Here is a 115,343-nt window from a genome sequence, read left to right as displayed (position 1 = left end):
TGATGCGCTGTTACTGCGCGTCATCGGCAGCCCGGATCCTTACGGCAAACAAACCGATGGTATGGGCGGCGCGACCTCCAGCACCAGCAAAACCGTGATCCTGTCGAAAAGCGAACAGGAGGACTATGACGTGGACTACCTGTTCGGCCAGGTCGCCATCGACAAGCCTTTTGTAGACTGGTCCGGTAACTGCGGCAACCTGACCGCGGCTGTGGGCGCATTCGCCATCAGCAATGGGCTGGTAAACCCACAAAGCGTGCCGGAAAACGGCATTGCCACGATAAAAATCTGGCAGGTAAATATTGGTAAAGCGATTATCGCTAAAGTCCCTATGACCAATGGCGAAGTGCAGGAAACCGGCGATTTCGAACTCGACGGGGTGACCTTCCCCGCTGCTGAAGTACAGATTGAATTTATTGACCCGGCTGACGGTGAAGGCAGCATGTTCCCCACCGGCAATCTGGTGGACGATCTCGAAGTGCCCGATGTGGGCGTGCTCAAAGCCACCATGATCAATGCCGGGATCCCGACCATTTTTATCAATGCTGACGCTATCGGCTATCAAGGCACTGAACTGCAGGACGCCATTAACAGCGACAGCAAAGCACTGGCCATGTTCGAAACCATCCGTGCCCATGGCGCAGTGAAAATGGGCCTGATTAACAACATCGAAGAAGCAGCTTCCCGCCAGCACACGCCGAAAGTAGCGTTTGTCAGCGGACCGGCTGAGTACGTGTCCTCCAGTGGCAAAGCGATTGCCCGTCAGGACATCGACCTCAATGTACGCGCCCTGTCCATGGGTAAACTTCACCACGCCATGATGGGCACCGCTGCAGTAGCTATCGGTACCGCGGCGACCATTCCCGGTACGCTGGTGAATCAAGCTGCCGGCGGCGGTGAACGCAGCTATGTAGTGTTTGGCCATCCTTCCGGTACGCTGAGAGTAGGCGCGGAAGCACAGTTATATCAGGGTGAATGGCAGGTGAATAAAGTCGTTATGAGCCGCAGTGCCCGTGTGCTAATGGAAGGCAACGTGCGCGTGCCCGGCGACGTGCTGGCAAGCTGAAACAAGACTTACCAATAAATAAAACGCGCTTCGGCGCGTTATTTATCCTCTTTAATTAAGCTTATATTCAATGGCTTGAAGTCCGGGCTCTTTATTTCTTGGCCTGCACATCTCCTTGACGGTATCTATTCGCATTTATATCTGTGTATACTGGCCAGACAAACTTGTGAACATTAAGTTAACCGGTGTGGTTGTTGTTTATAAAAACCGGCAAAGAACGGAGACAACCACATGCCATATTATGGACGATATCCGCATCGCCCCTTTCGATTGCTTTCCCTGCTGACCGTTTCAGCCCTGAGCCTCACCCTCATCACAGCCTGCGACGATGACGACGAAGAGCCTGTTCCTGCCCCGCCGAGTGTCCTGCAAACCTTCGACGATGACGGCGTTCTCGAAGCTAACATCCGCTGGACCACTTATGGCGTGCCGCATATCACTGCAGAGAATCTGGAGAGCCTGTCCTACGGAGTCGGTTATGCGTTTGCCAGAGATAACCTGTGTATTCTGGCCGACCAGATTGTGCGCTATAACTCTCAGCGCAGCCGCTATTACGGTCCCGACCGTGTGCCCGGCAGCGGCGACAGCAGCCACCTGATCAGTGACTTTGGATTCCTCACTATCGGCATCCGCGAAATCGCCGAGGAATCGCTGTCCACCATGAGTGACACCAGTCAGGCCATGTATCTGGGCTACACCGCGGGTTACAACCGTTACCTGGAGGACACCCCGGTGGAGGAACAGGATCCCGCCTGTGCCGGACAGCCCTGGGTGACGCCCATCGATGCCACCGATTTGCTTACCTATTCTCTTGGGGTTGCTGTACTTCCTGGTGCGACGAACTTTTTAAGCGCCATGTTTGTAGCGGCGCCTCCCGGCAAAGACTTTACCCCCGTGCCGGAAAGCGCGAACCTCACGCTGAACATTAATCACACCTCAGCGATTCCCGATACCAACCCGGCAGAACTGGGCTCTAACGGCTGGGGATTGGGAGTAGATAAAACGGAAAACGGCATGGGCATGGTGCTGGCCAATCCGCACTTTCCTCATACCGGCAGTCTGCGTTTCTGGCAGTTCCACACAACCGTACCCGACTTTCTGAACGTTACCGGCGCTTCGCTCATCGGTTTGCCCGGTGCGGTGAATATCGGCTTCAACGACAATGTGGCCTGGACGCATACCTTCTCTTCGGCAGAACACTTTGTGGTGTATCAGCTTTCGCAGGATGAAACTGACTCCAACGCCCAGACCCAACTGATTGACGGCGAAGCCGTGGCGATTGAAGAAAAAGACATGGTAATAGAAGTTGCCGTGGGTGGCGGACAAACCGTGAATGTGCGCAAAACGGCTTACTACACCAATTACGGCCCGATGATAGAGATCCCCGGTAGCTTCGACTGGACCGCTACCCAGGCTTTCGCTATTAAAGACGCGAACCTGCCCAACCTGGATATTCTCGACCACTGGATGGCGATGAATCTGGCCACTACCATGGACGAATTCAAACAGGCCTTTATGGATTATGACGGCGTGATCTTTAACAACACCATGGCTGCGTCCAGCGATGGCCAGGTGTTTTATATTGATGACTCCACGGTGCCTAATCTGTCAGCCACCGCCATTGGCGCGCTGACCACCGTGCCGGAACTGGTGCAGACAAGGGCTGCAGCAGGCTTCACCGTGTTGCCAGGAAACCAGTCGGTATTTGATTTTGACGGCCCGGTGCCTTACGAGGCTGCGCCTAAATACGAAGGCAATGATGCAGTGCAGAACTCCAATAACAGCTACTGGCTGACCAATGTGGATTCGCCCATCACCGGCATCTCGCCGCTTTACGGTGGCGAGAACGACCAGCAGACCCTGCGTTCCCGCATGGGCCAGAAGTTACTTGAGGAAGGCAGCGGCAGTGACGGCCTGTTCACCCCGGATGAAGTGGAAACGCTGTTGATGAGCAACCGCAGCTATCTGGCAGAACAAATCCTCGCCGATGTGCTCGCCATGTGTACCGCACAGGGTGTAACACCTGTCGATGTAGATGGTGAAAGCGTGAGTATAGAGGCGGCCTGTAATGCGCTGGCGCTGTGGGACAGCACCATGAATACCGATAGTGTGGGTGGTCAGGTCTTCCGTGAGTTTGCCTATCAGTTCCAGACCAATCCTCAGTGGGAAGTCGCTTTTGATGCCACTCAGCCACTGACTACTCCATCTGGTCTCGTCACTAATGCCACCACGCTGGAGCAGTTTGCCCGGGCGGTCACCGTGCTTGAAGCCGCTGGCGTAGCACCTGATGCGACACTCGGCGATGTGCAATTTGTGCAGCGTGCCCGTCCTGACGGCACGGCCGATCCAGAGCGCCTGCCCTGGGGCGGCGCCAATAACGTGGAGGGCGGCTTCAACGTGTTCCGTCCGGTGCCAAACACCAGTGGCCTGCTGCCGCAGAACGCTACCCTGCTCCCGCAAATCAGCTATGCGCCACTCAATGATGTGTCTGAAATCAGCGCGGAAGCCGGTGGCTATCGGATTAATTACGGCAGCAGCTGGATGATGGTGGTGAACTTTACCAGCTCCGGCCCAGAGGCGCGCGCCCTGCTTACTTATTCCCAGTCACGGGTTTACGGCAGTGATCACTTCCTCGACCAGACCCGCTGGTACTCTGCCCAACCCGCGCTTCGGCCGGTAGCCTTTACTGAGGATGAAATAGAAGCAGCGAAAATTGAGGAGGTATCACTGGTGTCTCAGTAGACATCCGATTAAAGACGCAAATCATGTAAGTGAAACATCTTAACATCGCCTTATAGTTCAATCGTATTGAGCAGCGCAACAATCACTGCGCTGCTTTTTACTTCTTTATCGTTCATGCATTTCATTACAAATGTGACTTCCAGATTGCCTATTGCCAGCCCCTTTTGGCATACTCGTCAGTCATTAATGGTTCCCACATTCGAATAAGCTTGTCATGGATGAACGCACACAGTCAGGAATGGATCCTGCGCTCTATTCTGAAATACATTTTAACGACTGGGTGATTTACCCGGCTTCAGGCAAACTCGCCCGGCAGTCAACCCCCGTCGAGGCTGAGCCTCTGATTTTCGACCTTCTTCTCTATTTTGTGACCAATCACGACCGCATCGTTTCACGTCAGGATCTGGTGGAGGACGTCTGGAAACAGAATTTTGTTGATGACAACGCAATTAACCGCGCCATGTCGGAACTGCGCAAGCTTTTAAAACCCACACCAGACAGCCCCTCACTGATTAAAACCCATTATAAAAAGGGCTACAGTTTTATCCCTGAGGTCACTTTCGGGCCTGATGCGAAAAGCGATAAGCCGGATGAAACAGCGCACGCAGTGTCGCCGCAACCGGAACCCTTATCAGAGACAACACCTTCTGGAGTGCCGGTTACATCTGAAGAGCAAAAAACAGATAGAGATTCAGAAAACACGCTGCCCGTGCCACAAAGCAAAAAGTCCCGGGGGTGGATAGCGGCTGGCTTTGTCATTTTTGTCGTCGCGCTGGTGACAGGTTTATCTCTGTCAGGTGAATCTGCAGATCCCCTGCCTGGGACTGATTCCGGTGTAACGGATGATGTTCCAACAAAGCAGGTGGTCGCAAGTCGCACAAACATGCTGATAAAACGAGGCCTGACGTTTTCTCCTCACGCAGATGCAAGTAAAACCCTTCTCGCCTATTCTTTTAAAGAACCTGACGAGCGACATCTTTCTATAAATGTTAAAGACTTACGTTCGCAAAGTGAGTTCAGAGTAGCCTCAGGTGAGGGCGATTTATTTCCAGTCGCCTGGAGCGGGAAGCAAAAGCTGATTTATCAGCTACTCAATACCAGCGAAACCGGGCTGGTATGCCAGTACTGGCAAGCTGATTTCACCAAAGGACTCAGTGAACCACAGCATGCCAGACTCTTCGACTGTGACTATCAGACAAACGCTCATGGAAACGTGCTTGCCGACGGGAATACCCTGATCTACACACGCTTTAACTATCGGGATGCGCCGCAAGTAGGTCGTATAGTGGCAAGAAACCTGAAAACACAGAGTGAATATCAGCTTACCTCGCCTTATCTTCAATCTGCAGGTGACTACTATGTCCGTGTATCACCTGACGAACAACAGTTTATCTTTCTCAGAGCGACCAAGTCCGGCACAACCATTATGCACAGTGATATCGATGGAAGTGAGCAGTCTGCAGTATTCAAGGCAAATTACGTGATAGGTTCTGTGGCCTGGAGTGAAGACAGTCAGTCTATTTATTGGCTGGATCCGGACAACTGGCAGATGGAAGCGCTCAATCTGGATACCGGCGCACGCAGTCAGGCTTCCATGGACTTTGACTATAAATTTAATCGCTGGATGAATATAGAAATTCTTGACCAGCAGCGCCTCGTTTTTGCCAACGATTCTGTGGATACCGATATTTTTGCCATTGATATAAACAAAAATGACGCAGCTATTGCAGAGATTGCAGCCACAGACTCCAACGAGCGACAATTTGCACTATTTCCGGACCAATCCAGAGGATTGTTTACCGTGGAAGGTTATCCGGCAACGCTCTGGCTCTACGCCAATGAAACAAGTCGCAAAGTCAGAGATTTACCCTTCGAAATGCCAGACGATCTGGATATTTCCCCGGATGGCAGCCAGATTCTGGTCAGAAGCGGAAGAGCAGTTTACGTGTACGATCGCGACTTTAATCAGACTGATCTGATTGAGTTCGGTCACAGTGTCAGTAGTGTCAGGTGGTTTTCAGAATCCAGTTTTCTTCTTATTGATGCCAGCAATAAGAAAACACAGGCATCGCTCTTTACTATTGCCGACAAGGTAATGACACCGCTCGGTCAACACCGAGCTGTTAGTTGCGTTCGTATCAATGCAGAAAAAATTGCTGTCATTGATGATGTAAATAAGGTGAGCCTGATTGACGTTAATTCGGGAGAAACTGTCCAGCAGCTCTCTCTATCTGATTCCGTATCTCACAAATTTACCGCCGATGAAACCTACGTTTACTACACCAAGAGTGTGAACAAAATTTTTCGACGCGGTTGGAATGATGATAGTACTGAAGAGCACGCAACCACGTTGCCGTCGCACAATATTCGTTCATTACATCAAACAACCACCGGTGACAGCTCACAACTCTTTATTACCGTTGCCAGTCTCGGAACGAACACACTTTATGATGTGAGAATTGAAAAATGAGCATCATAATAGTTTCGTAAGCTTTCATTAAATTCACTTAAAATCAGATAGTTAAAAAATATAAATCAGTAAACAACCTTATCAATGAATAACTAATACTTTCATAAGGGACATCCCGGTTTCCAGCCTCTAATCTTGCTCCTGTCTTCCGGCATCAACGCCACTTAATCACGACAGGAGCACAGACATGACACACATTAATACCATACTCGCCGCTGCGCTGACACTCTCTGTTAGTACCGCCCCCGTATCTGCAGGTTCGGTGGAAAAGGCACAACAGAACAATGCCGACAACGTAGCACTACAAACTCAAAACCCGTCTTCCGAACAGTCGCTGTTTGGCTCCTTTGCTGATGTAATCGAAGAAAAGGTAAACGAAACACTTCAACAGCGTCTGGCTGAAATTGAACACACCGTTATCGATACCATTACTCAATCATTCAAATACTAATACTGGTTAAGGAAAACTACTGATGAAAAACTTTAAATTACGCACTGCAATCTGTGCACTGGGCCTTTTCGCTAATACCGCTTTCGCGGCGGATACCGACACAGACCATTCGTCTGTCTGGAAAGTCAGCAAAGGCGAAGACACGGTTTATGTGGGCGGCACCATTCATATTCTGCCAATAACAGAGTTTCCGCTGCCGTCTCAGTTCATGACGGCTTACGAACAGAGCGATACAGTTATTCTGGAAGCAAAGCTCCCTGATCCCACTGACGCTGCGGCACAGCAGAAGATGATGGCTGCAGCAGCCTATGAAGAAGGTAAGAGCCTGAAGGATACAATAAGCCCCGAAACTTATGCGGCCCTGGAAGAATACTTCGCGCCATTCGGTGCGCCTGTTGAAAAACTAGCAAAACTCAAACCGGGATTTCTCATTGCCGTCATGTCCATGATGGAAGCGCAACGTGTCAGAATGGCTGGTGAAGGTGTAGACAGTTATTTCTCGCAAATTGCTAAACGCGACAGCAAACCCATGGAATACCTGGAAACTATGGAGTTCCAACTTAATATGCTCGCCAACATGGGAGCGGGTGAAGAGGATCGCCTCATTCACGAAAGCTTGGCAATGATGCCTGAGTATAAACAATATCTCGAAGATATTATCTCTGCCTGGCGGGTGGGCGATACCCAAGCATTACGAGATATGACCGTAGATAAAATGAAGCGTGAATCTCCGGCATCTTTCGATGAAATGATGGTACAGCGCAACAAACGCTGGATCAGTCAAATCGAAGCCATGTTCGGCGATGAAGATCAGGAACTGGTACTGGTCGGTGCAGGCCACCTGGTGGGCGACGACAACGTGTTGGAATTACTCGAGGCCCGCGGCTACCAGATTGAAAAACTGTAAGATTTATCCTCCCAAGGACCTTTGAGCCTGCGCTTCGCACAGGCTCTTTTTTGTTTACTCACTGCCCCCTCCTACTGCTGTCAGAGAATTGACGAAAAAACAGGCACGTAATTTGATATCCCTGTTTACAACGACGTAACAACTAGCGTCGACACTCAACACGTTAGCAGGTTTAAGGGGTTACACATGCAGGCACTATTAATTGAAGATGATTTTGTTTCTTCGGCAGCACTCTTCACAGCACGAAGATATGCATTGGCGGGACATCTGCGCCGTCATAATGGCGAATCCTTTATTCATCATCCCCGCGAGCTGGCAAAACTTCTGAGTGGCTTCCCCCATAACCGCGATGTGTTGGCCGCAGCCTGGCTTTCCCGACCACTGCAAGAAGCCTATGCAGACGCAGAAGAAATTGAGGATTGTTTCGGCACTAAAACCGCAGAACTGGCATCGAAACTCGCCGCTTTTAATCTACCGGATAGTTGTTCCTTACCGGCGTTGGCTAAAGTCGAATTTGCCGCTATCCGAAATGCCGGTCCCGTGTTGCAAACCATGGCGTTGGCACACCTTTTTGTACTCGCAAACACAACGGCTGAATACAGCCCTGAAATGTTAGCACCGTTTGCAAAATGGTTGAGGCTACACATTCATACGTTTAATCAGGCAAATACCCGCTTAATTGAAAAAGTCAGTTCCTGGCTGCTTGAAACAGAACAACAGGAGTTTGTACTGGAGGACGCTGGCTGAGCCCGCCTAATGAACTTAGTAAGTTAAGCGTCAGTTTACATCCATGACTGGCGCTTGGTTTCGACTTCCCACAATGCTTTGTCGGCAACGTCTACACAGAATCCATATTGAAGATAGGGAACCACCACATCACCACTGGCCAGCACATAGCGAATGTTCGCCAATCCACGTCGCTGCATCAACACACTTTGTGAAACGCCAACCTGCTGTACCTTGTGTAGCGCGAAGCAATATCTATCAATACCAATGATGCCTTTGCGTACATAACAATGGGTATCGTCTTGCCAAATTCCCCATGCCCGCCAGCGTAAATAAATAAGTAAACAGTGAATAGCCAGTACCGGTATGGCAATGAAGAACAGTTTTAAATCATTATTGGCAAGGCTCAACGCCGTCAAGAAGAGAAACAGCGGCACGGCGGTGAGTGCGATCCAGCGCCCGATAAAACGTTTACTGATTGGTTGATAAGGCGCGTCGTACAGGCAATTGTCTGGCATAGCATCGTCAGCGAGCGCTTGCGCTTCTGGCGTAGTCACCGACGGTACCACCAGTTTATTGGTAGCGTGTAACTCTTGCTCGGGATTAGCACCGGTCTTATTCTGTTCGAAAAAGAAGTTCGCTCGCTTAAGTAGATAATCCAGCCAGTCTTGCTTCACAGAAATCATCTGCACGCGGGTTTCCCGCATACTCACTTCCTGCAAGCTAAACAACCCGGAGCGGCGAATGTAACGGTCGGCTGTACGGGTAAGCGTATAGTTGTAATACACCATGACCGAGCCGCCAACAGAGATTAATGCCATGAGCCCCAAAACAACCATCATGGTTGAAATGACGTACAAGCCCATTTGCCACCACGCTACCTGCTGGTCGGCGAAGAGTGCATCAACAGAAAGCCCGAGTGAATCAACCCAGTCAAAAATAAATCCTGAAATGTCCTGATAAAACGGTGCTGCTGCACCGAGAAAAATCCATACTCGATTGTTCGTTAGCCCATGCAATACCAGATCAAACAAACTGCGACGATTGATCACCCGCTCGTCATCGCTTTGTATTGCGTCGATAGTTGGCGCTGGACCTGTTGCCTCGGTTAGCGGTTCAGACCCAGAATCGGCTTTATTTACAGTCGCACTTGCCAGGATCTCCTGACGCAGAATTTTGGCATCATTCCGGTCTACAGCGACGATTTTAGCTTCTTCTTTTCCTGAACCCGCGGTATCCAGAATCACCACGGTATAGTTGGTAAGGCGATAGTAAAAAGGCTGCTCAATTTTGACATTCTGAATACGCCAGAATGGCAGGTTGAGGTTTCTACGTTTTAACATTCCGCTGCGAATTTCTATGTGCTGATCCAAAATGCGGTATTGATAAAACCAATAATTGACCACGCCACTCACCACAATGATGATCGCAACGAGCACCGCGCCAGGAACGAAATACGGAGAGTCGACAATATCAAATTGATTTGCCGAATAGGCTGCCACCGAAATAAGCACGATGAACTGGCGAACAAACTGAACGATGTTCGAAGCAATGAAATAGATGATCGCAACAGGTGCCAAACGTCGCCAGCTTTTTCCCGTAGCCAGAGAAGTCAGTTCTGCATCCATTAACGTGCTCCGACGTCTTTGTGCTCGAGAATGAATCGACGAATCTTTTGGGCTTGCTCCACGGGAAGGCCTGGAATTTCAAATGTGTGCGCTACGCCACCAGCGGAAAAGACCTGCAATTTTGCCAGCCCGGCCATTCTGTCAACCGGGCCACGTTTTATCTCAATATGCTGTACGCGCAGCACAGGCTGACACGTAACAGAACGAAAGATCAGCCCTTCGCTGAGCGAGATGTCTTGCTCACGTAAAGCGAACTTTATTCGTCGATCGGCGAACCAGTGGTAAAAGAAGATCCAAGTCCAAAAAAAGAGAAGTCCGGCGCAAATAAACGGATAGGCTTGTTGTAAGCCCTCAGGCAATTCAGCAAAAGGCTGAAACCTGATGGCACTGACAACAAGAAGTAGAATACTGAAAATCAATGTGGTGATGATCAGATTCATTTTGCGGTAAGCCGGAGAAACCGGCTCGTAGTAAAGGTTATCGAGCGATGGTAAGGCAGCCGTGTCTAGCTGCCCATTACAAAAAGCACTCCCATCCATGGTTGTCATGACGACTAGTCCTCAATCATCTGTGTATTAAGCCATTCATGCAGGGCTTTCATATCGTGGGCGACGGCCATCTGCAGTTCTTCAACCCAGTCGTGCACATTCTGCCACCACGCAGGATGATCGCCCTGCTGAATCTGATTAGCAATACGCTGAACCCGGGACAGCCCCACTGAACCAGCGGCACCTTTGATTTTATGGGCCTGGGAGCAGACCTCGGATTTTTCATCGGCGCTGAGGCTGAGCTGCAGAATTTCCATATATTCCGGCATTTTGTCCTGGAATACTTTCACGCTGGCGCGGACCATATCTTCACCAATGGTATCTACCAGCATTTGCAGTAATTCGATGTCGAGAATGTTCGTCAGCGCTTTACTGTTATCGGTTTTCTTCGGCTTGTTTTCCACTTCTGTGTGCAGCGGCGCAGCCGGTTCAGTAAACAGGCTGTTGAATACCTCAATCACACGGCTCTTCTTGATTGGCTTGGCGATAACATCATCCATACCATTCTGCAGGTATTCCTCGCGCTTTTTGATCACATTCGCAGTGAGCGCCACCATGGCAGTGCCCATCACCAGATCTTCATCACGCAGTGTATTAGCTACGTCAAAACCGGTCATATCCGGTAACTGGATATCCAGCAGAATAAGGTCGTAATGATTGCTACGTGCCTTATCAATGGCTTCCTGCCCCGTCATGGCCACGTCTACGGTCTGCCCCAGCTTCTCCAGCAGCGCTTTGGCTACCATCACGTTAAGCTCGATGTCTTCCACCAGCAGAATGTTCAAATCGGTTACCAGCAGCTTGGAAACCTGCATGGGCGCTTTTGAAATATGCAGTGGCAGAGTAATTTCGAAACGGGTGCCTTTACCCACTTCACTGGTAACACTGATGTCACCATCCATTAAATCCACCATCTGTTTACAGATAGCCAGACCAATACCGGTGCCGGTAGCAGACTGATGATCAGGATGGTCGACCTGATAGTACATGGCGAAAATTTTGTCGATCTCTGATTCAGGAATCCCCACTCCTGAATCTTCCACCACGTACGTCACCATGGTCATATCGTCTTTCGCTTCCGTCGCAGCTACGCTCAAACGAACATTGCCCTTCTGAGTAAACTTCACTGCATTAAACAGAATATTCCACAGGATCTGTCTAAGGCGTGTTCCATCTACTTCAACCAGTTGTGGCAGCGGCTCCTGAATTTCCGTGACCAGCTCCAGTGACTTATCGGCTGCCAGTAAGCGGATGATACTGGCCAGCTCCTGGGTGAAATCCCGCAGGGAAACTGTTTTCAGGCTTAATTCCAGCTTATCGCGGTCGAGCTTATCAAGGTCGATAATGTCGTTAAAGATATTGCCCAGCGTGATAGCACTCGCATATATGGTGCTGACCCAGCTGAATTGTTCGTCACTGAGGTCGGTATCACGGAGCATCCGGCTCAAGCCAACGATACCGTTAAGCGGTGTTCGTAATTCGTGAGAAATCGTCGCAATAAAGCGGGTTTTGTCAGTGCTTGCTTTCGCAGCGGCATTTTCCGCCTGTTTACGCTCGGTCATATCTCGACCAAATGCCAGCAGACCCAAACGCTTGCCTTCGTTATCAAAGAAAGGTACCCGCTTCATCTCGAAGTAACGACGACGGTCATCAGCAAATCGCAGCCACAGCTCTTCGGTCATGCTTTCATTCGTTTCCAGTACTTCCTGATCAGAAGCGACGATTTGACGGGCCAGTTCTTCTTCGAAAACATCGTGTAAAGTAAGACCAACCAGTTCAGCTTCTGTTTTGCCGGTAAGCATTTCTGCAATGCGGTTACAACCAGCGAAGCGCCCTTCTTCATTACGGTAGTAAATAAGGTCCGGTGACGCATCGATAATGGAGCGTAATAAGGTAGATAAATGTCTGGCTTGCTGCTCAGAATGCGACTTTTCTTCAATTTCCCGTTCGAGATCTTTGAATACCGCTTCGCGATCGTCCTGGGCTTTACGTCGCTGTTCCATTTCATGATTGAGCTGTCGAATGTTGCTTTGCAACTCGCGATTTAGAAACACATCTTCTTCGCGTAGACGCTCAAGTTGGCTAACCACTTCTTTCAGATTAACCCGAGATGTTTCTAACTGTTTTACCAGCTCACTAAGAAAGTACAGCACCCAGGGGGCGGACATCATGGTCAGCACTACCGCGATAATAAAATCGTCAGGCTGAACCTCGTTCCCCATCGCCACACGGATCACGTATGAACCGCCCAAGGTGAATACCAGCGTAACCACAACAAAAAGCATGCTGAGCTTCAGCGTGCCAAAACGTTTGATGAACTGAGCGAACTTTATCGCCCAGGAATCATTTGGTGAGTCTTGATGCATAGCAACCGTACTACAAATAACTAAAACTATAACCTGAAGCACTTATATCACTTTCAGCAGGTAAAACCCACAGGTGTCATAATTATGAGTGCATAATTGTGCGTTGCACTTCCTGTTAGCCAATAAATAATCATCGAAGGACACATTTATATAAAGGAAGCAACTTAACGACATTCGTCGGCTGACTTTGCGTAACGCTCGTCAGGCGCGTATATTAAATAAACAAATACAACTTTTGTGCGGAAGCCTCAGAAATCCGTCAAAACGATATTCATTCAGCCACACCGGACAAAATCATATAATTAACCACATTAACTGAATGAATATTCAATTTCAAAGCTGTAGACAGGGTTCAACTTTAGTATAAACGTACTAAAGCGGTAGATTTTTGAGCGCCAAGCTCAAAATTCAAACAGGCCAATTAAACCCGTAAGCAACTGATAAAAAACAGCTTTATTAAATAAAAGTAAAATTGATGCCGTCATGTCATTTTTATCATTTGATTTTATATTCTAATGTATGTATTTTGTACGGCCCGCTAAGCAATAGTGCATAAAAATGCGGATAACGACTGGCGTCCTACTAATAATAATTAACGACATAAACAGACGCTTGGAGTATGGTTTATTCCTGCTCTGATTTAACGTCTACACGATATTGTTGAGATGCGTGCCCTTCTCGGGTGACGATCCAACACATGCCTTGTCCAGTCGAAGGTTGAAGGAGTTTTAAGATGAGTTTATATAATCCCAATGATTCCCGGGATAACTGTGGCTTTGGTCTTATTGCCCACACTCACGGGGAAGCCAGCCATGAACTGGTGACGACTGCTATCCAGGGCCTGGACAGAATGCAGCACCGTGGTGGTATTGCCGCTGACGGTGTTACCGGTGACGGCTGTGGATTGCTGCTACAGAAGCCGGATGCCTTTTTTCAGGCCATTGCCGATGAGAACGGCTGGAAGCTGAGTAAGAAATATGCAGTAGGCATGATCTTTCTGAGTCAGGATGACGAGCTGGCACAAGCTGCCAGAGAAGTACTCAACGAGGAACTGGAAAAAGAAACCCTGACCGTTGTTGGCTGGCGTAAAGTGCCGGTAAATCACGATATTCTGGGTGAACTGGCATTAACCGGTGTACCGCAAATCGAACAGGTTTTCGTGAACGCCCCTGCGGGATGGCGTAAACGCGACGTAGAGCGTCGTCTGTTTATGGTTCGCCGCCGTGCCGAAAAACGTCTTGAAGAAGACAAAGATTTCTATGTTGCCTGTCTGTCAGGATTGGTAACGATTTATAAAGGCCTGGTAATGCCTAAAGATCTGCCTGCCTTCTATGCAGATCTCGCCGATGAGCGCTTAAAAAGTGCTATCTGTGTTTTCCACCAGCGCTTTTCTACCAATACGCTGCCTAAGTGGCCTCTGGCTCAGCCTTTCCGCTTCCTGGCGCACAATGGTGAAATTAATACCATTAAAGGGAACCGTGACTGGGCAATGGCCCGTACGGGTAAATTCTCTACCCCACTGATTCCTGATCTGAAAGATGCCGCACCTTATGTAAATACAACAGGTTCTGACTCATCTTCTTTAGATAACATGCTGGAACTGTTCCTGGCCGGTGGTATGGACTTGTTCCGTGCCATGCGTCTGTTGGTTCCACCTGCGTATCAAAATAACCAGACCATGGATGAAAACCTGCGTGCATTCTACGAATTTAACTCCATGCACATGGAGCCGTGGGATGGCCCAGCGGGTATCGTACTCACTAATGGTCGCCACGTTGCTTGTAACCTCGACCGTAATGGTCTGCGTCCGGCGCGTTACGTGATTACCAAGAACGGTTTTATTACCCTGGCATCCGAAGTGGGTATCTGGGATTACAACGAATCTGATGTTGTTGAAAAAGGCCGTGTAGGTCCGGGCGAAATGCTTGCAGTGGATACCTATAACGGTAAAATCTGGCGTTCAAATGAAATTGATGCCGATTTAAAAGACCGTCACCCGTATCGCGAGTGGCTTGACAAGCACATCCGTCATTTAACGCCAATCGATCAGATGGACTCTTCACTGCTTGGTAAGCGCGTATTTGATGACGACACCCTGGCGGTTTACCACAAGTTGTTTAACTACAGCTACGAAGAAATCCAGCAGGTTGTTAAGGTACTGGCGAAAGATGGTCAGGAAGCTGTTGGTTCTATGGGTGATGACACCCCAATGGCCGTACTGTCTTCTAAGTCTCGTACCGTTTACGATTATTTCCGTCAGCAGTTTGCGCAGGTGACTAACCCGCCAATCGATCCGCTACGTGAAAACCACGTTATGTCACTGGCTACCTGTATCGGTCGCGAGCAAAACGTATTCAGCGAAACCTCTGGTTATGCCGACCGCGTATTGTTCTCTTCACCTGTACTGGTGTATACAGACCTCAAACAGCTTCGCGAATTCAATCCTGAAAACTACTACTCAGAGAAAGTGGATCTGCAGTATAAGCAGGAAGAAGGTCTGCGTAAGGCCATCGAGCGTATCTGTAACGAAGTGGAGTATCTGGTTAAACAGAAGCGTGCCGCGTTCGTTATTCTTTCCGATCGCAACATCAAGAAAGATCGCCTCACGATTCCTGCCGCTATGGCAACTGGCGCGGTACATCGTCGTCTGGTTGAAAAGGCGCTACGCTGCGATGCTAACATCGTGGTTGAAACCGCCAGTACCCGTGACCCACACCACTATGCCGTGTTGATTGGTCTGGGTGCAACGGCTATCTATCCGTTCCTGGCCTATGAAACCATTGAGCAACTGTGCGAAAAAGGTGAGTTAACCTGTAGCGTAAAAGATGCCGTGCTCAACTATCGCAAAGGTATCAACAAAGGCCTGTACAAAATCATGTCCAAAATGGGCATCAGTACTGTGGCCAGCTACCGTAGCTCGAAACTGTTCGAAGCCATTGGTATCAATCAGGAAGTCATGAATCTGTGCTTTAACGGCGTCCCTTCACGCATTCAGGGTGCCGGATTCGACGACTTCGAACAGGATGCTATCAACCTGTCACGGGTGGCATGGCTGAAACGTAAGCCAATGTCTCACGGTGGTCTGCTTAAATACGTTCACGGTGGTGAATACCACGCCTACAACCCGGATGTAGTAAAAACACTGCAAACCGCTGTAGTATCGGGTGAATACAGCGATTACCAGGTTTATGCAAAGCATGTTAACGAACGTGCACCTTCGCACTTCCGCGACTTGCTGAAACTAAACTCGCCTAACGAAGCTATCGACATTAGCGAAGTTGAAGGGCCGGAGAATCTGTTCCCGCGCTTTGATACCGCCGCAATGTCTATCGGCGCACTGAGCCCGGAAGCGCACGAAGCGCTGGCAATTGCGATGAACCGTTTAGGCGGTCAATCGAACTCGGGTGAAGGTGGTGAACACCCTTCCCGTTTCGGTACAGAAAAGAACTCTAAAATTAAACAGGTGGCCTCTGGTCGCTTTGGTGTAACCCCGCACTACCTGGTTAACGCTAACGTTATTCAGATTAAAGTGGCACAGGGAGCGAAGCCGGGCGAAGGTGGTCAGCTACCTGGTGATAAGGTTAACAAGTACATTGCGCAACTGCGTTTCTCGGTACCAGGCGTAACCCTGATTTCACCACCGCCACACCACGATATTTATTCTATCGAGGATCTGGCACAGCTTATTTTCGACCTTAAGCAAGTTAACCCTACAGCCCTGATTTCAGTAAAACTGGTTTCTGAGCCAGGTGTTGGCACCATTGCAACGGGTGTGGCGAAAGCCTATGCCGACCTTATCACCATCTCAGGTTACGACGGTGGTACCGGTGCAAGCCCACTGACGTCGGTGAAGTATGCGGGTAGCCCGTTCGAATTAGGTCTGGCTGAAACACAGCAAGCGCTGATCGAAAACGGTCTGCGTCACAAAGTACGCGTACAAACTGACGGTGGTCTTAAAACTGGTCTGGACGTCATCAAGGCGGCTTGTCTGGGTGCGGAAAGCTTCGGCTTCGGTACGGGTCCAATGGTTGCGCTGGGATGTAAATACCTGCGAATTTGCCACCTGAACAACTGTGCGACAGGTGTTGCAACTCAAGATCAAAAGCTGCGTGATGAACACTTCATCGGTTTACCGGAAATGGTAATGAACTACTTCAAGTTTATTGCTCAGGAAGTACGTGAAATCATGGCAGCCCTTGGCGTACGTAAGTTCGAAGAACTGGTAGGCCGCACTGAGTTACTGGAAGTGATTGACGGTATTTCAGCGAAACAAAATAAACTGGATCTGTCTCCGCTGCTTGCGACGCCGGTGGAAGGTGAACATACCCGTCTGTTCTGTTCAGAAACCACCAACCAACCGTTGGATAAAGGTGTTCTGAACGCGAAGATGCTTGACGATGCCCGTGAAGCAGTGCGCGACGGCAAAGGTATCCGTTTGAGCTATCCAATCCGCAACACTGACCGTTCTGTGGGCGCAATGTTGTCTGGCGAAATCGCTAAACATCACGGCAACCATGATATGGAAGATGTACCGGTTGAGATTCAATTCACGGGTACGGCCGGTCAGAGCTTCGGCGTATGGAACGCTGGTGGTTTGCACATGCGTATCGAAGGCGACGCTAACGATTACGTGGGTAAAGGCATGACTGGCGGTAAGCTGGTTATCTATCCGCCGAAGAACATTAGCTTCGACGCGCACGACAGTGCCATTATGGGTAATACCTGTCTGTATGGTGCAACCGGCGGTAAGCTGTTTGCAGCAGGCCGAGCCGGTGAACGTTTCGGCGTACGTAACTCTGGTGTAACTGCGGTAGTTGAAGGTATTGGCGACAACGGTTGTGAATACATGACCGGTGGTATCGTTGCAGTACTTGGCCCGGTAGGTGTGAACTTCGGTGCCGGTATGACAGGCGGCTTTGCTTATCTGTACGACGAAAACGGCGACCTTGATGCCCGTGTTAACCCTGAGTTGGTTGAAATCATGGATATCGGTGACAAAGCCATTCTGTCTGAGCACTTACGTGGTTTGATCAATCAGCACTATGAAGAAACTGGCAGCGAGCACTCATTGTCTCTGCTGACGAACTTTGCTGATTCTGTGAAGCGCTTCAAGTTAATCAAGCCGAAAACCAGTGACGTTAAAAACCTGTTGGGCCACATCAGCCGTTCTAGTGACGAGCTGCGGATCCAGGCGCAATAAGAGAGGTAGGTGAAGTAATGGCTAAGAATGTTTACCAATTTGTTGATGTTGAACGGATTGACCCGCCGAAAAAGCCTATCATGGTGCGCAAGGGTGAGTTCGCTGAAATTTATCAACCACTAACGCAGTCACAAACCGAAGGCCAGGCAGATCGCTGCCTGGACTGCGGTAACCCGTATTGCGAGTGGAAATGTCCGGTTCACAACTACATCCCGCAGTGGCTGAGTTTGGCGAACGAAGGTCGCATCATGGAAGCGGCTGAACTGTCTCACAAGACAAACAGCCTGCCAGAAGTGTGTGGTCGGGTATGCCCTCAGGATCGTTTATGCGAAGGCGCATGTACCCTGAACGACGAGTTTGGTGCCGTGACCATCGGCAGTATTGAAAAATACATCACCGACACGGCGTTTAAAATGGGCTGGCGTCCGGATATGTCCGATGTTGAATGGACCGACAAAAAAGTAGCTATCGTGGGTGCCGGTCCTGCAGGTCTTGCCTGTGCGGATATTCTGGTACGTAATGGTGTTAAGCCGGTCGTTTTCGACAAGTACGAAGAAATTGGCGGTCTGCTGACTTTCGGTATCCCGTCGTTCAAGCTCGAAAAAGACGTGATTAAACTGCGCCGTGAAATCTTCACCGAAATGGGTGTTGAGTTCAGACTGAACACTGAAATCGGTAAAGATATCGACTTCCAGACACTGCTGGATGAATACGACTCCGTATTCCTTGGCATGGGTACCTACAAGTCGATGCAGGGTGGTTTTGACAATGAACACGTAGACGGCGTTTATGATGCCCTGCCATTCCTGATTGCGAACACCAACCGCACCATGGGTCTGGAAAAGGATCCTGCTGACTTTGTTGATATGAAAGACAAAACCGTTGTGGTTCTGGGTGGTGGTGATACCACTATGGACTGCGTACGTACGTCTATCCGTCAGGGTGCCAAGCGCGTTATCTGTGCTTATCGTCGTGACGAACAAAGCATGCCGGGTTCACGTAAAGAAGTGCAGAATGCCCGTGAAGAAGGCGTGGAATTCGTATTCAACGTGCAGCCGCTGGATATCGCATTAACTGATGAAGGCAATGCTGCTGGCGTTCGTCTGGTAAGAACCGAAATGGGTCCACCAGACGTGAATGGCCGTCGCCGTCCGGTTGAAGTGGAAGGCTCAGAGCACGTGCTTGAAGCTGACGCGGTTATCATTGCATTCGGTTTCCAACCGAGTCCTGCTAGCTGGTTTGCTGACTACGGCATCATTCTGGACGAGAAAGGCCGTGTTATCGCCCCTGCCGGTGGTAAATACGCTTACCAGACTGCTAACCCGAAAATCTTCGCCGGTGGCGACATGGTGCGCGGCAGTGATTTGGTGGTTACCGCCATTGATGAAGGCCGTAAAGCCGCGGACGGTATTCTGGATTTCCTCAACGTGTAATCCGGTCACCGTGATGATTAAGAGCCACTGTTTTGTACAGTGGCTTTTTTGTTTGTGCAGAGAATACCTGCTGCGCAATACGCACGTGTCTTCACATATACCCACATTTCATTGTTGTATTCAGCGATCTCTCCTATAGTTTTTCTACATTGAGAGTCCAGATGGTCTTGTGTCAGGAGAACCGAAAATGAGAACGAAAACCTACAGTCTGATTGCAGCAACCCTACTAAGTGCGGCGTCACTCTCGGTGGCTGCGGCACCAGTGACGGTGGCATGCCCGTCTGATTTTCATAAACTGACGGTGCCATCAGATGCCAAACAGTGTCAGCAATTCGACGCCACATTGCCAGCGACACTGGTATTCTATTCGTCCACCCCACAACAATCGCTGATTGACCATTTCCAGGCTTCGTATCCGGGAATGGCAGTGGTTGCCTCTGTGCAGGGCCGTACCTTACTTACCGCCAATAATGACAATGTACGCGTGATTATCTCTCCTGATAATAAAGGCTCGCAGGTGGATATGATGGTATTGGGAGAGCAAGAGTAGTTAACGATATTCATCGGTCAAGGGCCGGCGCAGCCAGTCTCTTAGGCTAATTTTAACTTGCCGCTCCATGCTGGCACCCGCTTTGCAAAATCCGGATAGCAGATTTATTTCTCACCAGAAAACGTCACAAATTTGACGCTTTGATTTTGTATTCGCGAGGCACATTATGGAACTGGCAATTATTTTAATGATGTTACTGATTGTGGTGGCACTCGGTGCCATGAAACTGTCGGATAGCGGGGTAAGTTTTCCCTTTCGCAGTAAACCGCAACTTTTTACTCCTGTGGAGCACAATTTCCTTAAACTCATCGAGCAAGCAGTAGGGCGGGAGTTTCGGATTGTGTGCCGCGTGCGTTTGAGCGATGTACTTGCAGTACGCGCTAAGGCGAGTAAGAAGCAAGGCTCCAGTGCCATGTCTCGTGCATCCTCTAAGCAACTCGATTTTGTATTGTGCGACCGTGAAGACATGACGCCGATTATGGCAATCGATTTAGTGCACAACGACGGCAAGAATAAATATAAATCTCAGCGCGACTTTTTCGTAAATGGTGCGCTCGACGCGGCAGGTCTTCCTCATGCTCGGATTAAAGTAAAAACCGGCTATTCGGTGGAAGAAATTCGCGAGTGTATTGAAAGCAAGTTGGTAGCATACCGCCGCAGACAGCAGAAAATAGCGCAAGCACCTACGCTGAACCCTGCACCAACTAAGCGCCCTACCCGACCTGTACGGTCTAGCCGGGCTGCCGCTGCTTAATTAAACAATTACTCTCCGGGTCGGAATTTCCCCCAAGGATTCCGACCCATTTTCTGCTAATTTCTGTCAGTTTTGCTACTTTCATATTACCATTAGTCAATACCCACTAATCTGCAATCTATGCCAACTCTGGCTATCGTGCAGCTCAGCTACGGAACTCAACTATGAAAATCGGTATTCTTGGTGCTATGGATGAAGAAATAGCGCTACTTCAATCGTCGCTGGAAAATTGCGAAACCCGTCAGTGGAAGCACCTGACCTTCTACACTGGCACGCTGCATGGTGCAGAGGTCGTGCTGGCGAAATGCGGTATTGGTAAAGTGGCATCAGCACTGGCAACTACCGCACTTATCGAACTTTATGCCCCGGATTATGTGGTGAATACTGGCTCGGCAGGTGGTTTCGACCCGGCTCTTAATGTAGGCGATGTAGTGGTAGGCAGTGCCGTTAAATACCACGATGTGGACATTACCCACTTTGGTTACGAACTCGGACAGTGTGCAGGTATGCCGGCGCACTACGAGTGCGATCAGAAGCTCATTGATGCGGCAACCGCGGCAGCGCAGGAATTGTCTCACGTGCAAAACACCACCGGTATGATTTGTACTGGCGATTCTTTCGTAGGTTCTGATGAGGCCGCGCAAGAAATTAAAGAAACCTTCCCCACGATGAAAGCCGTAGAGATGGAAGGTGCGGCCATCGGCCAAACCTGTTTCATGTTGGAAACCCCGTTCCTGGTTATCCGTTCGTTGTCAGACATTGCTGGTAAAACGTCTTCGGTGTCGTTCCAGGAATATTTGGAAACCGCCGCGAAACACTCTGCGCAACTGGTAATGGGAATGATTGCCCGCCTGGCATAAATAACACCGCATGGAAGCACTTTACCAGAGCCCGGTATTACAAAACCTGTTATTGCTGTTGGTGGTAGTGATCATCGACAGCCTCTGGCGCTGGCCGCAGAAATATCACCCCCTCACACTGTTTCGCTTACTTGCCGACGGCATGGCCAAGAAAGTTAAACCTACCACGTCAGAAAATCTGTCACAGCACCGCATTTCAGGCGCACTGGGTGCCATTGTGCTCATCGTGCCGTTTACAGTGCTTGTGGGAATTCTGGTTTCAATGGCGGAATATCCGCTATTTTTTGAGGCAGTAATTTTACTAAGCGTTATGGATTTCGCTCAAATTCGTTTTCACTATAACGCTGTGGTTACCGCGTTAAGCAAAGAGAAAAAAGTACTGGCCCGTGAAATGGCCGGTTACATGGTAGCGCGCGATACCGTCAGGCTGTCTGACATTGGTATTGCGAAAGCAGCAATGGAAAGCCTGCTGCTGCGTTTCTACTATCAATTCTGTGGCGTCGTGTTTTGGTTTTTGATTGGTGGACCGGTAGCGGCGCTACTGTTCAGGCTACTGTTGCTTTTTAGCTGGCAGTGGCACTGGCGGAAACCCGGATTTTACTGGTTTGCACTGCCCGTGCGCACTATCACACGCTTGCTAAGTCTCGTTCCCGCTTTCATCGGCGCGGGCTTGCTATCGCTTGCAACCAACCCCTTTGGCGGCTTCAAAGCCCTATTCGCTAGCCCAGCAAAAGATAGCACTTCACTTTTGTTAGCGCTTTCTGGCGGTAGTTTAGGCATTCGCCTGGGTGGCCCCTCTCTTTACGCCGGTAACATGATTCGTTATGCCCGAGTGGGAGGCAAACGTGAAGTCCGATTCTCTGATATGGTGTATTGCCGTCGTGCCATTATCCGCGCAATTTTGCTGCTGCTAAGCCTATCGATAGTGGTACTCACCCTTATTCACGCGTTGCTTTAATTTCTTTCAATAAATACTGAACTATTCGTAGTGCTCCTGTCGTAGTAGATGAGGTAAACTGTATTAGGACCGGTCTACAAGTTGCAATGACGATGGATACGACTATGCGCAAACTACTTATTGTTACCACACTGCTTTTCGCAACCATTTTAATTTCGGCGATTTATTGTTCCGACGACGCTGAAGCTGACGGCATCGGGAAAATAACAGCAACGCCCTATTTGCTAGATAAAGTAAAAGCCGACGAATGGCTGCTTATTGATGTTCGCAGTCCGCAGGAATACGCTGACGGCCATATTCCAGGGGCGATCAATATGCCTCACGAGCAAATAGATGAATATGTTGAACAGCTTAGTGATGCCCGCGACAAACCGATTATCATATATTGTCGCTCAGGCAGACGGGCGATTATGGCAATGCAGATCCTTGAACAGCAAGCATTCACCGATGTGAATCATCTTGAGGGCGATATGCTGGGCTGGACAGAAGCGGGGCTCCCGGTTAATAAATTAGCCATGTAACCCTTGCTCGTATGGTAGCAGAGCCAGTAAGCTGGTAATATTCCGCGCTTTGATTTTAAGCAGATCCACCTGAATGCAGATAGATATCGCCACGCCGGCCATGTTGTTTCCGGCAATCTCACTTCTACTCTTAGCCTACACCAATCGTTTTTTGACGCTGGCAACGATCATTCGTAATTTCGCCAGAGAAAACCGGGATGAAAATACCCAGGCTCAGATCAGAAACCTCCGTCAGCGCATTTTGTTTATCAAGCGCATGCAGATTGCCGGTGTGGTGAGTTTCTTTCTTTGCGTACTCTCCATGTTAGCGATTTACCTGACTTATCAGAATGTGGGCAATTGGATTTTTGCCCTTAGTTTGGTGTGCCTAATGTATTCGTTATGGATGTCTGTTCGTGAAATTCTGATTTCCGTTGAAGCCCTCGATTTCCACCTGGACGGGATTAAAGATGACAAAAAATCATCAAAATAGCGTCAGCACCCCTTCCGCAAAAGATATCGAATATTCACCATTGGCCCCCGAACATTTCAATGGCGTGCTATCGTTGGGTAACCGCATTCAGGGTGACGGATACCTGACCCATTTCACACTGGAAGAAATGTATCACCAGGGCTTTCATAACGGTATCAATGCCAGTTATGTTGCGATGTATAAAGGTGAAATCGTCGGCTTTCGTCTTACCTATGCCCATTCTCAATGGCAGCCCGATGAATGGTGTTCGGTGAAGAAATGGCCTGTTGACCCTACCCGCGTGTGTTACTTTAAATGCAATACCGTGGACGACCATCTTCAAGGTTGTGGCATTGGCAGCACCCTGCTTGCCCTCGCCACAGAGAAAACGAAGCAGCAAGGTGCCCTCGCTGGCCTGGCTCACATTTGGTTGGGCAGTCCTGGCAACAGCGCCTTTCGCTATTTCAGCAAGAACGGTGGTGAGTTAATTGCACGCCATCCCGGAAAGTGGCGTTACGCGTCTATCCATGAAGGCTACGATTGCCCGGTTTGTCCAGGCTTCTGCGAGTGTGAAGGCGCAGAAATGATGCTGGTCTTCCCGTAAGCAACACGCTGCCTTGTTAGCCTTACGCTTTTCGTTGTCAGGGAAAACGACGAGCAACAAACATTAAAAAACCCGCCATCAGGCGGGTTTCGTTATTCTTACGTTGGCTGAATCAGGCTGTCAGCGTCACGCGAGCAAATTTACGTTTACCCACCTGATATACTGCTTCGCCGGCTTCAGTCAGAACCAATCGGGTATCTTCTACTTTTTCACCGTCAATCTTCACTGCGCCTTGCTTAATCATACGCATGGCGTCGGAAGTTGAGCCAACCAGACCGGCTTCTTTCAGCAGGTTGCCGATAGCAATGCCGTCAGCCTCCATGGCAACAGACACTTCTGGCATGTCGTCAGGAATAGCATTCTTCTGAAAACGCTGAATGAAGTCCTGATGTGCACCTTCGGCAGCCGCTTCATCGTGGAATCGGGCGATAATTTCTTTCGCCAGCTCAATTTTGATATCGCGCGGGTTAGCGCCAGCTTCGACTTTCGCTTTCAGTTCTGCGATGTCGTCCAGCGGACGGAAGCTTAACAAATCGTAGTAGCGCCACATCAGGTCGTCAGAAATCGACATCACTTTACCGAACATGTCATTAGGCGCATCAGTAATACCAATGTAATTACCCAGCGATTTAGACATCTTCTGCACGCCGTCTAAGCCTTCTAGCAGCGGCACCATTACCAGGGCCTGCTGGCTTAAACCTTCGTCTTTCTGCAGTTCACGACCCATCAGCAGGTTGAACCGTTGATCCGTACCGCCTAATTCCACATCGGCTTTCAGGGCCACGGAATCCCAGCCCTGTACCAGCGGGTAAAGGAATTCGTGAATCGCAATAGGCTGACCATTCGCATAGCGCTTTTTGAAGTCGTCACGCTCAAGCATACGGGCAACGGTTTGACTGGCAGCCAGTTTGATCATACCCGCCGCACCTAGTGCATCCATCCACTCAGAGTTAAAACGGATTTGGGTTTTCTCTTTATCGAGAATTTTGAACACCTGTTCTTGATACGTTTGCGCGTTTTCTAATACCTGATCTTTGGTTAAAGGCTTGCGTGTCACGTTTTTACCAGTAGGATCACCAATAAGACCGGTAAAATCACCGATCAGGAAAACGACATTGTGGCCTAACTGCTGAAAGGTGCGAAGTTTGTTGATGAGGACGGTATGACCGAGGTGCAGATCCGGCGCAGTTGGATCAAAACCCGCTTTAATGGTCAGCGTCTTGCCTGATTTGAGTTTTTCAATTAACTCTTCTTCTGGCAGGATTTCATCCGTACCTCGTTTAATTTCAGCTAAAGCGGTTTGCCAATCGGTCATGCTCGTACCACACTTATTAGAATTACTGGGAAAAATAATCGGAGCATTTTACGCATCCCAGTGAACCTTTGAAAGACTTGACCGTCAAAAATCGGCTTCCTGCACGATCTAATTGTGAATTTACAGGTGCTTTGGTGGAAAGTCGTGCTGTAACACGATATTCTCAGGCTGGGCAGTAATATGAGATTGAAATTACCGTGGTTCTGAAAACATTCAAAAATCTTCCCAAACCACACCGAACCGGGTTGGTGATCGCCAGTTTTTTACTGGGTGGTCTTATTCTTCTTCCTTCCGAACCGGTTGAGGCAAGTCGTCATCAGGAGTCATTGATCCTGGACGCAGGTGTTCGTTATCCCCTTGATGTCGCAGTAGCCGACACGCCTGAAGTGTACGTTGCTGAAGATGAAGGCAAGTGGGAAACCTATAAAGTGGGGCGTGGCGACACGCTGGCTAAAATTTTTAAACGTGCTGGTTTTTCTCCTCGCGATACCTACGAGGTGACGCAGGCAGGCGAACTGGCGAAAACGCTGGTAACCTTGATCCCTGGCGATGAGTTATCGCTGCGTGCCAATGAAGATGGCAGTTTTAACGGCTTGCGCTATCGCGTATCGGTTAATGAAACGCTGCTTATTCAGCGCGACAAAGAAAACAATAAACTCGTTGCCGATATTGAAGCGAAAGACATTGAAACCCGCTACAACTTTGCTCAGGGTGAAATTGACTCCAGTTTCTGGAATGCCGGTGTAGAAGCAGGCCTAACAGATAACCAGATCATGCACCTGGCTGGCATTTTTGGCTGGGACATCGACTTCGCCATGGGTATTCGTAAAGGCGACATGTTCAATATCGTGTACGAAGAAAAGTACATTGATGGCGAGTTTGTTGGCTTTGGCGATATTGTAGCAGCTGAGTTTGTGAATCAGGGTGACCGTTTCGTGGCGATTCAGTACGAAGATGGTAACTACTACACGCCGGAAGGCCGCAGCATGCGCAAGTCATTCCTCCGTGCGCCTATCAACTTCAAGTACGTGAGTTCTAACTTTACCAAAGCCCGTTTCCACCCTGTGCAAAAGCGCTGGAAAGCGCATAACGGCACAGATTACGTGGCAGCGGTTGGCACCCCTGTTATGGCTGCCGGTAACGGTAAGGTGATAGAAGCCTCGTACAATAAGTACAATGGTAACTACGTATTCATTCAGCACGGTGAAAAATACGTGACCAAGTATCTTCACCTGAAAAAGCGCGGTGTAAAGCGTGGCGAAACGGTGAAGCAAGGTCAGACTGTGGGCTATCTAGGTTCAACCGGTATGGTTACCGGTGCGCACTTGCACTATGAATTCCTGGTGAATGGTGTACATCGTAACCCACGTACTGTTGAGTTACCCAAAGCGGAACCTATCGATCCGAAAGAGCGTGATGCATTTATGCAAATAGCGGAAACCCGTTTGCACGAGTTAGATAATAACAAGCGCATCATGCTGGCAATGAAATAAGTTGTTTTCCCCATTGAAAATGCCCGACGTGTCGGGCATTTTTGTTTCCCCCCGAAAAAGAAAAGTAAAAGCGCTATGACAACACATCAGGTTACCGTATTAACCGCAGAAGCGTCTGATTACGGTGCACTTGTTCCCGGTTCATTGCCTGAACATGTTGTTCTCGACTGTGTCACCGATGATCCGACAAAAGTCGATTTAGAAAATACCACCATTTTGCTGGCCGACCCGGATTTAGCCGCGCAGGTTATTCCTCACATGCCAAAACTGGTGTGGTGCCAATCAATCTGGGCAGGTAATCGCCCCCTTTTGGCGCTGGAAAGAAAAGACTACATCCTTACCCCGGCAAAAGGCGTGTTTGATGTGCAAATGCGTGAGTTTGTATTTACTTACTTGCTGCATTACTGCCGTAATGTTGATGGCTACCGCGAGGCCCAACAGCAAAAAGACTGGTTCCAGCCAACCTTTGGCCGTTTGTGCGGAAAAACCCTCGGCATCACCGGTGCGGGCAGTATCGCCAAAGCGCTGTTGCCAGTTGCTGCTAGTTTAGGCCTGAAAGTCATCGGCGTTAGCCGTTCCGGCGAGCATCAAGACGGTTACGATCAAATTTACACTTGGGATACTATGGATGATTTCGCGTCCCGCTGCGACTATGTGTTAAATCTGATGCCAGACACCCCACAGTCGGCAAACCTGCTCAACAAGGATTTCTTTGCCCGACTACCAGACCACTGCGTGCTGATTAACGCAGGCCGTGGCACGGCTATCGTCGATGAAGATCTGATTGCCGCTCTGGACGCGAATCAGCTGCAGGCGGCGGTACTGGATGTGTTTCGTGAAGAGCCCTTACCAGCATCACACCCGTTCTGGGAGCACCCAAAAATCCGCATCACCCAACATACCGCGGCAGAATCCCGCCCCGAGGATATTGCAGCGCTATTTGTGGATAATCTCGAACTATTGCTGGAAGGCAAACCGCTTCCCCACCAGTTCGATTTTTCCAAGGGGTATTAACGAGAAAAGCGCCAATGAGGCGCTTTTTCTTTTTATCGTAATACAACTAATCTCGCGGATCGGTTGCTGTCACTTCTATTCTGTCGCTATTGGCATGGTGGAAGGCTTTCAGCGCATCTAAGCCGGTAAGCGGATGCAATTCACGGAATTCTACCCAGTCTATCAAGGTAAACAGCGCGATAGAGGGGTAACCCCAACCATCAAATTCGCCAACTTCAGCCATTTCATTCAACAGACTCAGCGTTGACGCGATGCGTTCCTTCTGCAAACGAACGAACAGCTGATCGTTAGTGGCTTCAATGCCAGAACGTTTAAGCATGAAGAGTTGCACAAAAGAATCGTTCGCCGCATCGATAAGGGTAAGCTGATTTTCTTGATCCCAAGTTAGAGGGGGTAGATCCAGTTTCGTAAGCAAATAGCTGTGAATGACTCTGGAGTCGAAAATCATCTGACCATCGTCTTCCAGACAAGGCACTTTCAATGTGGGATTTTTGGAGGCAAGTATGTCTCTGCCTTCACCCTCAAAGATGTTCAAGTTAATGAATTCATGCTCGGTATTTGCCAGTACAATTCGAATGCGTCTGACAAACGGTGATGTGGTTGAACCGTATAATTTCATCTTATGATTCCTGTATTGGGGAATTCTCGATTAGTACGGCTAAACAGTAACGGGGATTAGCATAAATTGGTACAGGGTACAGCGGTAAAATCCGACCGGTGAACCCTGTAAAGTGATGAATAACCGGATTAGATACTGAAGCTGGAACCACAGCCACAAGTGGTAGTGGCATTCGGATTATTCACCAGAAAACGTGAACCTTCCAAACCATCCACATAGTCGACGGTGCCACCAACCAGATATTGCAGACTCATTGGGTCGACCACCAGCGTAACGCTGTCTTTCTCAATGGTCATGTCGCCCTCGTTCACTTTCTCATCGAAAGTAAAACCGTACTGGAAGCCTGAACAGCCGCCACCGGTTACGTACACCCGCAGTTTAAGATTCGGATTTTCTTCCTCTGTCACCAGCTCTTTGACTTTTTTCGCAGCAGAATCAGAAAAGTCGATTGGCAGTGCCATTTCTACAGACATAGTTACCTCACAAAAACGCTGAGCAGAATGCTCATCAATTTGCTAATTATCTAATACCTGAGTAGAGCGATCAACTATTAGCGTTAATGAGCGGAATAACCGTCAGCAGTGAAATCGTTTTTAACTTACGCCTGCACGTTTCCTACGAGACTGTTTATATCGCATTCCCGCAGAATATTTCGCCGGAGCTTTCCCGTACCATTACGTGGCAGCGCTTCGATGAGATGAATCACTTTAGGCAATTTATAGCGGGCCAGCCCTTTTTCCATTTCCCGTAATAAGCCTTCCTTATCGAAAGATTCATGGCTCACCGACGGCACCACGAACAGACACCCGGATTCTCCCCACTTTTCGTCCGGTACACCTATCAGCGCACATTCGAGTATTTGCGGGAAACGCAGTGCTACAGCCTCAACTTCAGCGGGATACACGTTCTCGCCGCCGGAGATGAACATATCTTTGATACGATCCACAATGCGGATGTAGCCGTCCTCGTCGCTCACGCCAATATCACCGGTCTGAAACCAACCGTCAGGTGTGAAACTGCGTTCATAAGCACGGTGGTTCTTCCACACATCCACAAACAGGTTCGCCCCTTTGATCTGTATTTCACCGGCTTCACCAAATGCCACCGGCTGATTACCCGGCCCGGTCAGCCGCACATCGATACGGTGTGTAGGTAAGCCCACGTACCCGGCTTTCTGATCGATAATACGCATATCAAAGCTCATCCCGAGCACAGTGCCGGCTTCACTCATGCCATAGCCGTCCACGATGGGGATACCGTCATTTAACCACGCTTTGATCTGTACTTCAGGATGCGGCGCGCCACCCGTCAGCAGCGCTTTTAATCCCGTCATTCTAGACGCATCAAAATGTGCCAGTTGACGAAGGGCATTGGCCATTTGGGGTACACAGAAATAATGACTGACTGCCAGATCAGGATCACACAACCGGTCAAAGGTGCGGGCCGGCTCGAATCCGTCAGAAATGATTAATCGACCACCGAAGTAAAGCGCAGGACGCACACAGGAAATTAAGCCGATGACATGGAACATGGGGGTTTCGCACAAAAAGGTACTGTGTTCATCCACATGCCCCAGCAGAGCCATATTCTGCGTGGTTTCCATGATAGTTTGTTCGGTGTGTACAATACCTTTTGGTAACCCTGTTGTGCCTGATGTGTACAGGATAAGCGAAGGCGAGGCTGCGTTCTCATTACTGGTAGCTGAAGGTGTCAGTTCGCTGACCAGATCAGGCAATGTGGAAAGCACCACATAGGGCAAACCGGCACGATCAGCCTCTTTATCGCCACATACCAGCGAAGGCTCGCAATCATCCAGTAATTGCATCAGCTCTTCCTGAGACAAACGCCAGTTCAGAGGAACAAACAGTACCCCTGCCCGCCCGCAGGCCAGATGCAGCGCCACGGTTTCAGCAGAATTTCTCGCCAGACAAACCAGTCTGTCGCCCTTATGCACACCTTGTTGTGACAACCAGGTCACCAGGCGGGAAACGAAACCGTCCCACGCCTCATATGTCCAGCGACGCTGCGAGGTAATGTCGTACACCGCTTCGTCTCCGGGACGCAGACGGGCCTGAAAAGAGAGAAAATCCATGCTGCTCACTCCGCTTACTTCTGCTGACTCTTATCGTATGCACCCAGACCCGGCTTATAGGTCTTGTCATCAATAAACTGCTTGATGCCTTCTTTGCGGCCATCGTTATCGAAACTGTTTGCTGCTTCCTGAGCACGTACCAGATAGTCTTCCGCATTGTCGTAAGTCATTTCTTTCACGCGACGGATGGCATCTTTCGTGGCTTTCAGGGCGACCGGATTCTTGCCTTTCAGCACATCACAAACAGCCTGAACACGGGCTTTCAGCTCACTCAGCGGTACCGCTTCGTTAACCAGACCCCACTCAGCCGCAGTTTTACCGTCTATGTTCTCACCCATCATGGCGTGGTACATGGCTTTACGCAGTGGCAGCAAATCAGCCACGACCTTACTGGCACCGCCGCCCGGCAAAATACCCCAGTTAATTTCACTTAAACCGAATGTGGCTTCTTCCGCCGCAAAAGCGAGATCACAGCCGAATAACGGACCGTACGCGCCGCCAAAACACCAGCCATTGATCATGGCAACCGTTGGCTTGTGGTACCAACGCAGACGGCGCCACCAGCCGTAAGCTTCTGACTGCGCCCTGCGCGTTGCGCCCAAGCCTTTCGCTTCGTTTTCACGGAAATATTCTTTTAAATCCATACCTGCACTCCAGGAAGTGCCTTCCCCGGTCAGTACCAGCACGGCCACGTCCTCGCTGTACTCCAGCTCATCCAGTACCCGCATCATCTGGCGGTTCAGCGCCGGATTCATGCAATTGCGTTTTTCCGGACGGTTCAGGGCAACCCACGCCACCCCGTTTTCGATTGTCACCGCTACGGTGCTTGCTTCCTGATTTTCTGTACTCACAATCATTCCTTACTCAAAACGATAAAATTCAATACTTTAAAAAATTAAATGGGATAGTGGCCGGGTTCAGTCTCCACCGTGATCCAGCGCAGTTCCGTAAACTGATCGATTCCGGCTTTACCGCCAAAGCGACCGTAACCGGAGGCGCCCACACCGCCGAAAGGCATTTGCGCCTCGTCATGCACGGTAGGGCCATTCACGTGGCAAATACCGGACTGAATTTTTCCGGCGACTTTCATGCCCCGTGCTGCATCACGGGTGAATACCGCCGCACTCAGTCCGTACTCAGAATCGTTGGCAATACGCACCGCATCCGCTTCGTCTTTTGCACGGATCATCGCCACCACCGGGCCGAAGCTTTCTTCACTGTAAATCGCCATGTCAGCAGTGACTTTATCCAGCACCGTGGCGGGCATCAGTACCGATGTGGCTTTACCGCCGGTAAGAATAACTGCACCTTTGCTGACCGCGTCGTCAATCAGCCCGTTAACCTTTTCAACGGTTTTCTGGTCAATCACCGCACCCAACGGTGTGTTGCCTTCGCGGGGATCGCCGGTTTTCATGGTTGAGACCTTAGCTGCCAGCTTGTCGGCAAAGGCATCAGCCACCGCATCCACCACAACCAGACGCTCGGTAGACATACAGATCTGGCCCTGATTCATAAACGCGCCGAAGGAGGCCGCTTTCACCGCTTCATCAAGATCAGCGTCGTCCAGTACCAGCATAGGGGCTTTACCACCCAGCTCCAGCAAGCAGGGCTTCAGATGTTCTGCTGCCCGTTTTGCGATAATGCGGCCCACGGCGGTAGAGCCAGTGAAGTTAATGCGTTTTACCGGTTTGGCATCAATCAGCGCGCCCACAACATCAGCGGCATCTTCCGGCGCATTGGTGACGATATTCACTGTATTTTCAGGGAATCCGGCTTCTGCCAGCGCTTCGATGATCAGCGAGTGAGTGCGCGGGCACACTTCCGATGCTTTTAAGATCACCGCATTGCCGCAGGCAAGTGCTGTGGAAATAGCGCGTACGCCGAGAATAATTGGCGCATTCCAGGGAGCAATTCCCAAAATGACACCTACCGGAACACGCTGAGCCATGGCAACACAGCCCGGTTTGTCAGACGGGATAACTTCACCGCTGATTTGTGTAGTCAGTGAGGCGGCTTCACGTAGCATGGAAGTTGCCAGCATCAGGTTAAACATGGCCCAGCCTGCAGTGGCGCCGGTTTCTTCCATCATGGCTTTGACGAAATCGTCTTTCTTACCTTCAAGGGCAATAGCAGCCTGAGACAGGATGGCACGGCGCTGGTTAGGGCCAAAACCAGACCAGATTTCAAAGCCTTGCTGTGCTTTTTCGGCAACAGCCTGCATGTGTGCACCTTTCATTGCCGGTGCCTCACTGGCAACTTCGCCGGTGAGCGGGTTTAAGCGGGTAAAGTTCATCATCACTCCGTTTTCCGGTGGATTAGTTATTTTGTGACGGCAGACAAAGTAGAATGCGTTGCTGTTCCCCGTCCGCCCTGTTTGTTGTTTAAGAAATAAATCGCCAGTGTGGCTACCAGCGCGCCGGTGCCCATGGCAATGGCCACACCCTGCAGGCTGACACCATTTGTGAAAAGTAGTCCGGCAACCACCGGGCTCAACGCCGCACCACCCCGGCCGATGCCTATAACCACGCCCGTGCCGCTTGCCCGCACGTTCGCAGGGAACGCTTGTGCCATCAGTCCGTAAAGCCCTACTACACCGGCATTAGTGAAAAACCCTGTGGCTGCGGAAACCAGCGCCAGCGTGCTTAAATCGCTGTAGCCAATGCCGAATACCGACACCATCACGAAAGCCAGAATGAGTACCGGTATCATGGTGAGTCGCAAATTCAGTTTGCTGGTAAGCAGTCCCAGTAAAATGGCACCTACCGCACCGCCCAGGTTTGCCCACACCAGCACCTGACCGGCCTGTGCAGCACCAAAGCCCATATCCACCACAATTTTCGGGATCCACTTGAGAATGAAATAGAACGTCATGATTTGTGCAAAGTACGCCACCATTAACAGCAGCGTTAGCTTGCGCATTTCAGGCGAAAACAAGGTGCTGTAACTGGATTTTTTGGCTGATACTGCCGGCGCGGGCAATGCATCCAGCAGGGGCTTTTTCATGCGCGCGAGCATGTGATTAACTTTGTCCAGGGTGTTTTCTTTCGGATGGTTAACCATGTACAGCAAAGATTCAGGCAGCCAGAACGCCACCACCAGCATAAACAGACCGGTAATGCTGCCGCCGAAAATAAATACGGCACGCCAGGTGTGGGTTTCCAGCAGTATTGACGCAATACTGCCGCCAAGCACTGCGCCGATGGGATAGCCGGTGGCCATGATAATGACGCAAAGGTTGCGGCTTTTCTTATTCGCAAATTCCGATACCATGGCGTTTGTAGAAGCCAGCATACCGCCAATTCCCAAACCGGTAATGAAGCGGATGATCAACAGGGTCATTACGCTATCGACAAACGCCGCACCAAACATGCCAGCGGTCATCAGTACCAGACAAAACTGAATTGTGGGTTTGCGGCCAAACTTATCGGCAATACCGCCCAGAAAAATAGAACCGAAGGCCATCCCCACCAGCTCCATGGCCAGCACCACACCCAGTTCGGCACGGTTAATCCCCCACTCTGCCGCAATACCCGGCGAAGCAAAGCTAATAGCCAAAACATCAAAGCCATCCAGCGCATTAAGGGAGATACAAATGACAATTGCCACCCACTGCACAGGGCTTAATTTGGAATCATCAAGAATTGCGGTTAAAGACATAGTGACCATCCTCTAAGTCACTTACGCAAAAGGAAAATAAGGCGTCAGGCGTAAATGACTTGTGTAATCGTTAAACATGATATTAACAATTAAACACATTCTGAGAATGGCATAAAGTGACTAATTACTTTGCAAAAAGTGACACTCTATATTTTATGCAAAGAATATTAAGCTTCGCTGTCAGTCAGAAGCTGCTGTCTGAAGTCCCGGGGCGACTGCCCGGTCCAGTTCCGGAAGGCTCTGGTGAAAACGGCAGGGTCGGAATAACCGACTTTTTCTGCCACTTCATTGATGCGCAATCCCTGCTGTCCGAGGAAAAATATAGCCTTATCCCGTCTCACCACATCTTTCAGTTGCTGAAATGAGGTGCCTTCATCTTTCAGCTTGCGCATCAGAGTGCGGGTTGTCATGTGCAACTTATCGGCACAATGTTCTATCGTGCCTGTGCCGTTTGACATGGCTTTACTCAAAATCAGCTTGAGTTCCGTCGCCAGGCTGTAATCTGCTTTATATTGACGAAATAACTCTAGAGGACAGCGGGACATGAACGCCTTTAACGACGCTGCGTTTTGCTTTACCGGCCGCTCCAGATAGTGGACAGGAAAAACTAAAGCAAGTTCAGTATGGTTAAACCGGTGAACGCCGGGAAATAAATAATGATACTCGCCAATATGATTAGGCGGCGGATAGGGAAAGCGGGTTTCGGTGAGAGGAAGAATGTCTGAAATCAGCCAGGACGCATAGCGGTGCCAGGCCAGCAAACAAATTTCAGCAAAAAGATGGTCCGGATCAAGGTGCGTTTCCGACGGCCTGATGACCAACCGCACAACGTCTTTATCTTTGTGAAGGGTAATAAAATCATCGTCTGTGAGCAGATTATAAAAGCGTGCCCCTAAAGCAAGTGCCTGACCCAGCGACGACTTCTGAACCGTCAGCTGACCCATCATGTAATAAGAGCCGGATTTCAGCCGTTAACCGGACAACCCCATACTTTCATCACCGAGGTCGTCCCAGATAAGCTTTTGAAAAAGCGCCAGCTTTTCAGCCGGCACCCGCTGATCCGGTTTATCAACCACAGATTTATTTAAGCCGGTTAATTCGAGCAGGCGTGCACTGTCTACGCCGCGCTCTGCCGCAGCATGATAGAGCGCTGTGATGTAGTGATTCGATGCACTGCCATACTCAAAATGTCTTCTCACCGGCATAACCTTCTCTGGTGGCCTTCAGCTTTACTGACTTTCAGGTGTGGTACACACGTAACTGCCAGCATCATTCCCGTTGCCTTCCCCTTTATAAGTGGTCACAGACGGATACGGACAAAGGGGACGGGTTTCCTCTGGCATGCTTTCACCATAGGCTATAACGGAATCTGGCTTGTTGCCCTTTTCAACCCAGTCTACCAGTGAAGAGAGCATATCGAACTGATCCAGCGCCTGTTCACCGCCCCGACAATGACCCATTCCCGGAACAAAGTAAAACTGTGACCATTGGCTAACCTGTTCATAGCCACCGTTTTGCGCCACCATGTCATTGAAGTACCCTAAAGTATCTTTAGCCGAAAACCAGGGATCGCTCACACCATGGAAGAACATCAGTTTGTTTTCTTCAACAACGAAGGTCGACAAGTTGGTCAGTGTGGCATTGCCTGGCTCAAGAGGAAATCCGTCCGCGATGGCCAGTTCCCGGTCGATATCAAAGGGCTCATCGATGCGGGCCCGCCCTAATGGACCGGGCTGAGCAGACAGTAACCCCGGTGCAGAACGTGCCGGTTTATCGTCGATGCCGGTATCAAAGAAAAATCCCGGATACACATTATTGCCATTGCTGTCTGCAGGACCGTTAAATGCTGAAACCAGCCCTTCGGCTTCTTCCGTTGTTAAACATAAATCACTGTGCTGTTGCCCGTCGCAAATCATTTCACCGGGGTCAAACTCACACTGCTCCACCGCAAAAATCAATCCGTCTTCACGGCCGTCCAAACCATCACATTGCGCCAGCAGTGCCTGCTCGATGGCTTTTTGTTTCTTGTCACTGAAAGGAGGCTGATTGTTTCCGCTCAGTGCACGTAATGTTTTCGCCACATACAAATCTGCAATTTCTGAGTAATTCGTTTGTCTGGCCGGTGCACCTGCAATAATGCCATCAAACAAATCAGGGAAACGTTGCGACATGGTCATGGCTTCACGCCCGCCTGTTGAACACCCGACAAAATAGTTATTCTGCGCCGGCTGCGAATACACTCCGGTGATCAACTGTGAAACCAACTTTGCGGTTTTCGACACAGCCCCGGAGTAAAAGTTAAGTAACGCCTGCTGATCTTCAAAAAATGAAGGATCGAACACCGTATCAGACTGGTGCCCGCTGTCTGTACTGGCTACCGCAAAGCCCCTGAACAGCGCAGGCGTATCACCGGCAGCCAGCATACCTAACGGTTCGCGGATCAGGCCGTTTAAGCCACCACCGCCCTGAAACAGAAACCGGCCATTCCAGTCAAACGGCAAGTTCAGACCAAAACCAATGGCGTAATCCTTCCCATTTACGCCCGTGCGTTTTTCAAACTCACCGGTGATCTGACAATAAGGCACAAAAGCCTTTGCCTGCGCTGGTTGTAATTGTGATTCAAGTACTGAAACCGACGTCACCGCTTTCACTGACGTTAACGATACACCTTCCGGCAATATCAGCGACGCTTTCAATGCAGCACATGATACGGCGTCTAATTGCCCGGCAACACCATTGTCCGCCATCGCTGCAGGTACGGTGCAAAGTAAGGCGGCACCAACCGCCAGGTTACCCATAAATTTCATGCGATCCCTCCACAAGAAAGCAGCGGCAGCACTGCATGGCTACCGCACACAGTTAAAATGTATAATTGACGTCGATACCAAAGGTACGGGGCGCACCATAAAATTCAGTATTGTTACTGAGTTGCTGCCCGGACACATACTCTTCGTCGGTTAAGTTACGCCCCCATGCATTCACACGCCAGTTTCCTGTTTCGTAGGTTACCATGGCGGAAAGCAGTCCCCGGTCGGCCAGTAAGTCGGTTTCCGGGTCGTAAATCAGGTTTGTCCATTGTTCATCTATCCACGCGTAATTTAATCTGGGTGTCAGCAATGCACCATCAGATAATTCAATGGCATATTCAATACCCACGGTAAAGCTCTTTTCCGGCGCATACAGGTTTGGACCTGCGCCGGTAGCCACCAGAAACGGCGTGTAATCGAAGCATGTTCCACTGCTGGCATCCTGTCCTGCGCTGCACTGAGGCAACGACGGTGAACCGGATTCACGGGTGTTAACAATTGGCTGAGTGGGCTCCATTTCTGAATCAATAAAGGAGCCGGCGAAATCAATGGTGAGGTTATCAAGATAGATATCCAGCGCAAACTCCAGCCCGGCGATACTGGCATCAGCAATGTTGTACACATCTGCACGGCCGGTGGTCACATCGATATTCGTGTTCTGGAAGTTTTTGTAATCATTATTAAAGACTGCCACCGAAGCACTCACCATATCGTCGAACAGGCGTCCTTTCCAGCCACCTTCAATGGATATCACGGTTTCTTTGTCGAACACCGAGGTTTCTGAATTAATACCGCCGGGCTTGTACCCTCTGGCGATATAACCATAGAAACTGTGATTTCTTGAAGGCGTATAGTTCACCGATACCTTGCCCAGAATATCATCATCTTCGTAGTTTCCGGAGATGGTGGCAACCTTCACCCCATCCGGAGCGATGATACCCCTGCCCACCACCACGCCACTCTGTGGGTCGGCTGAGCCTTCAAACCAGGCTTTACGTAATCCGAATTCGGTTTGCCAGCGATCTGAGAAGCGGTAACTCACCTGCCCGAATACACCTTTTATGACTTTCTGATTCTGAATGTCGATTTCTACCGGGAACGGGCCGTTATCAATATCCACCAGCACTTCATTCTTCTGATAGTAAGCACCGGCAACCCAGGTAAAATCCTTGCCGTCAGGTGAAATCAAATTCAGTTCATGACTTACCTGATCTTCTTTGACAAACTGGCTGCGCGTACTGACATCCAGCTCTGTGGCATCGTAGTCATAAATATTATCAATCTCTTTTTCCTGCGTGCCGCTTAACCATTTCACAGACAGTCCGTTATCGAACCGGTGGGAGATATCCAGTAACAGGCTGTCAGCCGACTCCTCATTTTGCGACGGTGTGTTGTAGGCTAAATCTCTGATTGAGCCGGTGCGGCCTTCAGAATACGCCGTGCCTTCGATGGGGCGGTATGCAAAACCGCCGGCGGATTTATCTGAAGTTTCGTATTTTACGTAAATGTCGGTGCTGTCGAGGGGTGACCAGGCCAAACCGAGTCGCGCACTGGTTTCATCCAGACTGCCTGCGTCGGTGTCGACACTGCCCGTGCTGTTGTAAAAACTGTCGCGGTTTTTATAGTTCACCGCAACCCGCGCGGCGAAGGTGTCAGAAACTGGCAGGTTCACCGCTGCACGGGCATTGCGTGATGCATAATTGCCAATCCCCAGCATCACGTTGCCGTCGAAGTCACCGCCGATTTCCGGTCTGCGGGAAGTCACCATAATCGCGCCGCCGGTTGAATTTGAACCCGCAAACGTGCCCTGCGGACCACGAAGTACCTGAATATTCGCCACATCGTAGAAATTCAGCGTGCTCACGATAGGCGGTTGGAACAACCCGTCAATGTAGGTGCCCACACCGTTAGTCACATCAGGATCACCACTTGCCAGACCAATACCGCGAATATTCACCGACTGGGTTAAACCGGCGTCAGTGATAGTTAATCCCGGTGATGCAAAGGGCAGATCGTCCAGCCGCGACACCGCCTTTTTCTCCAGTTGTTTTGCCGACAGCACCGTCATCGAGGTAGGAATATCCTGTACCCGTTTAATTCTGCGTTCAGATTTTACGGTGATGACTTCCACGTCATCTGCATCTGTAGCGGTATCTGTTTCCTGAGCGAATGAAATACTAGTAAAACCTGCCAGCCCGGCCATGACGGCGAGGTTGAGCAGATTACGGGTCGACTTTATTGTTGTAGTGTTCAGAAGGTACATGCTTTTAGTCCTTTTGCCTTATTTAAGATGGGATCTGTCAACAGGAAACAGACAACCGTCAAAAACCAAATAACAAGCGAATGTTATTTTTTTGTTTCACTCGCGTGAATGGCATATTACGACTAAAAACTTTGCCGATTACGACAAAGGGGGATTTTTGGCATGTTTTTGGAGGGGGATTATTGGTTTAAAGAGTGCAGTAATTTGAGCTGAATGAACTCATGCACAAAATTGTGTGCAACAAGTTAAGGTAAGTCAGGATTAAGATTCGACATCCCCGCACAATAGCTGCTGACGAAAGTCTCTGGGTGAAAGGCCGGTCCATTGCCTGAATGCCCGGGTGAAAACGGCGGGATCGGAATACCCTACCCGTTCAGCCACTTCGTTAATTTTTAAGCCTTGCTGTCCAAGGAAAAATATAGATTTATCACGCCGGACAATATCTTTTAATTGCTGGAACGAGGTGCCCTCATCTTTAAGTTTGCGGATCAGGGTTCGTCTGGTCATATGCAGTTTATCTGCACATTGTTCTATGGTGCCAGTACCGTCCAACATGGCTTTCCCCAGCATCAACTTAAGTTCAGTGGCCAGACTGTAATCGGCTTTATATTGCCGGAACAGCTCTAAGGGGCAGCGGGACATAAAGGCTTTCAGTGATGATTCACTTTGTTTCACCGGCCTTTCAAGGTAATGAGCAGGAAAAACCAAAGCCAGTTCTTTATGATTGAACTTGTGAACGCCGGGAAACAAGTAATGATATTCACCGATATGGTTGGGAGGCGGATAAGGAAACCGTGTTTCAGTAAGCGGCAGAATATCTGATATCAACCAGGATGCATACCGGTGCCATGCAAGCAGACACATCTCTGCGAACAGGTGTTGATAGTCTCTTTCCGGCGCCTCCTCGTTAACCTTTAATACAGCCTGATCTTTCACAATCTCCAGTGTGACGAAATCATGCAGGGTCACCAGATTATAAAATTTGGCCCCTGTATTCAGCGCTTTGTGCAGAACTGGTTGATGCACAGACACTTTGCCCATCATGGCATATGTGCCCCGTCTGAGCGTCCTGTTGCTCAAACCCATGGTCTCATCGTCGCTTGCATCCCAGACAGCCGTTTGAAAGTCAGCGAGCTTTTCAGTGGGAACACGCTCTGTTGGATTATGAATCACATCTTCATGCAAACCGGCATCGGCAAGCATATCTGTAGCGGGTAAACCGTGCCTGACTGCCACATCATACAATGATGAAATGTAGTGATTTGCACCGGTGCCGTAGTGAGCTCCGGGTTTAACCTGATTTAACATACACCACCGCCTGACAAGTAAAACGTAGATGATGGCACCGGAGTCACTGCCAGAGCCTGCGTAAAGTTCATGTTAACCTAATCAAAGTAAGCATTAATAGTCACCCGCCAGCGCGATGTGGTTACCAGTCCGCTGACCCCGTCTGTTTCGCCGGGCAACAGCTCAGGAGCCATGTTAATCTGCGTTGCCACTGTGTCATCAGGCACACCCAGCCGTAACAGTGACGTCACAATAATATCTGCTCTGTCCTGTGCTATCTGTTCTTTTTCCCGAAGCTCGTGACCGGAAACCGTAATCCCGTGTGTATCAGCAAAACCGGTGATAACCACCCGCGATGGCTTAGCCTGCAAAATCCAGTAGGCAGCTTCATCCAGCTGATAGTCACCAAACTGATAGCTCAGAAATGACTTATTGTAATTGAAAAAAACGTGAAACTGTTTGTCTTCGAACGGGCCGGTAAGGGGCGCTCTGTCTACGCTGAGGGGCTTTACAATGTTTGCCGGACGCACGAAGGGATTACCCGGATAACCTTCCGCCGGTAAACGGTATTGAGGGCAAGGTTCAGAAAGAATGGACACCCGCACCGGATTTAACACCTTTCCACCACAGGCATCTGCATTATCTGTTATTTGTCCCTGCACCAGCACGGCGTAGTTCCAGTCCGGTTTTACCGGCGAAGCGCTGATATCAAACCGGCTCCCCGATTCAGGAGCGTCCGCCAGCCAGCAGCCGGACTTCTTACCGGCTCTTGCGTCCCGATACACAGGACAACTGACAAACTCAACGATATCTGTCGCAGCCTGAACAGCAGAAACCGTCATCAAAGCCAACAAGCCGGATACGGCTACCTGAACCTTTCTCATAGCGAATTCATCAGGTTTATTAAGTCCTGACGCTCCTGTTCGGTAAAGTTTATCTGGTACCGGCGATCGTAGTAATCAACAAGGTCGCCCATTGTCTTTGCTGAACCATTCGAAAAATAGGGCGCTCTGGCCGCCAGACCACGCATGGATTGCAATGTAATTTTACCGGTGTCGGCACAACGCCCTGTTACAAGTCCGAACCCCGGATCCTGGGTCAGAAATGACCTGCCGTAGTGAGGATGGGGATCGCCTTTACAGGTAACGCGGAACAGCGGCAATTCAGGTGCTGGTTCAGCAAAAGGTTTGGTGGTGGTGCCAATGTCGACTTGCCCCGGTGCAACGTCATTGCCCATCTGACTCATGTTGTGACAGAACACACAGCTGTTCAGCACCGGATTACCAAACCCCATTGGTGAGTTAATACCGGCACTGTCACTGATTAAAAACATTTTTTCACGAAACAGCCGCGCACCTCTGGCGATGGATGCCCGCTTGTCAGCCTGTTCCGGCGTAACACCGGTGCTTTTCTGCTCCTCCCAGGGCTCAAACTCACTCCAAACTGCCCGACCGATACTGCCCAGTTGTCCTGGCTTTGAATCCCGGAGAAGTTCGGGGCCACCAAATGCACCGTCATCCAGCTTTCCGGCATCATTATCTTCTACCTGAGCGGCATAAATGCTGAGTATGAATCCCTCAATTTTTTCCACCTGTTCATTCGTCAGTGCCGCTAACATTTCCAGATGGGTACCCGACGCATCCTGCATCTGCGCTTTTAAATTCACACTGCGGTTATCTGACATGATGTTGCCGGATAGGAACTCACCACTGATTTCATCCCTCGGCAGCGCCACGCCCTGTTTAGGATCGTAGGCAAAACCAACGGCAGTGAGATACTTCAGATTCGCCACCGGACGCGGCCTGCGGTAAACAGAAATGGAGGGTTCAGCAGCATCGGGACCGTATTTCTGCGAGCTGTTACAGCCCCAGGGATCCCGCACAACCTCAATGTCGAAATCCGGTGTGACTTCTTTGCCATAGCGGGGCGCCGGCGGCCAGGGCATCTGGATCCTGAAAAGCCCTCTGTCCAGCAACAGAGAGTGAGAAGCTTTCTCTTTTTGCGGCATATCCGGGCAATTAGAGCCATCCCATGCAGCAAAGATGGGATCGCGGCCCTGTGTACCGCTCCAGACATCCTGAATGGTTTTCACCGACAGGCTCAAACCGTCTGACGGTTGATGACAACTAATGCAGGCACGTCCGTTTTCACTGAGAGCCTGAAAAAAAGGATGCTCACTCATTTCAACAAGCTGACCTTCTGCCAGCACTTTCACCTTACCACTGGCATTGCTGTGGGTTTGTGATTGTTTAAACGTGCCGCTTTCACCGGGCTTAATCCATCCTTCGGGGTAAGTCACTTCTGCCGCAATAGTCGATACAGATAACATGGTCAGAAGCGACGCCTGCATCAGGGCATTCAAACAGAAAACTTTCATTGATGATCTCCGCTTATAGTCAGTGACTGACAGGCTTGCCGATTCTCCGTGCACCAGCGTGGCAGAGGCAGCACAACTGCATCTGTAAACGCAATTCCCGGCGCACGGGCGGGCGATTGCCATGTTCCGCTTTCAAGCCGGTTTTCAAGTGTTTCCACACTCGTCAGCAATTCTTCCGGCGTAAACGTGCAGTGGCCCGCTCTTTCCACCCAAAGCGCGGAAGATAATCCGGGATCTGACTCACTTTTGAGTAGTTGCAAATAGTTGGTTTGCAGTGACGGCGATGTCATACCATCGCCCGTAGTATGCATGGCAAGCATTGGTTTGGTGATGGCGCCGTCAGGCGTAAAGTTATCGGCCATATAAGCAACAGCACCGGGCACTGAAGCAATCCGTTGCGCCTTTTCAAGTGTGCGCAGATCATCATTCAGTGACAAACCAGCCTTTTGGTATACCGCTTCCACCAATGATTTTCTGCCACTGGCATCGAGTAAAGCACGGTAGTCAATGTCAGTATTGGAGGAAAATGACCCACCGGCCCGACGTTCCTGATCACCACGGGGTAAAAACAGCCCCATTTTTACTGCCGCCATCATATGCTGTGCAATGGCATCCGGTGTTTCAGGTGCTTCAGAACCGGGAATGGTCCAGTCAGGTAATCCGCCAAGCACTCCGGCAAGCACTGCGCGGGCCTGCCAGCGGGGATCCTGTTGATTACCTTCCATGGTGGTAATCAAACGCCCCACTGTTTCGCGGTCATCCCCTCCGCCTGTCAGCGGAATATCTTCACCGGGAAACAACAGGCGGGTAAACACAAACGCCCCGTCCAGCGCAGTATCCATCATAGGCAACGCACCGTAGCTGGATGCGCACAGGCTGATGGTTCCATCGACCTGGTCAGCATGCCGCTGGGCAATGGCTGAGGTGATCAAGCCCCCCATAGATGATCCCCAGGCAATGACCCGTTCAGGTGTCCCTGCATCATTTCTGAATTGCTGAAGAGCAAGCAACTGGCTGGGGATAGCCTTTTCGACACTCCATCCCGCTTCGGGGTATTGCGATGCGGCAAGCGCATAACCGTTTGCCAGTAACACTGCGTCAGACTGTTTTGGCGCAACATCAGGCAATCCAGCTTTGCGACCATAGCCATGTCCGTAGAGCAATAACGTTCCATTCCAGTTATCAGGCACCTTCGCCTGCCACAAAGCGCCGTCTTCCAGCGTTCCACTAAATGTTTGCTCTGATTTTACCGGCGCGGATACGCATCCGACTGCGCCCACGCCAGCCAGCAGCGTAAGCAGGCAGTACAGAACTGATGGCTTAGCGATATTTTTCATAAATGCTTCCGCTGAACCTGCCAGTCCATGTCAGTACACAACACGCAATCTTCGCCTGCAAACCACTGTTTAGCAGACTCGTCGCCTTTAAGTAGCCAGTCGAGCCAGGCGATGGCGACTTTACTGTAGGAGCCACCGTCAGGTACACCAAAGGTACCGCCGTGTCCTACGCCATTTTCAGCGAAAAAGACGGGAACATGCTCTAAACGGTTAAAATCATCCAGAGCATTAAAATAGGCCACGTCATCCGGTCCGCCGTTCACATAGGCGATGGGCGTGTGCACTTTTTCCAGCATGGATTTTTGTACTCTAAGTGCAGTACTCTGCACTTTGAGCGGCTCATTAATGACACCGCTATTAAACAGGATCACGCCATCAAGTCGCTCATCCGTTGCCACTTCCAGCGCCTGGAGTCCGCCGCAACTATGCCCCATGACGACGACCTTCGACGGGTCGAAACGCTGATAAAATTCGTCATTCTTATCTGCTGCAAACCCTTCCGCCAGATTCAGACTGTTGATGATTTGCTCGACGGTAGTTTTATCTGCAGAGCCCACAGGGGTTGAGCGTGCTTCAGGCTCATGCTTCGCGTTGGCTTTTGCCCTCGCCTCTTCCAGAAAAGTGGGCCGCTCTTCCCTCGCCGGACCTGCTGCGATAACAAAATAGCCATGGGAAGCTACTTCTTTTAAGAAGCGGGCATAACGCAGGCCATTGTCCCGACAGCCCCCGTTTGCCCAGAGCATTACTGGCACAGGTTGTTGTGGCCAGGATTGCGGGTAATACAGCGTGGTATCAGGCATATCATCACGAACCGCAGCAACAGCCGGTTGCGAGCCGGAGCCTCCGGCCGGCGAGACAACACCGGCGGTGGCAAAAGTGGTAATCCCTGACAGACAAAGTAACGTTAACGCATTCACTATTTTGCTCATGGTTGCCCCTTAAAAGTTATAACGCACTTTTACACCCACCTGACGGGGTGCACCCAGGTTATAAACACCCACGCCGTCGGTATCACCGGTGGCTCGGCTTATGTACGTTTCGTCGGTAAGATTCTGCACGTACAGATCAGCCCGCCAGCCCGAATCGCTCTCGTACGCCACGTTCGCTTCCCAAATTGTCCGGGACGGGGTCAACTGATGGTCGAGATGGAAAAATGAGGTGTAGAACTCAGACTGATAGCTCATTCTCAGCGATGGCAGAATAACGCCGGACTCCGTCTCCCATCCCAGATACTCAAGGCCCCAGCTCAATGAACGTTCAGGCAGAAAATCAATACTCTCTCCACTGAGGTTAAGCGACAAATCGGTAGCAGGATTTTCACCGTCGTAAGCACCGGCGGGTAGTACATACTCCAGATCTCCGTACTCGCCCTTATTGAAAGCCATAGAAATATCCCAGCGAATATCAGCATGAATGCCAGACAACTGTGCCTCTATACCCGCAATCGTTGAACCGTCAACATTGCGCGTCACAGATTCCTGCGGGCTGTCAGGTGGCGCGAAGGTACGCTGAAAATTGTCGTAATCCATATGGAAAAGCGAAACCGACAATTGGGTCTGTTCATCGAAAATACCGCCTTTCCAGCCGATCTCTTTGTTCAGTACATACTCTGAATCGTAATCGGGGCCAAATGGTGACGTACCGCCGGGCTTATAACCCCGTCCAATGGTGCCGTAGAGCATACTGTCGTCAGACAAATGCCAGTTAGCAACCACTCTTCCGGTAAGTGCACTGAAATCAAACAACTGATTTTGCGGGAACGGGCGGCCTGATGTTGCGTTATAAGAACCAGCGCCCGGGGTAATATAAGAATCTTCGGCAAAACCGACTTCATCGCGGTTGTAACGAAGGCCGAATTTTACTTCCACATCAGGGGTAAACTGGTAAGCAACCTCACCAAAAACAGCTTTGTTTTTACGCACGTTGTGCAGATACATAAACAATCTGGTGTGGGACTCTAAATCCAGTGACGTACCAGGGTAGCTTTCATTATTGTAACGGAGCAGATTCAGATTATTCTTCTGATCATAATCGATAATGCTCAGGCCGGTCGTCCACTGAAATGGCCCTTCACCGGTTGAAACAAGGGTCATTTCACCGGTCCAGTATTCGTCAAATATTCGGAAATCACGGCCGGTCTGCGGTTCGTCCGTTATTGTAAGGTACGAGCCATAATCACCGTCAGTGCGGATATCCTGAGTACTGTCAAAATAAGAGAAGTTAGTCAGTAATTTCACGCCTTCAGAGAACTGCCAGTCGGTAGTAAACGTGGTCCGGTTGTAACGCACACTGCGGTGGCCATCCAGGTCGTAATTCAGATCCCACACGCCGGTATCAGGCAGGCGGGTATTACCTTTTTCAGGAAAACGTTGGGTCGCTACGCCATCAGATTCATTACGGCTTTCCTCATATATCAACCGCATTTCAAGATTTTCATCCGGTGAATACAGCAACTGATACCGACCCATAGACCGGTCGAGATTTCCGGGCTGGTCTTTTATCAATAATGCGTCAGCCTCAGGATCAGGGCCATGATTAGTGAAGAAGCTGTCGCGGCTTTCAACATTGCCGGAGATCCGCATTGCCAGACTATCAGACAATGGGAAAGTCAAACCGCCACTGTATTTAGTCAGGTTGTAGCTGCCTTTCTCAGCTGCCGCAAAACCTTCTGTTTCACCCAGTACCGGCTTTTTAGAATTGATAAAGATTGCGCCGCCACTGGCGTTCTGGCCTGAATAAGTCCCCTGTGGACCGCGTAAAACTTCAATACTGCCTAAATCAAAAAAGGCATCGCCATAAACAAACTCCCGGGCCACATAAGCACCGTCAAGATGCACAGCTACACCGTTTGTCTGATTCGGTGCGCTTTCAGAAATACCCACGCCACGAATATTGATGTATTTGGTATTGCCGTTGTCGGTGAAGACAAGGTTTGGTACCTGCGCCTGCAACCGCTCCATATCAGTAATGTTCTTATTTTCCAGCGCTTCACCGGAAAACCCGATGACGGACATAGGCATATCGGATTCGCTGACGGAACGACGCTCAGCAGTGATGAGTACCTTCTCTATGTCTTCATCCCGATTTTTTCGTTTTTCATCATTATTTTCCTGTGCGTAAACAGAAAAGCTGGTAGTCAGTGCGGCTAACACTGCGATTGCATGTTTCGTTTTGAAAAATTGCGCCGTATTGCAGGTCATTTTTGTTTGTCCTTTCCACAATTTGTAAAATCAACGAAATAGATGTTAATGAAATGCTACAGATTCATTAATGGCAGAAAGTGACTAAATTTTTGATAAATAGTGCCAGCATGGATTTATTGCATACTGACACAAGTTATAAAGCTAGTTGCCCGCAACCGGCAGCATCAACACAGCCGTACCTGATGACGGGCTGGTTAATCTGATTGTTTGCGCATGACCAGCATCATCCCGCAGTCTTTCACGATAATCCGATCCCGTGAAGGTTACCTGGATTTTATGGTTTGCGGCAAAAACCCGGGAAGTCGGCATCATCGCAAATGTCAGCTCTACCGGTTCGTTTGCGGTCAGTAACAGCTGATCTTCCTTGTACCAGCGATGCCAGGGCGTGCCCTCCGGCATCAGCCACGGAGCACTGTCTGTCTTGCGCATAGAGGCTTTCAGCCGACCTTCTGTGATAACAGTAACGGACCCGTCCGGTGCAACATCCTCAAGATAAGCAAACAAATTTGCGTCGTTCCGATTCGTCGAGAGATTAACTGTAACCTTGGGATGGCCAGTGACTTCTATGGCATGAAGAAGTGGCTCAGAGGTAATATGAATCCCCTCCTCATGAATACTGCAGGGCTGGGAACGGGAACTTATTTTTTCACCCGGGCAATTTTGTTCAAACTTCACATCAAACTGCTGATCCAAAGTGCCTCCAGCCTGACTATCCGTCTTCAAACCGGAATCTGTCATGGCAAAAGCCTTAAAGTCGACGCCTTCCACCGGCCAGGTTGATGATGATGCCCAGTGACCATTTTCACTCCCCTCCATCACAAAGTAATGTAGAGGCGGCTCCTGATTTAGTCCGGTTTCCAAACCTTTTAAGTGGGTATCGAAAAAACGGTGGATCTCATCCAGCAAGGGAAAATCATCGTTCCGGCAGTGTTGCCAGGGACCAAAGATGGCTCTTGAACCCGGCACATTCAGCAGGGTAATCAACCCCTGATCCCGCAGTTCATCAAACCACCCGCCCATGATATAAAGCGGGATCCCTGAACGGGCTACCTGGTCTTTGTAATCGGCCACACTGCCCTCAGACCAGAAACGACTTCCCATGGTTTTTGACCAGCTGTCGCGAAATGGCAATTCAGACCACATCTGAAGTAACGGGGTCGCCAGTTGATGTTCTTGTGCTGCTTGTTCTAGCAGTTTCTTGTCTTCATCACCGTCAACCGGTGGAATAGCCATGTCGTCTTCAATTGTTCTGGCAGGCCCGGTTCCCCATTGTGCGAAGATTGCCCCCCGGCGAAAAGCATCAAATTTATGCCATGAGAAGCAACCGGCAAAAACTGCTTTAAGCGCAGGCGGTTGCACGGACATCGCGTGCATAGCCGCATCTCCGGTGTTAGAACATCCGTAAACCCCTACATTACCGTCAGACCAGGGTTGCTCAGCCAGCCATTGGGTCATTTCATACGCATCAAACGCCTCATTTCGATCGTGATAGCCACGCATCACGCCAAAGGATTGACCGTTTCCGCGTCGTGCTACCTGCACGACCACATAGCCGTGTTTTGCCAGAGTCGGAATAGCATGCAATGCACTGATGAAACCTCCGGTTCCGTCGCGGGCTTCCCTGGATATGGACAGCGTGTGGTGCCAGATAACCGGGAATTTCCCGTCAACCGGTTTACCGTTTTTCGCCGGTCTGACTACCGATATTGCCAGCTTCACACCATCCCGCATGGTCACATAAGATGATGCCTCGGTGGTTTCTTCATAGGCCGGTGCCGGTTGATAATCCGCAAACCCGCTGGCTACGCTCAGTGTTGAGAACGCGATAAGTGCCGGCACAAAAATTTTAAGCCAGTTTTTACTCAGGTATTTCATGCTTATTCTCCTTTACCAGCAAAAGCGTCAGTTGCCAGATCCGCCATCTTGTTTTTCAACATTTTTGCATCGCTTTCTAACACCCAGCGTTCCCGCACCATGGCATCAAGGTAGTCGTGATACGCCTTGAGATAGTTGTCCTTGTTGCCATACATGGCCTGCAATTGCTGTGATGAAAAATTCTTTCTAAGCATGGCCGGACGACCGTTTCGCTGACATTGAGGTTCTGCGTCTGTGGTATAGCTCGCCAGGGGAACGGCGAACTCTGCTACCGGCATTCCGCCCAACGGATTTTGATGATGATCCCGAAGCACCTGTCCGTTTTCATCTAACACTAGTTCCTGTGCGTGGGGCGGCAACTGGACATTCACAATCCATTCGCGAAGATTTGACAGCGCAGCACGGGCATAGGGACCTTGCGGAATATCGCTGAGCGGATACTGGCATTCAGCCAGTGCATCGGCTTCTTTTGGATACCCTTTCCGGTAAAGCTGAATGAGCTGACCACGGTTAAACCGGTCACCTCCCTGATCCATTAAAAGTTGATCGCCATGAATGACGGCCCCGATTTCATACAACCGGTGAGCCCCCGGATTTTTGTTACTGTCAGCAACCTGCGGACCATCTCCTTCTCCCACTTCAAATTCAGTGAGAAACTCGATAACCGGGACGTTCACAGGACGCAGGTCCCGAACCGGATTATCCATGCCATCCTTGTCAATATCTGCGTTAAGGGGAAGTACACCAAGTCCGTTCCAGCGCGACGAGATCCCTACCAGATAACCGTCAAACAATGGTTTTTCCGCGCTGATAGCAAATTTTTCATGAAATCCATAATTGACATAGGTACGCCAGAAGCTGCCGGTAAATGACCATCCACCAGCTATAGCGACGTCCGGCAGCGCACCATTAAACGGGTTGGCGACATGGGCAGTACGGAAATAATGAACCGCGTCAGAAATGACCTGATAGCGGATCCCGTCATCTGCTGGCCATTGTAATGCTTTATAACGCTCAGGATCATACCATTTGGCAATGTCGCTTTGCGCAGTGGGAAACTCACCTTGTGCAGTCAGTTCCCGTTGACGGGGATCGTTACCGCTGCCTACTGACACATAGGCATCGCCACTGTCGATAATAAAATGCTGCATAGCCACCCAGTGAGACGTATTACCTTTAGACGGATGTTCAGGCTCCACGTGCAATACGCCTGAAAAAGTCGCCATATCCTCAGGCCGGCGGACAACGACACGGGTCACATAGGGCAAGTCTTTATTATGCACAACCAGGCTGCCATCTTTGTAATCAAAGGAGCTGGCTGTGCCGCTGACAAAATACTCTTCTTCTACATAACCGTATTCAGCCAGGTTGACAGATACCGGCGAGCCTTTTACCTCCGCGGCATTATAAATTTCGCGCTCCCCTGCCGGGATTTTCTTAACATGCTCAATGTCCGCTACGGCCTCTTTCCCGCCAGCCAGCAGCAACAGCGCGCAAAACCATGCAATACGTGAATACGTCATATTCATTCCTTGTTGATAATAAGAAGAAAGACAGGATGAAAAATAGAGAGTGCCGGCAAAAGCCGGCACAACTGACGCTTTTTCAGCGTTTTCATCAGAAGCTCTTAGAAAGGGAGAGTGAGATGAGTCGTCCTACAGGACTGCCTACCTGCGGGTCGAAACCGCCACCACCATTATTTGATGGGGCGATGTCGGCGTAAGGCGGATCTTCGTCGGTAATATTGTTAATAAACAGCCCTACCTTGAGGTCCTCGCCAATGCCGCTCAGCCCGCCACTGAAGATGTAAGACGCAGCAAAATCCAGCGTAGTCAGTGAGCTGATATCCTCACCGGTAAGGGTATTGTTGTAACTGTTCGTGTAGTTCGCGAACAGGGTCAAATCCCAGTAATCCCGTTGCCAGTTAATACTGCCCCGCATACGTAAACTAACCGGATAATCCAGATTGTTTACCTGATCGATGGATTCAGCCGTGGCAGTTTGCGCAACACGATAATAATCAAACCAGGTGCCGAGCAGACCAAACCTGAAATCACCACTGTCAGTTTCCATAGGTACCGACATAGAAAAATCCAGCCCCCGGGCTTCTGTGCTTCCCAGGTTATTATTCCGGCCATCTACGAACACCATGGTATTTTCGGCTTCGGCAACACTGCCACTTCGCACGTTAATACCACCAGCAAGGAGCTCAGCGGTTCTAGCCTGTGCTGCAGCGCCCCGCAGAATGATGGAAGAAAACACATCTTCCTGACGCAGAATATTCAGATTCGATAACTGCCCGCCAATTTGTCCTTCATAAGTGACATCGAACAGGTTGACAGAGAACCGGGCACCTTTATAACTTGATGGCGTGTAATCAACACCCACCGACCAGGTTTCTGCTGTTTCCGGCACCAGATCGTCGTTACCACCTGATAAGGTAGCGCCCCGGATAGTCTGATTAATCGTCGGGTCAAAATAGTTCTGGATGTAGAGATTACTGCCACCGGCACTGGTTAACTGAGTCAGTAACGGCGCGCGGAAAGATTCACCATAGCTGGCATGAATCGCTACATCTTCCACTGGCTGCCAGTCGATACCAATCTTGGGGTTTTCAGTCCGGCCAACATCGCTGTAGTCATCGATTCGACCAGCGATGTCCAGCACCAGACTGTAAATACCTGGCATCGCATTACCGTCACCAACAATAGGAATGTACAGCTCTGCAAAACCTGAAGTGATGTCGCGGTTTCTGGGGTCAAAATTATATGGGCGCTCACCGTCAGCGCCACGGACCTGACCAGTCCAGAGCTCCATTTCATAATAACCCAGGCCGGCAGCCAGCTTCACATCTCCACCTGGCAGCGACATCAGCGGACCGTCAACCTTCATACCAAAATCTTTCACTTTGGTTTGTGCAACGGTGTCGATAGCGTAGTTAAAAATACTGTCGATGACTGTTTGGCTGTTTTCAGATGTGCCAAATGGGTTGTACGCTGTAGAAGGATCTGAACTGGCAAGTGCAGTGCGCAAGGCGCCACTATTGACGTTACCGCCACGATTAAACGCCTGGTCATCATTCTGGCCCATGGTGGCGTGTACATTCAGCAACCAGTCTGCAGGTAAAGTAATGTCGAGACCGGCCGTCAATTGCCAGGTTTGTGTATCGAATGTCGTAACCGCCGGAGACCCATAGGCTTCGGCAAAACTGTAATCGATACTTTCACACCCTGTACCAGAAGGCAGACCCAGGCTGCCGGAACATGGCTCCAGCGCCACCCCTGCAGGGGAAATAAAGAAAGCATTCGTTTCCGGTACCGAAATCCGCGCATCATAGGGTTCGGAGTAGCGTTTGCCATCGCGCTGATAAACCAGTGCATCAACGAATAAGGTCACCTTATCGCTTAGATCCTGATTCAGTGTCATGACGGCGCTGTGAATAGTTTGTTCGGGCATCAGATCGGTGGTTGCCGACATGTTATCGCAAAGATTTTGCGTACCTTCCACCAGATTATCTGCCGTTGCACCACCTTGCGGAATAGCATAACTGTTTCCGTTGAGGTAAATGTTGCCAGGATTACAACTACTAACCCGGTAATCGGCACCGCCCATTCCGGTTAAGTCAGCCCGGTAATAATCGCGATCGCCGCCAAAAATATTGCTGCGATAAGATCGCTGCGCAGAAACGGTTACCTGACCGGAATTCCAGGCTTTACCGGTGATCAGACTCAGTTGGTGTTCATCGTAGTCTGCCCCCACCCCATATTGTCCTTCAACCTGCACACCTTCAAACCCGCGACGTAATATCAGGTTAGCCACGCCGGCAACCGCATCTGAGCCGTAAACGGCCGAAGCACCGTCTGCAATGACTTCAATACGTTTTAAACCGATGGTCGGAATCGACGAAGGATCAACGGTTGCCCCCAGAGTACCCTGAGGCACCGCACGTCGCCCATTGATTAATGTGAGTGTTGCATAAGGGCCTATACCACGAATGTTGATGGCATTCCCGTACACAATATTACCCGCACCGCCGCTTCCGCTTCGGGACGTATCATTGACCCCCAGACTGAATATCTGCGGTGTTTCACGCAGCAGGTTCATGGTATTGATAGTGGCGGAACGATCGATATCATCCCGCCCGACTTCGATAAGTGAAGAACCTACCGGTGCAGCGCCGCGGATACTGGTTCCGGTAGACGTTACAACGATGACTTCCGGTTCTTCTGCTGCTGCATTGCTTTGAGCAGCTTGATCTGATGTGGCCTGAACATTCTCCTGCGCGAATACAGATGCACAGCTAAGTGATCCCATTAACGCAATCATTGAAGAGTACGTGGCTAAACGGTTAACAAACATTGACTTGCCTCCTGACAAATTGAGCATCGCCTAGTGCTAATTTGCGATTGGTCAACGGATTCACCGCATTCGGAATCTTTTAATTAACGTTATCTGATTCACGAATGGAAACCGGCACGACCGCTGCTTCCGCAATTTCTTTGTCTAGTAAACGGCAATATAGTTTGGAATGTCAACCATTATGTTAAAAAATTTAAAACAACTCTGTAACTCAACTATAACACCTCGTACATTCTGTCGAGTAGCGCTTTCAATAAACTAAGTTCACTGGGGCTCAGTTGTTTTAATGCTGCTGATTCAGTTTTCGCCATAATTTCATACAGTTCGTTGAGGAAGATCTGACCTTCATCCGTCACGAAAAGTGCATGTCTTCTGCGATCTGTCTTGGATTTTTCCCGTTTCGCCAAGCCTCGTTTTTCAAGTTCATCAATAACCTGAACAAACGTTGATTTATCAAGGCCCACAGCAGCCGAAAGCTCATTTTGAGATATGCCCGGATTGGATGAAATTAATGACAGTGAACTGAATAATCCAGAGCGTAAATTATATTTCCGTGTAGCTGATGCAAAGTCCTTTGACAACAGGTTCTGAACACGACGTAACCGGAAGCCAATGAACTCTCCCAACCGTCCCATTTCTATTTCTTTCTGATTGACCACGCTTTCTTTTCTCTCTAACTTATTAAAGAACAACTTATTAACATAATAGTTGATAAACCAAACTATTTAATTTATAAATTATCCACCTAACGTAACTTTGATACTGTCGATGTTAGCATTTTTTATTCTCCGGAGAACCAATCGATGAAGTCAGCGCAGGAAAGGCATGCAGGGCCAAGGGAACTCTCCCCCGTCAGCTCCGTAATTGAAAAGATATTTGTACTGACAGGCGCAACTGGCCTCATTGTCATGATGCTTGCAGATACCATTGCTGTAGCAGGGCGGCATATTGGTTTACCGTTTTTAGGTGCCATTGAAATTGTGCAGGCTGCCATTGTATTAATGGCAACCGGTGCGCTAGTCATGGCCACCATGAATAACGAACACGCCACTATCAAAATTCTGACCAGCAGACTGTCTTCGCCTGGTCAGCAAATCGCTGCACGCTTTTCCGCTCTGGTTTGTTTTCTGTTTCTGGCACTTTTGGCCGTTGCCGGATTTTGGATAGCCATTGAAACAATAGGCGAGTCTGAACGTTCAGAACTACTGCACATTCCTTACTTCTGGTTACGTCTTATTGGCTTTAGCGGCATTTGTGTTGCTTCAGCCTGCTTTCTGAAGCAAGTGTTTAAAGGTCGCCATCATGAGTCCTGAGTTAACAGGTCTCCTTGGCCTGATATGCCTGTTCGTCGCTTTGACGGTGGGGATCCCTATTGGCGTGAGCCTGGGTATTGTCGGCTTTGGCGGGTTAATGCTGTTACTGTCCCCTGAAGCGGCAGTCATCAAAACCGGTGTTATTTTCTTCGAAGTTATTTCTAAGTACGAACTCGGCGTTCTTCCTCTTTTCCTGCTGCTGGCACATTTGTGTTTCAGTGCAGGTGCAAGCAGGGATTTCTTCGATGTCGCCGCAAGATTCATGGGGCACAGACGGGGTGGTCTGGCCGTCGCATCCATTGCTGGTTGCGCCGGTTTCGGAGCGGTCAGCGGCTCAAGTCTGGCAACAGTGGCTACCGTTGGTTCAGCGGCCATGCCCGAAATGCGAAAAGCCGGATACCAGAATCAGCTTGCCACCGGCTCACTGGCTGCCGGCGGCACACTGGGCGCACTGATCCCACCATCAGGGGCGCTGATCGTGTTTGGCATCATTGCCGAGCAGTCCATAGGCACCCTGTTCGCCGCTGCGATTATTCCGGGGATCACCCAGGCTATCTTTTATATCGCAACGGTCATGATCCTTTGCACCCTGAATCCGTCACTGGGACCACGAAGCCCAAGAGTGAGCTGGCCACACAGAATTGCTGGCCTGAAAAAAATCGGTGATATCGCTCTGCTCATCCTGTTTGTTATCGGCGGCATGATGATAGGTTTATTCACCCCATCGGAAGCCGCCTCGGTGGGCGTGGCGCTTACGCTGGTGCTGTGCTATTTCCGCGGCGTGCTGTCTCTGGCGCTGTTTAAAGAAGCCCTGCGTAAAACACTACTGACCTCAGGAATGATTTATCTGATTATCATTGGTGCGATTATTTTTGGCACATTTATAAGTGTAACGGGCCTCGCCACCATGCTTGCCGAAGTCATCCGTTCGGTGGATGCCAGTCCGGTTGTCGCCATTATAGTCATGGCAATCATCCTGCTGGCTCTGGGGTCCTTTCTGGATGGTCTGGCATTAATGCTCCTGACCACGCCTATATTTTTACCCATTATTCTGGAACTGGGTTATAGCCCCATCTGGTTTGGTATTTTCCTGGTCCGTGCAATGGAAACCGGTTTTATCTTACCGCCACTGGGCCTGAACGCCTATGTGTTACAGGGGATAGTGAAAGATATCCCGATAACCACCATTTTCCGCGGTATCGTGCCTTTTCTGGTTGCTGACGTCTGCCACCTCAGCCTGATCATCACGTTGCCGGCACTGGCACTGTGGCTTCCATCGGTCACGGGGGTCTGAACATGAAGTACCTGCTTGTTTTCGTTTTGCTGCCACTTTGTTTTGCCTGCTCTGATGCACACAAGACTGATGTCCGCACACTGACTTACGCCAGCCCGTATCCTCCCGGTCACCCGTTCAGTCAGGCCGATATTGCATGGATGGAAAGCATTGAAGAAGCCTCGGAAGGAAGAATTGTTTTTGATGCCTTCTGGTCAGGTTCTTTGTTGTCGTCAGATATGAGCATGATGGAGATCAGGCATGGCGTAGCGGATATCGGCCTGATTACACCGATTTATGCCAGAGGTGGCACCCATGTGCTACGTACGCAGGCCGGCTTCTACGGCGGCATTGCAAGTATCGATGATCAGGTTGCACTGTATAAATGCCTGGCAGCGTCATTTCCGTCGTTCAACCGCGAACTGGAAGGTTTAAAAGTGCTGGCCATTCAGGGCGGCAACTTCCCCACACTGATTACACGTAACACGCCGGTAAACAGCCTGGATGATTTCAGCGGGCTGCGCCTGCGGGTGCAAAGTGAGGCGGTTGCGCTGCTGAAAGAACTCGGCGCAGACCCGGTAAACATACCAATGGGTGAAGTTTACCCCGCTCTTGCCAAAGGCATCATTGACGGCGTTGTTGCCCCTGCAGACACCATCTACAGCATGCACTTCGCTGAAGTTGCACAGCACATCACACCGGTGAAGTTCAGCCGGGGAGCATACCCGGCCAGAGCCATGTCTGAAAAAGTATGGCAAAGCCTGCCTGCAGATATACAGCGTATTTTTGAAGAAGAACAGGCGACCTGGGAACAGAACCTGAAAGTCTACCTGCAGGAAGCAGAACAGAAGGGACTGGATTTCGCCCGAGACAACAAAATGACCTTTCATTCTTTCAGCCAGCAAGACCAGCAGCAATTCGACCAGCTATACAACCAGATGGCCCGGAAGGAGGCCATTGGGCTGAATGAATTCAATGTCGATGGTGAAGCCATTTTTCAAAAGGCTCAGGACCTTATTCAGGCCGGGTCTCCTATTCAATGTAATTCAGGAGCGCCGCAATGACGTTACCTTTAAGAGATATTAAAATTGCTGATTTTTCCTGGGTGGGTGCAGGGCCCAGAGCCACAAAAGATCTGGCAGACCTGGGCGCGGAAGTGATCAAAATTGAGTCCCGGAAAAGACTTGATCTAGGACGGATGAGCCCGCCGTTTGCCGGGGGCAAACGGGATATCGATGCATCGGCCTTCTTTGCCATTACCAATACCAGTAAACAAAGTGTTGCCATTAATCTGGCGGAGCCCGCCGGGGTAGACATGGCCAAAAAGCTGGTTGCCCGTGCCGATGTCGTTGTCGAAAATTTCAGTGCAGGATTCATGGAGCGGATCGGCCTGTCCTTTGAAGAACTTAAAGCCATTAAGCCGGATATTATTTTAATCAGCGTCAGTGTTGCCGGACGCACCGGCCCGCTGGGTAAAATAAGGGGCTACGGTAATTCTGCAGCGGCATTGTCGGGGCTGGCAAGTATGTCGGGCTGGCCAGACCGCGCTCCACACATGCCTCCCTTTGCTTACGGCGATGTGGTTGCCCCGATGTTCGCAACCGTAGCGACACTGGCAGCACTGGAACACAAACGTAAAACCGGACGCGGTCAGCACATTGATATCAGTCAGGTTGAGCCCCTTATTCATACTCTGGCAGACAGCTACGCTGCCATTCAGAAAGGCAAACCGGCAAAGCAGGCCAATGCCTCGTCGTCAGCACTACTTCAGGATGTTTTTTCCTGTCGCGGCAAGGATCAATATGTTGCGGTTACTCTTTCCACACAACAGCAATTGCTTGCTGCTGCGGATCTGCTGGATATTGCACAGACAAAAGACCTGTCTCCCGAAACGGTTAGAGACGCGCTGTCCTGCTACTGCCAAACCGCTGACAAACATGCCGTGGCAAAACGCTTCAAACAGGCAGGAATCGCCGCAGAGGCCGTTGCAGACGGTCGCGATGTATACACCGACGAAGCCCTGCAACACGGACATTACCGCTGGATCAACCATGCCAAACTTGGCCTGTGTGACATGCCAGCGCCGCCTTTACGCTTCTCTGTATCCTCTGACCGCGTAACTGCTCCCCCTTGCCTTGGTGAGCATTTACAGGAGGTGTTTGTTTCCATGCTGGGAGAGGACCCCGCGCATATCAGTAAGCTGGTTGACGCCGGCATACTGGCATAAGGAGTGTGTCATGTTATCTCATGTAAAAGTTATCGATTTAACTTCTCATCTTGGTGCTTTCAGTGGCCGCATGCTGGCAGAACTGGGCGCCACGGTGATTAAAGCGGAGCCTGAGTCCGGCGATCCGCTCAGAGAAGATCCGGAGGCATTCACCGCATGGAATCACGGTAAACGCTCGGTTGTTGCTCCGCCTTACACATCTGCATTTTCTGCGCTGATGGCAGAGGCTGACATTGTTATCCGTACCACTGGCATTCCTCACCGGTATTTACAAGACCTCAAGCCGGATATCATTGATGTGGTCATCAGTGGGTTCATGCCCGGCAGCGAAACCCTGTCAGAGCCGGTTTCAGATTTCACGCTGATGGCGCGCAGCGGTTTAATGACCATCGTCGGTGATCCGGACCGCCCGCCTATGACATTGCCCGGCGAACAGGCATATGCCCTTGGCGCGATTCAGGCGGTTACCGGCGCACTGACAGCATTGCATGAACGGGCACTGACCGGCAAAGGCCAGTTAGTCGAAGTATCTGCTTTTCAGTCAGCCGTACTGGCCAACTACCGTGAACCGCTCACCTGGGCGTGGACCGGAAAAACCGGTAACCGTACCGGCAACCTTCTGATTCGGGGTAAATCCGGTGTCAGGCAGGTATGGGCGTGCAATGACGGCTTCATTACCTGGGCACTGGTAGATAATCCGGCAATGATGAAAAGTTTTATCCGCGTCATGGGCGACCATGCAGGCGAGCTTGCTGAAATCCGCTGGGAAGACATTCTGGTTGCCGATATGCCACAAACGCAACTGGAAAGCTGGGAAAGCCACATCGCTGGTTTTTTCATGCTGCATGACAAAGCCACGCTGGCCGCCTGGTCTGCTGAAAACGGACTTGGTCTGTCGCAAATCGATACGCCCGATGATTGCTTAACCAGCAGTCAGCATGCTGCCCGCGAACTCTGGGTGAATATTGACGATGTTAAATACCCCGGGCCTCTCTGGGCGTCATCGGAAAGCACAACGCCATCAGCAAGGCGGGCTCCCGCACTGGACGAAGACCGGCTGGCTTTTTTAGGAGGCCGGATATGACCACACCATTGAACGGCATTCGCGTCGTGGACTTCAGTAAGTTCCTGCCCGGCCCGTATTGCACCTGGATGCTGGCCGATCTTGGCGCAGAAATCATCCGGATCGAGAATCCCCGCGAAGTGGCAAAGCAAAAGAAGGTATTTGGCTGGGATAAATTAACTGACGATGAAAATGCACAGTTAAGGGCTAAAGACATCCTCACCCGTGGCAAGCAGTCTGTTCTGCTGAATCCAGGAACCGCTTCAGCGAAAGAAGCCATCTTCAAATTGATTAAACAAGCGGACGTACTGGTCGAGGACTACCGTCCGGGTGTTATGGAGTCCATGGGCTATGGCTACGAAGTGCTAAAAACCATTAACCCCAAACTCATATATTGCTCTGTAACCTTATGCGGACAAACCGGGCCGTACGCAAATAAGCCCGGGCATGATCCCATCGCTCTTGCCACAGCCGGTGCGCTTTCAAGAATGGGCGGGAACGCTACAGCACCGGATTTTCCAGGCGTACCTGTGGCAGATCTGCTCAGCGGTTCAAACGCGGTCATTGGCGTACTGGCAGCATTGCTGGCAAGGCAGACTACCGGAAAAGGCCAGCAGGTAGACATTGCCATGAGTGACGCGTCGTTAGCGCTCATCATCAATGTGCTCTCACGCGCACCGGATCTGAACTCCCTGCCCGCAAAAGGCATGCACCGTGCAGACAGCGGCATCTGGCGGACGGCAGATGATAAGTGGCTTGTCACGACCGACATGGAACCCCGCTACTGGAAGCAGTTCTGCGAAGCCATCGGCTTACAGGCTCTGGCAGATGAGCAGATGAATAAAGCACGGTGGCCTGACATGAAAGCCGAAATTGCCAGCGTGATGGCCACCAGGACTCAGGCGCAGTGGTGCCGCATTTTCGAACAGGCCGGCACCCAGTTTTCGCCAGTACTGACCATCCCTGAAGCACTTGAAAATGAACACAATCTCGCAAGGGAAATGATTATCAACCAGTCTGCACCCGACGGTACGCCGGTTATTCACGTAGGGGCGCCGGTAAAGCTGTCTGACACCCCGGCAAAGCCGGGCTTTCCCGGCCGCACTGCCGGTTCAGACACGCAACAGATTTTGATGTCGCTGGGATACAGCAAAAGCGACACCGACCAGATTATAAAGGAACAACTATGACAACCAGCACAGCATTAAAAACGCGTCCTCTGGAAGGCTTACGCGTAATTGATTTAACCCGCGCTCTGGCAGGTCCGTACGCAACATTGCTGCTAGCCGGACTTGGCGCAGAAGTGATCAAAATTGAAGATCCCAAACATGGCGATCTGGCTCGTGAGAATAGCCCCTATGTAGGTAAAAACGGCGTTGTCATTGAAAAACAACACGATGACGATGTATCGGTATCTCACCTGACCCGTGCACGGGGCAAATACGGCATTTCGCTGGATTTAAAGAAACCCGGTGCACAGGATGTATTTCTGGATCTGGTAAAAACCGCCGATATCGTGGTCGAAAACTTCACCTCCGGTACAGCAGACCGGTTGGGCGTTGGCTACGAAGCATCGAAAGCAGTAAATCCCGGGGTTATTTACTGTTCGCTGAGCGGTTTCGGCGCCACCTCTAAAGAAGGTGGCAAGGCCATGGATATCATTATTCAGGCCTTAAGTGGTGCCATGTACGCCAGTGGCGCGGTGAACGAGCCACCGGTACGCATTGGTATTCCCATTGCAGATATGCTGGCACCGGTGTTCTCGGTGATCGGTATTCTTTCAGCCCTTGAGCAACGACATAAAACCGGTGAGGGTCAACACATCGATGTTTCTATGCTGGGTGCCCTTACCTCGTTTGTTGCCATTGAAAACTGGGCAGCAATGGAGGCGGCAGGCATGCAGGCCCGCACCGGCCTCACCGTTCAGCGACTGTCGCCTTTTGGTGTGTTTGAATGTGAGGATGGCTATATTGCACTGGTGGCCGTGCATGAAAAGCTGGCCCGCGGACTGTTCCGTGCTATGGAAAATGAAAAGCTGGGTGAAGATCCCCGCTACAGTAATCGTGACGCAAGAGTCGCCAATGCCAACACACTGGAAGCCCTGATCACAGCATGGACATCTCAGTTACCGGTAAGTGAAGTGGTGAGTCGCCTTGAAGCCCAGGGCGTGCCCGTTGCACCGGTACGCCACCCGGAAGAAGCCATGAATGATCCGCGGGTCGCGTCAAGGAATGAGACCAATCCGGTCGCCCACCCCAAATACGGCACGGTAGATAATTTCCACACCGCTGGCATTCCCATTTTGTTCTCAGGTGCCAGCACAGGCTTTGATGATGTGTTGCCAGTGCATATTGGTGAGCACAATGAGAAAGTGCTGACTGAAATGCTGGGCTATTCGCAGGAGCAAATGCAGTCTCTGATGGAAACAGGAGTGATTTAATGGCTAATTTGCAGGGCTTCCCGTTTGCCATCACTCCGGCATACGCCGGTGATGTTGCAAAACGCTATGTCAGCGAGGGCAAGAAGGTTATACGCGTGCTGGGTAGTGATGCCCCCTATGAACTGATCCGCGCTGCAGGTTTATGTCCGGTACGATTAGTTTCAGATGATAATTTACCCACCCCTGATGCCGATGCATTAGTGGGCACGGCGAATATGTCGCAAAGTGGCCGGTCGTTACTGCAACAAATATTCAACGATAAAGACGCCCTGCCTCTGTTGCTGACGCATTGCGATTATGAAACGCCCCAATTATTCGCCACCTTGCGTCAGCTTTTTAACGATGAAGAGCTGCCGGCAAGACACATTCATTTTTATGATCATCTTCATCAGATGCGCGAAAGCTCTGCGAAATATAACCTCACGCGGGCTGCACAGTTACACACCTGGCTTGCAGATATGTCGGCAATTTCAGGTAACAAAGCTTCCGCACAAAAGCTGGCATTTGATACTGAGATTCAGGAGCAGCAGCGAACGGTGCTAGGTGAGCTGTTAAAAAAACGCAACGATTTTAACCCCCGGATCAGTGGAAGCCAGTTCCACCACTGTATGGCAGCCACCATGGTTTATACACCCCACGAGTGGTGTAAACGGGCGGCGTCATTACTGGCAGATATTGAATCAGGCCGTGCAGCAGAACTGGAGGATAAAACTAAAGAGCGCGTCATTATCGCCGGTTTACCCCAACTTAATGACCGGTGCTACCGCGAACTTGAAGCGGCCGGCATTCATATTGTCGGAGACTGGCAGGACTGGGGCGACAAACGTGTTGCAGAGCCGGTGCTGTCAGATGACTGGCAAACCAGGGTTGCTGATCCCGCCAGGACCTGTCCGGACTATCTAATTCCTGCCCTCACCCGGGCGCAGTTTATTGCCGGCCAGATTTCTGCGGTGAAAGCCCGTGGTGTGATTTATCTCACAGCGAAAGGTGATGAAGCATCTCAATGGGATGCCGGATTTATCAGTGGCTACTTATCCCAACACGGCATTGATACCGGAATCTGGGAGACTGGCAGCTCTTTTCCGGGCACAGATACATTATTCGCCGTTAAACAGCACAGTCGTGCAGCATCAGCCGGGGAGCGTGCGGCAAAAGACGCAGCATCGCCCCGGAAACCCCGCCCCAAACCGGAACGCAGTAAGAAAGCACTGGCATCTGTAGCCGATTTTGGCACTTATCAGCGGGAATGGTTTCAGTCTGTCAGATCAAGCGCTGAGGAAGGGGCACCATTTGGTGTGGTGAATGCCAATTCCCCTCAGGAAATGCTAAGAGCCATGGGCCTGCCATTTGTGGTGAATCAGTGGTGGGCGTCTATTGTTGCAGCCAAGCAGCAATCTAAACGGTACGCATCGCTACTGAAAGCGAATAAGTATCCCGGCAATGTGGAAGCCTACAGTGCGCAGGGTATTGCCGCGTACTTTGACAAAGAGCCGGAGCAGGCTCCCTGGGGAGGTCTGCCACAACCACAGTTTCTGCAGACTGTTCTTGGCAGTGACGCCACCCCCAGAATTTTTGATCACTGGGCACGGGAGACCGGCGCCAATCTGTTTATGTTTGAGCGCACGGTGGAATGCCGGAATGACTTATATGAAGACTGGTGGAATAAGCTACCGAATGACTGGAAAACGGAACTGGAACCGGAAAGGGTCGCGTTGCTGACGTCTGAGCTGAAAGACGCTATAGCGGCTCTGGAAGCGCATACCGGTGAGACCTTCGACATGCAGGCGTTTACCCGCATTATGACGCTGGTTAACGAACAGGAAGAGTACTACCGCAAGACCCGTGATCTGCTTGCCAGTACCTGTCCTGTGCCGGTAAGTGTGGTTGATACTATGCCCGCAACCATGGTGCCCCAGTGGCACCGGGGCACTGAATGGGCCCGTGATGCCGCTAAAGCGTTTTACGAAGAAGTGAAAGCAAAAGTGGATCTGGGAGAATCTGTTTGCAGCAATGAAAAACTGCGGCTTATGTGGGTAGGCAGAGGCTTGTGGAGCAATATGCAGTTCTATCAGCGCTGGCAGGAAAGTCATGGTGCCGTGTTTGTATGGAGCATGTATCTTGCGCTGGCGGCAGACGGATATATTCGCGAGTTCTCCGGTGAAGACGATGCGCTGGAAGCATTGGCCGCACGATTTGTTACCATGGGGGATGAACTGAGAATGCCCACCTGGGCCGGCGCCTGGCACGTAAAAGAAGCCCGCACTCACCACATTAACGGAGCGGTGGCGTTATCTGATGCCGATCCTTTTGTGCTGCGTGCACTGCGTAAAGCGGGGATCCCGGTATTATCGTTGCCGCTGGATAACTTCGACAGCAATCACGGTCCGGACAGCTTTGACGAGGAGATCAGTGCCTTTCTGGCATCACTCTGAACCTGTTTTAATCAGGAGCAAAAACAAACAGCGGCATCTGCCGCTGTTTTTCATTCAATCCCTTGCTCTCGGCCCTTCTTTTGCCGGTGCCGGCGGCGTCATCATTACCGGATTATCTGCGTAGAACGTCATGTCTTCAGCATTCGGCCATGGCACGGTTTGGAAAATGCGGTCTCCACTACCCCACATCACCACCTTTGGTGAATCCGGGCTGAAAGGTGCCCATTTTTTGCCATCCGGCAAGGCTGGCTTACCGGAGCGCGCAAATGAAACGATAGCCTGTTGCATGGCGTCACTGAGCGCACGGTCGAAAGCCGTGTAGGTGCGGGTTTCGCGGTAAATGTTCAGGGCATCCAGCGTACCCAGCCAGTAAGGCACGTCAGCGGTGTGATACACACCGGCCGTCTTCGGATCATGATCGGCAAAGGTGATCCCTGCAGTATACGGATGCACTCGTGCAAACACATAAGGAAATACCGGCGATGTCAGATTTTCCGTTTGTGCCTGTGACCAACGCCACATACTCAGCCCCAGCGTGCTGTCCCGGGCCATATCTTTACCGGCACGGATTGCCTCTGCATCGGTGTTGATTGCAAAACGGCTAAGCAGTTCATCTGCCTTACCGGGATAAAGTTGATTCACCAGCGCGGTTAATTCAGCTTTCGATTTTACGCCGCCCAGCGGACTGAAACCTTCATCGCGGGTAAACCCGATCATAACCGGTATATCGCTGCCTGCTTTATCTGCAAATAATGCAGCAGGCTGAGCAGGCAGCACGTACCCGTCGACAACCGGTCCGGCCTTGAAGCTGCCTGAACAACCTAACTGACAATCCCGTTGCGCTTTTAATATCTGATCCGCAGAGATGTGCCTCAGTGCATTGATGTTTTCAGCCTTGAAATGCGACTGAATAGCTAAACCTGTTTGCTCAGCATCCTGTCGGGATGTCATAGGAAACATAAACGCCGAACCGCTCATCCCCACTGCTTTACTGATTAAACCTTTGCCAAGGGGGCTCAGCTGCAGATACGACACAGACGCTGAACCGGCAGACTGACCGGCAATAGTCACGTTATCCGGATCGCCGCCAAACTGCTTGATGTTCTGTTTTATCCAGCGTAGTGCGGCCAATTGATCCATCAGGCCGTAGTTGCCCGGTGCGCCGTCAGGCGACTGTACGGTTAATTCAGGGTGAGCCATAAATCCTAAGATCCCCAGGCGATAGGCAATACTGATGGTGATCACGCCTTTTTCTGCCAGCGGCTCGCCGCCATAAATGGCCATGGAAGGTGAACCGATGGTGAAGCCTCCGCCGTGGATCCATACCACCACAGGCAAACCGTCATCGGCCTTTGCCGCTTCAGGCGCCCAGATGTTCATGTACAAACAATCTTCACTGGTAGCTTCGTGGCTGAAGTAGTGATTAATGTTGCTGTTACGCAACGGCTGAATGCACTGTGGCGCCATGCGGTCAGCATGAAACAGTCCCGGCCAGTTGACCGGCTGCGGTGCTTTCCAGCGCAGTTCTCTCAGTGGTGCCTGCGCGTAAGGCACACCAAACCAGGCCTGTACGCCTGATGGCAGCACTTTACCCTGCAGTTTTCCGCTTTGCGTTGTAATGATGTCTGTGGCTTTGAGTACCACAGGCACTTCTGCCAGCGCGGCGCTGCTAGCCATGACAGCGGCCAGCGCCAGCCACCCAACAAGAAAGAGAGCCCGGCTGGTGATCCGTGTTAAAGGGAGAATTAAAAACATACCCTACTGCCCCAGATGTTTATCGAAGAAATCTGCGGCAATGCCATACCCTTCCTGAGATTCTGGAAAATCAGGGTTGGTCATAAAGCCGTGGTACAAACCGTCATAAATAAGCAAATCGCTTTCCACACCAGCGGCCAGTAGCTTGCGGTGGCTGTACGCCGCGCCGCTCATGAGAAAATCCCGGGTACCGGTAAAAAACAGAACCGGCGGAAATTGAGCCAGTTTAGTTGCATCGTTCAGCGGGGCTGCGATGAATTGTGTGGTATCCACACCGTCAAAGTAAGACATACCGCCTCGCGGCGCTGGCGCAGTAACCGGCTTCATATCTGCTTCGATATTGGTAATGCTCAGCTTACCGGTAAACACCGAATCGCCTGACGGCGTCATGCCAAGTCCCGCGCAGTAGACCCCCAATGCACCGGGAACTGGCCGTCCGGCTTCAATCAACATAGCAGTGGTTTGTGACACCAGCATGCCGCCGGCAGAACATCCCACCATACCAATATTCTCGGGCGGTACCTCTTTAGATACAACATCCCAGACTTTCAGTAAGTCTTCACTGGCAGCCGGAAAGCGGTGTTCCGGACCCTGCCGGTACAGAATAGATATCACCTTCACTTTCATTTGTGCCGCGACAGGAATACTGATCAGCAAACCGTTGGCTCTCACGCCGGTGCGAAAGCCCCCGCCCGGCCCGTTCAGAATAAGCCGGTTTGCATTCTTCTCAGGCACGCCACCTTTAGGCGTAATAATAGCGGCAGAAATACCGTTAATCGTGGTTTCCTCAATGTCTACGGGAAACACCGACTTCATATGGTCCACGTAGGGTTGAAGATTGTTGTTATACACCTTACGGATTTCTTTGATATCGGTGATATCAGACGGCAGCGGCATGGGTGCACCCGGCCCTTCGGTTGCGCCGCTGCGTTTCAGTACTGCCTGACCACCTTCACTTAAGGCATCAGGTAGCGGGACAGAAGCGTTATGAATTGTAATCGTGCCTGATGTATCTAATTGCGTTGTCATCTCTGCGGCCCGGGTTGATGTCACGGCAGACAGAGCAAGCAGTACAGCTAAATGACGAATAACAGAAACTTTCATTTCGTTCTCCTTGTTATGAAAAAACACTACCGGAGAAGACACCGCTTCTGCCGGTAGTGGCACATCTGCGAGAACAACAATCCCAACCTCGCATAAAACAAAACCTGAAAAGCAAAAAGGCAGCGCTGATTAAACGCTGCCTTTTTCAGGGTCAGAAGGACATGGTGGCACCGACAAAGTAAGAACGGCCAACGATGTCGTAGCTTTCGTTATCAGTGATACCGGGCGTTCCGGCCACCACCAGCGGATCTTTATCGAACAGATTGCTGATACCGCCACGCAGATTGATACTTTCGGTGAGACGATAGCGTCCTACCAGATCAAACTTGTTGTAGCTTGGCACACCCGGTACCGTACTGGCGGTATTCGTGAGCGTGCTGCGATCATCCATGCTGTCGGTGAAGCGCCAGCGCAGGGTCAGGCTCATAGCATCTTTCTCGTAGCCAAAGCTGGTCTGCGCCCGCAGTTTAGGACGTGGCGTTGTCATAAAACCGATGGTTCCCGCTTCATCCACACCTTCATCGCCCGGCAATGTCACCACTTCATAGGAGTTCACATAGGTGATAACCGAGTGCACAGAGAAGTCACCGGCACCGGTAGACAACTTATAGTTCACCTGGAAATCCATACCGTCGGTCGCAAGTTGACCAAGGTTGAAGTAAGGCGTTCGTACCAGTTCCAGATAGCCGTCCTGATCCCGCGACAACAACTGACAATAGGCATTATCAGTGGAATAAGTCGGGTTTGAGCCATCCAGGTTGTGGCATTTATTGATAGCGGTAAGCCCCGGGACTGCAGAAATCACATCTTCAATTTCGATGGAGTAATAGTCTGCGGACAGCACCAATGTCTGATTTGAACCAAACTCTGTATTCCATACCGCGCCCAGCGTGTAGGTATCAGCGGTTTCCGGTTGCAGTTCGATGTTGCCCGAACTTAACGTTGCCGTTGCTGTAGTGGGAAATAAATAGTTGTCTACGGTTTCAACCGGGATCCCCATGGCGACACACAGGCCTCGAAGCTCGCCGCTAGTGTCTGCCGCGCGCGCAGCGGTGCGCACATCGCAAGGCTCACCACCGGAAGGCGGATTACCAAACGTGACCTGGCTGCCGGTGGCGGCGCTGAACAGTTCGTTGATATTCGGCGCACGGATAGCACGCTGATAACCACCACGTACCATAATTTCATCCGTGGCATGCCACAGACCATCCAGCTTGTAGGCATTCACGGTACCTGAATACTCGTAGTCAGACATACGGTAGGCCGTACCGATTTCAAACGAGTCAGTTACCGGAATAATGAACTCCGCCGCCAGCTCGGTTACATCTGAAGAACCGGCAGATGGCTGCGCCGCGATGACCGCCTGCACATCCTGTTCAGCCAGCGCTTTATCAGGACTGAAATAATACTCATCGTTGCGGTAGTTCGCCGATGCCGAGAACATCACATCACCGGCAGGCAGTTCAAATAAGCTGCCCTGCACCACCACATCAAAGGCGGTACGCTGTAACTCTTCAGTGCTGTGAGTATCACCACTGATGTACGACTGACAGGCGTCCGACATACTCAGCACATTTGCCAGACCAAAGGGGTTATACCCGCCGGCACAAATACTGTCTCCACCGTCAGCAGCGTTAAACAGGGTTTGTACACGGGATAAGAACACCGCATTGTGCTGAACCTGGTTGTGACGGGAATTGTCCCATGATACCCAGGCATCAAACGTCCAGTCGCGGAATCCGGTATCCCCTTCAAGGCCCACTATGTATTGTTGGGTCACATAGTTTTCATCCCAGCTTTTTGCCGGTGTCATCACGTAACGGGCATTGTAAGAAAACGGTGCCGTCGGATCGGCACGGGATGCCAGTAACGTGGATAAATCGTCAGGAATAAACGGGTTAGTTACCGGAATCGTTGGCGTACCGAACTGGGTCAGCGTGCCACCTGAGTTGGTCACTGCCGTATGGTCAGTAAACAATGCCTGCGCATAACCGGTAACGGCAGGTGAAAACTCGTAATCGAAGCGGGCAAACAGGTTTTTACGGTCGGTTTGCGGACGCAACATGCCCTGAATCTGTACCGGCATACGCACGTTGCCATTCACAATGCGGTAGTCGCTTTCATCGCTGCCCATGTAATTCACGGCGCCGGTCTGACTGAACAACGAACCGTCATCATTGAAACCCAGGTTATTGTTATTAGGCACAGAACCATAACCGTATCCGGCAAACATGGCATCCACCACGGCCTGGTCAGGCAGATTGGTGGCAGAAGGAACAAAGGTACCTGTGCCGATATATGAGGAAGGGATCCCCAACTGGAAGAAATCAAAGCGGTCTTTGCCGTACAGTGCATCCTGACGGGCAGAGCTGACAGAGATAAACAGGCTGCTCTTCTCTGTGACTGCACCGGCCGTTACCGAGGCATTGTAACTGGCATAGTCATTTTCCATGGAGTTGCCGTACTGCACATCCACGTTCACGCCTTCAACACCCCGTTGCGTAACAAAATTCACAACACCTGAAACCGCATCAGAACCGTATACGGCCGAAGCACCACCGGTAATCACTTCCACATCGCGCACAACAGAGGTAGGTAACACATTGGTATCTACCACGCCTGACGAGCTTGAAATGGGCAGACGGCGTCCATCCAGCAGTATAAGGTTACGGGTTGCGCCCAGACCACGTAAGTCCAGCAGCGCACGGCCGCCGGTACCCTGGCCACCTGAAGAATCGCGGGTGAACTGGGGCATTTCATTCATGGTGGCTTCAACATTCACCTGACCGGTATCTTCAATAAATTGCTCACCCACCGTCATGATCGGGCTTGGCGCACTTTCATCCCGGCGGGCAATACGGGAGCCGGTTACAACAATTTGTTCTAGATCGGCAGATTGTTCTGCCTCATTGTCCTGTGCAGTAGCAACAGCGGGGCACATGGCCAGCAATACGGCTGATGCCAGAAATTTGCGGTTAAACCGGGTGACAGGCTGTTTTGTGTTATTTGTTTTTTTCACGGGTCTCTCTCCTGTTAAGAGATTGAGTGTTAACAGTAATGCGTGTGCAACGACCTGTTGACGACGACGAAGTAATTATTCAGGTGCTGTTACAAATTTAAAATTACCAATAGATAACCAAGGCATAACATTTTGTTAACCATGTAAAGAACTTTTAGTTAATTCAAAACGTTGAGATCAGCGAAATAGCTGTTCAAAGACAGTGACAAAGAAAAACAGGAAGGCCAGAATAAGGAAATAAATGCTGATAAATCATAGCCAAACAACACCACAACAATATCAAAATTAGACTTATGGCTAACAGGCCACGGATAAGCCGCTCACGGGTAATTAACCCATTGTTATAGTCATCACAACTTTAGATAATTTACAGAAGCCCGCAAAACGTAATTTAATAACAAAATCATAACAAGTTCAGTTTGTAACCAGCGTTACAGGATTGGTGAAACAATGACATCGAAGTTGGCATTAATGGGCGCGCACATCAGCCGCTCAAAAATGGGAAAATTGCAGGCGTATCTGGCGCAGCAAAATGGTATCAGTATTGATTACGGTTTAATTGATGGCGAAATACTGCCGGACTTTAATCCTGAGGGCTGCGTAAAACGTCTGATCACTGAAGGCTATCACGGCATCAATGTGACCCACCCTTATAAGCAGTCAGTATATCCGCTGGTGAAAAGCCCGCTGGCAGAGGGTCATGAAAAAATTGGCTCTTACAATACCCTGCGGTTCACAGAAGATGGCATCCTGGGGGCCAACACCGACTACAGCGGATTTAAGCAAGGCTATCTGTACCGCCGTGGCGACAAATCTCCGGGCAAAGTACTGGTTTGCGGTGCAGGCGGCGTGGGCAGAGCCATTATGTTTGCGCTGGCAGAACTTGGCGCAGGTCATCTTTATATCAGTGATATTAATACTGCAGCCGCGCAGGCCATGTCTGATTTGCTGGTTAAGCACGGACATTCCGCCAGTGCGGTAACGCCGGATGAAGTTAAGGTGTTACAGAACAAAGTAGATGGTCTGGTGAACTGTACGGCGCTGGGCATGTACGGTAAGCCCGGTACACCGTTTGATTTAACCGCCCTGTCCTCTCCGGAATGGGCCTTTGATGCCGTGTATGTGCCATTGAAAACAGACTTCATCAAGGCGTGTGAAAGCGCAGGCTTACAGTGTGTATCCGGTTTCGATTTATGGATTTTTCAGGGGATTGATGCGTACAACCTGTTCTTCGATGCCAGCATAGCCGCCGCGCCTGCCCTCATTAACGAAGCATTGAGCTGGCTGGATTAAGATTGCCTATCCTTCAGTAGCCGGCCTTTGCGCCGGCTTTTTTAATTGTCAATTGTGCGAAAGGTGCCCGGCTTAGGAGGCTTGTGCTACTACTGCATCTAATGCGAGACGATAACCCGCAGCCCCGAAACCGGCAATCACACCGGTAGCCACATCAGATAAATAAGTGTGGTGACGGAAAGGTTCTCTGGCGTGGATATTAGTGAGGTGCACTTCGGTGAAGGGCACTTCGCAGCTCAGCAGCGCATCCCGCAGCGCAATACTGGTATGCCCTAACGCTCCCGGGTTAATTATAATACGCTGATATTGTTGTCTGGCAGCGTGAATAGTATCTATCAGTTTACCTTCACAATTCGACTGAAAATGTGACAGTGCCACGCCTTTCTCTTCTGCGTAAACAGTCAGCTCCGATACAATATCCTGCAATGAGGCATTGCCATATTTTTCCGGCTCCCGCATACCTAACATATTCAGGTTCGGGCCGTTAAGCAGCAATATTTTCATAGGTTTCTCCTGTAAAAGACGCCGGAACACGACTGCTCCGGCAACAGAAAGGTCCGGTTTCGTCAGTTTGCGAAATCGCTGTCTTTGATCAGCAGCGTCAGCAACCCGGCCAGCACAACAGGAATAGTGAACACTATAAAGGTGGTAGAAAGTCCGGCACCGGATTGCAATAAGTAACCACCGGCGAAGGGCCCGATCACCGCACCGGCGCGCCCTGCCCCTACAGCCCAGCCCACACCGGTAGCACGGATCTCAGTGGGATAAAGTCTGGCCGACGTTGGCCAGAAGCCGTTGAAGCCTCCATTCAGTGTGACCCCGAGGATATACGCGGTGAGCAGAATCATTGAAACGCCCATAGAGATATTGCCGAATACCATCAGGGTGACGGCAGCCAGCACGAAGAATGTAAAAATCATTTTCTGTAAGCCGAACCGAACGGAAATCCAGCCAAGCAAAATGCTGCCGGTGAAGGATCCCAGATTATAAGCCGCACCGGCAAAGATACCCTGCTCCAGCGGTAAGCCGGCATCCACGGCAATTTTAGGGATCCAGCTGATAATGAAATACAGTGTGAAGAAGCCGAAGAACACGCCGCCCCACAGCAATAAAGTAGGCCTGGCCCGCCCGTCAGTAAACAGCTTTTTCACCGATGTGCGTGCACTGTCTGCCGGTGCCGCCGGCAAAGTGGCAAGGGGAGCAGCCTTCAGTTTCACCAGAATACGGTTGATGTTATCAAGCGCATTGCCCGGCTGACGCTTAAGCAGGAACTCCGGCGACTCAGGCATGAAGAAATACACCACCGGCACCATGAGCAAAGTGACAACACCCGAAATTTCAAACATTACCCGCCAGCCAAATTCAGGGATCAACCAAGCTGAGGCGAATCCTGTTGCCACCGCACCGATGGGATAGCCCGCCTGCAGAAAGGATACACAAAGATTCCGCCGTTCACGGGTGGCAAATTCACTGGTCATGGTAGCCATACTTGCCAGTATCGCGCCTACTCCAAGCCCGGTCACTACTCTGGCAGCCACCAGCTGGGGCAAAGACTGTGACCAGCCGGAAAACAACATGCCGGCACCAATGGTGGTCACGGCAAACAGAATCATCTTGCGCCGGCCAATCACATCAGCATAAGGGGCAATGAATAAACATCCGAGGGTCATACCGATGAGGGCGGCACTGAACACGGCACCAAGTACAGCGGGCTCAATGCTCCACTCCTGTGCCAGAACCGGCGCGGTGTAAGACATTAACACCACGTCCATGCCATCAATCATATTAAGGGTAAAACAAATCATGACAACAAGAATTTGAAGAGGCGCCATTTTGTTATTTTCGAGCACGCCGCGAAGATGCGTCACACTTTGCTCATAATCATTCGTAACTACAGACATAAGGACCGATTCCCAAATGTTTATTTTTGATTAATATTTCGTTAAACCGTGTTGTTATCCTAAGTATTCAGCTCAGAGTTACAATTACTCTGACGTCGGTACACTATAACTTTAAGTTAACAGGCTGGTGTGGATCTCCGCGAGCTTGCTCTGCGCCGTCTCAAAACAATTGCGTAAGTGGTTAGACATAGACACTTCATTATGGCGAACAAAGTATATGGATTGCCTGACATCACCCAGGGGCACAGATACCAGGCCGGGATAACGCCCGGGTATAGCGGTATATTCCAGCGCAACGGTTAACCCCAGACGCTGCTCAGCCATGGCACAGGCATCGTCCGCATAGCGCACCATCACCGCGGTCTGTGGCTCTTTACCAATTTCTTCAAAGCCATCACGGATTGCCTGACCCAACAGAGTTTCAGGGAAATAATTGACGATGGGATGGCCGGCGATATCCTCAAAAGTAAGCTGTTCGCGGGATGCCAGCGGGTGATCTTCCGGCAGCACCACCTGCAGACGCAGATGGGTGGAAGGATCGGCCTGAACCAGCGGATGGCTGACTTCCCCGAGAGCGATAGCAAAGTCAATGCGCCGCTGACTCACATATTCAGCCATGGCCTCGTTGGGCAGGGTCTCCAGTTTAAGCATGACATCCGGCATGACTTTTTTAATTTCAGCAAACAGCCAGGGGGCGACCACATTAGACAGGCTGGGCGTGCAGCCTATGTGAAATTGCAGATTATCGCCGCGAATAATGCGTCCGATGGTATCCTCCAGCCCTTCAATACGCTGGTAAATCGGTTCAACTTCACGAAACAGTTCCAACCCTTCCGGCGTGGGGATCAAGCGCCCTTTACTTCGCTCGAACAGGGCTATGCCCATCTTGTATTCCATGTACTTAAGCAACCGGCTGATACCGGGTTGAGACACATTCAATATTTCCGCAGCACCGCTGATTGTCTTGGCAATCATCACGGCTCTGAATACTTCTAACTGACGAAAATTCAAATTCACTTCGTCACTCCTTACAGGTTACTTAAGCGACACAGATTAACATGAAGTTATACGATACGGACAAGCAGATCTTTTACAAGCGCGAAAACCATTTTTAACATGAATACTGAAAAATTGTCTCTGTCTATGAAGTGCCGGATTATTTATGAAACACTCTATCGCCTCAGTATGCCTGTCAGGTAACCTGAAACAGAAAATTGAAGCCGCTGCCGCCGCCGGATTCCGCGGCATCGAAATATTTGAAAATGATTTGCTGCTGTACGATGCCTCTCCGGCCGTTGTGCGGCGAATAGCAGAAGACAACAATATCGATATAATTGCGCTGCAGCCTTTCAGAGATTTTGAGTGCATGCCCCGTCAGAACATGAAGAAAAACTACGACCGGGCGGAAAGAAAATTCGATACCATGGCAGAGCTGAACACCGACACATTGCTGATTTGCTCAAACGTGTCGCCGGCCTGTGTGGACAACCCTGCCCTGGCCGCAGAGCAGTTTAACCGGCTGGCCGACAGTGCCGCTTCCCGTGGCATCAGGTTAGGCTACGAAGCGCTGGCCTGGGGCCGTTACACCGCCGATTTCACCGCCGCATGGGATATTGTGAAACAGGCTGATCACCCTAATCTGGGCATTATTCTTGACAGTTTTCATATTTTCGCGCGGGGTCGAGACCTTTCTGCTATCGCAGAGATCCCGGGCGATAAAATCACGCTTGTTCAAATTGCCGATGCGCCCTGGCTGAAACTGGACGTACTGCAATGGAGTAGGCATTTCCGCTGCTTCCCCGGCCAGGGCCAGTTTCCGGTAGTGGAGTTTATGCAGGAGGTCGCAAAGACCGGCTATGATGGCTACGTTTCTCACGAAATTTTTAACGACGAGTTCCGTTCCACCCCCACCCAAGATACAGCGCTGGACGGTAAACGGTCATTACTCTGGCTTGAAAATGAAATGGCAGGCCGGGCACCGGATATCGTTGCGCCGGAGATAGCCGAAAAGGCCATTGCGCCACCTCAGGCTTCAGTGAGTGATGTGGAGTTCATTGAATTTGCCACTGCCGGCAGTGCCCGGGACACCTTTTTAGAGTTGATCAGCGCTCTGGGTTTTCAGCAAACCCACCAGCATAAAAGCAAGGACGTTGCCCTGTTCCGCTGCCAGAACGTAAACTTCATCCTGAATCAGGAGCCGGACAGTTTTGCCCAGAACCACTTTCTGGTTCACGGCACTTCTGTTTGCGCCGTGGGATACCGCACAGACAATGCACAAAATATGGTGTCACGGGCCAGCTACTTTAAATACTCCCGTTTTGAAACCGAAGCACGTCCGCAGGAAATGCAGATCCCGGGCATCAGGGGCATGAACGGGGAATTGGTTTACTTTGTGGAATCAGGAAGCGATCACCGCCGATTTTATGATGTTGATTTTATTCCATTGGAAACCAGCGCCCCGGTCAGTAAAGCGGCGATGCGTGTTGATCACATCACAAGTGGTATTTCTGAGTCGGAATTCTTGTCTACGTCGCTGTTTTACCGCGTACTGTTTGCTCTGAATGTGGATCAACCACAGGATCTTATCGACCCTTACGGCTTGATTGTTAGCCGAACGGCCACCAGTCAGAATAAGAAAATCCGCCTTCCCTTTAATATGTCACGTAGCGGCAACTCTTCTACAGAGCAATTTCGCCGTCGCCATGGCGGTTCAGGGGTGCAGCATATTGCCATTCACTGCGACGATATGCTGACGTACATCGAACATGTGGACCAGAAATACATTCTGCAGATCCCAGAAAACTATTACGATGACCTCGAGGCGCGTTTTGACTTAAGCCCCGAACTGTCAGCAAAAATGCGCAAATATAACTTGCTGTATGACGAGAGCCCTACGGGATACTTCATTCACTGCTACACCATCGATGTTAATGGCTTATTTTTTGAAATTGTTCAGCGTCATCAATATGGTAATTACGGTGAGGCCAACGCCCATGTCCGGATTGCGGCGCAAGTTACCGCAAGACAGAAAAATCAAAATTAGGCATCCTGACTTCCGGCATTTACCGGCGAGTCGAATACGTCAGACCAATTCAGACTATTGAAGTATTCGCCTCGCTTGGTTTTCCACTGAATGACATCAGTAGTGAAAATAATTTGCTCGGGAACAAATCCCGCCGGCAGCGTAAATTCCAGATCAACCGTTTGAAAATACTTGAAACCCCATTTCACCGGGCCTGAAGGAAACGTTTCGGTGTCGGAGGTAGAAACCTCATGGGGAACACCGTCCAATGCGCCGCGAACGGTTATACCTAATTCACCTTTCAAAATTGTTTTGTTTTCATTTTGCTGCAGTAGCACCGCAGTGAGCCGATAACGGTTATCGCTGGCGCTGGCGGCAACCTGCACACCGTCGATGAAAAAACCGTCCTGAGTGACTTCCGGGGCCACCACCCGTTGATAAAAGCTTAATCTGTCTTCCAGTGCTCGGTTTTGCTGGAGTTGTTCTTCCAGGCTTTTCTTCATCGCAGCCACCGAGTTATCCGCGAGTATAGCCTCAACCTGTAACTCGCTTACTCGATTCTTTAGTGTTTTATTCTGCTGTGCTAGAAACGCAACCGATTCCGACTCGCTGGCCGACGCCTTTGCCCCCTCATCCATTTCAAAACGGGCAATCTGATAGCCAAACACCAGCATGAGTATCAACATGGCAACGCAGATCACGGTAAAACGGAAATGCCCCCATTTTTCAACCAGTTCAGCTCTGTTTAACGGAATTTTCATACTTTCTCTTGTTAATTTCAGTCAATTTCCAGCCACATATGCTGTTAGGAAAAGCAGTGACTTATGGTAGGATAACGCTATTGCAAAAGGATAAGCCACATAAATGCAACTTTCAGCCCTCAGACAGGAATTAGCCCACCCCAGAACATCGGTTCAGGTTTGTTTATTGGGTATCGTCGGCGGACTTATCGCAGCAGGCCTCATCATTCTCTTCCGGCTTTGTGTCGAGTGGGTGCAAGAAAGTGCACTGGGCTGGCTCACACAAGTTCTACCGCACCCGTGGCTCATTTGGTTTGTTATGCCCGTGGGTGCCGTGCTTTGTATTCTCGCCATCGCTTATATTACCGGATTCCGTCATTATCGCTTGGGTATACCGTTCGTTATACACCGGGTTAAACATCACTATGGCCTCATTCCTTTTCGTACTACGGTAAATCAATTTTTTGGTGGCATGCTGGCATTAGCAGGTGGCTTTGTGGTGGGCCGAGAAGGGCCATCCGTGCATTTAGGCGCGTTTGGCAGTAGTTTTGTTGGGCAACAGCTAAACCTTCCCTATAACAGTATTCGTATTCTTGCTGGCTGTGGCATTGCGGCGGGCATATCAGCCTCCTTCAATACCCCCTTTGCAGCCGTTATTTTTGTCATGGAAGTGGTGCTCAGAGAATACAAAATTCATATCTTCGTGCCGGTTATGCTGGCTGCCGCTATCGGTTCTGTGCTTACCCGAATGGTTTTTGGCGAAATCAATGAACTCTCCTTCCTGGCCATCGCTGCCTTTGATGAATGGATGTATTTCTATTTCATTCTGTTCGGTATCGCGTTGGGCGGCCTGGCCACCTTATTCAATACGCAGCTCATGCGGGTAATGCAGTTTTTCCGCCCGGTAAACATGGGGCTGCGGCTCTTGCTTGCAGCGGTAATTACCGGCGCAGTAGGTACCTTTCTACCTGAGAGTCTTGGCTCCAGTTTTGCTAATGTGGACCACCTGTTTCACACGCACCCGGGCACACTATTACTGCTGTCTATCCTAGCAGCCAAGTTGGTTCTGGCTATTTTCGCCATTGGGCTTGGTGTGCCTGGCGGTATTATCGGCCCGGTAATGGTAATTGGTATGCTGGCGGGCGCGGTACTGCTTATGCCGCTGCAGTCGTTAGTCGATGTCGATGAGTACACCAGTAGTTTCGCCTTGCTCGGTGTGGCGGGTATGCTCACAGCTGTATTACACGCACCGCTAGCGGCCTTGTCAGCGGTGATGGAGTTATCGTATAGCCCGGAAATTATTCTCCCCGCTATGCTGGTAATAGTACCCGCCTACGTTACCGCCACCCAGTTTCTCGGCAACCGTTCTATTTTTATTCGTCAGCTCGATTACCAGAATCTCCCCTACGCAGTGACCTCCATTCGTGAAGCGCTGGAAAAGACCGGTGTGCTCGCCGCCATGACCACCGAATACAAATTGTTTCTGGATGCGCCGGAACAGGTTATTGAGAATTACCTGTCCGAAAACCCGACCTACATTGTGGTACAAAAGACCCGCACGGAATTGGATGTAAGCTACAAGCTGGTACAATACGACGTAAGCTTAGACCACAATGCGCATCCATTAAGCTACTTTGCCCTTGAGGGCGTTAGTAGCCAGGCGACATTGCATGAAGTCTATGAAAAACTAAAAAATGGCCGTAATGGTGCGGTATACATTTATGACCAGTCTGAAAAGGAAATTAAAGGTGTAATTACCTGGAACATCCTTCAGACCTTCCTGCTTCGCGTTCAATACTAAACACAGAGACCAAAATGATTTTGTGGTTAAAAGCCCTTCACATCTTTTTTATGGTGGCCTGGTTCGCCGGTATATTCTATCTGCCTCGCCTATTCGTGTATCACGCAGAGGCGACGGAACAAAATGTTCGTGATCAGTTTAAAATTATGGAACGAAGACTCTGGTTCTTTGTCACACCTTTTGCAGTACTCACGCTGGTATTTGGTCTCGCACTCATCCACGTTTACGGTATGGCCTGGTTTAAAGCTTCTGGATGGCTGCACCTAAAACTACTCTTGGTACTTGCCATTTACGGATATCACTTCTATCTATATAAACTGGTAAAGCAATTCGCACGGGATGAAAACACCCGTTCATCGAAGTTTTACCGTTTTTTGAACGAAGCCCCCGTACTCGTTTTATTAAGTATTGTGATCCTTGCGGTGGTAAAGCCGTTTTAAGCTTCAGACAGCGCGGCCAGCTGATTAAAGGAAGTAGTGAGCTGACGTAAATAATTTTGTCCACGGGGAAATGACATGGATGTGAGTAACGAACACCTGAAACTGTTAATAGAGAGAACGGATCAGGCCTTTCAAGCCCTGCTAAAAGAACCTGATTCTGATGAACTCAGTGATGCCTATGAATTAGCGCGCGGCGAACTGAATAATTATGTCAGCTCTGTTCGACATAATATGTCTCAGCGGCAGCGCTAACATTACTTCCCTTCAGCCGGATCATTAGCAGCACCAACAGGTTGCGTAAATGATTCAAACTGATTCGGCAGCACTGCCGAGAGCTCTCCAGCAATAGTCACATATTCTTTCGCCAAAGACGGCAGTTGATCAGCGAGTTTTGGCAAATTTTCTGTTAGCTGTTCCCGTTGGTCCTCAGACCGTTTCTGCAATGCCAACTCTACATTCGCCAATGTTGAAAAGAGCTTGAGGCACCGGGTTAAACGCCGGGCTGGATCTTCACTTTTCTGAACACCTTTGTCCTGCTCGGGATGCTGCTGAGCCAACAACCAGGCATCTTGCCAAACTGGCTCCATCTGGCTGTGCGCACTGAGTAATCCAGTAAGCCATTCAGACAGGGCAAGTCGCTCTGCAACTTCTGCGTTCCATACACATTCATCCGGCACTAACTTTCCACCTTCCCGCATAACCTGCAGTTCCTGCCGTAATCCATCCATTAGCCCTTCGGCAAGTTGATCAAACGGCGTATTGTCTGCTGGCCGACTATCCTGCCTTATTAACCAGGGCATCCAGCTTTCCGGCATAGGAATTTCCGGGCAAGCTGCTACAGCAAAAATAAATCCGCGACAATACATCTGGCTGGGTAACAAACAACTGAATTCAGGCTGGATAAATAATTGCTGAAAGCTTGTGGAGCGCGTTGGCATTAGATGGCAAACCTATGATTGGGAAGCAAGAATGGTTATGCTGACTATCAATACTATAACAATAACATGTAAACAGGGGATGCAGTATGGCTGCAGATAAATCAGGATATATTGTCGCCGCGGCTTTTATCGGACCTGGAACGGTGACCACTGCCAGTATAGCGGGGGCAGACTTTGGCTTTCACTTGGTTTGGGCACTACTTTTTTCTGTCGTCGCCACCATGGTGCTACAAGATATGGCAGCACGGCTCGGGCTGGGTACCGGCCGTGGACTTTCTGATGCCTTACTCACTCTCACCCAAAGCAGACCACTACGCTTTATCGCTGCGGCACTGATCATTTCTGCCATTGGTATTGGCAACGCCGCATACGAATCTGGGAATCTTACCGGTGCCGCCATTGGATTAAATGCGATTGTGGACATAGGCACACCCTCCTGGGCTATTACGCTGGGTGTACTCGCCGCACTGTTGCTTGTTACCGGTAAATATAAGTTGATTGAATCGGTATTGGTTGGCCTTGTCGCGCTAATGGCGCTGGTGTTCATTGTTACCCTGATTTTTGCTTCACCAGACTGGTCGGCGATGGGTAAACAACTTGTGTCGCCACGCCTTGATAGCGATACCATTACCATGGTGCTCGCGCTCATTGGCACCACGATTGTTCCCTACAATCTGTTTCTGCATGCCAGCCTGGTAGCTAACCAGCACAAAGCAACCGAAGACAGCGATATCTTGCAGGCCTGTCGCAGGCAATCCGTTACAGCCATTGGTGCGGGCGGTCTGATTACGCTGGTGATAGTTGCCACCGCCATGACCGCGTTTTATGGCAAGCCTGAAGCACTGGATGCGGGCAACATGGGAACGCAGCTAGCGCCGGTACTTGGCGAGTATGCGCAATGGTTCTTTGCAGCCGGGTTATTTGCAGCCGGACTCACCAGTGCGATTACCGCTCCGCTAGCGGCCGCTTATGCGGTTTGTGGTGCATTAGGTAAAAATACCGACATGAAAGGCGGATTATTCCGTTTAGTCTGGCTAACAGTGATTATCTGCGGTGTGGTAATCGCCAGTATCGGTGTAAAACCGCTGTTGGCCATTCTGTTTGCCCAGGCCACAAACGGGCTCCTGCTGCCCATCATTGCCGTATTCCTGCTGGTCGTTATGAATAAAGGTGCGCTGCCCGCCGCATACAGAAACAGCACGATGAGCAACCTTATCGGTGCTGCAATCGTACTGTTTGTTGTTTGCCTTGGCCTCTACAAACTAGCAAAACTTTTTGTTTAGACAGGCTTGTAGTAAAGCTGGTAAGTGCGGAGCTGGCTATTCTTCCGCAGGAACTGAATCGCCAGCCAATCGTGCAAGAATATCTTCCAGCATACTGCGGCTACAAGCAAAGTTAATGCGGAAGTGATCGGCAGCGTGGAAATCAGCACCAGGCGACGGACCAACGCCCCGGCTTTCAGCCCATTGCTGTACGTTTGGCACATTCAGGCCACTGGCATCAATCCATGCAAGAAATGTGGCTTGTGACTTATGTACTTTCAGGCCAGGGATAGCATTGATCTTTTCCACCAGCAAAGCCTGGTTGCCGCGCAGATATTCCAATAATTCTGCATGCCAGTCATCACACTGGGTAAAGGCCGCCTCTGTAGCCGCCAGCCCCATCAGAGTGACCCATGGCATATGACCGGCTGCAGATTGAACAAACTGCTGACGAAGTTTTCGGTCAGGAATAATCGCAAAGGACGTTCCTAAACCAGCCACATTGAAGGTTTTACTGGCCGCCATCAATGTAATACTGATATCTTTTAAGGCCTCTTCACGGCCTGCTGGAATGTGCTTAACGGACTCGTCCAGAATGAGATCGCAGTGAATTTCATCACTGCACAGTTTCACATCGTTTTGCAGACAGATTTCAGCAACCTTATCAATCTCGGCCTGACTGAGCACACTGCCCACCGGATTCATCGGATTACATAGAATAAGCAGCTTACATTTCGGATCGGCGGCCTGGGTTTCCAGTTCAGCAAAATCGATGGTCGGTCTACCATCAACTACCACCGTGCCAATATCGACTCGCTCCATACCGTTGATCTTGGGGGCTGCTAACAGCGGAGGATAATTAGGTGTCTGTACCATCACCTTGTCACCCGGCTTACAATTGGCCTTAATCGCAATGTTAAAAGCAGGCACAACACCTGGTGTCCACACCAGCCAGTCGGCATCGATTTCCCAGTCATGCTTGTCTTTCAGCCAACGCACCACGGCTTCAATAGCAGTTGTATATCCAGCAGGTAATTCATAGCCCATAATGCCGTGTTCAACCTTGGCGGCCAGTGCATCTAGAATAGCCGGCGCACATCGAAATTCGGTATCTGCAATCCAGGCAGGAATGATGTCCCGCCCTTTATATTTTTGCCACTTGTATGAATAGGTTTCCTGACGGGAAGGCGTATCGTCAAAATTGAAAGGCACGTGAAAATTCCTGTAAAGCAGATTAAAGATAGCGCGCTAATGCGCGTAACCCCTGAAGTAAGGTAACACTACAACGATTAGGACTGGTCTTCAATCCACCAGTTGCTTCACTTTCTGAATAAGATGTTCTGTTTCGAAAGGTTTGGCTAAAAAGGTGGTTGCGCCGCCCTTTTTCGCGGCCATGACTGTATCGCGGGTCGCTTCTCCCGTTAACAGCACAAACGGGGTTTGCAGCCCCTTTTCGCGACAGGCTTTTAACAGTTCCAGGCCATTATACTGCGGCATATTTTGGTCACTAATGATAAGCGATAGATTATCCGGTGATTGGTTAATCAGAAAATCGTAAGCCATTTCACTACGGCTAAACGCTATCACGTTGGCTTGAAGCCCGTCTTCCAGGGCAAAGGTAATGATGTCGAGTGTAATAGTGTCGTCATCGACTACCACAATGGTGTACTTCGCCAAACTAAACTCCGTTTGTTTTTTGTTGAGGATAATTCTTTCTGTAGCGGAAGAAAACTGTGCTTTGGACGAAAAAAAAGCGCCATAAAGGCGCTTTTTTATAATACATCAACTTACACTTACTTTGCACGACCTGCACGTTTACGGTCGTTCTCAGTCAGCAGTTTCTTACGAATACGGATGCTTACCGGTGTAACTTCTACCAGTTCATCGTCATCGATAAATTCCAGCGCCTGCTCAAGAGACATCTTCACAGGTGGAACCAGTGTTTGCGCTTCATCAGTACCTGATGCACGAACGTTTGTCAGCTGCTTACCTTTCAGGGCGTTTACTGTCAGGTCGTTGTCACGGCTGTGAATACCGATGATCATACCTTCATAAACTTCAACACCGTGACCGATGAACAGACGACCGCGTTCCTGCAGGTTAAACAGGGCGTTAGTCAGTGCTTTACCCATTGCGTTTGCAATCAGTACACCGTTCTTACGCTTACCGATAGTACCGCCTTTGTGCGGACCGTAATGGTCGAACGTGTGGTACAACAGACCAGAGCCTGAAGTCATAGTCATAAACTCAGTCTGGAAACCAATCAGACCACGGCTTGGAATAACGAAGTCCATACGGATACGGCCTTTACCATCCGGGTTCATGTCACGCATTTCTGCTTTACGCAGACCAAGCTGTTCCATGATTGAACCCTGGTGCTCGTCTTCACAGTCGATAGTCAGCGTTTCAAACGGTTCCTGCAGCTCGCCGTCTACTTCTTTCAGGATTACTTCCGGACGTGATACTGCCAGCTCGTAACCTTCACGACGCATATTTTCAATCAGGATACCTAAGTGCAGTTCACCACGGCCTGATACGCGGAATTTATCCGGGTCAGCCGTTTCTTCAACACGCAGTGCTACGTTGTGTACCAGCTCGTCTTGCAGACGCTCAAGGATGTTACGTGACGTCACGTACTTACCTTCTTTACCAGCAAACGGAGACGTGTTTACCTGGAAGGTCATGGTTACTGTTGGTTCATCAACAGTCAGCGGCGGTAACGCTTCAACCGTGTTTACATCACACACGGTGTCAGAGATTTTCAGTTCGCCCAGACCGGTGATTGCGATGATGTCGCCCGCACTTGCAGATTCAACTTCGTGACGCTCAAGGCCTAAATAACCCAGCACCTGACCGACTTTACCGTTACGCTTCTTACCGTCGGCACCAACAACAGTCACCTGTTGGTTCATCTTCACGCTACCGCGCTTAACACGGCCAACACCGATAACACCTACATAAGAGTTATAGTCCAGCTGAGAAATCTGCATCTGGAATGCACCGGCAGGGTCTGCATTTGGCGCTTCAACCTGATCCACGATTAACTGGAACAGTGGCGTCATGTCTTCGCCTTTGGTGTCTGCATCCATTGATGCCCAACCGTTTAGAGCTGATGCATAAATAACCTGGAAGTCTAACTGTTCGTCAGTCGCACCTAAGTTATCGAACAGGTCGAATACCTGATCCATTACCCAATCAGGGCGAGCACCAGGCTTATCGATTTTGTTGATAACAACGATTGGCTTCAGGCCCTGAGCAAACGCTTTCTGGGTTACGAAGCGAGTTTGAGGCATAGGACCTTCCTGCGCATCAACCAGCAGCAGTACAGAGTCAGCCATCGACATTACACGCTCTACCTCACCACCGAAGTCGGCGTGTCCAGGAGTGTCAACGATGTTGATGCGGTAATCATTCCAATTAATGGCGGTGTTTTTCGCCAGGATGGTAATACCACGCTCTTTCTCGATGTCGTTAGAGTCCATTACCCGTTCCTGGGCTTCGCCACGGCTTTCCAGCGTACCGGATTGCTGTAATAGTTTGTCAACCAGAGTCGTTTTACCATGGTCAACGTGCGCGATAATCGCGATATTGCGTAATTTATTAATATCAGTGGTCATTGGGTCAAAGCCTTGGAAATCAGCGTTGCAGATGGTTGGAAAACATCAGGCAGATTTGATTGCTAAAACGGAATAGTAAAATGTGCGCGGATTGTACAGAAAATCCCTGCGCATTGCGCAGTTTTTTTTAGTTTTCTTTATGACATTTTCACGAAAGCGATTCGGATCTAAATTATTCCGATGTTTTATCGTTACGGGTACTAGTATCCGCGATTGCTTTGTTCTAGTCTAGTTGCGGTTCTGTTCATCATCAAATAACTGTTCTTATTTACGTGTTCTCCCGTCTTCATTTATTTACATCCCGTTGTGAAGGTTGTCGGTAAAACACAAGTTTTGACAGGGGTGATGTCACAGAACAGGTTGAAATGATGAAGCGCCACAATTGCACCAAAACAGAACCATTTCGCACCATAACGGTGCATTTGCATTTGTGAATTTATCTGCTACGCCCTGCTAAGCCGCATTCTGGTGCTTAACTACAGCTGGCATGAAAATAGCTTCAGAAATTCCCAATTATTTTGGAGTGAAATTGTTCATTCCACTTTTTAGTATAATAATCCGGAGGACACGATGTCAGTAGAAAAGGCATTAGAGCTCATCAAAGAAAGCGAAGCAAAATTCGTAGATTTACGCTTTACCGACACTAAAGGTAAAGAGCAACACGTTTCGATTCCTGCAGGTTTAATCGACGATGAGTTCTTCGAAGAAGGTAAAATGTTTGATGGTTCTTCAATTTCTGGTTGGAAACACATCAACGAATCAGACATGATCCTGATGCCAGATGCAGAATCTGTTGTTGTTGACCCGTTTGCTGAAGAAACGCAAGTTAACATCCGTTGTGACATCGTAGAGCCAGCGACTATGGAAGGTTACGACCGTGACCCTCGCTCTGTAGCACGCCGCGCTGAAGAGTTTCTGAAGTCTACTGGTATCGGTGACACTGCATTCTTCGGTCCTGAGCCAGAATTCTTCCTGTTCGACGACGTTAAATTCCACACTGATATGGCGGGTTCTTTCTTCAAGATCGATTCTGCTGAAGCAAAATGGAATTCAGGCGCAGACTTCGAAGGTGGTAACCTTGCTCACCGTCCAGGCGTGAAAGGCGGTTACTTCCCAGTTCCTCCAGTAGATTCTGCACACGATATCCGTGGTGCAATGTGTCTGGTAATGGAAGAAATGGGTCTGGTAGTTGAAGCTCACCACCACGAAGTTGCAACTGCTGGTCAGAACGAAATCGCTTGTGCTTTCAACACGCTGGTTAAAAAAGCTGACGAAGTTCAAATCTATAAGTATGTTGTTCACAACGTGGCAAATGCATACGGTCAGTCTGCGACCTTCATGCCTAAGCCTCTGGTTGGCGACAACGGTTCTGGTATGCACGTTCACCAATCAATCGCTAAAGATGGCAAAAACATCTTCGCGGGTGACAAGTACGCTGGTATGTCTGAAGAAGCACTGTACTACATCGGCGGTATCATTAAGCACGCTCGCGCGATCAATGCTTTCACTAACGCTTCTACTAACTCTTACAAGCGTCTGGTACCAGGCTTCGAAGCACCGGTAATGCTGGCATACTCTGCACGTAACCGTTCTGCTTCAATCCGTATTCCTTACGTAACTAGCGATAAAGCGCGTCGTATCGAAGTACGTTTCCCTGACCCAACGGGTAACCCTTACCTGGGCTTCACTGCAATGCTGATGGCTGGTCTTGACGGTATCATCAACAAGATCCACCCTGGCGATTCAATGGATAAAGATCTGTACGATCTGCCTCCTGAAGAAGCTGCAGAAATCCCAACTGTTGCTAGCTCACTGGAAATGGCTCTGGAAGCGCTGGACAACGACCGTGAATTCCTGAAAGCCGGTGGCGTTATGACCGACGACATGATCGATGCATACATCGGCCTGAAGTCAGAAGAAGTAACTACCCTGAACATGTCTACTCACCCTGTTGAGTTTGACATGTACTACAGCGTGTAATTACACACCTGAAGTTACAGAATTAGAAGAAGCCCGCATCAGCGGGCTTTTTTTTGTTCACAGCTTTGGCTAGACTGAACCAAGACTTTACCAGGACGTATTCGCCATGAAATATTTTGTAATGCTGTTATTGCTGTCGGCGCAGACTGCCAGCGCGCAGACCATTTATAAAATAGTCAAAAAAGATGGCACCGTACTTTACACTGATGTGCCTCAAGACGGCGCAGAAGCATTGGAGCTGGCGGGAAACACCGACAATGTGGCAACCAGCTTACCCGTACCTGATGTGCAAGTTCCCCCAAAGGAAGCACCTAAACCTAACTATCAGGTCACCATCACGTCGCCACAACCTGAAGCCACCATTCGTGATAATCAAGGCAACTTTTCCATTTCAGCTTCTACCACACCTACGTTTAAAGGTCGCTATCGTTTGACCTTCGACGGCCAGGCGCTGCGTATGAACAGCAGTGGCCAATTCAGGCTCACCGGCATCAATCGAGGCGCCCATACTTATCATATCGATATTATTGATAATACAGGCAAGACTCTTGCATCTTCCCCTCAACAGACGCTTTATCTACACCAGGCATCGGTGCTGATAAATACTAACTAGCGTTCTATGCTGGCGCAGCCAGCGCACCATGCGGGTTCAACGTAATTATTTTTTTAACCGTGCCTGCACCTTTTGATAACGATAAACTATAATGCACCACAAAGGTGCAATGAAAGGATTGGTCGGCCATGTTAGCCACCGAATATGAAACTAGCCATTTATTAAACACCCTCAACACTGCGCTGGTGATGGTGAATGAAAAGCTGCAAATCGTTTATACGAATCACGCCGGTGAAGCCCTATTTGAAACCGGTTTTAAGCAGTTGTGTGGTCACAAGCTCTCTGATTTCTTCGCACCCAATGCCATTAATGATGCCCGATTGCGTGCAGCCATTCGCAAAGGGGAAGACTTCACAGAAAATGATTTTCGCTTGTGCTTTAAAGATGGTCGAAATGTACTGTCTGACCTCACCGTTACTAATTTGAATACTGAGCACGGTCCGGCGCTGATGTTTGAAGTGCGCCGGATCGATCAGCAGCGTCGTATCTCCCGTGAAAATCAGCAAAATGCCCAACACGACGCCGCGCGAGAACTCATTCGAGGCCTCGCCCATGAAATTAAAAATCCCTTGGGGGGCATTCGTGGTGCAGCCCAGCTATTAGAAAAAGAACTGACAAACCCCGATCACACCGAATTCACGCAAATGATTGTTGAGCAATCAGACCGGTTACGTAACCTGGTCGACCGCTTGCTTGGCCCTAATTCTTTGCCGCGGTTGGAATGGAGCAACTTGCACCAGGCACTTGAAAAAGTGCGAAGTCTGATGAAGATGGATTCCGATAATCCCATCACCATTATTCGTGATTACGACCCAAGCATTCCCGACCTGATGGTCGACCAGGATATGGTGCAGCAGTCGGTTCTGAATATTTTGCGCAACAGCGTTCAGGCACTTACCGAGGCGAAAACTCCGCAGCCGCAGATTCGCCTGGTCACCCGGGTCGACCGGCAAATGACCATCTTAGGAAAACGCCATTCTCTGGTTGCGAAAATTCAGATTATCGATAACGGTCCAGGCATTCCCCCAGACATAAAAGACACGCTGTTTTATCCCATGGTAAGCAGTAAACAGAACGGCAGTGGCCTTGGCTTGTCTATCGCACAAACTTTAATTAACCATCATGGCGGAAAAATCGAAGTGGACAGTCATCCTGGTCGCACCGAATTCACGCTATACCTCCCAGTTCCCAAAAAGGAGTCGGAACATGAATAACGAGTCCGTTTGGATAGTAGACGACGATAGCTCCATTCGATGGGTTTTGCAGAAAGCCTTGCAAGCCGCAAATATCGCTTGTCTGAGTTTTGAAAATCCTGAAGATTTGCTGCTGCAGTTGCAGAGCGGCCAAAGTCCAGAGGTCATCGTATCTGACATCCGCATGCCACAGATGGATGGTATGACACTGCTTCGTGAAGTGCACGACGTTGACCCACTCATCCCGGTTATCATCATGACGGCCCACTCCGACCTGGATAGTGCAGTAAATGCTTATCAGAGTGGTGCATTCGAATATTTACCCAAGCCTTTTGATATCGATGAGGCTGTTACGCTGACTCAGCGTGCTATTGCCCATGCTCGCGAGCAAAGCCGTCAAAATCAGGCTCCTCAGGACGAGGTTGTCACTGAAATTATTGGCGAAGCACCGGCCATGCAGGAAGTTTTCCGTGCAATAGGCCGTTTATCCCGTTCATCTATCAGCGTGTTAATTAATGGCCAATCTGGTACAGGTAAAGAACTGGTTGCCCATGCGTTGCACCGCCATAGCCCTCGTGCTGCCAATCCATTTATCGCCTTAAACATGGCGGCGATTCCAGCAGACCTGGTGGAATCTGAATTGTTCGGTCATGAGAAAGGTGCATTTACCGGTGCCCAGGCGGCACGTCAGGGACGCTTCGAACAAGCCGACGGCGGTACGCTGTTTCTTGATGAAATTGGTGATATGCCCTTAGACGTGCAAACCCGTTTGCTCCGGGTATTGGCAGATGGTCAGTTTTATCGCGTAGGCGGGCACCAGTCGGTATCAGTTGACGTTCGCATCATTGCCGCGACTCACCAAAACTTAGAAAAGCGCGTGGCTGAGGGTAAATTCCGTGAAGATTTATTCCACCGTCTGAATGTCATTCGTATTCATATTCCGTCGCTCAACGAACGACGTGAAGACATTCCGCTATTGGCTCGCCACTTCCTCCGTCGGGCAGCGAAAGAGCTTGATGTAGAAGCCAAAATCTTAAGCAAAGAAGCCGAGAAAGTGATGACTCAGCTTGCCTGGCCAGGTAACGTGCGCCAATTGGAAAACGTCTGTCGTTGGCTAACCGTAATGGCAAGCGGCCAGGAAGTGCTACCCAATGATCTGCCACCAGAAATTCACTCTGAGGGCACCGCTGAGAAAGGCACCACGGCAGCGATTGGCGAATGGCCGGAATTGTTGGCTAAATGGACTGATGCCCAATTGCGTGACGGTCATTTCAACATTCTGAACGATGCCATGCTTACGTTTGAGAAAATCATGCTGGAGCGTGCGCTGAGTTATACCCACGGTCACAAGCAAGATGCAGCCAAACGTTTAGGTTGGGGGCGAAACACCCTCACCCGCAAGCTGAAAGAACTGGACGTAAACGGCTAATACAGAAACCAGAGACGAAAAAAAAAGCCCGCAGCAAATACATGCTGCGGGCTTTTTTGTATAGTCACTTTTTGATGCCGTGTTTTTCTGTTGCAGTCTTCGGCGGTATTACTTGGTTAACAGACTCGTCATCACCTGGTTGAAATGCCGCACCCATTTCGCACTGAACTGCCCTTTCGCCATGCGATTAATCTCGATAACCGCGTCTTTCTTCGGCATTCTATTTTCCTGATTATGCGACCGCGCATGCGTCATCGCATCGTAGGTATCCAGAATTGCCAGCAACTTGGCCCCATCACAAATATCGTCTTCTTTTAATCCTAACGGATAACCACTGCCGTCTACACGCTCATGATGCTGCATCACTATTTTACGGGCGTGGTCCCATTGATCCAAATGCTCCAGCAGTCGCGAGCTTTTATACACATGAGATCGCATTAAATTAAATTCTGAATCGCTGTAGGGCTCGGTCTTGTTGAGCAAATGAAGTGGCATAAATGCCATGCCAAAATCGTGTACGTAGCAGGCCACAGACAACTGCTCATCGTCAATAGGATTACCCGCGGCATGGTTGACATACAATGCTAACTTGGCGATGCGATCTCCCCGCCCTGCCCAATAGTTCGAGCGGTGCTCAATGGTTTGCATCAAATCACGGAAGAACAGCATGTCTTCACGTTTTTCTTTGCTAACCGTTTTAAGAATTCCCGTATTCGCTACCGTAGCGGGTGCTTTCGCAGCACTTGGCTTATCCTCAACAACAGCTTCTTCCGGTTGTTCAGAAGCGATATCGAGATCAGGATTAAGCAGTAATACCGCATCAGCCAGGAGTTTGTCGTGTTCAGCTAAATTTTCAGGTGTGACTCGCGTTATCGCCAGTACCAGTTGCTCATGAAGGTGGTCGTCGTATTCGGCTTTGCCATCGCTCATCACTTCCATAACGAAGCTTTTCACCCGGTCCATCGTAAGCAATACCAGATCGCTCATAATACTGGTGTAGTTAACCTGCCCTTTACGCAGGTAGTCTAGCAAATCTTCGACGTGCTGTAACAGCGGAATCATCGGCCCGAAGTTTACCAGCCCAAGATCCCCCTTGATGGTATGAATCGAGCGAAACAGGCTTCTCTGCAACTCGTTATCTTCCGGACGCAACTCAAGTTCAATAAGCGTTTGCTCACTGGACTCGTATAACTCGTTAATCTCCTCCATGAGATCACTTAAGATATCTTCCTCTAGCTCTTCCGGTGTGAACGTCTGCATTTTATCTCTGTGTAGAATTAAACCCTTACTTAATTTATATCACCACAATAGCAGTTTCGCTAATTCCACTCGCTAGACTTTTGGATAAGTGACCGCTTGATTAAGCAAACTCAACGATAAAATCACTGATCGGATAACTGAAGCCTGCACGATCCCGTATACTTCGCCGCAAAATTATAAAACAGGAAAAATCGTGTTAGCTATTCTTCGCGTCATCGCGCTTTTAATCGGCTTTGTGTTGGTTAATCTGGTTGTCTTTGTTGTCTGTGTGCTGCGCCCATTTCATAAAAACAACGTTCATTTCGGCGGTAATGCCTACGCGCTTCTGTCTCGCATTGTCGGACTAAAAGTGATTGTCAGAAAAAGTGAAGAAGTGAAAGCTGATACACCCTACGTGTTCATCGCTAATCACCAGAACAGCTACGACATCATTACCATTTGTAAAGCCGCACTGCCTGGGGTCGTGACCATTGGTAAGAAAAGTCTGAAATGGATCCCACTATTCGGCCAGATTTACTGGCTGTCTGGTAACATCATGATCGACCGTAAAAACAGCGGCAAGGCGCGGGATACCCTTAAAATTGCGGGTGAGAAAATTCGCAGTAAAGGTACCTCGGTGTGGGTATTTCCAGAAGGAACACGAAGCTACGGCCGCGGTATTTTACCGTTTAAAAGTGGCGCATTCTGGTTGGCCAAAGCCGTGAAGGTGCCGATTGTGATGGTTACGGCCAGTAGTACTCACGATAAAGTGAAGTGGAATCGTTGGAATAACGGTGTCGTACTGGTGGATATCGACGCGCCCGTTGAGATGGGGCCAGAACATTCAGCGAAAGGCTGGACTGAGCATTTCGAGCAGCAGATGAAAGAAAAACTCATCGCGCTGGATCAGGAAGTGGCGCAAATTGAATCCGCAAAGAGATAGCATCCTGACGCAGGGTTAATTACACTAGCGCTAATTTACTTGTTGAGAGAAAACATGAATCAGTTTGACGAGCGCGAAGAATGGTACGAGTTTAACCAGGAGACCATCGAGGCACTGCTGGAAGATGGTAGTCAGGCCGATGCCGTTTACACCATTGAGCATCACTTAGCTTCCAGTGATTTTGATATTCTGGAAAAAGCAGCGGTAGACGCATTCAAAGCAGGGTTTGAAGTGTCTGATGCGGAAGAACTGATGCTCGATGACGGCGGCACCATTTTCTGTTTCGATGCCATTGTAGAACGAAAGCTCGATCAAGATGCCCTGAACAACGACTCTGATACGTTGCTGAAAATTGCCGATAAGCACAATGTGCACTACGACGGTTGGGGCACTTACTTCATGCCCCGCGAAGGCGAGCACGAGCTCAACGATTAATCCTTCGCATAATCAGTACACGCCTAAACCGACTTATTTAGTCGGTTTTTTATTGTCTGGTGAGCGACAGAGTGTGAATTAACAGTCCGGCATCACCGGGCTCACCATGGCCGGGTAAAACAAGGGTGGCAGCGTTCCCGTAACGGGCCAGCACCTTTTGCACTGACGGTCCCCACTGCTGTAAATCCGCATCGCCAGTATAACCCAGCGTTTGCGTTTCAGCGCCGCGGATAAGGCACCCGCCGACAAGAATATTGGCTTCTTCTAGCCAAACTACACTGTTATCTGCTGCATGGCCCTTACCGGGATAAAACACTTCGATGCCAGGAGCCAGTACAAAAACCTCTTCGGTAATACTGTGCGATGCCAACGGTCGCTGATTGTGCTGAAGGAATTCGTTCGTCATTGCCGATGCATACGTCGCCACAGCATTTTCGTTGAGCACGCCGATCCCGGCTGTTCTGTCTTCATGCCAATGACTTGAGAATGACTGGGTTACCGGCATTCCCCGCGCTTTCGCCCACGTCAATAGTTGTCGTGTTTCTTCCGGCGTCCACGGCGTATCAATTATACTGCTGCCTTGCTCAGACAAAACAATCACACCGTTTGATTCAACCAACCCGAAACCTTCCACCGCCTTGTAGGAAACATGAAGCCACACGTTGTCAGACAGCTGCTTGAGCTGCATTCCCCCCGTTGCCTTGGCCGCTGCAGGCAGATGAGTTGCACATAAGATAAGGCTACAGAACAGATATTTTGCTAGTTGCAATGGACGCTCGCTTTTAATCACAAGGAGAATTATTCAACTGTTATATCAGTGATAGTACCCAGCCCGCCATGCTTTTCTGAACGGTTCGGTTAAGGGTTGTTTCAGCATTCGTTCAGCTTCAGAACGCCAGACTGTAAAGCATAGTCAGGCACACATGAGAGGAAAGATGATGCTGAAACTAACGAACCGGATTGTAAAAATGCCTTTGGCCACCTTGGTTACTTTAAGTGCCCTACTCGCCGCGCCCGCCTTTGCCGAGTCACAGGAACGTGTCAGCAATGCAAAGGAGTTTCAATTTGGCGAAGCCCATGTTCCTGTTGATGACAAGAAGCTGATAAAAAACCAATCTCTATCTTCGACTGCCAGCGTGACTAAAAGCAGTAAGAAGCGCAGCGCCATCACCTCTGTGGTTAATTCTGACTTCTGGATATATGACGCCTGGATAGAAACCTACAACGATACGGATTACGACGGGTATGCATCGACATTGAGTGTACATATTGATGTCGACACTATTTACGGTGAAGCGCCGGTTTTTGCGGTATTGTATTTAGGTGACGCCGAACAATTTTATGAAGTCCATGACTCTTCGGTTTTCTATATTTATGGCGACAGCACTACCGATGAATTCGTGATCGAGACCGACCTGATTTCTGGCTACCGGCCTTTTGATTATGACATCATGATTGAGATTTATGACGCGACGACTAATGAGCTGGTGGCCATTGCCGATCACACCACAGATGCAGACCTTTCCTATGTGCCTCTGGAAAGTGACAACTACGATGTGGTGATTGTGGAACAAGAAACCGTGGTTGAAGTCAGGGAGTATGGCGGCGCCCTCTATTGGCCCATTCTCACGGGCTTATTTGGCCTGGCACTATGGCGCAGAATGCGCCCTTAAACAAAACCATAAATATAAAAGACCGGCTTCGTCCAGTCTTTTGCTGTACATTGGCGAAATACGGGTTTAGGTGTCACAATTAAATACTTCTGGAACAAATGTTGTCGCTATGGAAAATGCACAGAAAACACTGAATCGCAGACGGGTGCTCAAAGGGGCATTAGCCACCTGGCTTACTGCAGGTTCCACACCATTCGCTATTGGCCGGGAAAAGCCCGTTTTGCGCGTTCTGGGTACGCATGTCACCCTACAAGAAGCCATCCGACAACAAGCGGAGCAAGATTTAGGTATTCGTATTAAATTTGAGCCCGGCGGCAGTGCCATTGTGCTTCAGAAAGCATCGATGAACCCTTCTGGTTTCGACCTTTATGAACAATGGTCGAACAGTATTAATGTGCTGTGGCGGGCCAACGCTATTCAGGCCATCGATAAACGCAAACTGACTTACTGGGATGAAATCAATAACCTGACGAAAACCGGCAAGGTCACCGCAGATGCCAAGATAGGCGCCGGCGATGCGCCACACAAAATTATCAACGTGCAGGAAGACGGAACGCTTTCTGACAAACATACCAATAACATCAGCTTTTTACCCTACGTGCACAATGTGGATTCCTTCGGCTACCTTAGCGAGGAAGTTCCGGCAGATCTCGACGTGAATAACGAAAGCTGGGGATGGTTGCTCGATTCCAGATACAGTGGCAAGGTGGGCATTGTTAACGACCCGACCATTGGGCTGTTTGATCTGGCATTGGCGGCGCAAGCTAAGGGCTTTATGCGGTTTGAAAATATCGGTGCAATCACGCATGCTGAACTTGATAAGCTATTCGGCTTACTCATCGAGTTAAAACAGCTACAGCATTTCAGTGGTTTCTGGACATCGGTACCAGAGTCAGTGCACTTCATGCGTTCAAAGCGGGTGCTGATTGAAAGCATGTTTTCACCGGCAGTGTCTGATCTTAACGGTCAAAACATACCGGTTAAATTTGCGGCGCCCCGAGAGGGCTATCGTGGTTGGCACGGCGTGATGTGTTTGTCTTCTGCCACCCATGGTCGTGTTAAAGATGTGGCCTACGAATATATGAACTGGTGGCTTTCCGGTTGGCCAGGCGCGTTTATTGCCCGTCAGGGATATTATATTTCTAATCCGCAGCGCTCTAAACCACTACTCTCTCAATCTGAATGGGATTACTGGTATGAAGGAAAACCAGCTTCCGAAGCCTTAAGCGGGCCAGATGGCAAAGTGTCAGTTCAACCGGGGCAGCAACGTTCGGGCGGTAGTTACGAAGACAGGTTTAGTCATGTTGCTGTATGGAATACCGTTATGCCGACTTACGAATACAGTCTGCAAAAATGGTATGAATTCATTACTTCTTAGTGGTCGATAACACTTTATGTTTCATTCAATTCGCATTCAATTAATTGCCGTCCTGCTCCTCATGAGTGCGCTTGTTCTAGTGCAGGGCTTTTTAAGTCGTGCCAACGAGCAAACGTTAACCGAAGGCATGACGAATACGCGCCAGGCGGTTATTGATGTAGGCATAGTTGGCGAACTTGAAAGAGATGTCGTCGATTTACAGCGCAATGTACTCATCTTTAAAGAGATGACCAGCGCCTCTGCGGTAACGCGATTCGAGCGGTTAATGATTTCAATCACGGAAAAGTTGAATGTTCTGGAAAGCTCATCCATCGCAGCCACGTTTAATGACAACGGTGACGATATTTTGCAGCGCATGCGCGAGCACCTTGTCGCCTACAAAGAAAATTTTCACACCGTGGTTGATGACAGGCACCAACGGGATCAGTTAATCGAGTCTGGCTCACTTATCATTAGTAATGAAATCGATGCTCTGCTTCAAACGGCGGCAGAAAAACAACACCTGTCGACCGGTAAAATTAACCAACTGCGTATACAAATCATTGCGTTGGAAAATACCATTTTACGTTACCTGCTTGAGCCCAGCCTGGACACTATTCAGGATTTTCGGGATTCGCTGGTGTCTGTGTACGCGTCACTGGAAAACGAAAGTACCGAAAGCGCCGTTGCGATCAAAGCGCAAATTGAAGGGCTTGAAGAACGCTTCCTGCAACTCACTCAGATCACCCAGAATAATTTGTTTCTGGTGAATGTGGTGATGGCAGGTTCAGCCAACGAATTTCTCTATCTAAGTCGGGAGCTCGCCAGTCACGTAAGTGCGCAAACCAATATTATTAACCGGAATGCGCAAAATGCCGCAATAAGCGCCAGATTGAACGGCGAAATCTACCTGGTGATTGCCATCGTTTTAGCATTTGGTTTTGCGATATTCACCGTGAAACGGGTACTGACTCCCATCCGAAATATTACAGGTGTATTTAACGAGTTGGCTAACGGTAAAGAAATTGAAGCCTTACCGAACCTGGAGCGCCGGGATGAAATTGGCAAACTGACCCGGGCAGCCTCCGTGTTCAAAGACAAAAACGCGCAAACCCGTTCACTCCTTAAAAACGCGCAGGAACTCAACGTGCAACAGGAAGCGTTGAACAAAGAGCTTGCCGAATCGAAGCGTAAAGCAGAACGGGCCACGGCCTCGAAGAGTATCTTCCTGGCGAACATGAGCCATGAAATACGCACGCCGCTGAACGGTATTATTGGGTTGCTGGAACTGGCACACCAACAACCTATGTCAGCCATGCTCAAGGACTATCTTGATAAAGCCTCCTATTCCAGTCAGATCCTGGTAAGCGTGATCAACGATATTCTCGATTTCTCGAAAATTGAAGCAGGAAAACTGGAGCTGGAAAATGTCAGTTTCTCACTGCATTCAGTTCTCGATAATCTGCTGGCGGTGGTGAGTCTTCGCGCCCAGGAGAAGAACCTCAGCGTACGTCTGGAAGTAGACCCTTCCCTGCCCACCAGAATCGTAGGCGATCCGCTGAGGCTGTCTCAGATCTTAATGAATATCTGTACCAATGCAGTGAAATTCACCCAACAGGGTTCGGTTAACGTGTTCATTAAAGGCATGATAAATCAGTTGGGTGACAAAGTGGTATTGCGCATCAAAGTCACAGACACGGGCATAGGCATGTCGCAAGCCCAGGTAGACAGAATTTTTCAGCCGTTTACCCAGGCCGATGATTCGACAAACCGCAAATTCGGCGGTTCCGGGTTAGGACTCACCATCGTTAAACAGCTAACGGAATTGATGGCCGGCAAGCTGAAAGTATCATCAGAGCCTAACAAAGGGTCGACATTCGTTATTACCATTCCCATGTCTATCCAGAACCAACAACGAGGTATTCTGGCCGATGTGCCGGAATTGCCGTTAGGTAGCAGCTATTATTCCGATCGCCCCTTATTACCCAGGAGCTATTTCGAGCTGTTAAAACTGAGAACAGCCAAACAGCCGCTACGTGCACTCAAAAGTGACGTTGGTGTTCCAGCCTCGTTATTGGTTGAAATCGACAGCTACGCAGAGTTTAAATCGTTACTGCCGCAGCTTACGCTCTATGAGCGCCAGGGGATCCCTGTGGGGATCATCATGGAAACACAAACCGGGCAGTTGCAGGAGAAAATACAAAGTCAGTGGCAAGGCCCCATTCTTCTGCACCCCTTTACGCCAGGACAATTCATTGTTTTTATTTGTGCATTGGCAGGTGTAGAAAGCAAAGTGTACAGCAAGGACGTTTCGGAAGAATCGACCCTACTGGAAGGACACATCTTGCTGGTTGAAGACAATAACATTAACCAGGTTGTTACCGGTGAAATGCTGTCGTCGTTAGGCCTCACCTTTGACATTGCGGAAGATGGCTTGCAAGCCGTAACCAAAATCAGCAATGCGCCGGTATATGATCTTGTATTAATGGACGTGCAGATGCCGGTTATGGACGGTTATGAAGCAACCCGGAGAATACGGGAGAAAGGGTTGAATGAACTGCCCATTATCGGCTTGTCGGCGAATGCGATGAAAGAAGACCATTCTCAGGCGCTGGAAAACGGTATGACCGACTATTTAACCAAACCGCTTAAGCGAGGCAGGTTATCGGAAATGCTTAAACGTTACCTGCACACTGAGTCCACTGAACGAATGCTGCGTTCAAACCGCCGGTAATGTAAGCAGCCTATGCCTAGCTAGTGTAAAGGCATAAAAAAAGGAGCGTTGTGATACGCTCCTTTTTCATTTGTCGCCAGACTGAGATTACAGCGCGCTAATGGTTGCGTGTTGCTCTTTCAGTTTTGCCAATGCTGTTTCAGCTTCTTCCAGCTTGCTACGCTCTTTGGCGATAACCGCTTCAGGAGCACTGTTAACGAATTTCTCATTAGACAGTTTACCGTTGGCACGGGCCACATCCTGCTCGGCCTTACCCATTGCCTTGGCAATACGGGCAAGTTCGGCATCTTTATCAATCAAGCCTGCCATAGGGATAAGAATTTCCATCTCCCCCACTAACGCGGTAGCACTCGCTGGCGCCTGTTCACCGGCTTTCAGCGTGGTGATGGACTCCAGTTTCGCCAGCTTATCGATAAATGGAGCAGCTAAGTCCAGGCGTTCCTGATCTTGTTCACTCACATTACGCAGAATAGCGTTCAGCGGCTTGTTAGGAGAAATGTCCATCTCACCACGAATATTACGAATACCAATGATGAAACGCTTCAGCCACTCGATGTCGGCCAGTACCTTGTCGTTCTCACGCTCCGCTTTCACTTCAGGGAAAGACTGGATCATGATGCTGGTTTCACCTTCTTTCACACCGGCATCACTCAGCGGTGCAACACGCTGCCAGATGGTATCGGTGATGAACGGCATTAATGGGTGCAGCAGACGCAGTAACTGTTCAAGCACGTTGATTAGCGTATGACGTGTTCCGCGCTTTTCAGCATCAGTAGACGCATCGCTGTTCAACACCGGCTTGGTCAGCTCCAGATACCAATCACAGAACTGGTTCCAGGTGAACTCATACACGGTTTGCGCGGCAATATCGAAACGGTAATCAGCCAGCGCCGATTCAAACTCTTTCAGGGTTTTCTGGAACTGTGCCCAAATCCACTGATCCGCCAGACTCAGCACCAGTTCACCGCCATCGCGGCCCGTATCTTCGGTTTCGGTATTCATCAGCACAAAGCGTGATGCGTTCCAAATCTTGTTACAGAAGTTACGGTAACCTTCCACACGGCTCATATCGAAGTTGATATCGCGGCTGGTTGATGCCATGGCTGCGAAAGTAAATCGCAGGGCATCGGTACCATAAGCATTAATACCATCAGCAAACTGCTTGCGGGTATTCTTCTCAATCTTTTTAGCCAGTTGCGGCTGCATCATGCCTGATGTGCGCTTGCTAACCAAAGATTCCAGATCGATACCGTCAATCAGATCGATTGGGTCCAGTACGTTCCCCTTCGACTTCGACATCTTATCGCCGTTTTCATCACGGATAAGACCGGTGATGTAGATATCTTTGAACGGAATTTTGCCGGTGAATTTCTTCGTCATCATGATCATTCTGGCTACCCAGAAGAAAATAATATCGAAACCCGTTACCAGCACAGACGAAGGTACAAACGTATCCAGCTCTGGCGTTTCTTCCGGCCAGCCCATGGTCGCGAACGGCCACAGTGCAGAGGAGAACCAGGTATCCAGCACGTCGTTGTCTTGCTTCAGTTCAACGGCTTCTTCGAGCTTGTAACGACTGCGTACTTCCGCTTCGTCACGACCCACGAATACGTTACCTTCGTTGTCGTACCAGGCCGGAATACGATGTCCCCACCACAACTGACGAGAAATACACCAGTCTTGGATGTTGTTCATCCACTGGTAGTAGGTTTTATTCCAGTTCTCAGGAATAAAGCGGATTTCGCCACTTTCTACCGCTTCAACCGCAGGTTTAGCCAGCGATTCTACTGCCACATACCATTGATCGGTCAGGTACGGTTCGATAACCGCACCGGTGCGATCGCCACGTGGTACTTTCAGTTTATGATCAACCACTTTAACCAGCAGGCCTTCGGCGTCCAGATCAGCAACGATTTGCTTACGGGCATCGAAACGGTCCAGACCGCGATAGGCTTCTGGTGCTTCGTTGTTGATTTTCGCATCGTCGGTGAACAGGTTGATCATTGGCAGGCTGTGACGCTTACCCATGTCGTAGTCGTTAAAATCGTGCGCCGGGGTGATTTTCACACAGCCGGTACCAAATTCAGGATCGACATAATCATCAGCGATGATAGGGATAAGACGGCCAGTGATTGGCAAACGAATATCTTTGCCGATGAAGGCCTGATAACGCTCGTCGTCAGGATGAACGGCAACGGCAGTATCGCCCAGCATGGTTTCAGGACGGGTAGTCGCTACGACCAACTCGCCAGACCCATCCGCCAGCGGATAGCGCATATGCCACATGTGGCCGGCTTCTTCTTCGTTCAGTACTTCAAGGTCGGAAACCGCGGTGTGCAGCACCGGGTCCCAGTTAACCAAGCGCTTACCACGATAAATCAGGCCTTCGTCATGCAAGCGAACGAATACCTCTGTTACCGCTTTGGACAGATTGTCGTCCATGGTGAATACTTCGCGGTCCCAGTCGGTAGACGTGCCCAGACGGCGCATCTGACGGGTAATCGTGCCGCCAGACTCTTCTTTCCATTCCCAAATTTTGTCGATAAAGGCTTCACGGCCTAAATCGTGGCGTGTCTTGCCTTCTGCATTCAAACGACGCTCTACCACCATCTGCGTGGCGATACCGGCGTGGTCGGTGCCTACCTGCCATAAAGTGTTGTCACCTTTCATGCGATGATAACGGGTTAACGCATCCATGATAGTTTGCTGGAAGCCGTGGCCCATGTGCAGACTGCCGGTTACGTTTGGTGGTGGCAGTAAAATACAATAAGGGTCACCGTGTCCTGTTGGCTTGAAATAGCCTGCTGCTTCCCATTTTTCGTAGCATTGCTGCTCAATGGATTGCGGTTCGAAGGTTTTTTCCATTACTTACTCTCAACTGTCAGCAGATTTAAACTGTAATTGGCAGCCAGCCTGCTGATACTGTTTATAGCGAACCCGCGCCGCCTGTTTGGCGTCATCCGCCACCGGCACGAAGTCATAAATGGTTTGATAAGAACGGGGCGATGTTAACATCTCTCCGCTTAAGTTGACGATGAGGTTGCGACGGGAAAGTTGATTTTCCTGCCAGCAGATTTCCACCGGCGTACCGGCGCCCGGCCCTTCCCCACACAAATTGTGCGGTACGAAGCGGTCTGCAGGAAGTTGCCAAAGCAGCTCATCAACAGCTTCGGCAGACGATTTATTGGCACAATACACCACGCATTTCTGACGTTGTGCATAGGCGCTAGCAATGAGATCGCAGGCGCGGGATTCACCCGCGTCTTTGCCATCACTGAGTTGCCAGAAGGTTACCTGAGGCATTGCGCTCAGTCCTCTTGCTTAATGCCGGAGCGGTTCATCAGGAACTGAGACAGCATTGGTACCGGACGACCGGTTGCGCCTTTGTTCTTGCCACTGCGCCAGGCAGTACCGGCGATGTCCATGTGCGCCCAGTTGTATTTCTTGGTGAAACGCGACAGGAAACACGCTGCGGTGATAGAACCCGCTGCGCGACCACCTAAGTTGGTGAAATCTGCAAACGGGCTTTCCAGTTGGTCCTGATATTCGTCCCATACCGGCAAACGCCATGCGCGGTCGGAGCTTTGCTCACCGGCATTCATCAGTTCGTGGGCCAGCGGGTTGTGCGTGCTCATCAGGCCGGTAGCGTGGTTACCCAGCGCGACGATGACGGCACCGGTTAATGTTGCCACGTCGATAACCAGTTCAGGGTCAAAACGTTCAACGTAGGTTAACGCATCACACAGCACCAAACGGCCTTCGGCATCGGTATTTAACACTTCCACCGTTTGCCCCGACATGGTGGTAAGAATATCACCCGGACGATACGCTTTACCGTCAGGCATGTTTTCACAGCCAGCCAGTACACCAATGATATTAATTGGCAGGTTCAGTTCGGCCACGGTTTGCATAGTACCCAGTACGCCAGCAGCACCGCCCATGTCGTACTTCATTTCGTCCATGGCTTCGCCTGGCTTAATAGAAATACCGCCAGAGTCGAACGTCAGCCCTTTACCCACCAGCACGATTGGCGCCTGATCGTCAGGACCGCCTTTATGGCTGATGATACTCATCATAGATTCGTTATCGGAACCGCGGCCTACCGCCAGATAAGAATTCATACCCAGCTCTGCCATTGCCGCTTCGTTAACCACTTCGGCACTAATGCTGTCGTAGCTTTCAGCCAACGACTGTGCTTGTTCCCACAGGTAAGCAGGGTTACAGATGTTTGGCGGCATGTTAGCCACGTCTTTGGTCAGCGCGGCACCTTTAGAAATAGCCAAGCCGTGCTCGATAGCACGCTCACCCACGGTGAGTTCACGACGGGTAGGTACGTTAAGTACGATTTTACGCAACGGACGGCGAGGCTCGCCCTTTTTGGTTTTCAGTTGCAAGAAGGTATACAGGGAGTCTTGAGTGGCTTCTACTGCCTGGCGGACTTTCCAGTAAGTATCGCGGCCTTTCACGTGCAGTTCGGTAAGGAAACACACCGCTTCCATTGAACCCGTTTCGTTCAGGGTTTTGATGGTTTTAGCAATGATTTGCTTGTACTGGCGCTCGTCCAGTTCACGCTCCTTACCGCAGCCAACCAGTAGTACGCGCTCACTCAGTACGTTAGGTACATGATGCAGCAGCAACATCTGGCCCGCTTTTCCTTCCAGATCACCACGGCGCAGCAGGTTGCTGATGTAACCTTCACTGATTTCATCCAGCTGTTCCGCCACCGCAGTCAGGCGACGAGGTTCGAAGACGCCGACGACAATACATGCGCTGCGCTGTTTCTCCGGACTGCCACTCTTTACACTAAATTCCACGATAACACCTCGCTCTTTTTATCTTGTGATTTGCATGACGTTAATTTCGCATAACGTTTTGCGCTGCTTTATGTTTTAATACGCAGCCATATAGCGATAACACTGTTGAAGACGCTTTCTGTCGTTATAGTCGTACTGCTACAATGGTCTTTACACCGCATGTAACGTAGACGGTTTAAGCGTCGCATCATGCAATCGGGTTATTGATACACAGGCAAAACTTGTAAAAACAGTTAGTTTACTCAACATCGTGCGCTTTTTCACTATAATTCCAAATTTTCCAGAGGTGCCGGAATGCTGATATTCCGTTATCTGATAAAGGAAACGCTGAAATCTCAGATGGCTATCTTTTTTATTCTGATGGCCATTTTTGTGACTTTACGTTTCGTTCGTGTTCTTGGGGATGCGTCCGATGGCGACATCCCCGCCGGCCTTGTGCTCGGCTTCCTCGGGCTTTATGCCCCCATTCTTGCGTCTTTAGTGCTGCCTATCAGTGCGTATCTTGGCATTATGCTGGCCCATGGCCGACTGTACGTAGATTCAGAAATGACGGTTCTGCGCGCCTGCGGGGTGAGCGAGTGGTACATCACCCGGGTGATGCTTTTGCTATCTGTATTCATTATGGTGCTTTGCGGCGTTATTACCCTTTATTTGGCGCCGTCAGCTGCTGAAAGTGAGTATCAACTTCGCGAGAAAGCCAGAAGTGAAGCGGGTTTCTCAGCCATTATGCCGGGTCGATTCCAACAAACCGGTAACGGTAAAGCGGTTATCTTCGTGCAGGATATAGACTCGTCCAACGATACATTGAGAAAGGTTTTCCTGTCGCAAACCCAACAGGATGCAGAAGGTAACCAGGTACGTGTTGTGCAAGCGCAAACCGGTCAAATCCAGAATAATCCTGACGGCACTCGTAATCTGGTACTTCGAGAAGGTGTGCAATACGAAGGCACGCAAACTGAAAAACGTTATCGGAAAGTGGCGTTTGATGAATACCAAATTCAGATTGCTGATGAGTCAGAAAGCGAACCTCGTCGCAAGGTTAGCGTGTTGCCAACCATGGAATTGTTGAATGACGATTCTGTGGAAGCCCGCGCCGAATTACAGTGGCGACTGGCTATTCCTCTCTCTATTCCGTTTCTGGTGTTAATCGCAGTGCCGCTGAGCTCTGTCGACCCTCGTCAGGGGCGATTCGGCAAAATGTTCCCGGCTATATTGCTTTACCTTGGCTACTTCTTGCTGTTACTTGCCAGTCGCCGGGTACTCGAAGACGGTAAAATTCCCATGTGGCTTGGCCTTTGGTGGGTGCACGGCATCATGCTGGTGATTGGCATGACGCTGATTATCAAAGACAGGCGCACGGGTGCGGCAATACGCGCCCGACTGTTGGGGAGAAAATAGATGTTTAAAATCCTCGATATGTATATCGCCCGTACGTTGTTGGGCACCATTACTGTCACCCTTTCTGTGCTGGTTGGACTGTCTGCGCTGATTAAGTTCGTTGAACAGTTACGCAAGTTGGGTGAAGGTAATTATGATATCGCCGTGGCCAGTTTGTATGTGTTGCTCAGTTTGCCAAGGGATCTGGAGCAATTCTTCCCCATGGCGACTTTGTTAGGTGGCTTGATTGGGATGGGCCTGCTCGCCAGCAACAGTGAATTAGTGGTCATGCAGGCCGCCGGCATGAGCCGCTGGAACATCATTAATTCCGCCATGAAGTCTGCCATCGTGATGATTCTGTTTGTGATGGCAGTAGGCGAATGGGTTACCCCTTACAGCGAATCTAAAGCCAAAGAGATCCGTACCGAAGCCATATCAGGAGGGAGTCTGTTTTCATCAGATGAACTGACCTGGGCGAAAGATGGCAAGCACTTCGTGAGTATCGGTCAGGTTGTGACCCGGGAAACGCTCCGGGATATCACCATTTATGATTTTAATGAAGATTTGTCGCTGAACACCCTCACCTATGCAGAAGAAGGTAACTACGATGGGAATAATTGGTGGTTAAGCAAGATCTCGGTGACATCCTTCACCGACAGCGCCATTGATATTACCGACAGCGACAAACAGCGTTGGAACTCTTCTCTGACACCCGACAAACTGGGCATTGTTGCGATTAAACCTGAGGCGCTATCAATTCAGGGGCTTCATGACTATGTGCAGTACCGTAAAGGCAATGGACAAGACAGCAGCCGTTATGAGCTGGCGTTCTGGCGCAAGCTGCTGCAACCCGTATCTATTGCAGTAATGCTGTTAATGGCACTGTCGTTTATTTTTGGCCCGTTACGAAGTGTGACCATGGGCGCCAGGGTGATCATGGGCGTGCTCACAGGCTTTGGTTTTTTCATTACTAACGAAGTATTCGGGCCATTAAGTCTGGTGTATTCACTGCCGCCGTTTGTAGGCGCTATTCTGCCTAGCCTGCTGTTTGCCGGTGTGGCTGCGCTGCTGCTTCAGCGATAGATAACCTGATGTGAGAGAGCTGGTTTATTACCAGCTCTTATGGTCATTGGCTTCTTTGGAAAGATGTACCACTTCCGTTTTAGCAATTCTGTCCTGCAATGACTGTTTGTTTTTAAAATCGAACAGAACCAGCAAGGTACCTAGCCCGCCTAACGACGTGATCAAACGCACAATAAGGCGACTCCAGGTCATCGGTTCATCCACCGTACTATAAATACGTAACCGCCAGGCTCGCATGCCGATGGTTTGCCCGCCCTTTTTCCAAAACCATAAAAAGAAGCCGATTATCCAGCCTCCTACCCAAACCTGAATGATTGACTTATAGAGCATGGATGCCTGTATAAGATCCGCAGGCTCAGCGTAACCTTGTAAATCCATCACACCATTTTTAAGCAAGACAACAAAGGTAACAATGATCACCATGGCCGCACACATGCCAACGGCAATGGCCACTAGCGTGTCGTAAACCATTGCAACCAGTCGCCTGAAGAACCCTGCGCGCTTAGGCGAATTATCCAATTTCTGCTCTGCCGATGTTGCCGCATTGGCAGGTGATGAGCCGGAAGCGGATTGCTTGGGCTTTTGCGATTTATTCTTTTTTCCCACTTCAGTCCTTTATCGATAGCCGCAGAATTCGCAATAAGTGTACAAAATTCAGCAGCCAAATGCGCTCATCATTTTTATGATCGAGATCAATAAAAATGATGAAAACTTAAGGTTGATCGCAATTAATAATGATTATCATTTGCACAATAATTTAAATAACACTAGAATGCCGCCCTCAAAAAATTACAAACATTTTTCATTTTAAGTTAAAGGACTCATTTCAGTGAAAAAGCACACACTAGCATTCGCAGTACTCTCTGCCCTTTCCGCACACGCATCAGCCAATACAGCAGCCGAGCCCGAACATGTTGAGATTTGGGGTACCACGGTAAAAAGTTCTTCTGTTTTTATTGGTGAGCAGGCTATCGAGTCTAAACAAGCAGATCACTTGAGCGATCTGCTCCGCGATATTCCCGGTGTAGACGTGGGCGGAACCCACTCCCTGAATCAGCGTATCAACGTGCGCGGCTTAGATGACACCGATCTAGAAGTGCTGATTGATGGTGCTTCACAGACTAACTACATGTTCCACCACATGGGTAACCTGAACATTAACCCTGATATTCTTGAGTCTGTAGACATTCAGGTAGGTTCAAACTCTGTTGTTCACTCTGGCTTGGGCGGTGCACTGGAATTTCGCACCAAGTCTGCCAGCGATTTGCTCACTGACAATGAACAATTTGGTGGCAGCGTACTTGCCGGATATAACACCAATGACAGTCAGTACCTGTCGCTTACCGGCTTTGGCCAACTCACCGACAACCTCGATATTTTGGTTTATGGCACCAGCATGAACCGAAATAATTTCGACGACGGCGACGGCGTGGAAGTACTAGGTAGCGACGGTAAAATTGAAAACGCCATGGCCAAGCTTGGCTGGAATATCGACCAAACTTCTCGTGTCGCCATTAAGTACGATGCTTACCGTAACCGCGGCTGGTATTCTGCCCGCCCAGATATGGGCGTACGCACCAATGCCGCTATTGGCGGCGGTGAAGTGCCATTGTTCGACACACATTACGACCGCGACACGCTTAGCGGTCATTACGAGTTGAACCTGGGCACCATGCTAAATTTACGCGCCGATTTGTATCAGAATGAACAGGAATTATGGCGCAATTACAATGGCGCCACCACGGAGGGAACCTCTAAAAACACTGGCTTAACATTGATTGCCAACTCGTTGCTTAACACTGCAGATATACGCCATCAGTTCACCTACGGCGTGAAGTGGATTAAAGCCGATAATCAAAGTGAAAGTGTAACAGATGGCGTAACCACGCTGGGCCGCGAGCAAGCTGACGATACCGGTATTTTTGTGGAAGACGCTATCGATTTTGGTAACGGCTTAGTGGTAACGCCAGGTGTTCGTTACAATCATTACGATAAATCTTCTATGGCTACCGAGGGCGTAGATAGCTGGAGCGATTGGCAAACCGCATTGGCCGCAGAATATGCCATTACCCGCGAAATCGTTGTGCATGCAAGTACCACCGATCTGTTTAAAGGCCCTCAGCCAGGCGAGATTTTCGTGAACGACCAGGCTGGAAAAGTACGTAACCCAGATCTGGAACCAGAAACCGGCACGAACCGAGAAATCGGTATCCGCTATAACAGCGCGGATGTACTAGGCGCCGACGAATTCCGTGTTGGTTTCACCGCATTTAAAACCGAAATCGACTCCTACATTGAAGAGGTGGATTACCCTGAAGACGACTGTACCGGACGTGGCTGCCTGACCTGGGATCGCAATATCGGCTCAGTAGATATCGACGGTTTCGAAGCCAGTGTTTTCTACTCATTGGATGTGTTCAATGCGTTAGTAACCTACGCAAAATCTGATTCAGAAGTGAAAGACAGCACAGCCGTCACCCAACCGCTCGACCGCGAAGTCGGTGACAGTATGGGCCTTACGCTTAACTACTACCTGACGGATTACGACGTTGATTTACGCTGGCACACCCAGAAAACGTTCTCAGAAGGCGCTAAAGCGGGTTTTGCGGTACACAACGTGACTGCCATTTGGCACCCTGAATACTTCCAGGATAATCTCAACGTGACGCTGGGCATTGAGAACCTGCTCGACAAGTTATACGTTTCTCACGCATCCAGAACCGGCACGACCACCCACCCGGTGTTTGGGGCACTGGAACTGAGCGACTACGAACCTGGACGCAACATTAAATTGTCGGTGGCGTATAAGTTTTAAAGGCAATGAATCGGTGGCGATAAATAATGTGTGGCGTCAGTCGCACATTATTTATCCATATAGCTTGCATAAGTCAGATATTCCGGAAAAAGTGCTTGTCACCCAACCGCGTATCGCTATAATGCACCACACATCGACTCAGTCGAATGCCAGTGTGATGGAATTGGTAGACATGACGGATTCAAAATCCGTTGCCTTCGGGCGTGGCGGTTCGAGTCCGCCCACTGGTACCATTCTCTTCCTTATCGGGAAGAAACAATAAACCGACGTTATGTCGGTTTTTTTGTGTCTGGAATATGCTCTCATTGGGTTCAGAAACTCACGTTAATACACATTAACGTGACCTAAAAAGCATTTAAATATTGAATCCTGAAAATCCGATAATCAACTCGTACGGTCTTCAAAGAAGAATTGAATTGAAGTATAGTCAGGAGATTGGGTGCCCATGATTTACCTTTCTTATGCTATCTGCGTAAGTATTAAAACAACGGCATTTTTGCCGCTCATCGATTACTCTTAAAGGCCATTCGCCCGGCAGAGGTAAAGATAAAATCGGGCACCCAATCTTATTCGATCGATATCAAAGGAATGAATATTGTTTGGCACTACCCCCAAAGACCTAAAAAGTTGCAATACAGTTGAAGGGCTTGCTCATCTGTTAGGAACCGATTACAACTCACTTGGTAAGCTTCTTTACGGAAAAAAAACTCTTTATCGCGCCTTTGATATAGTTAAAAAAAGCGGTGGAGTGAGAGAAATAACAACACCTATTCCTTCTCTTAAAGTGCTTCAGAGAAAGTTAAAAGACCTTATTGAACCATTCACATCTCACCGAGAAGCTGCACACGGGTTCATCAGGAAAAGAGGTGTACTTACTAATGCCACCAGGCATGTAGGTAAGAAGCATGTATTGAATACCGACTTGGAGGATTTTTTTGGAACAATTAATTTTGGTCGAGTAAAGAGGCTTTTTGAAAGTTCACCATTCGAGTTGTCGTCACAGGTCGCAACAGTACTAGCTCAAATAGTTTGCTACAAAAACCGACTTCCACAAGGCGCACCTACATCTCCTATTATCTCAAATATGATTGCTTTTAAACTCGATGGGAACCTAACCTCGTTGGCTCGAAAAGCAAAATCAACATATACAAGATATGCAGATGATTTGACCTTTTCGTGTCACTCCTCAATGCTTCTTGAGAAGAACGGCATTATCAAGTTTGACAAAGACAACAAGGCGATTGCAGGAAAAGAACTTGTTGCCATAATAAAGTCTAATGGTTTTGAAATAAATCACCAGAAGACGAGATTGCAAAGTCGAGGCAGTCACCAAGGGGTTACTGGTATTACGGTTAACGAAAAACCGAACGTATCGCGAACATTTATAAGAAAAACGTCCTCCATATTATATGCCATAAACAGGTGGGGAGCCGAGCAGGCTGAAGAGGAGCACTTCGCTAAATATCGTCGAGGCTACTCTCCTCCAAGGGCCCAGTTGCGCCGTAAAAAGAAGCCTGGAGACTTAATCTTAAAAATGGTCAAAGGACAGGTCAATTATAACCGCATGATACGAGGAGAGTCTTGCCCAGTTTACAGAAAACTTGCTTATCAGCTAACAATAGCTTTAGGGTGCCCTAATGAAGATTTGAACAAAGATTGGAGAAGTTGGATCGCAGAATCTACATTTATAGTCGATAATGTCGAAGATATATGCCAAGGTTCATGCGTTTTAATTAAAGATATTGGCTTTGTCTCTAACCAGCACGTACTCAACTCAATAACTAAGAGTAATTTCACTGCTAATGTAACCATATGCGATCCGTACGATTATTCTCGTAAGTATCCACTAATATCTTTACTTAAAATGTCCATAGAAAAAGATATTGCTTTAATTGATGCGGGAGTGCACGCATTGTCACTTCGTGGACTTGAAGTTGCTGAATCACCGAACTACAAGATAGGAACAAAGGTAATCGCCATAGGATTTCCAAACCATACTGAAGGCACACCACCAACTATTCTAGATTGCAAAATTATAGGTAGAACAAAGTGGCACCACGAGCCCAGAATAAAAGTAGACTCAAACATTCATCATGGGTTTAGCGGTGGTGCTGTTGTAGATTTAGACGGTAAGGTGATTGGTATTGTGGCAAATGGCACGGCTGTAGGGGCTCCGAAAGCAGCTGACAACCTTTTTATCCCAATCGAAACTGTAGCTCAGTATGCTTAAATTTGTGAATATGAATTTATTTAGGCAAACCAACATTTTAAATATTTCTAATTTTTTAAAATTAACGATATAAACATTTAAAGTAAACCTGTAAATTTTTACGAGATTTTTAAAGGGATTTTAATTATGTCAACATACTCCGAATTAATTATTGGAATAACAGCTCCCGTTGGGGTTAATTGTTCTGAAACGATAGAAATTTTAGAAAGAGAAATATCATACCACAAATGGCTCCCGCATCTTATAAATACATCATCGATAATTTTAAACGAAGATAGATTTTCAAACAATAAAGAGCAGGAGAAGGGATTAACATCATTTCGAATTTTGGAAAAACAGAGAAAGTATACAAACGAGTTAGATAATGAAATAAAACTAAATTCTTTAAATGCCGCCATAGTAATAAGCCATATTATTAAAAATAGAAAATCACAAATAGAGCGGTGTGAAGAAGAAAATAGGCATGGTGTAGTTTACATAGTTAACGCTCTTCAAGATGATAAAGATTCTGAGCAACTAAGAGAATTTTATGGACAAGCATTCTATCAAATAGGTATAACTGATACCGAAGAAAATAGAAGAAAAAATATTGATTCTATTCTTAGGGCTGAAGACTACAACAGCAAAAAAGAAAAAAATTTCGCAAACGACGCAGCTCAAAAAATAAACAAAAGTGAGATAGAAAAAGTTTTTGTTAATTCGGATTTTTTCATAAAATCTTCAGAAAATAAAAAGAACACAATTGAAAGAATGGTAGACTTAATATTTGGCGCTCCAAATATAACTCCCACACACTCTGAATACTCAATGTTCATGGCTTTTATGGCTTCTGTAAATTCGGCTGATTTATCACGTCAAGTTGGCGCCGTCATTTCTTCTAAACATCTCGATATCATTGCTACTGGTTCAAATGACGTACAAAAATCAGGTGGTGGGAAATATTGGCCAGATAGTATTTACAAACCTTTAACCGAAGATAGTTTTGGAACTTTTGAAGATAAAAGAGACGCGACAATAGGTTACGATGCTAATGCTGCAGAGATATCTTACCTTGCCGATGAAATAGCTCTTAATTTAATTAATTCTCCGCTAGATATTAGTAATATTAACAAGGATGAACTAGCAAGTGTCCTGAGAAATCAAACAAACTTGAAAGATATCACTGAATTTGGACGCGTTGTTCACGCAGAACTTTCAGCCATTATGAGTGCATCAAGAAATAGCTTGAGTGTTGTTGGTGCTCACCTCTTCTGTACCACTTTTCCTTGTCATAATTGTGCAAAACATATTATTGCTAGTGGAATAAAAAAAGTAACTTTCATTGAACCGTATCCAAAAAGTAAAGCATTAAAGTTACATACCGATGCAATATCGATTGATGAGGAGAACGATAAAAAAGTTGTATTTACGGCGTTTACTGGAGTAGGTCCTAAGCGGTTTTTAGACTTGTTCTCAACTATGGCTTTAGGTGCTTCAAGCAGAGTTATAAGGAAAAATAAAGACGGCAAAGCATTGCCAACTCAAAAAGGCACATACTGTAAACCGAAAATTCCGGTTTCGCTCGATATTCAAGAGTTTAATGAAAAAAGATTAGACATACAGAGAGCTGTAAGTTTGGCAGAGGATATAATTAACAGGCCCGAAGAATTATTCGAAAAAATCTACACCTCCTACATAAAGGTATTTAGTGGTTCAAGCGGAGTCAATGTAATTGAAAGAGTAAAAGATTTATCTAACAGCTATCCTCTCGACTACATGTTCAACCTTTCTATCGTAAAAGAAGAATACAGAGAGTCGCTATATAAAGGTTTATTTGTCACGTTTAAATTGGCGGTCGGTGATACGCGCATTCTTTTAGCCAACTCAATCGAACCTTTGCCCGTTGAAGAAAACTGTAGCGAGACAGTTATAGGGAAATTTATTGGCACAGCTTATAAAAGCAACAGAAGCAGTGATTGGTATATTAATCGTGTATCAAGTAGACATAAGTCAGATTATCTAATCAAAGATACTGAAATTATTCAAAAACTAAATATCGATGATATTGCCGAGATCGAAGTAATATTCGTCTTAACAGTAAGTACAAACGGATATTATGAAGCCAAGAATGTCCAATGGCAAAAATAAAACAACGTAAATAAAACATGCAAAGATTTTGCAAAGCGCTACAAACCTACATTAATTAATTGATTTTTAAATCAATTTTTATACACTTTACTTTCAAAATCCGTTGCCTTCGGGCGTGGCGGTTCGAGTCCGCCCACTGGTACCATTCTCTTCCTTTGAGGAAGAAACAATAAACCGACCTTTGAGTCGGTTTTTTTGTGTCTACAACTGGATAACCATCCGTATGGCGCTAACAGACGCGTTCAGCTTACAGTTTCCAGCATATGGGAATAGCTTATCTTATTTTAGCTCGCTGGCCTTACTGGCATGGTTAATGTGAAACAGGTAACACCTTCCGTCGATTTAACACTGAGATCAGCGTCGTGTGCCTTACTGATTTCAGAGGCAATGAACAGTCCCAGACCTAACCCCTCGCCGGTTTTTTCCTGATCTAAACGCCAGAATGGTTCAAACAGATTTGCCAGCGCGTCTTTTGTGATGGTAGGGCCATGGTTAGTCACTTCAATCCTTAGGATGGCATCCTCCACACTGGCTTCTGTTTTCACCGGCTGGCTCAGATCCCCGTGAATAAGTGCGTTTATCAGTAGATTGGAAAACAGCTGACTAAGACGTTCGTCGTCACAGTACACCTTTTCGCGGATGTCTATTTCGCTGTCTATTTCGGCTTTCGGATAACCATTTTGAAGCTCAGATATAATATGGACCAGCCTGCTGCCTAAGTTGTCAGATTCTGATAAAGATATCTTAACGCCCTGCCCTACCCTGGTGTGGGCAAAATCCATAACATCACTGATAAGTCTGCTGATACGTAGCGTGCTCGCCCGCATAATCTTCAGAATTTTAGCTACCTGAGGTTCATCGACATGATGTTCAATGACATCAAGCCCCATAGAAATCGAAGATAAAGGAGTACGTATATCGTGACCGAGAATTGCAATATTCTGCTCTCGCAGAGTAACAGCTTCACGCTGGCCGCGCAGTTCTCTTTCAGTTGCCACCTGGGTTGCCGCATCAGCAATTTGACGACTCAGCAGCGATGCAAATGAGCTAATCATGCTGTTAAGTTTGTCCGTTTTAAGTGTCAGCGGCTTCTTGTCCAGCCCACATAAAGTACCAAAGAAAGTACCATCGGCGTTGTAAAGGGGATACGAAAAGTAACTCTGAAAACCATATTGCTTAGGAACGGAGTGATCACGATAAATTGGATCACTGGTCGCGTGCTCGATAACAACCTTCTGGTGCTTTGCACGCACGCGCTCACAAAGCGTCTCCGTGATCTCCAGGTGGTCGCCGATTTCAATGTTGAAATCTATCAGGTCGTAGACGGCGCAAGCTGTCCAGCTGTTTTCTGTCACATGCGCGACACACACAAAGCCGACTTCTGTGCTCTCCGCCACAAGCTTGAGTATGTGGGGAACAGAATCAATAGCCCGTACCGCGGCTATCGCTGATGCAGAAGATTGCAACATAGTAAAATTATCTCGATTTATATTAGAATTCACTGGATATTTAAATGATGGAAATAATCTTCAGAGTTGCTCGTCAGCAAAAAGCTACTCCGGATTAAGCAGAATAAACTATTTTCCTGTGAGCGGAAATACATCGCGGAAATGTGAAAGCCATTTTGTCATTGCCTGGACGGGATAGAATAAGCCTCTTTGTCTCGGGAAACTGCGAATAAGTCCCGCAGTTTAACGCTGAGTTAAGCCGCAGCATCAGCTGCCTAAT

The 115,343-nt window shown here is 49.4% G+C and carries 85 protein-coding genes, 1 tRNA gene and 1 pseudogene (1 of these 87 running past the window's edge); 45 read left to right on the top strand and 42 right to left on the bottom strand.

Going from position 1 to position 115,343, the window contains the following annotated elements:
- From prpF to BFC18_RS07445, 6 genes are all read left to right on the top strand, one after another.
- A protein-coding gene (gene prpF, locus BFC18_RS07470; protein ID WP_070124855.1) for a 2-methylaconitate cis-trans isomerase PrpF crosses the window boundary here: on the top strand, positions 1 to 1,066 show its 3' portion. 119 nt of this gene lie to the left of the window's left edge; the window shows 1,066 of its 1,185 coding nt (coding positions 120–1,185); its start codon lies beyond the left edge, outside the window; its stop codon occupies positions 1,064 to 1,066.
- Between the two features lie 231 nt (positions 1,067 to 1,297).
- Positions 1,298 to 3,808, top strand: a complete 2,511-nt coding sequence (locus tag BFC18_RS07465; RefSeq protein WP_070124854.1) for an acylase — start codon at positions 1,298 to 1,300, stop codon at positions 3,806 to 3,808.
- Between the two features lie 214 nt (positions 3,809 to 4,022).
- Positions 4,023 to 6,278, top strand: coding sequence for a winged helix-turn-helix domain-containing protein (locus BFC18_RS07460; protein WP_083272964.1), 2,256 nt, complete (start codon positions 4,023 to 4,025; stop codon positions 6,276 to 6,278).
- 187 nt (positions 6,279 to 6,465) lie between these two features.
- Positions 6,466 to 6,729: a hypothetical protein gene (locus BFC18_RS07455; RefSeq protein ID WP_070124851.1), complete on the top strand. Its 264-nt coding sequence runs from the start codon at positions 6,466 to 6,468 to the stop codon at positions 6,727 to 6,729.
- 22 nt (positions 6,730 to 6,751) lie between these two features.
- Positions 6,752 to 7,636: a TraB/GumN family protein gene (locus tag BFC18_RS07450; RefSeq protein ID WP_070124849.1), complete on the top strand. Its 885-nt coding sequence runs from the start codon at positions 6,752 to 6,754 to the stop codon at positions 7,634 to 7,636.
- Between the two features lie 186 nt (positions 7,637 to 7,822).
- The gene (locus tag BFC18_RS07445) at positions 7,823 to 8,383 is read left to right on the top strand and encodes an HD domain-containing protein (protein ID WP_070124847.1); all 561 of its coding nucleotides are present in this window, start codon (positions 7,823 to 7,825) and stop codon (positions 8,381 to 8,383) included.
- A 35-nt stretch (positions 8,384 to 8,418) separates the two neighbouring features.
- Here the strand turns inward: BFC18_RS07445 and BFC18_RS07440 are convergent, their stop codons facing one another.
- The 3 genes from BFC18_RS07440 to arcB are packed head-to-tail and all read right to left on the bottom strand — an operon-like array spanning position 8,419 to position 12,904.
- Positions 8,419 to 9,990, bottom strand: coding sequence for a PH domain-containing protein (locus BFC18_RS07440; protein ID WP_070124846.1), 1,572 nt, complete (start codon positions 9,988 to 9,990; stop codon positions 8,419 to 8,421).
- Positions 9,990 to 10,538, bottom strand: a complete 549-nt coding sequence (locus BFC18_RS07435; protein WP_245680357.1) for a PH domain-containing protein — start codon at positions 10,536 to 10,538, stop codon at positions 9,990 to 9,992. The genes BFC18_RS07440 and BFC18_RS07435 overlap by 1 nt, the downstream gene beginning before the upstream one ends.
- 5 nt (positions 10,539 to 10,543) lie before the next feature.
- Positions 10,544 to 12,904: an aerobic respiration two-component sensor histidine kinase ArcB gene (gene arcB, locus BFC18_RS07430; RefSeq protein WP_070124844.1), complete on the bottom strand. Its 2,361-nt coding sequence runs from the start codon at positions 12,902 to 12,904 to the stop codon at positions 10,544 to 10,546.
- A gap of 733 nt (positions 12,905 to 13,637) precedes the next feature.
- On the opposite strand from arcB, the gene gltB reads away from it, so the two are divergent.
- From gltB to BFC18_RS07385, 9 genes are all read left to right on the top strand, one after another.
- Complete coding sequence (gltB, locus tag BFC18_RS07425) at positions 13,638 to 18,104, top strand: glutamate synthase large subunit (RefSeq protein ID WP_070124843.1); 4,467 nt, start codon at positions 13,638 to 13,640, stop codon at positions 18,102 to 18,104.
- A 17-nt stretch (positions 18,105 to 18,121) separates the two neighbouring features.
- Positions 18,122 to 19,537 (top strand): FAD-dependent oxidoreductase, encoded by a 1,416-nt coding sequence (locus BFC18_RS07420; RefSeq protein ID WP_070124841.1) that lies wholly within the window; start codon positions 18,122 to 18,124, stop codon positions 19,535 to 19,537.
- A gap of 187 nt (positions 19,538 to 19,724) precedes the next feature.
- The gene (locus BFC18_RS07415; protein ID WP_070124839.1) at positions 19,725 to 20,087 is read left to right on the top strand and encodes a hypothetical protein; all 363 of its coding nucleotides are present in this window, start codon (positions 19,725 to 19,727) and stop codon (positions 20,085 to 20,087) included.
- A 166-nt stretch (positions 20,088 to 20,253) separates the two neighbouring features.
- The gene (locus tag BFC18_RS07410) at positions 20,254 to 20,841 is read left to right on the top strand and encodes a DUF2726 domain-containing protein (RefSeq protein ID WP_070124837.1); all 588 of its coding nucleotides are present in this window, start codon (positions 20,254 to 20,256) and stop codon (positions 20,839 to 20,841) included.
- Positions 20,842 to 21,005: 164 nt separating this feature from the next.
- Complete coding sequence (gene mtnN / locus BFC18_RS07405) at positions 21,006 to 21,701, top strand: 5'-methylthioadenosine/S-adenosylhomocysteine nucleosidase (RefSeq protein ID WP_070124835.1); 696 nt, start codon at positions 21,006 to 21,008, stop codon at positions 21,699 to 21,701.
- A 10-nt stretch (positions 21,702 to 21,711) separates the two neighbouring features.
- Entirely contained in the window at positions 21,712 to 22,659 is a 948-nt protein-coding gene (locus tag BFC18_RS07400; RefSeq protein WP_070124833.1) for a cobalamin biosynthesis protein, read from the top strand.
- 104 nt (positions 22,660 to 22,763) lie between these two features.
- Positions 22,764 to 23,180 (top strand): rhodanese-like domain-containing protein, encoded by a 417-nt coding sequence (locus BFC18_RS07395; protein WP_070124832.1) that lies wholly within the window; start codon positions 22,764 to 22,766, stop codon positions 23,178 to 23,180.
- A 73-nt stretch (positions 23,181 to 23,253) separates the two neighbouring features.
- Positions 23,254 to 23,652 (top strand): DUF2721 domain-containing protein, encoded by a 399-nt coding sequence (locus tag BFC18_RS07390; protein WP_070124830.1) that lies wholly within the window; start codon positions 23,254 to 23,256, stop codon positions 23,650 to 23,652.
- Positions 23,630 to 24,235 (top strand): GNAT family N-acetyltransferase, encoded by a 606-nt coding sequence (locus BFC18_RS07385; RefSeq protein WP_070124828.1) that lies wholly within the window; start codon positions 23,630 to 23,632, stop codon positions 24,233 to 24,235. Before BFC18_RS07390 ends, BFC18_RS07385 begins: the two co-directional genes overlap by 23 nt.
- Before the next feature lie 112 nt (positions 24,236 to 24,347).
- Here BFC18_RS07385 and tyrS read toward each other — a convergent pair whose 3' ends face one another.
- Positions 24,348 to 25,550 carry a tyrosine--tRNA ligase gene (tyrS, locus tag BFC18_RS07380; RefSeq protein WP_070124826.1) on the bottom strand — a complete coding sequence of 401 codons (1,203 nt, stop codon included), beginning with the start codon at positions 25,548 to 25,550 and terminating at the stop codon, positions 24,348 to 24,350.
- A gap of 197 nt (positions 25,551 to 25,747) precedes the next feature.
- Here tyrS and BFC18_RS07375 point away from each other — a divergent pair, with 197 nt between their 5' ends.
- Together BFC18_RS07375 and BFC18_RS07370 are read left to right on the top strand one after the other, a co-directional pair.
- The gene (locus BFC18_RS07375) at positions 25,748 to 27,043 is read left to right on the top strand and encodes an OapA family protein (RefSeq protein ID WP_070124824.1); all 1,296 of its coding nucleotides are present in this window, start codon (positions 25,748 to 25,750) and stop codon (positions 27,041 to 27,043) included.
- A 75-nt stretch (positions 27,044 to 27,118) separates the two neighbouring features.
- The gene (locus tag BFC18_RS07370; RefSeq protein ID WP_070124822.1) at positions 27,119 to 28,057 is read left to right on the top strand and encodes a D-2-hydroxyacid dehydrogenase; all 939 of its coding nucleotides are present in this window, start codon (positions 27,119 to 27,121) and stop codon (positions 28,055 to 28,057) included.
- 46 nt (positions 28,058 to 28,103) lie between these two features.
- On the opposite strand, the gene BFC18_RS07365 is transcribed toward BFC18_RS07370, so the two are convergent.
- The 20 genes and pseudogenes from BFC18_RS07365 to BFC18_RS07270 all read right to left on the bottom strand — a co-directional run bounded on the left by BFC18_RS07365 (position 28,104) and on the right by BFC18_RS07270 (position 54,625).
- Complete coding sequence (locus tag BFC18_RS07365) at positions 28,104 to 28,676, bottom strand: glutathione S-transferase family protein (protein WP_070124820.1); 573 nt, start codon at positions 28,674 to 28,676, stop codon at positions 28,104 to 28,106.
- Between the two features lie 128 nt (positions 28,677 to 28,804).
- Entirely contained in the window at positions 28,805 to 29,149 is a 345-nt protein-coding gene (gene erpA, locus BFC18_RS07360) for an iron-sulfur cluster insertion protein ErpA (protein ID WP_070124818.1), read from the bottom strand.
- Positions 29,150 to 29,274: 125 nt separating this feature from the next.
- The gene (locus tag BFC18_RS07355; protein WP_083272963.1) at positions 29,275 to 30,768 is read right to left on the bottom strand and encodes an AMP-binding protein; all 1,494 of its coding nucleotides are present in this window, start codon (positions 30,766 to 30,768) and stop codon (positions 29,275 to 29,277) included.
- 14 nt (positions 30,769 to 30,782) lie between these two features.
- Positions 30,783 to 31,619: a p-hydroxycinnamoyl CoA hydratase/lyase gene (locus tag BFC18_RS07350; protein WP_070125086.1), complete on the bottom strand. Its 837-nt coding sequence runs from the start codon at positions 31,617 to 31,619 to the stop codon at positions 30,783 to 30,785.
- A gap of 44 nt (positions 31,620 to 31,663) precedes the next feature.
- Positions 31,664 to 33,064 carry an aldehyde dehydrogenase gene (locus BFC18_RS07345; RefSeq protein ID WP_211481020.1) on the bottom strand — a complete coding sequence of 467 codons (1,401 nt, stop codon included), beginning with the start codon at positions 33,062 to 33,064 and terminating at the stop codon, positions 31,664 to 31,666.
- Positions 33,065 to 33,087: 23 nt separating this feature from the next.
- Positions 33,088 to 34,425, bottom strand: coding sequence for an MFS transporter (locus tag BFC18_RS07340; RefSeq protein ID WP_170826575.1), 1,338 nt, complete (start codon positions 34,423 to 34,425; stop codon positions 33,088 to 33,090).
- Between the two features lie 167 nt (positions 34,426 to 34,592).
- A complete protein-coding gene (locus BFC18_RS21885; protein WP_281182387.1) occupies positions 34,593 to 34,883 on the bottom strand; it encodes a helix-turn-helix domain-containing protein in 291 nt (96 codons plus the stop codon).
- A gap of 129 nt (positions 34,884 to 35,012) precedes the next feature.
- Positions 35,013 to 35,624 (bottom strand): annotated as a pseudogene (locus BFC18_RS21880) (AraC family transcriptional regulator); the annotation flags it as partial.
- A gap of 30 nt (positions 35,625 to 35,654) precedes the next feature.
- Positions 35,655 to 37,232: a tannase/feruloyl esterase family alpha/beta hydrolase gene (locus tag BFC18_RS07325; RefSeq protein ID WP_070124808.1), complete on the bottom strand. Its 1,578-nt coding sequence runs from the start codon at positions 37,230 to 37,232 to the stop codon at positions 35,655 to 35,657.
- Positions 37,233 to 37,284: 52 nt separating this feature from the next.
- On the bottom strand, positions 37,285 to 39,495 hold the full coding sequence (locus tag BFC18_RS07320; RefSeq protein WP_070124807.1) for a TonB-dependent receptor: 2,211 nt from the start codon (positions 39,493 to 39,495) through the stop codon (positions 37,285 to 37,287).
- A gap of 261 nt (positions 39,496 to 39,756) precedes the next feature.
- The gene (locus BFC18_RS07315) at positions 39,757 to 40,803 is read right to left on the bottom strand and encodes an AraC family transcriptional regulator (RefSeq protein ID WP_070124805.1); all 1,047 of its coding nucleotides are present in this window, start codon (positions 40,801 to 40,803) and stop codon (positions 39,757 to 39,759) included.
- Between the two features lie 77 nt (positions 40,804 to 40,880).
- Positions 40,881 to 41,666, bottom strand: coding sequence for an OmpA family protein (locus BFC18_RS07310; protein ID WP_070124803.1), 786 nt, complete (start codon positions 41,664 to 41,666; stop codon positions 40,881 to 40,883).
- On the bottom strand, positions 41,663 to 43,159 hold the full coding sequence (locus tag BFC18_RS07305) for a hypothetical protein (RefSeq protein ID WP_211481017.1): 1,497 nt from the start codon (positions 43,157 to 43,159) through the stop codon (positions 41,663 to 41,665). The genes BFC18_RS07310 and BFC18_RS07305 overlap by 4 nt, the downstream gene beginning before the upstream one ends.
- Complete coding sequence (locus tag BFC18_RS07300; protein ID WP_070124800.1) at positions 43,156 to 44,496, bottom strand: alpha/beta fold hydrolase; 1,341 nt, start codon at positions 44,494 to 44,496, stop codon at positions 43,156 to 43,158. The genes BFC18_RS07305 and BFC18_RS07300 overlap by 4 nt, the downstream gene beginning before the upstream one ends.
- The gene (locus BFC18_RS07295) at positions 44,493 to 45,425 is read right to left on the bottom strand and encodes a dienelactone hydrolase family protein (RefSeq protein ID WP_083272961.1); all 933 of its coding nucleotides are present in this window, start codon (positions 45,423 to 45,425) and stop codon (positions 44,493 to 44,495) included. The genes BFC18_RS07300 and BFC18_RS07295 overlap by 4 nt, the downstream gene beginning before the upstream one ends.
- A gap of 9 nt (positions 45,426 to 45,434) precedes the next feature.
- Complete coding sequence (locus BFC18_RS07290) at positions 45,435 to 47,696, bottom strand: TonB-dependent receptor (RefSeq protein ID WP_070124799.1); 2,262 nt, start codon at positions 47,694 to 47,696, stop codon at positions 45,435 to 45,437.
- A gap of 144 nt (positions 47,697 to 47,840) precedes the next feature.
- On the bottom strand, positions 47,841 to 49,574 hold the full coding sequence (locus BFC18_RS07285; RefSeq protein ID WP_070124797.1) for a CocE/NonD family hydrolase: 1,734 nt from the start codon (positions 49,572 to 49,574) through the stop codon (positions 47,841 to 47,843).
- A 2-nt stretch (positions 49,575 to 49,576) separates the two neighbouring features.
- Entirely contained in the window at positions 49,577 to 51,097 is a 1,521-nt protein-coding gene (locus tag BFC18_RS07280; protein WP_070124795.1) for an alpha/beta hydrolase domain-containing protein, read from the bottom strand.
- Between the two features lie 94 nt (positions 51,098 to 51,191).
- Positions 51,192 to 53,933, bottom strand: coding sequence for a TonB-dependent receptor plug domain-containing protein (locus BFC18_RS07275; protein WP_070124794.1), 2,742 nt, complete (start codon positions 53,931 to 53,933; stop codon positions 51,192 to 51,194).
- A 215-nt stretch (positions 53,934 to 54,148) separates the two neighbouring features.
- Positions 54,149 to 54,625 (bottom strand): MarR family winged helix-turn-helix transcriptional regulator, encoded by a 477-nt coding sequence (locus tag BFC18_RS07270; protein WP_139138970.1) that lies wholly within the window; start codon positions 54,623 to 54,625, stop codon positions 54,149 to 54,151.
- Between the two features lie 111 nt (positions 54,626 to 54,736).
- Between BFC18_RS07270 and BFC18_RS07265 the strand changes: the two genes are divergently transcribed.
- Genes BFC18_RS07265 through BFC18_RS21400 form a run of 8 tightly spaced genes read left to right on the top strand, consistent with a single transcriptional unit; the run spans position 54,737 to position 64,681 of the window.
- Positions 54,737 to 55,246, top strand: a complete 510-nt coding sequence (locus BFC18_RS07265) for a TRAP transporter small permease (protein WP_083272959.1) — start codon at positions 54,737 to 54,739, stop codon at positions 55,244 to 55,246.
- Complete coding sequence (locus tag BFC18_RS07260) at positions 55,236 to 56,540, top strand: TRAP transporter large permease (protein WP_070124788.1); 1,305 nt, start codon at positions 55,236 to 55,238, stop codon at positions 56,538 to 56,540. Before BFC18_RS07265 ends, BFC18_RS07260 begins: the two co-directional genes overlap by 11 nt.
- 2 nt (positions 56,541 to 56,542) lie before the next feature.
- Positions 56,543 to 57,583: a TRAP transporter substrate-binding protein gene (locus BFC18_RS07255; protein WP_070124786.1), complete on the top strand. Its 1,041-nt coding sequence runs from the start codon at positions 56,543 to 56,545 to the stop codon at positions 57,581 to 57,583.
- Positions 57,580 to 58,746: a CaiB/BaiF CoA transferase family protein gene (locus tag BFC18_RS07250; protein WP_070124785.1), complete on the top strand. Its 1,167-nt coding sequence runs from the start codon at positions 57,580 to 57,582 to the stop codon at positions 58,744 to 58,746. The genes BFC18_RS07255 and BFC18_RS07250 overlap by 4 nt, the downstream gene beginning before the upstream one ends.
- 10 nt (positions 58,747 to 58,756) lie before the next feature.
- On the top strand, positions 58,757 to 59,830 hold the full coding sequence (locus BFC18_RS07245; protein WP_070124782.1) for a CoA transferase: 1,074 nt from the start codon (positions 58,757 to 58,759) through the stop codon (positions 59,828 to 59,830).
- On the top strand, positions 59,827 to 60,999 hold the full coding sequence (locus BFC18_RS07240) for a CaiB/BaiF CoA transferase family protein (protein WP_070124781.1): 1,173 nt from the start codon (positions 59,827 to 59,829) through the stop codon (positions 60,997 to 60,999). Before BFC18_RS07245 ends, BFC18_RS07240 begins: the two co-directional genes overlap by 4 nt.
- Complete coding sequence (locus BFC18_RS07235) at positions 60,996 to 62,249, top strand: CaiB/BaiF CoA transferase family protein (protein ID WP_070124779.1); 1,254 nt, start codon at positions 60,996 to 60,998, stop codon at positions 62,247 to 62,249. The genes BFC18_RS07240 and BFC18_RS07235 overlap by 4 nt, the downstream gene beginning before the upstream one ends.
- Complete coding sequence (locus tag BFC18_RS21400) at positions 62,249 to 64,681, top strand: 2-hydroxyacyl-CoA dehydratase family protein (RefSeq protein ID WP_083272958.1); 2,433 nt, start codon at positions 62,249 to 62,251, stop codon at positions 64,679 to 64,681. Before BFC18_RS07235 ends, BFC18_RS21400 begins: the two co-directional genes overlap by 1 nt.
- A 54-nt stretch (positions 64,682 to 64,735) precedes the next feature.
- Here the strand turns inward: BFC18_RS21400 and BFC18_RS07225 are convergent, their stop codons facing one another.
- From BFC18_RS07225 to BFC18_RS07215, 3 genes are all read right to left on the bottom strand, one after another.
- Positions 64,736 to 66,358: a carboxylesterase/lipase family protein gene (locus BFC18_RS07225; protein ID WP_070125082.1), complete on the bottom strand. Its 1,623-nt coding sequence runs from the start codon at positions 66,356 to 66,358 to the stop codon at positions 64,736 to 64,738.
- Between the two features lie 81 nt (positions 66,359 to 66,439).
- A complete protein-coding gene (locus tag BFC18_RS07220; RefSeq protein ID WP_070124778.1) occupies positions 66,440 to 67,540 on the bottom strand; it encodes an alpha/beta hydrolase fold domain-containing protein in 1,101 nt (366 codons plus the stop codon).
- Positions 67,541 to 67,691: 151 nt separating this feature from the next.
- Positions 67,692 to 70,559, bottom strand: coding sequence for a TonB-dependent receptor plug domain-containing protein (locus BFC18_RS07215; RefSeq protein WP_083272956.1), 2,868 nt, complete (start codon positions 70,557 to 70,559; stop codon positions 67,692 to 67,694).
- Positions 70,560 to 71,009: 450 nt separating this feature from the next.
- On the opposite strand from BFC18_RS07215, the gene BFC18_RS07210 reads away from it, so the two are divergent.
- Entirely contained in the window at positions 71,010 to 71,852 is an 843-nt protein-coding gene (locus tag BFC18_RS07210) for a shikimate dehydrogenase family protein (RefSeq protein ID WP_070124777.1), read from the top strand.
- 72 nt (positions 71,853 to 71,924) lie between these two features.
- Here BFC18_RS07210 and aroQ read toward each other — a convergent pair whose 3' ends face one another.
- The 3 genes from aroQ to BFC18_RS07195 all read right to left on the bottom strand — a co-directional run bounded on the left by aroQ (position 71,925) and on the right by BFC18_RS07195 (position 74,770).
- Positions 71,925 to 72,356 carry a type II 3-dehydroquinate dehydratase gene (gene aroQ / locus BFC18_RS07205; protein ID WP_070124775.1) on the bottom strand — a complete coding sequence of 144 codons (432 nt, stop codon included), beginning with the start codon at positions 72,354 to 72,356 and terminating at the stop codon, positions 71,925 to 71,927.
- Positions 72,357 to 72,418: 62 nt separating this feature from the next.
- A complete protein-coding gene (locus BFC18_RS07200) occupies positions 72,419 to 73,753 on the bottom strand; it encodes an MFS transporter (protein ID WP_083272955.1) in 1,335 nt (444 codons plus the stop codon).
- Positions 73,754 to 73,864: 111 nt separating this feature from the next.
- Positions 73,865 to 74,770, bottom strand: coding sequence for a LysR family transcriptional regulator (locus BFC18_RS07195; RefSeq protein WP_070124774.1), 906 nt, complete (start codon positions 74,768 to 74,770; stop codon positions 73,865 to 73,867).
- A 145-nt stretch (positions 74,771 to 74,915) separates the two neighbouring features.
- On the opposite strand from BFC18_RS07195, the gene BFC18_RS07190 reads away from it, so the two are divergent.
- Positions 74,916 to 76,796, top strand: a complete 1,881-nt coding sequence (locus tag BFC18_RS07190; protein WP_070124772.1) for a bifunctional sugar phosphate isomerase/epimerase/4-hydroxyphenylpyruvate dioxygenase family protein — start codon at positions 74,916 to 74,918, stop codon at positions 76,794 to 76,796.
- Here BFC18_RS07190 and BFC18_RS07185 read toward each other — a convergent pair.
- On the bottom strand, positions 76,793 to 77,536 hold the full coding sequence (locus BFC18_RS07185; protein ID WP_070124771.1) for a DUF6776 family protein: 744 nt from the start codon (positions 77,534 to 77,536) through the stop codon (positions 76,793 to 76,795). The genes BFC18_RS07190 and BFC18_RS07185 overlap by 4 nt on opposite strands.
- 103 nt (positions 77,537 to 77,639) lie before the next feature.
- On the opposite strand from BFC18_RS07185, the gene BFC18_RS07180 reads away from it, so the two are divergent.
- Positions 77,640 to 79,316, top strand: coding sequence for a chloride channel protein (locus tag BFC18_RS07180; protein ID WP_070124769.1), 1,677 nt, complete (start codon positions 77,640 to 77,642; stop codon positions 79,314 to 79,316).
- 14 nt (positions 79,317 to 79,330) lie between these two features.
- Positions 79,331 to 79,756 (top strand): protoporphyrinogen oxidase HemJ, encoded by a 426-nt coding sequence (gene hemJ, locus BFC18_RS07175; RefSeq protein WP_070124767.1) that lies wholly within the window; start codon positions 79,331 to 79,333, stop codon positions 79,754 to 79,756.
- Between the two features lie 254 nt (positions 79,757 to 80,010).
- Here hemJ and BFC18_RS07170 read toward each other — a convergent pair whose 3' ends face one another.
- Positions 80,011 to 80,694, bottom strand: a complete 684-nt coding sequence (locus BFC18_RS07170; RefSeq protein WP_070124765.1) for a UPF0149 family protein — start codon at positions 80,692 to 80,694, stop codon at positions 80,011 to 80,013.
- Positions 80,695 to 80,780: 86 nt separating this feature from the next.
- On the opposite strand from BFC18_RS07170, the gene BFC18_RS07165 reads away from it, so the two are divergent.
- Positions 80,781 to 81,977: an Nramp family divalent metal transporter gene (locus BFC18_RS07165; RefSeq protein WP_070124763.1), complete on the top strand. Its 1,197-nt coding sequence runs from the start codon at positions 80,781 to 80,783 to the stop codon at positions 81,975 to 81,977.
- A 36-nt stretch (positions 81,978 to 82,013) separates the two neighbouring features.
- On the opposite strand, the gene BFC18_RS07160 is transcribed toward BFC18_RS07165, so the two are convergent.
- The 3 genes from BFC18_RS07160 to typA all read right to left on the bottom strand — a co-directional run bounded on the left by BFC18_RS07160 (position 82,014) and on the right by typA (position 85,573).
- Positions 82,014 to 83,168, bottom strand: coding sequence for a MalY/PatB family protein (locus BFC18_RS07160; protein ID WP_070124761.1), 1,155 nt, complete (start codon positions 83,166 to 83,168; stop codon positions 82,014 to 82,016).
- Between the two features lie 90 nt (positions 83,169 to 83,258).
- Positions 83,259 to 83,633, bottom strand: coding sequence for a response regulator (locus BFC18_RS07155; protein WP_070124759.1), 375 nt, complete (start codon positions 83,631 to 83,633; stop codon positions 83,259 to 83,261).
- A gap of 116 nt (positions 83,634 to 83,749) precedes the next feature.
- Positions 83,750 to 85,573, bottom strand: coding sequence for a translational GTPase TypA (gene typA / locus BFC18_RS07150; RefSeq protein ID WP_070124758.1), 1,824 nt, complete (start codon positions 85,571 to 85,573; stop codon positions 83,750 to 83,752).
- Between the two features lie 570 nt (positions 85,574 to 86,143).
- On the opposite strand from typA, the gene glnA reads away from it, so the two are divergent.
- From glnA to glnG, 4 genes are all read left to right on the top strand, one after another.
- Positions 86,144 to 87,553: a glutamate--ammonia ligase gene (glnA, locus tag BFC18_RS07145; RefSeq protein ID WP_070124756.1), complete on the top strand. Its 1,410-nt coding sequence runs from the start codon at positions 86,144 to 86,146 to the stop codon at positions 87,551 to 87,553.
- A 106-nt stretch (positions 87,554 to 87,659) separates the two neighbouring features.
- A complete protein-coding gene (locus BFC18_RS07140) occupies positions 87,660 to 88,166 on the top strand; it encodes a DUF4124 domain-containing protein (protein WP_070124754.1) in 507 nt (168 codons plus the stop codon).
- Positions 88,167 to 88,294: 128 nt separating this feature from the next.
- The gene (gene glnL / locus BFC18_RS07135; protein ID WP_070124753.1) at positions 88,295 to 89,380 is read left to right on the top strand and encodes a nitrogen regulation protein NR(II); all 1,086 of its coding nucleotides are present in this window, start codon (positions 88,295 to 88,297) and stop codon (positions 89,378 to 89,380) included.
- Positions 89,373 to 90,788: a nitrogen regulation protein NR(I) gene (glnG, locus tag BFC18_RS07130; protein WP_070124751.1), complete on the top strand. Its 1,416-nt coding sequence runs from the start codon at positions 89,373 to 89,375 to the stop codon at positions 90,786 to 90,788. Before glnL ends, glnG begins: the two co-directional genes overlap by 8 nt.
- 108 nt (positions 90,789 to 90,896) lie before the next feature.
- Here glnG and BFC18_RS07125 read toward each other — a convergent pair whose 3' ends face one another.
- A complete protein-coding gene (locus tag BFC18_RS07125) occupies positions 90,897 to 92,048 on the bottom strand; it encodes an HD domain-containing phosphohydrolase (RefSeq protein ID WP_070124749.1) in 1,152 nt (383 codons plus the stop codon).
- Positions 92,049 to 92,241: 193 nt separating this feature from the next.
- On the opposite strand from BFC18_RS07125, the gene BFC18_RS07120 reads away from it, so the two are divergent.
- Together BFC18_RS07120 and rraB are read left to right on the top strand one after the other, a co-directional pair.
- The gene (locus BFC18_RS07120) at positions 92,242 to 92,970 is read left to right on the top strand and encodes a 1-acylglycerol-3-phosphate O-acyltransferase (RefSeq protein WP_070124748.1); all 729 of its coding nucleotides are present in this window, start codon (positions 92,242 to 92,244) and stop codon (positions 92,968 to 92,970) included.
- A 54-nt stretch (positions 92,971 to 93,024) separates the two neighbouring features.
- Positions 93,025 to 93,405, top strand: coding sequence for a ribonuclease E inhibitor RraB (rraB, locus tag BFC18_RS07115; protein WP_070124747.1), 381 nt, complete (start codon positions 93,025 to 93,027; stop codon positions 93,403 to 93,405).
- Positions 93,406 to 93,454: 49 nt separating this feature from the next.
- Here rraB and bla read toward each other — a convergent pair whose 3' ends face one another.
- Positions 93,455 to 94,093: a subclass B1 metallo-beta-lactamase gene (gene bla / locus BFC18_RS07110; RefSeq protein WP_083272954.1), complete on the bottom strand. Its 639-nt coding sequence runs from the start codon at positions 94,091 to 94,093 to the stop codon at positions 93,455 to 93,457.
- Between the two features lie 250 nt (positions 94,094 to 94,343).
- Between bla and BFC18_RS07105 the strand changes: the two genes are divergently transcribed.
- The 3 genes from BFC18_RS07105 (at position 94,344) to BFC18_RS07095 (ending at position 99,169) form a co-directional block, all read left to right on the top strand.
- Complete coding sequence (locus BFC18_RS07105; RefSeq protein WP_070124743.1) at positions 94,344 to 95,078, top strand: choice-of-anchor H family protein; 735 nt, start codon at positions 94,344 to 94,346, stop codon at positions 95,076 to 95,078.
- A gap of 109 nt (positions 95,079 to 95,187) precedes the next feature.
- Positions 95,188 to 96,456 (top strand): ABC transporter substrate-binding protein, encoded by a 1,269-nt coding sequence (locus BFC18_RS07100; protein ID WP_083272953.1) that lies wholly within the window; start codon positions 95,188 to 95,190, stop codon positions 96,454 to 96,456.
- Between the two features lie 16 nt (positions 96,457 to 96,472).
- Positions 96,473 to 99,169, top strand: coding sequence for an ATP-binding protein (locus BFC18_RS07095; protein ID WP_070124741.1), 2,697 nt, complete (start codon positions 96,473 to 96,475; stop codon positions 99,167 to 99,169).
- 87 nt (positions 99,170 to 99,256) lie between these two features.
- Here the strand turns inward: BFC18_RS07095 and BFC18_RS07090 are convergent, their stop codons facing one another.
- From BFC18_RS07090 to pepA, 3 genes are read right to left on the bottom strand one after another with little or no spacing between them, the layout of a single operon-like run.
- Positions 99,257 to 102,034: a valine--tRNA ligase gene (locus BFC18_RS07090; RefSeq protein WP_070124739.1), complete on the bottom strand. Its 2,778-nt coding sequence runs from the start codon at positions 102,032 to 102,034 to the stop codon at positions 99,257 to 99,259.
- Positions 102,035 to 102,043: 9 nt separating this feature from the next.
- Positions 102,044 to 102,472 (bottom strand): DNA polymerase III subunit chi, encoded by a 429-nt coding sequence (locus BFC18_RS07085; protein WP_070124738.1) that lies wholly within the window; start codon positions 102,470 to 102,472, stop codon positions 102,044 to 102,046.
- A 5-nt stretch (positions 102,473 to 102,477) separates the two neighbouring features.
- A complete protein-coding gene (pepA, locus tag BFC18_RS07080; protein ID WP_070124737.1) occupies positions 102,478 to 103,983 on the bottom strand; it encodes a leucyl aminopeptidase in 1,506 nt (501 codons plus the stop codon).
- 294 nt (positions 103,984 to 104,277) lie between these two features.
- Here pepA and lptF point away from each other — a divergent pair, with 294 nt between their 5' ends.
- Both lptF and lptG read left to right on the top strand, forming a co-directional pair.
- Positions 104,278 to 105,381, top strand: coding sequence for an LPS export ABC transporter permease LptF (lptF, locus tag BFC18_RS07075; protein WP_070124735.1), 1,104 nt, complete (start codon positions 104,278 to 104,280; stop codon positions 105,379 to 105,381).
- A complete protein-coding gene (lptG, locus tag BFC18_RS07070) occupies positions 105,382 to 106,443 on the top strand; it encodes an LPS export ABC transporter permease LptG (protein ID WP_070124734.1) in 1,062 nt (353 codons plus the stop codon).
- Between the two features lie 27 nt (positions 106,444 to 106,470).
- Here the strand turns inward: lptG and BFC18_RS07065 are convergent, their stop codons facing one another.
- Entirely contained in the window at positions 106,471 to 106,914 is a 444-nt protein-coding gene (locus tag BFC18_RS07065; protein ID WP_070125078.1) for an RDD family protein, read from the bottom strand.
- A 358-nt stretch (positions 106,915 to 107,272) separates the two neighbouring features.
- Here BFC18_RS07065 and BFC18_RS07060 point away from each other — a divergent pair, with 358 nt between their 5' ends.
- The 4 genes from BFC18_RS07060 (at position 107,273) to BFC18_RS07045 (ending at position 113,615) form a co-directional block, all read left to right on the top strand.
- Positions 107,273 to 109,258, top strand: a complete 1,986-nt coding sequence (locus BFC18_RS07060; RefSeq protein WP_070124732.1) for a TonB-dependent receptor domain-containing protein — start codon at positions 107,273 to 107,275, stop codon at positions 109,256 to 109,258.
- Positions 109,259 to 109,406: 148 nt separating this feature from the next.
- Positions 109,407 to 109,491 (top strand) — tRNA-Leu (locus BFC18_RS07055).
- Positions 109,492 to 109,853: 362 nt separating this feature from the next.
- Positions 109,854 to 111,488 carry a reverse transcriptase domain-containing protein gene (locus BFC18_RS07050; RefSeq protein WP_083272951.1) on the top strand — a complete coding sequence of 545 codons (1,635 nt, stop codon included), beginning with the start codon at positions 109,854 to 109,856 and terminating at the stop codon, positions 111,486 to 111,488.
- A gap of 126 nt (positions 111,489 to 111,614) precedes the next feature.
- Complete coding sequence (locus BFC18_RS07045) at positions 111,615 to 113,615, top strand: deaminase (protein WP_070124730.1); 2,001 nt, start codon at positions 111,615 to 111,617, stop codon at positions 113,613 to 113,615.
- Positions 113,616 to 113,899: 284 nt separating this feature from the next.
- On the opposite strand, the gene BFC18_RS07040 is transcribed toward BFC18_RS07045, so the two are convergent.
- Positions 113,900 to 115,084 carry a GAF domain-containing sensor histidine kinase gene (locus BFC18_RS07040; protein WP_070124728.1) on the bottom strand — a complete coding sequence of 395 codons (1,185 nt, stop codon included), beginning with the start codon at positions 115,082 to 115,084 and terminating at the stop codon, positions 113,900 to 113,902.
- Positions 115,085 to 115,343: the final 259 nt, after the last annotated feature.

The organism is Alteromonas confluentis (assembly GCF_001757105.1).
GTDB classification, from domain to species: Bacteria; Pseudomonadota; Gammaproteobacteria; order Enterobacterales; family Alteromonadaceae; genus Alteromonas; species Alteromonas confluentis.
Note: the sequence above shows the minus strand (reverse complement) of the source record. Positions and strands in the feature narration are given on the sequence as shown.

Excerpts from the sequence above, each read along its gene's own strand:
- BFC18_RS07465 (WP_070124854.1), top strand. The coding sequence starts at position 1,298 with ATGCCATATTATGGACGATATCCGCATCGCCCCTTTCGATTGCTTTCC.
- BFC18_RS07460 (WP_083272964.1), top strand. The coding sequence starts at position 4,023 with ATGGATGAACGCACACAGTCAGGAATGGATCCTGCGCTCTATTCTGAA.
- BFC18_RS07455 (WP_070124851.1), top strand. The coding sequence starts at position 6,466 with ATGACACACATTAATACCATACTCGCCGCTGCGCTGACACTCTCTGTT.
- BFC18_RS07450 (WP_070124849.1), top strand. The coding sequence starts at position 6,752 with ATGAAAAACTTTAAATTACGCACTGCAATCTGTGCACTGGGCCTTTTC.
- BFC18_RS07445 (WP_070124847.1), top strand. The coding sequence starts at position 7,823 with ATGCAGGCACTATTAATTGAAGATGATTTTGTTTCTTCGGCAGCACTC.
- BFC18_RS07440 (WP_070124846.1), bottom strand. The coding sequence starts at position 9,990 with ATGGATGCAGAACTGACTTCTCTGGCTACGGGAAAAAGCTGGCGACGT.
- BFC18_RS07435 (WP_245680357.1), bottom strand. The coding sequence starts at position 10,538 with ATGACAACCATGGATGGGAGTGCTTTTTGTAATGGGCAGCTAGACACG.
- arcB (WP_070124844.1), bottom strand. The coding sequence starts at position 12,904 with ATGCATCAAGACTCACCAAATGATTCCTGGGCGATAAAGTTCGCTCAG.
- gltB (WP_070124843.1), top strand. The coding sequence starts at position 13,638 with ATGAGTTTATATAATCCCAATGATTCCCGGGATAACTGTGGCTTTGGT.
- BFC18_RS07420 (WP_070124841.1), top strand. The coding sequence starts at position 18,122 with ATGGCTAAGAATGTTTACCAATTTGTTGATGTTGAACGGATTGACCCG.
- BFC18_RS07415 (WP_070124839.1), top strand. The coding sequence starts at position 19,725 with ATGAGAACGAAAACCTACAGTCTGATTGCAGCAACCCTACTAAGTGCG.
- BFC18_RS07410 (WP_070124837.1), top strand. The coding sequence starts at position 20,254 with ATGGAACTGGCAATTATTTTAATGATGTTACTGATTGTGGTGGCACTC.
- mtnN (WP_070124835.1), top strand. The coding sequence starts at position 21,006 with ATGAAAATCGGTATTCTTGGTGCTATGGATGAAGAAATAGCGCTACTT.
- BFC18_RS07400 (WP_070124833.1), top strand. The coding sequence starts at position 21,712 with ATGGAAGCACTTTACCAGAGCCCGGTATTACAAAACCTGTTATTGCTG.
- BFC18_RS07395 (WP_070124832.1), top strand. The coding sequence starts at position 22,764 with ATGCGCAAACTACTTATTGTTACCACACTGCTTTTCGCAACCATTTTA.
- BFC18_RS07390 (WP_070124830.1), top strand. The coding sequence starts at position 23,254 with ATGCAGATAGATATCGCCACGCCGGCCATGTTGTTTCCGGCAATCTCA.
- BFC18_RS07385 (WP_070124828.1), top strand. The coding sequence starts at position 23,630 with ATGACAAAAAATCATCAAAATAGCGTCAGCACCCCTTCCGCAAAAGAT.
- tyrS (WP_070124826.1), bottom strand. The coding sequence starts at position 25,550 with ATGACCGATTGGCAAACCGCTTTAGCTGAAATTAAACGAGGTACGGAT.
- BFC18_RS07370 (WP_070124822.1), top strand. The coding sequence starts at position 27,119 with ATGACAACACATCAGGTTACCGTATTAACCGCAGAAGCGTCTGATTAC.
- BFC18_RS07365 (WP_070124820.1), bottom strand. The coding sequence starts at position 28,676 with ATGAAATTATACGGTTCAACCACATCACCGTTTGTCAGACGCATTCGA.
- erpA (WP_070124818.1), bottom strand. The coding sequence starts at position 29,149 with ATGTCTGTAGAAATGGCACTGCCAATCGACTTTTCTGATTCTGCTGCG.
- BFC18_RS07355 (WP_083272963.1), bottom strand. The coding sequence starts at position 30,768 with ATGGATTTTCTCTCTTTTCAGGCCCGTCTGCGTCCCGGAGACGAAGCG.
- BFC18_RS07345 (WP_211481020.1), bottom strand. The coding sequence starts at position 33,064 with ATGATGAACTTTACCCGCTTAAACCCGCTCACCGGCGAAGTTGCCAGT.
- BFC18_RS07340 (WP_170826575.1), bottom strand. The coding sequence starts at position 34,425 with ATGTCTTTAACCGCAATTCTTGATGATTCCAAATTAAGCCCTGTGCAG.
- BFC18_RS21885 (WP_281182387.1), bottom strand. The coding sequence starts at position 34,883 with ATGTCAAACGGCACAGGCACGATAGAACATTGTGCCGATAAGTTGCAC.
- BFC18_RS07325 (WP_070124808.1), bottom strand. The coding sequence starts at position 37,232 with ATGAAATTTATGGGTAACCTGGCGGTTGGTGCCGCCTTACTTTGCACC.
- BFC18_RS07320 (WP_070124807.1), bottom strand. The coding sequence starts at position 39,495 with ATGTACCTTCTGAACACTACAACAATAAAGTCGACCCGTAATCTGCTC.
- BFC18_RS07315 (WP_070124805.1), bottom strand. The coding sequence starts at position 40,803 with ATGTTAAATCAGGTTAAACCCGGAGCTCACTACGGCACCGGTGCAAAT.
- BFC18_RS07310 (WP_070124803.1), bottom strand. The coding sequence starts at position 41,666 with ATGAGAAAGGTTCAGGTAGCCGTATCCGGCTTGTTGGCTTTGATGACG.
- BFC18_RS07305 (WP_211481017.1), bottom strand. The coding sequence starts at position 43,159 with ATGAAAGTTTTCTGTTTGAATGCCCTGATGCAGGCGTCGCTTCTGACC.
- BFC18_RS07300 (WP_070124800.1), bottom strand. The coding sequence starts at position 44,496 with ATGAAAAATATCGCTAAGCCATCAGTTCTGTACTGCCTGCTTACGCTG.
- BFC18_RS07295 (WP_083272961.1), bottom strand. The coding sequence starts at position 45,425 with ATGAGCAAAATAGTGAATGCGTTAACGTTACTTTGTCTGTCAGGGATT.
- BFC18_RS07290 (WP_070124799.1), bottom strand. The coding sequence starts at position 47,696 with ATGACCTGCAATACGGCGCAATTTTTCAAAACGAAACATGCAATCGCA.
- BFC18_RS07285 (WP_070124797.1), bottom strand. The coding sequence starts at position 49,574 with ATGAAATACCTGAGTAAAAACTGGCTTAAAATTTTTGTGCCGGCACTT.
- BFC18_RS07280 (WP_070124795.1), bottom strand. The coding sequence starts at position 51,097 with ATGACGTATTCACGTATTGCATGGTTTTGCGCGCTGTTGCTGCTGGCT.
- BFC18_RS07275 (WP_070124794.1), bottom strand. The coding sequence starts at position 53,933 with ATGTTTGTTAACCGTTTAGCCACGTACTCTTCAATGATTGCGTTAATG.
- BFC18_RS07265 (WP_083272959.1), top strand. The coding sequence starts at position 54,737 with ATGAAGTCAGCGCAGGAAAGGCATGCAGGGCCAAGGGAACTCTCCCCC.
- BFC18_RS07260 (WP_070124788.1), top strand. The coding sequence starts at position 55,236 with ATGAGTCCTGAGTTAACAGGTCTCCTTGGCCTGATATGCCTGTTCGTC.
- BFC18_RS07255 (WP_070124786.1), top strand. The coding sequence starts at position 56,543 with ATGAAGTACCTGCTTGTTTTCGTTTTGCTGCCACTTTGTTTTGCCTGC.
- BFC18_RS07250 (WP_070124785.1), top strand. The coding sequence starts at position 57,580 with ATGACGTTACCTTTAAGAGATATTAAAATTGCTGATTTTTCCTGGGTG.
- BFC18_RS07245 (WP_070124782.1), top strand. The coding sequence starts at position 58,757 with ATGTTATCTCATGTAAAAGTTATCGATTTAACTTCTCATCTTGGTGCT.
- BFC18_RS07240 (WP_070124781.1), top strand. The coding sequence starts at position 59,827 with ATGACCACACCATTGAACGGCATTCGCGTCGTGGACTTCAGTAAGTTC.
- BFC18_RS07235 (WP_070124779.1), top strand. The coding sequence starts at position 60,996 with ATGACAACCAGCACAGCATTAAAAACGCGTCCTCTGGAAGGCTTACGC.
- BFC18_RS21400 (WP_083272958.1), top strand. The coding sequence starts at position 62,249 with ATGGCTAATTTGCAGGGCTTCCCGTTTGCCATCACTCCGGCATACGCC.
- BFC18_RS07225 (WP_070125082.1), bottom strand. The coding sequence starts at position 66,358 with ATGGCTAGCAGCGCCGCGCTGGCAGAAGTGCCTGTGGTACTCAAAGCC.
- BFC18_RS07220 (WP_070124778.1), bottom strand. The coding sequence starts at position 67,540 with ATGAAAGTTTCTGTTATTCGTCATTTAGCTGTACTGCTTGCTCTGTCT.
- BFC18_RS07210 (WP_070124777.1), top strand. The coding sequence starts at position 71,010 with ATGACATCGAAGTTGGCATTAATGGGCGCGCACATCAGCCGCTCAAAA.
- aroQ (WP_070124775.1), bottom strand. The coding sequence starts at position 72,356 with ATGAAAATATTGCTGCTTAACGGCCCGAACCTGAATATGTTAGGTATG.
- BFC18_RS07200 (WP_083272955.1), bottom strand. The coding sequence starts at position 73,753 with ATGTCTGTAGTTACGAATGATTATGAGCAAAGTGTGACGCATCTTCGC.
- BFC18_RS07190 (WP_070124772.1), top strand. The coding sequence starts at position 74,916 with ATGAAACACTCTATCGCCTCAGTATGCCTGTCAGGTAACCTGAAACAG.
- BFC18_RS07185 (WP_070124771.1), bottom strand. The coding sequence starts at position 77,536 with ATGAAAATTCCGTTAAACAGAGCTGAACTGGTTGAAAAATGGGGGCAT.
- BFC18_RS07180 (WP_070124769.1), top strand. The coding sequence starts at position 77,640 with ATGCAACTTTCAGCCCTCAGACAGGAATTAGCCCACCCCAGAACATCG.
- hemJ (WP_070124767.1), top strand. The coding sequence starts at position 79,331 with ATGATTTTGTGGTTAAAAGCCCTTCACATCTTTTTTATGGTGGCCTGG.
- BFC18_RS07170 (WP_070124765.1), bottom strand. The coding sequence starts at position 80,694 with ATGCCAACGCGCTCCACAAGCTTTCAGCAATTATTTATCCAGCCTGAA.
- BFC18_RS07165 (WP_070124763.1), top strand. The coding sequence starts at position 80,781 with ATGGCTGCAGATAAATCAGGATATATTGTCGCCGCGGCTTTTATCGGA.
- typA (WP_070124758.1), bottom strand. The coding sequence starts at position 85,573 with ATGACCACTGATATTAATAAATTACGCAATATCGCGATTATCGCGCAC.
- glnA (WP_070124756.1), top strand. The coding sequence starts at position 86,144 with ATGTCAGTAGAAAAGGCATTAGAGCTCATCAAAGAAAGCGAAGCAAAA.
- BFC18_RS07140 (WP_070124754.1), top strand. The coding sequence starts at position 87,660 with ATGAAATATTTTGTAATGCTGTTATTGCTGTCGGCGCAGACTGCCAGC.
- glnL (WP_070124753.1), top strand. The coding sequence starts at position 88,295 with ATGTTAGCCACCGAATATGAAACTAGCCATTTATTAAACACCCTCAAC.
- glnG (WP_070124751.1), top strand. The coding sequence starts at position 89,373 with ATGAATAACGAGTCCGTTTGGATAGTAGACGACGATAGCTCCATTCGA.
- BFC18_RS07125 (WP_070124749.1), bottom strand. The coding sequence starts at position 92,048 with ATGCAGACGTTCACACCGGAAGAGCTAGAGGAAGATATCTTAAGTGAT.
- rraB (WP_070124747.1), top strand. The coding sequence starts at position 93,025 with ATGAATCAGTTTGACGAGCGCGAAGAATGGTACGAGTTTAACCAGGAG.
- bla (WP_083272954.1), bottom strand. The coding sequence starts at position 94,093 with ATGCAGCTCAAGCAGCTGTCTGACAACGTGTGGCTTCATGTTTCCTAC.
- BFC18_RS07105 (WP_070124743.1), top strand. The coding sequence starts at position 94,344 with ATGCTGAAACTAACGAACCGGATTGTAAAAATGCCTTTGGCCACCTTG.
- BFC18_RS07100 (WP_083272953.1), top strand. The coding sequence starts at position 95,188 with ATGGAAAATGCACAGAAAACACTGAATCGCAGACGGGTGCTCAAAGGG.
- BFC18_RS07095 (WP_070124741.1), top strand. The coding sequence starts at position 96,473 with ATGTTTCATTCAATTCGCATTCAATTAATTGCCGTCCTGCTCCTCATG.
- BFC18_RS07090 (WP_070124739.1), bottom strand. The coding sequence starts at position 102,034 with ATGGAAAAAACCTTCGAACCGCAATCCATTGAGCAGCAATGCTACGAA.
- BFC18_RS07085 (WP_070124738.1), bottom strand. The coding sequence starts at position 102,472 with ATGCCTCAGGTAACCTTCTGGCAACTCAGTGATGGCAAAGACGCGGGT.
- lptF (WP_070124735.1), top strand. The coding sequence starts at position 104,278 with ATGCTGATATTCCGTTATCTGATAAAGGAAACGCTGAAATCTCAGATG.
- lptG (WP_070124734.1), top strand. The coding sequence starts at position 105,382 with ATGTTTAAAATCCTCGATATGTATATCGCCCGTACGTTGTTGGGCACC.
- BFC18_RS07065 (WP_070125078.1), bottom strand. The coding sequence starts at position 106,914 with ATGGTTTACGACACGCTAGTGGCCATTGCCGTTGGCATGTGTGCGGCC.
- BFC18_RS07045 (WP_070124730.1), top strand. The coding sequence starts at position 111,615 with ATGTCAACATACTCCGAATTAATTATTGGAATAACAGCTCCCGTTGGG.
- BFC18_RS07040 (WP_070124728.1), bottom strand. The coding sequence starts at position 115,084 with ATGTTGCAATCTTCTGCATCAGCGATAGCCGCGGTACGGGCTATTGAT.